Origin of the sequence: Pontimicrobium sp. SW4 (genome assembly GCF_039954625.1) — a bacterium.
Taxonomy (GTDB): domain Bacteria; phylum Bacteroidota; class Bacteroidia; order Flavobacteriales; family Flavobacteriaceae; genus Pontimicrobium.
This window is the reverse complement of the sequence record NZ_CP157199.1, coordinates 2,882,587-2,997,929: the sequence shown is the minus strand read 5'-3', so window position 1 is coordinate 2,997,929 and position 115,343 is coordinate 2,882,587. Positions and strand designations below refer to the sequence as shown.

The 115,343-nt window shown below is 32.8% G+C and carries 96 protein-coding genes, 1 tRNA gene and 1 pseudogene (2 of these 98 only partly in view); 44 read left to right on the top strand and 54 right to left on the bottom strand.

Annotated features, from left to right (window positions below; translation table 11 throughout):
• Both hemC and hemA read right to left on the bottom strand, forming a co-directional pair.
• Window positions 1-715: the 5' portion of a hydroxymethylbilane synthase gene (gene hemC, locus ABGB03_RS13760; protein WP_347923150.1), read on the bottom strand. Its footprint begins 869 nt before the window's first position; the window shows 715 of its 1,584 coding nt (coding positions 1-715); it begins with the start codon at window positions 713-715; its stop codon lies off the left edge, out of view.
• Window positions 708-1,973, bottom strand: a complete 1,266-nt coding sequence (hemA, locus tag ABGB03_RS13755; protein ID WP_347923149.1) for a glutamyl-tRNA reductase — start codon at window positions 1,971-1,973, stop codon at window positions 708-710. Before hemA ends, hemC begins: the two co-directional genes overlap by 8 nt.
• A gap of 194 nt (window positions 1,974-2,167) precedes the next feature.
• Between hemA and ABGB03_RS13750 the strand changes: the two genes are divergently transcribed.
• From ABGB03_RS13750 to ABGB03_RS13720, 7 genes are all read left to right on the top strand, one after another.
• Window positions 2,168-3,067, top strand: coding sequence for an AraC family transcriptional regulator (locus ABGB03_RS13750; protein ID WP_347923148.1), 900 nt, complete (start codon window positions 2,168-2,170; stop codon window positions 3,065-3,067).
• A 4-nt stretch (window positions 3,068-3,071) separates the two neighbouring features.
• The gene (gene hemH / locus ABGB03_RS13745; protein ID WP_347923147.1) at window positions 3,072-4,091 is read left to right on the top strand and encodes a ferrochelatase; all 1,020 of its coding nucleotides are present in this window, start codon (window positions 3,072-3,074) and stop codon (window positions 4,089-4,091) included.
• Window positions 4,092-4,183: 92 nt separating this feature from the next.
• On the top strand, window positions 4,184-7,273 hold the full coding sequence (locus tag ABGB03_RS13740; protein WP_347923146.1) for a glycosyl hydrolase: 3,090 nt from the start codon (window positions 4,184-4,186) through the stop codon (window positions 7,271-7,273).
• The gene (locus ABGB03_RS13735; RefSeq protein ID WP_347923145.1) at window positions 7,273-7,821 is read left to right on the top strand and encodes a CopD family protein; all 549 of its coding nucleotides are present in this window, start codon (window positions 7,273-7,275) and stop codon (window positions 7,819-7,821) included. Before ABGB03_RS13740 ends, ABGB03_RS13735 begins: the two co-directional genes overlap by 1 nt.
• Window positions 7,822-7,861: 40 nt before the next feature.
• Window positions 7,862-9,310, top strand: a complete 1,449-nt coding sequence (locus ABGB03_RS13730) for an ATP-binding protein (RefSeq protein WP_347923144.1) — start codon at window positions 7,862-7,864, stop codon at window positions 9,308-9,310.
• Between the two features lie 11 nt (window positions 9,311-9,321).
• Window positions 9,322-10,104, top strand: coding sequence for an enoyl-CoA hydratase-related protein (locus ABGB03_RS13725; protein ID WP_347923143.1), 783 nt, complete (start codon window positions 9,322-9,324; stop codon window positions 10,102-10,104).
• Between the two features lie 123 nt (window positions 10,105-10,227).
• Entirely contained in the window at window positions 10,228-11,301 is a 1,074-nt protein-coding gene (locus ABGB03_RS13720) for a PA0069 family radical SAM protein (RefSeq protein WP_347923142.1), read from the top strand.
• A 121-nt stretch (window positions 11,302-11,422) separates the two neighbouring features.
• On the opposite strand, the gene ABGB03_RS13715 is transcribed toward ABGB03_RS13720, so the two are convergent.
• From ABGB03_RS13715 to ABGB03_RS13695, 5 genes are all read right to left on the bottom strand, one after another.
• Window positions 11,423-11,878 carry a GNAT family N-acetyltransferase gene (locus ABGB03_RS13715; RefSeq protein WP_347923141.1) on the bottom strand — a complete coding sequence of 152 codons (456 nt, stop codon included), beginning with the start codon at window positions 11,876-11,878 and terminating at the stop codon, window positions 11,423-11,425.
• Complete coding sequence (locus ABGB03_RS13710; protein ID WP_347923140.1) at window positions 11,865-12,524, bottom strand: HD domain-containing protein; 660 nt, start codon at window positions 12,522-12,524, stop codon at window positions 11,865-11,867. Before ABGB03_RS13710 ends, ABGB03_RS13715 begins: the two co-directional genes overlap by 14 nt.
• Window positions 12,514-13,254 (bottom strand): lysophospholipid acyltransferase family protein, encoded by a 741-nt coding sequence (locus ABGB03_RS13705; RefSeq protein WP_347923139.1) that lies wholly within the window; start codon window positions 13,252-13,254, stop codon window positions 12,514-12,516. Before ABGB03_RS13705 ends, ABGB03_RS13710 begins: the two co-directional genes overlap by 11 nt.
• A 52-nt stretch (window positions 13,255-13,306) precedes the next feature.
• A complete protein-coding gene (locus ABGB03_RS13700) occupies window positions 13,307-13,705 on the bottom strand; it encodes a hypothetical protein (RefSeq protein ID WP_347923138.1) in 399 nt (132 codons plus the stop codon).
• 168 nt (window positions 13,706-13,873) lie between these two features.
• Window positions 13,874-14,284, bottom strand: a complete 411-nt coding sequence (locus ABGB03_RS13695) for a BrxA/BrxB family bacilliredoxin (protein ID WP_347923137.1) — start codon at window positions 14,282-14,284, stop codon at window positions 13,874-13,876.
• A gap of 117 nt (window positions 14,285-14,401) precedes the next feature.
• Here ABGB03_RS13695 and ABGB03_RS13690 point away from each other — a divergent pair, with 117 nt between their 5' ends.
• Window positions 14,402-15,172 carry a TerB family tellurite resistance protein gene (locus ABGB03_RS13690; RefSeq protein WP_347923136.1) on the top strand — a complete coding sequence of 257 codons (771 nt, stop codon included), beginning with the start codon at window positions 14,402-14,404 and terminating at the stop codon, window positions 15,170-15,172.
• A gap of 1 nt (window position 15,173) precedes the next feature.
• On the opposite strand, the gene ABGB03_RS13685 is transcribed toward ABGB03_RS13690, so the two are convergent.
• Window positions 15,174-15,326: a hypothetical protein gene (locus ABGB03_RS13685; protein ID WP_347923135.1), complete on the bottom strand. Its 153-nt coding sequence runs from the start codon at window positions 15,324-15,326 to the stop codon at window positions 15,174-15,176.
• A gap of 171 nt (window positions 15,327-15,497) precedes the next feature.
• Window positions 15,498-17,795 carry a TonB-dependent receptor gene (locus ABGB03_RS13680; protein ID WP_347923134.1) on the bottom strand — a complete coding sequence of 766 codons (2,298 nt, stop codon included), beginning with the start codon at window positions 17,793-17,795 and terminating at the stop codon, window positions 15,498-15,500.
• Between the two features lie 99 nt (window positions 17,796-17,894).
• On the opposite strand from ABGB03_RS13680, the gene ABGB03_RS13675 reads away from it, so the two are divergent.
• From ABGB03_RS13675 to feoB (ABGB03_RS13665), 3 genes and pseudogenes are all read left to right on the top strand, one after another.
• Complete coding sequence (locus tag ABGB03_RS13675; RefSeq protein ID WP_347923133.1) at window positions 17,895-18,548, top strand: metal-dependent transcriptional regulator; 654 nt, start codon at window positions 17,895-17,897, stop codon at window positions 18,546-18,548.
• Window position 18,549: 1 nt separating this feature from the next.
• Window positions 18,550-19,584, top strand: a complete 1,035-nt coding sequence (locus ABGB03_RS13670; RefSeq protein ID WP_347923132.1) for a metal-dependent transcriptional regulator — start codon at window positions 18,550-18,552, stop codon at window positions 19,582-19,584.
• Window positions 19,574-21,762, top strand: a pseudogene (gene feoB, locus ABGB03_RS13665) (ferrous iron transport protein B). Before ABGB03_RS13670 ends, feoB (ABGB03_RS13665) begins: the two are co-directional and overlap by 11 nt.
• A gap of 17 nt (window positions 21,763-21,779) precedes the next feature.
• On the opposite strand, the gene ABGB03_RS13660 reads toward feoB (ABGB03_RS13665), so the two are convergent.
• Genes ABGB03_RS13660 through ABGB03_RS13645 form a run of 4 tightly spaced genes read right to left on the bottom strand, consistent with a single transcriptional unit; the run spans window position 21,780 to window position 24,958 of the window.
• Window positions 21,780-21,914, bottom strand: a complete 135-nt coding sequence (locus ABGB03_RS13660) for a FeoB-associated Cys-rich membrane protein (RefSeq protein WP_347923131.1) — start codon at window positions 21,912-21,914, stop codon at window positions 21,780-21,782.
• A complete protein-coding gene (gene feoB, locus ABGB03_RS13655; protein WP_347923130.1) occupies window positions 21,914-24,013 on the bottom strand; it encodes a ferrous iron transport protein B in 2,100 nt (699 codons plus the stop codon). Before feoB (ABGB03_RS13655) ends, ABGB03_RS13660 begins: the two co-directional genes overlap by 1 nt.
• Complete coding sequence (locus tag ABGB03_RS13650; RefSeq protein ID WP_347923129.1) at window positions 24,006-24,239, bottom strand: FeoA family protein; 234 nt, start codon at window positions 24,237-24,239, stop codon at window positions 24,006-24,008. Before ABGB03_RS13650 ends, feoB (ABGB03_RS13655) begins: the two co-directional genes overlap by 8 nt.
• A 44-nt stretch (window positions 24,240-24,283) precedes the next feature.
• A complete protein-coding gene (locus ABGB03_RS13645) occupies window positions 24,284-24,958 on the bottom strand; it encodes an SCO family protein (protein ID WP_347923128.1) in 675 nt (224 codons plus the stop codon).
• Window positions 24,959-25,138: 180 nt separating this feature from the next.
• On the opposite strand from ABGB03_RS13645, the gene rseP reads away from it, so the two are divergent.
• The 3 genes from rseP (at window position 25,139) to ABGB03_RS13630 (ending at window position 27,686) form a co-directional block, all read left to right on the top strand.
• Complete coding sequence (rseP, locus tag ABGB03_RS13640) at window positions 25,139-26,482, top strand: RIP metalloprotease RseP (protein ID WP_347923127.1); 1,344 nt, start codon at window positions 25,139-25,141, stop codon at window positions 26,480-26,482.
• A 72-nt stretch (window positions 26,483-26,554) separates the two neighbouring features.
• A tRNA-Asn gene (locus ABGB03_RS13635) sits at window positions 26,555-26,628 on the top strand.
• Window positions 26,629-26,999: 371 nt separating this feature from the next.
• Entirely contained in the window at window positions 27,000-27,686 is a 687-nt protein-coding gene (locus ABGB03_RS13630; RefSeq protein ID WP_347923126.1) for a DNA-binding response regulator, read from the top strand.
• A gap of 141 nt (window positions 27,687-27,827) precedes the next feature.
• On the opposite strand, the gene ABGB03_RS13625 is transcribed toward ABGB03_RS13630, so the two are convergent.
• From ABGB03_RS13625 to ABGB03_RS13605, 5 genes are all read right to left on the bottom strand, one after another.
• Window positions 27,828-28,487 (bottom strand): IS1 family transposase, encoded by a 660-nt coding sequence (locus tag ABGB03_RS13625; RefSeq protein ID WP_347923125.1) that lies wholly within the window; start codon window positions 28,485-28,487, stop codon window positions 27,828-27,830.
• A gap of 199 nt (window positions 28,488-28,686) precedes the next feature.
• Window positions 28,687-29,106: a hypothetical protein gene (locus ABGB03_RS13620; protein WP_347923124.1), complete on the bottom strand. Its 420-nt coding sequence runs from the start codon at window positions 29,104-29,106 to the stop codon at window positions 28,687-28,689.
• 15 nt (window positions 29,107-29,121) lie between these two features.
• Window positions 29,122-33,357, bottom strand: a complete 4,236-nt coding sequence (locus tag ABGB03_RS13615; RefSeq protein WP_347923123.1) for a DUF6443 domain-containing protein — start codon at window positions 33,355-33,357, stop codon at window positions 29,122-29,124.
• A 13-nt stretch (window positions 33,358-33,370) separates the two neighbouring features.
• The gene (locus tag ABGB03_RS13610; RefSeq protein WP_347923122.1) at window positions 33,371-33,826 is read right to left on the bottom strand and encodes a hypothetical protein; all 456 of its coding nucleotides are present in this window, start codon (window positions 33,824-33,826) and stop codon (window positions 33,371-33,373) included.
• A 6-nt stretch (window positions 33,827-33,832) separates the two neighbouring features.
• Complete coding sequence (locus ABGB03_RS13605) at window positions 33,833-37,093, bottom strand: hypothetical protein (RefSeq protein WP_347923121.1); 3,261 nt, start codon at window positions 37,091-37,093, stop codon at window positions 33,833-33,835.
• Between the two features lie 371 nt (window positions 37,094-37,464).
• Between ABGB03_RS13605 and ABGB03_RS13600 the strand changes: the two genes are divergently transcribed.
• From ABGB03_RS13600 to ABGB03_RS13585, 4 genes are all read left to right on the top strand, one after another.
• A complete protein-coding gene (locus tag ABGB03_RS13600; protein WP_347923120.1) occupies window positions 37,465-37,608 on the top strand; it encodes a DUF5679 domain-containing protein in 144 nt (47 codons plus the stop codon).
• A 151-nt stretch (window positions 37,609-37,759) separates the two neighbouring features.
• On the top strand, window positions 37,760-38,167 hold the full coding sequence (locus ABGB03_RS13595; protein ID WP_347923119.1) for a hypothetical protein: 408 nt from the start codon (window positions 37,760-37,762) through the stop codon (window positions 38,165-38,167).
• Window positions 38,168-38,209: 42 nt separating this feature from the next.
• On the top strand, window positions 38,210-39,817 hold the full coding sequence (locus ABGB03_RS13590) for an amidohydrolase (protein WP_347923118.1): 1,608 nt from the start codon (window positions 38,210-38,212) through the stop codon (window positions 39,815-39,817).
• 296 nt (window positions 39,818-40,113) lie between these two features.
• Window positions 40,114-41,472 carry a Gfo/Idh/MocA family oxidoreductase gene (locus tag ABGB03_RS13585; protein ID WP_347923117.1) on the top strand — a complete coding sequence of 453 codons (1,359 nt, stop codon included), beginning with the start codon at window positions 40,114-40,116 and terminating at the stop codon, window positions 41,470-41,472.
• Between the two features lie 46 nt (window positions 41,473-41,518).
• Here ABGB03_RS13585 and ABGB03_RS13580 read toward each other — a convergent pair whose 3' ends face one another.
• On the bottom strand, window positions 41,519-44,911 hold the full coding sequence (locus ABGB03_RS13580) for an amidohydrolase family protein (protein ID WP_347923116.1): 3,393 nt from the start codon (window positions 44,909-44,911) through the stop codon (window positions 41,519-41,521).
• Between the two features lie 198 nt (window positions 44,912-45,109).
• On the opposite strand from ABGB03_RS13580, the gene ABGB03_RS13575 reads away from it, so the two are divergent.
• Genes ABGB03_RS13575 through ABGB03_RS13560 form a run of 4 tightly spaced genes read left to right on the top strand, consistent with a single transcriptional unit; the run spans window position 45,110 to window position 49,407 of the window.
• A complete protein-coding gene (locus tag ABGB03_RS13575; RefSeq protein ID WP_347923115.1) occupies window positions 45,110-45,571 on the top strand; it encodes a (2Fe-2S)-binding protein in 462 nt (153 codons plus the stop codon).
• Between the two features lie 19 nt (window positions 45,572-45,590).
• Window positions 45,591-47,741, top strand: a complete 2,151-nt coding sequence (locus ABGB03_RS13570; protein WP_347923114.1) for a molybdopterin cofactor-binding domain-containing protein — start codon at window positions 45,591-45,593, stop codon at window positions 47,739-47,741.
• 3 nt (window positions 47,742-47,744) lie between these two features.
• On the top strand, window positions 47,745-48,755 hold the full coding sequence (locus ABGB03_RS13565; protein WP_347923113.1) for an XdhC family protein: 1,011 nt from the start codon (window positions 47,745-47,747) through the stop codon (window positions 48,753-48,755).
• Window positions 48,756-48,804: 49 nt separating this feature from the next.
• The gene (locus ABGB03_RS13560; protein ID WP_347923112.1) at window positions 48,805-49,407 is read left to right on the top strand and encodes a nucleotidyltransferase family protein; all 603 of its coding nucleotides are present in this window, start codon (window positions 48,805-48,807) and stop codon (window positions 49,405-49,407) included.
• Here ABGB03_RS13560 and moaA read toward each other — a convergent pair.
• Genes moaA through glp form a run of 9 tightly spaced genes read right to left on the bottom strand, consistent with a single transcriptional unit; the run spans window position 49,404 to window position 56,053 of the window.
• Window positions 49,404-50,411 (bottom strand): GTP 3',8-cyclase MoaA, encoded by a 1,008-nt coding sequence (moaA, locus tag ABGB03_RS13555; protein WP_347923111.1) that lies wholly within the window; start codon window positions 50,409-50,411, stop codon window positions 49,404-49,406. The genes ABGB03_RS13560 and moaA overlap by 4 nt on opposite strands.
• The gene (gene moaCB / locus ABGB03_RS13550; protein WP_347923110.1) at window positions 50,411-51,379 is read right to left on the bottom strand and encodes a bifunctional molybdenum cofactor biosynthesis protein MoaC/MoaB; all 969 of its coding nucleotides are present in this window, start codon (window positions 51,377-51,379) and stop codon (window positions 50,411-50,413) included. The genes moaA and moaCB overlap by 1 nt, the downstream gene beginning before the upstream one ends.
• Before the next feature lie 9 nt (window positions 51,380-51,388).
• Window positions 51,389-51,835 (bottom strand): molybdenum cofactor biosynthesis protein MoaE, encoded by a 447-nt coding sequence (locus ABGB03_RS13545; protein ID WP_347923109.1) that lies wholly within the window; start codon window positions 51,833-51,835, stop codon window positions 51,389-51,391.
• Window positions 51,832-52,941 carry a HesA/MoeB/ThiF family protein gene (locus ABGB03_RS13540; RefSeq protein ID WP_347923108.1) on the bottom strand — a complete coding sequence of 370 codons (1,110 nt, stop codon included), beginning with the start codon at window positions 52,939-52,941 and terminating at the stop codon, window positions 51,832-51,834. Before ABGB03_RS13540 ends, ABGB03_RS13545 begins: the two co-directional genes overlap by 4 nt.
• A 57-nt stretch (window positions 52,942-52,998) precedes the next feature.
• Window positions 52,999-53,232, bottom strand: coding sequence for a MoaD/ThiS family protein (locus ABGB03_RS13535; RefSeq protein WP_347923107.1), 234 nt, complete (start codon window positions 53,230-53,232; stop codon window positions 52,999-53,001).
• Window positions 53,216-53,788, bottom strand: a complete 573-nt coding sequence (locus ABGB03_RS13530; protein ID WP_347923106.1) for a molybdenum cofactor guanylyltransferase — start codon at window positions 53,786-53,788, stop codon at window positions 53,216-53,218. Before ABGB03_RS13530 ends, ABGB03_RS13535 begins: the two co-directional genes overlap by 17 nt.
• Window positions 53,789-54,532, bottom strand: coding sequence for a sulfite exporter TauE/SafE family protein (locus tag ABGB03_RS13525; RefSeq protein ID WP_347923105.1), 744 nt, complete (start codon window positions 54,530-54,532; stop codon window positions 53,789-53,791).
• Entirely contained in the window at window positions 54,522-54,866 is a 345-nt protein-coding gene (locus ABGB03_RS13520) for a LysR family transcriptional regulator (RefSeq protein WP_347923104.1), read from the bottom strand. The genes ABGB03_RS13525 and ABGB03_RS13520 overlap by 11 nt, the downstream gene beginning before the upstream one ends.
• A 5-nt stretch (window positions 54,867-54,871) precedes the next feature.
• The gene (glp, locus tag ABGB03_RS13515; RefSeq protein ID WP_347923103.1) at window positions 54,872-56,053 is read right to left on the bottom strand and encodes a gephyrin-like molybdotransferase Glp; all 1,182 of its coding nucleotides are present in this window, start codon (window positions 56,051-56,053) and stop codon (window positions 54,872-54,874) included.
• Window positions 56,054-56,213: 160 nt separating this feature from the next.
• Between glp and ABGB03_RS13510 the strand changes: the two genes are divergently transcribed.
• From ABGB03_RS13510 to ABGB03_RS13470, 9 genes are all read left to right on the top strand, one after another.
• Window positions 56,214-56,453, top strand: coding sequence for a hypothetical protein (locus ABGB03_RS13510; protein WP_347923102.1), 240 nt, complete (start codon window positions 56,214-56,216; stop codon window positions 56,451-56,453).
• Between the two features lie 2 nt (window positions 56,454-56,455).
• Window positions 56,456-58,783, top strand: a complete 2,328-nt coding sequence (locus ABGB03_RS13505; RefSeq protein ID WP_347923101.1) for a molybdopterin-dependent oxidoreductase — start codon at window positions 56,456-56,458, stop codon at window positions 58,781-58,783.
• A gap of 3 nt (window positions 58,784-58,786) precedes the next feature.
• A complete protein-coding gene (locus ABGB03_RS13500; protein ID WP_347923100.1) occupies window positions 58,787-59,476 on the top strand; it encodes a nitrate reductase cytochrome c-type subunit in 690 nt (229 codons plus the stop codon).
• A complete protein-coding gene (locus ABGB03_RS13495) occupies window positions 59,466-60,086 on the top strand; it encodes a cytochrome c3 family protein (protein ID WP_347923099.1) in 621 nt (206 codons plus the stop codon). Before ABGB03_RS13500 ends, ABGB03_RS13495 begins: the two co-directional genes overlap by 11 nt.
• Before the next feature lie 29 nt (window positions 60,087-60,115).
• On the top strand, window positions 60,116-61,234 hold the full coding sequence (locus ABGB03_RS13490; protein WP_347923098.1) for a 4Fe-4S dicluster domain-containing protein: 1,119 nt from the start codon (window positions 60,116-60,118) through the stop codon (window positions 61,232-61,234).
• A gap of 18 nt (window positions 61,235-61,252) precedes the next feature.
• Complete coding sequence (gene dsrP, locus ABGB03_RS13485) at window positions 61,253-62,476, top strand: sulfate reduction electron transfer complex DsrMKJOP subunit DsrP (RefSeq protein WP_347923097.1); 1,224 nt, start codon at window positions 61,253-61,255, stop codon at window positions 62,474-62,476.
• An 81-nt stretch (window positions 62,477-62,557) separates the two neighbouring features.
• On the top strand, window positions 62,558-63,148 hold the full coding sequence (locus tag ABGB03_RS13480) for a HupE/UreJ family protein (RefSeq protein ID WP_347923096.1): 591 nt from the start codon (window positions 62,558-62,560) through the stop codon (window positions 63,146-63,148).
• A 115-nt stretch (window positions 63,149-63,263) separates the two neighbouring features.
• Window positions 63,264-63,692: a dCMP deaminase family protein gene (locus ABGB03_RS13475; protein WP_347923095.1), complete on the top strand. Its 429-nt coding sequence runs from the start codon at window positions 63,264-63,266 to the stop codon at window positions 63,690-63,692.
• Complete coding sequence (locus ABGB03_RS13470; RefSeq protein WP_347923094.1) at window positions 63,692-65,284, top strand: S41 family peptidase; 1,593 nt, start codon at window positions 63,692-63,694, stop codon at window positions 65,282-65,284. The genes ABGB03_RS13475 and ABGB03_RS13470 overlap by 1 nt, the downstream gene beginning before the upstream one ends.
• Here ABGB03_RS13470 and ABGB03_RS13465 read toward each other — a convergent pair.
• From ABGB03_RS13465 to ABGB03_RS13455, 3 genes are read right to left on the bottom strand one after another with little or no spacing between them, the layout of a single operon-like run.
• Complete coding sequence (locus tag ABGB03_RS13465; protein WP_347923093.1) at window positions 65,281-65,889, bottom strand: FAD-dependent oxidoreductase; 609 nt, start codon at window positions 65,887-65,889, stop codon at window positions 65,281-65,283. The genes ABGB03_RS13470 and ABGB03_RS13465 overlap by 4 nt on opposite strands.
• Window positions 65,889-66,092, bottom strand: coding sequence for a hypothetical protein (locus ABGB03_RS13460; protein WP_347923092.1), 204 nt, complete (start codon window positions 66,090-66,092; stop codon window positions 65,889-65,891). The genes ABGB03_RS13465 and ABGB03_RS13460 overlap by 1 nt, the downstream gene beginning before the upstream one ends.
• Before the next feature lie 2 nt (window positions 66,093-66,094).
• Entirely contained in the window at window positions 66,095-66,676 is a 582-nt protein-coding gene (locus ABGB03_RS13455; protein ID WP_347923091.1) for a MarC family protein, read from the bottom strand.
• Between the two features lie 128 nt (window positions 66,677-66,804).
• On the opposite strand from ABGB03_RS13455, the gene ABGB03_RS13450 reads away from it, so the two are divergent.
• From ABGB03_RS13450 to ABGB03_RS13435, 4 genes are all read left to right on the top strand, one after another.
• A complete protein-coding gene (locus ABGB03_RS13450) occupies window positions 66,805-67,371 on the top strand; it encodes a DUF3109 family protein (protein WP_347923090.1) in 567 nt (188 codons plus the stop codon).
• 406 nt (window positions 67,372-67,777) lie between these two features.
• Window positions 67,778-68,758 (top strand): ribonucleotide-diphosphate reductase subunit beta, encoded by a 981-nt coding sequence (locus ABGB03_RS13445; RefSeq protein WP_347923089.1) that lies wholly within the window; start codon window positions 67,778-67,780, stop codon window positions 68,756-68,758.
• Window positions 68,759-68,944: 186 nt separating this feature from the next.
• Window positions 68,945-71,434: a ribonucleoside-diphosphate reductase subunit alpha gene (locus tag ABGB03_RS13440; RefSeq protein ID WP_347923088.1), complete on the top strand. Its 2,490-nt coding sequence runs from the start codon at window positions 68,945-68,947 to the stop codon at window positions 71,432-71,434.
• A gap of 416 nt (window positions 71,435-71,850) precedes the next feature.
• Window positions 71,851-72,960: a hypothetical protein gene (locus ABGB03_RS13435; RefSeq protein WP_347923087.1), complete on the top strand. Its 1,110-nt coding sequence runs from the start codon at window positions 71,851-71,853 to the stop codon at window positions 72,958-72,960.
• 50 nt (window positions 72,961-73,010) lie between these two features.
• Here the strand turns inward: ABGB03_RS13435 and ABGB03_RS13430 are convergent, their stop codons facing one another.
• Window positions 73,011-73,730 (bottom strand): DUF6503 family protein, encoded by a 720-nt coding sequence (locus tag ABGB03_RS13430; RefSeq protein WP_347923086.1) that lies wholly within the window; start codon window positions 73,728-73,730, stop codon window positions 73,011-73,013.
• Between the two features lie 102 nt (window positions 73,731-73,832).
• On the opposite strand from ABGB03_RS13430, the gene ABGB03_RS13425 reads away from it, so the two are divergent.
• Entirely contained in the window at window positions 73,833-75,596 is a 1,764-nt protein-coding gene (locus ABGB03_RS13425; protein ID WP_347923085.1) for a Na/Pi cotransporter family protein, read from the top strand.
• 23 nt (window positions 75,597-75,619) lie between these two features.
• Here the strand turns inward: ABGB03_RS13425 and ABGB03_RS13420 are convergent, their stop codons facing one another.
• Window positions 75,620-77,944: an inorganic phosphate transporter gene (locus ABGB03_RS13420; RefSeq protein ID WP_347923084.1), complete on the bottom strand. Its 2,325-nt coding sequence runs from the start codon at window positions 77,942-77,944 to the stop codon at window positions 75,620-75,622.
• 69 nt (window positions 77,945-78,013) lie between these two features.
• Entirely contained in the window at window positions 78,014-79,204 is a 1,191-nt protein-coding gene (locus ABGB03_RS13415) for a porin (protein ID WP_347923083.1), read from the bottom strand.
• A gap of 382 nt (window positions 79,205-79,586) precedes the next feature.
• Between ABGB03_RS13415 and ABGB03_RS13410 the strand changes: the two genes are divergently transcribed.
• Window positions 79,587-79,946: a nicotinic acid mononucleotide adenyltransferase gene (locus ABGB03_RS13410; RefSeq protein ID WP_347923082.1), complete on the top strand. Its 360-nt coding sequence runs from the start codon at window positions 79,587-79,589 to the stop codon at window positions 79,944-79,946.
• Between the two features lie 88 nt (window positions 79,947-80,034).
• On the opposite strand, the gene ABGB03_RS13405 is transcribed toward ABGB03_RS13410, so the two are convergent.
• Together ABGB03_RS13405 and ABGB03_RS13400 are read right to left on the bottom strand one after the other, a co-directional pair.
• Entirely contained in the window at window positions 80,035-81,987 is a 1,953-nt protein-coding gene (locus ABGB03_RS13405) for a hypothetical protein (protein WP_347923081.1), read from the bottom strand.
• A 122-nt stretch (window positions 81,988-82,109) separates the two neighbouring features.
• Window positions 82,110-84,851 carry a TonB-dependent receptor gene (locus ABGB03_RS13400; protein WP_347923080.1) on the bottom strand — a complete coding sequence of 914 codons (2,742 nt, stop codon included), beginning with the start codon at window positions 84,849-84,851 and terminating at the stop codon, window positions 82,110-82,112.
• A 182-nt stretch (window positions 84,852-85,033) separates the two neighbouring features.
• Between ABGB03_RS13400 and ABGB03_RS13395 the strand changes: the two genes are divergently transcribed.
• Entirely contained in the window at window positions 85,034-86,377 is a 1,344-nt protein-coding gene (locus ABGB03_RS13395; protein ID WP_347923079.1) for a deoxyguanosinetriphosphate triphosphohydrolase, read from the top strand.
• On the opposite strand, the gene dxs is transcribed toward ABGB03_RS13395, so the two are convergent.
• On the bottom strand, window positions 86,372-88,123 hold the full coding sequence (gene dxs / locus ABGB03_RS13390) for a 1-deoxy-D-xylulose-5-phosphate synthase (RefSeq protein ID WP_347923078.1): 1,752 nt from the start codon (window positions 88,121-88,123) through the stop codon (window positions 86,372-86,374). The two genes, ABGB03_RS13395 and dxs, sit on opposite strands and share 6 nt — an antisense overlap.
• A gap of 21 nt (window positions 88,124-88,144) precedes the next feature.
• The gene (locus ABGB03_RS13385) at window positions 88,145-89,149 is read right to left on the bottom strand and encodes an energy transducer TonB (protein WP_347923077.1); all 1,005 of its coding nucleotides are present in this window, start codon (window positions 89,147-89,149) and stop codon (window positions 88,145-88,147) included.
• Window positions 89,150-89,228: 79 nt separating this feature from the next.
• Here ABGB03_RS13385 and ABGB03_RS13380 point away from each other — a divergent pair, with 79 nt between their 5' ends.
• Window positions 89,229-89,678 (top strand): nucleoside deaminase, encoded by a 450-nt coding sequence (locus tag ABGB03_RS13380; RefSeq protein ID WP_347923076.1) that lies wholly within the window; start codon window positions 89,229-89,231, stop codon window positions 89,676-89,678.
• 17 nt (window positions 89,679-89,695) lie between these two features.
• On the opposite strand, the gene ABGB03_RS13375 is transcribed toward ABGB03_RS13380, so the two are convergent.
• Genes ABGB03_RS13375 through aspS form a run of 3 tightly spaced genes read right to left on the bottom strand, consistent with a single transcriptional unit; the run spans window position 89,696 to window position 93,495 of the window.
• Entirely contained in the window at window positions 89,696-89,920 is a 225-nt protein-coding gene (locus tag ABGB03_RS13375; RefSeq protein ID WP_167608015.1) for a hypothetical protein, read from the bottom strand.
• Window positions 89,917-91,695: a chloride channel protein gene (locus tag ABGB03_RS13370; protein ID WP_347923075.1), complete on the bottom strand. Its 1,779-nt coding sequence runs from the start codon at window positions 91,693-91,695 to the stop codon at window positions 89,917-89,919. Before ABGB03_RS13370 ends, ABGB03_RS13375 begins: the two co-directional genes overlap by 4 nt.
• A 45-nt stretch (window positions 91,696-91,740) precedes the next feature.
• On the bottom strand, window positions 91,741-93,495 hold the full coding sequence (gene aspS / locus ABGB03_RS13365) for an aspartate--tRNA ligase (protein ID WP_347923074.1): 1,755 nt from the start codon (window positions 93,493-93,495) through the stop codon (window positions 91,741-91,743).
• A 210-nt stretch (window positions 93,496-93,705) separates the two neighbouring features.
• On the opposite strand from aspS, the gene ABGB03_RS13360 reads away from it, so the two are divergent.
• On the top strand, window positions 93,706-96,366 hold the full coding sequence (locus tag ABGB03_RS13360) for a TonB-dependent receptor (RefSeq protein ID WP_347923073.1): 2,661 nt from the start codon (window positions 93,706-93,708) through the stop codon (window positions 96,364-96,366).
• A 75-nt stretch (window positions 96,367-96,441) separates the two neighbouring features.
• Here ABGB03_RS13360 and ABGB03_RS13355 read toward each other — a convergent pair whose 3' ends face one another.
• The 4 genes from ABGB03_RS13355 to ABGB03_RS13340 are packed head-to-tail and all read right to left on the bottom strand — an operon-like array spanning window position 96,442 to window position 103,243.
• Window positions 96,442-100,080 (bottom strand): efflux RND transporter permease subunit, encoded by a 3,639-nt coding sequence (locus tag ABGB03_RS13355; protein WP_347923072.1) that lies wholly within the window; start codon window positions 100,078-100,080, stop codon window positions 96,442-96,444.
• Window positions 100,081-100,100: 20 nt separating this feature from the next.
• Window positions 100,101-101,264, bottom strand: a complete 1,164-nt coding sequence (locus tag ABGB03_RS13350) for an efflux RND transporter periplasmic adaptor subunit (protein WP_347923071.1) — start codon at window positions 101,262-101,264, stop codon at window positions 100,101-100,103.
• Between the two features lie 21 nt (window positions 101,265-101,285).
• Window positions 101,286-102,632 (bottom strand): TolC family protein, encoded by a 1,347-nt coding sequence (locus tag ABGB03_RS13345; protein WP_347923070.1) that lies wholly within the window; start codon window positions 102,630-102,632, stop codon window positions 101,286-101,288.
• Window positions 102,629-103,243, bottom strand: coding sequence for a TetR/AcrR family transcriptional regulator (locus tag ABGB03_RS13340; RefSeq protein WP_347923069.1), 615 nt, complete (start codon window positions 103,241-103,243; stop codon window positions 102,629-102,631). Before ABGB03_RS13340 ends, ABGB03_RS13345 begins: the two co-directional genes overlap by 4 nt.
• A 126-nt stretch (window positions 103,244-103,369) precedes the next feature.
• Here ABGB03_RS13340 and ABGB03_RS13335 point away from each other — a divergent pair, with 126 nt between their 5' ends.
• Window positions 103,370-104,344 (top strand): polyprenyl synthetase family protein, encoded by a 975-nt coding sequence (locus ABGB03_RS13335; protein ID WP_347923068.1) that lies wholly within the window; start codon window positions 103,370-103,372, stop codon window positions 104,342-104,344.
• Window positions 104,344-104,691 carry a hypothetical protein gene (locus ABGB03_RS13330; protein ID WP_347923067.1) on the top strand — a complete coding sequence of 116 codons (348 nt, stop codon included), beginning with the start codon at window positions 104,344-104,346 and terminating at the stop codon, window positions 104,689-104,691. Before ABGB03_RS13335 ends, ABGB03_RS13330 begins: the two co-directional genes overlap by 1 nt.
• Here ABGB03_RS13330 and ABGB03_RS13325 read toward each other — a convergent pair.
• From ABGB03_RS13325 to ABGB03_RS13285, 9 genes are all read right to left on the bottom strand, one after another.
• Window positions 104,688-105,128, bottom strand: a complete 441-nt coding sequence (locus ABGB03_RS13325) for a hypothetical protein (protein WP_347923066.1) — start codon at window positions 105,126-105,128, stop codon at window positions 104,688-104,690. The two genes, ABGB03_RS13330 and ABGB03_RS13325, sit on opposite strands and share 4 nt — an antisense overlap.
• A gap of 31 nt (window positions 105,129-105,159) precedes the next feature.
• The gene (locus tag ABGB03_RS13320; protein WP_347923065.1) at window positions 105,160-105,942 is read right to left on the bottom strand and encodes an ABC transporter permease; all 783 of its coding nucleotides are present in this window, start codon (window positions 105,940-105,942) and stop codon (window positions 105,160-105,162) included.
• Window positions 105,935-106,642 carry an ABC transporter ATP-binding protein gene (locus ABGB03_RS13315; protein ID WP_347923064.1) on the bottom strand — a complete coding sequence of 236 codons (708 nt, stop codon included), beginning with the start codon at window positions 106,640-106,642 and terminating at the stop codon, window positions 105,935-105,937. Before ABGB03_RS13315 ends, ABGB03_RS13320 begins: the two co-directional genes overlap by 8 nt.
• On the bottom strand, window positions 106,636-107,871 hold the full coding sequence (locus tag ABGB03_RS13310) for a nitrous oxide reductase family maturation protein NosD (protein WP_347923063.1): 1,236 nt from the start codon (window positions 107,869-107,871) through the stop codon (window positions 106,636-106,638). Before ABGB03_RS13310 ends, ABGB03_RS13315 begins: the two co-directional genes overlap by 7 nt.
• A 4-nt stretch (window positions 107,872-107,875) precedes the next feature.
• Window positions 107,876-108,313: a nitrous oxide reductase accessory protein NosL gene (locus tag ABGB03_RS13305; RefSeq protein WP_347923062.1), complete on the bottom strand. Its 438-nt coding sequence runs from the start codon at window positions 108,311-108,313 to the stop codon at window positions 107,876-107,878.
• A 42-nt stretch (window positions 108,314-108,355) separates the two neighbouring features.
• Window positions 108,356-108,946 (bottom strand): hypothetical protein, encoded by a 591-nt coding sequence (locus tag ABGB03_RS13300; RefSeq protein ID WP_347923061.1) that lies wholly within the window; start codon window positions 108,944-108,946, stop codon window positions 108,356-108,358.
• A gap of 164 nt (window positions 108,947-109,110) precedes the next feature.
• A complete protein-coding gene (gene nosZ / locus ABGB03_RS13295; protein WP_347923060.1) occupies window positions 109,111-111,081 on the bottom strand; it encodes a Sec-dependent nitrous-oxide reductase in 1,971 nt (656 codons plus the stop codon).
• A 25-nt stretch (window positions 111,082-111,106) separates the two neighbouring features.
• The gene (locus tag ABGB03_RS13290; RefSeq protein ID WP_347923059.1) at window positions 111,107-111,685 is read right to left on the bottom strand and encodes a fasciclin domain-containing protein; all 579 of its coding nucleotides are present in this window, start codon (window positions 111,683-111,685) and stop codon (window positions 111,107-111,109) included.
• Between the two features lie 6 nt (window positions 111,686-111,691).
• Window positions 111,692-112,195: a cytochrome c gene (locus ABGB03_RS13285; protein WP_347923058.1), complete on the bottom strand. Its 504-nt coding sequence runs from the start codon at window positions 112,193-112,195 to the stop codon at window positions 111,692-111,694.
• Between the two features lie 173 nt (window positions 112,196-112,368).
• Between ABGB03_RS13285 and ABGB03_RS13280 the strand changes: the two genes are divergently transcribed.
• Together ABGB03_RS13280 and ABGB03_RS13275 are read left to right on the top strand one after the other, a co-directional pair.
• Window positions 112,369-112,800: an Rrf2 family transcriptional regulator gene (locus ABGB03_RS13280; RefSeq protein ID WP_347923057.1), complete on the top strand. Its 432-nt coding sequence runs from the start codon at window positions 112,369-112,371 to the stop codon at window positions 112,798-112,800.
• A gap of 96 nt (window positions 112,801-112,896) precedes the next feature.
• A protein-coding gene (locus tag ABGB03_RS13275; protein ID WP_347923056.1) for a 2-oxoglutarate dehydrogenase E1 component crosses the window boundary here: on the top strand, window positions 112,897-115,343 show its 5' portion. Its footprint extends 313 nt past the window's final position; only the first 2,447 of its 2,760 coding nucleotides appear in the window; it begins with the start codon at window positions 112,897-112,899; its stop codon lies off the right edge, out of view.

The window sequence follows — 115,343 nt, the reverse complement described above, 5'->3', positions numbered from 1 at the left end:
CTGTACAACCACCTTCCAGTAAGTTTAAAAACTGGCGCTCTATGCTTGTGCATATTTCGGTTTCTTCATGATTTAATTCTTTGCATATGTCTCTTGTGCGTTTATCTTCTTCTAAGGCAGTAATCATAATAGCACCTTGTGCTGGAGCAGGAACCATCCAGTCTAAATTTACTGAGTTTTCGGGTTTTATTCCTAGCCTTCCTAAACCTGCGGCCGCAAAAATAGCAGCATTCCAATTTTTGTTATCTTCAAGTTTTTGCAATCGTGTATTAACATTACCTCGTAAGTCAACTGTGGTATGTGTTGGGTATCTGTTAAGCCATTGTGCGCGACGACGTAAACTTCCTGTAGCAATAATAGCATCTCGTTGCGATAAAAACTCTTCGTTATTTTTGAAAACTAGAAAATCTTTAAAATTTCCTCGCTTTATTACGGCTGCTTGTACGATGCCTTTTGGTAATAAAGTTGGAACGTCTTTTAAGGAATGTACGGCGATGTCTATGTCATGATTTAACATGGCAATATCTAGTGTTCTAGTAAATATTCCTGTGATTCCTAGTTCGTAAAGCGGTTTGTTTTGAACCAAATCACCTGTTGATTTTACTGGTACAATTTCGGTTTTGTGGCCAAGTTTTTCCAGCATTTGTTGCACAGCGTTAGCTTGCCATAGTGCTAGTTGACTATCGCGTGTACCAATTCGTATAATTTTAGACATGCTTTGTGGGTTCTTCTTCTAATTGAAACACTTTTTTAATAAGCTCCAAACTATCATCTGCGGTGCAATTTTCATCTTTTAAATGATGTGCGAAATGATTAGTAATTTTTTGAATGAGGTTATTACTAATAATTTCGGCCTGAGCTTCATCAAAGTTAGCTATTTTTTTACGTTGTGTATCAAACTCAGCTACTTTAAAATCATTGAGTTTATTTTTAAGTGCTTTAATAGTTGGAGCAAATTTTCGAGTTTCTAACCATTGATTAAATTCTGTTTTTACATCTTCAATAATTAGTTCTGCTTTAGGAATATCTAGTTTTCTATTTTCAAGTGTAGAATCAGTTACTTTAGATAAATAATCAAGATGCACTAAAGTCACTTTATCTAGTTCTGAAACATTTGTATTCACATTTTTAGGAATTGATAAATCTAAAATAAGTAAAGGTTTTTTATTTTGTAAAATAGCTTTATCAACTGTTGGTTGTTGCGCTCCAGTTGCAACAATTAAAATATCAGAATTATTAATCTCTTCTTGTAAGTTAGCATAATCTTTTACTATTAGATTAAACTTTCCTGCAATAGCCTCAGCTTTATCTTTGGTTCTGTTAATTAAAGTGATTTGTTTATTTTGGGTATGTTTCACCAAGTTTTCACACGTATTTCTACCTATTTTTCCTGTTCCAAAAAGCAGAATATTTTTTTCTGAAACATTTTCAACTTCATTCAATATATATTGAACAGATGCAAAAGACACTGAAGTAGCACCTGAAGAAATACTGGTTTCAGTTTTAATACGCTTACTTGCTTGAATAACAGAATTAATTAATCGCTCTAAAAATGTATTTAATAAGCCTTCTTTTTTAGAAATTATTGCGCTTTTCTTTAACTGACTAATAATTTCAAAATCACCTAAAATTTGACTATCTAGACCCGATCCAACACGAAACATATGAGAAATTGCTTCTTTATTTTTATAAATAAATGCAACATCTTGAAACTCTTCAACAGTCCCTTTTGTATTATCACAAAGTAATTTTATAAGCTGATATGGGTGTTGCGCAAAGCCATAAATTTCAGTTCTGTTACATGTTGAGGTAACAATTAAACTTTCAATCTCTTCTAATTTTGCTTGTTCAATTAATCTTTGAGTTGCATTTTCATCTAAACTAAAATGACCGCGAATTTTAGCGTCAGCCTTTTTATAGCTTAAGCCAATAGCATAGAAAGTACTACTCTTTGAAATATTGTATTGCTTCATGTACCTGACTAGAAATTTGCAAAGCAAAAATAGAACGCTTGTTGCTAAAAAAATAACGCTTGAAGAACTTTAAGTGTCGTTAATGGTTTTTTATACTTATTTTTTATTATAATATGATTTTTATCATATTTTTGCAGTCATATCAGCACTTTCTGATTGTGTTGTTTAGAATTGTTCTAAATAGTAGATATTAAATGAACGAAAAAAATACTAAAAAAAATGTCGCTAGAGGTGCTTTCATTGAAACAAAAATAGAAGATGGTTTTTATGTTTTAATCTATCAAAATGATAATAATGTAATTGAAACGGTTGAACGAGAAATAGATGCTAGTTTTATTCAATTTCATTTTTGTATTAAAGGAAAAGCTGCTTTTCAATTTAATAGTGGAAATTATACATTGAATATTAACGAACAGACATCGCTATTGCTATATAATCCGCAAAGGAATTTGCCAATTCATTTAGATATAAATCCAAACTCTTCATTAGTCTCTGTTTTAATCTCGATTAAGAAGTTTCATGGTTTGTTTTCAGAAGAAGCGAATTACATTTCCTTTTTAAATGAAGAGAATAAAGACAAAAAATATTATAAAGATGGTAAAATTTCGCCATCATTATCTATAGTTTTAAATCAGTTGGTTAATTATAATTTAAACGAATCTATTAAAAACTTATACTTTAAAGGAAAAGCTTATGAGCTATTGAGTTTATATTTTAATAGAAATGAAGATGCTAATGTAGAACAATGCCCTTTTTTAATTGATGAATCTAACGTTATAAAAATTAGAAAAGCCAAAGACATTATAGTGTCACGAATAGCTGAACCACCAAGCTTACAAGAGTTAGCAGATGAAATTGATTTAAGTTTAAAAAAACTTAAAGAAGGATTTAAACAAATTTATGGCGACACTGTGTTTAGCTTTTTATTTGATTATAAAATGGAAGTTGCTCGAAAGCTCTTAGAATCAGGAGATCATAACGTTAATGAAGTTGGATTAAAAGTAGGCTATAGTACTGCAAGCCATTTTATTGCCGCTTTTAAAAAGAAATATGGTACAACGCCAAAAAAATATTTGATGTCATTATCATCATAAGAATATGAAAGGAATATTACTAGTAAATTTGGGTTCTCCAGATAGCCCAGAACCTAAAGATGTAAAGAAGTATTTAGGAGAATTTTTAATGGACGAACGCGTTATTGATGTTCCTCTTTGGGCAAGAAATCTTTTAGTAAAAGGTATTATTTTAAACACACGACCAAAGGCTTCTGCTGCAGCATACAAGAAAATTTGGTGGGAAGAAGGCTCTCCTTTAATTGTTATTTCAGAAAGATTACAAGAAAAAATTCAGAAGCAGGTAAATATTCCTGTTGCTTTAGCCATGCGCTATGGAAGTATGACTATTAAAAAAGGAATGCAAGAATTGGTTGATAAGGGTGTGGATGAAATTCTTCTTTTCCCTTTATACCCTCAATTTGCTATGGCAACTACTGAAACTATTTTAGTGTTGGCTGAAGAGATACGGAAAGAGTATTTTTCTCAAATAAAATTGGATTCTGTTAAAGCATTTTATAACAAACAAGATTATATTGAAGTACTTTCAAATAGTATTAAAAAGCATCTATCAGGGAAACAATATGATCACTTATTGTTTTCCTATCATGGTGTTCCAGAAAGGCATATAAAGAAACGTGATATTACTAAATCACACTGTAAAATTGATGGAAGTTGCTGTTCTACACCATCAAAAGCACATGAATTTTGTTATAGACATCAATGCCTTGAGGTAACACGATTGGTAGCAAAACAGCTTCAACTTGAAGAAAACACGTATTCATCTTCATTTCAATCTAGGCTAGGGTTTGATCCTTGGTTACAACCATATACAGATAGAACCATAGAACGATTAGGTAAAGAAGGCATTAAAAATATGGCAATAGTAACACCAGCTTTTGTAAGCGATTGTTTAGAAACATTAGAGGAAATTGCTATGGAAGGCCAAGAAATATTCCATGAGGTTGGAGGGAATCAATTTACGACAATTCCTTGTTTAAATGATGATAAAGAGTTTGTTGATTTACTCTCTAATTGGATTAATGATTGGAATAGCAAAAATTAAAAACTACTCAATAGTTAAAGTTGAATACAATTAATTAAAAATAGTTTTTAAATTCTTATTTTTATTCCAAATCAACCAAACCAAAAAATAACATGCGATTATCATCACTATTCTTTGCAATAGCTTTGTTGCTATTCAATTATTCCCCAACGCAATCACAAAACATTAACGAAAATCAGTATGATGCATTAGAGTATCGACTTATAGGGCCTTTTAGAGGAGGTAGAAGTGCAGCTGTTACTGGAGTGCCTAATCAACCAAATTTATACTACTTTGGAGCTACAGGAGGAGGTATTTGGAAAACTACAGATGGAGGAAGAACTTGGGGAAATATTTCAGACGGTTACTTTGGAGGAAGCATGGGAGCCATTACAGTATCTAAAAGCGACCCAAATGTGATTTATGTAGGAGGCGGAGAAAAAACAGTGAGAGGTAATGTATCATCAGGATATGGTATGTGGAAAAGTGAAGATGCTGGAAAAACATGGAGGTCTTTAGGATTAGAAAAATCAAGACACATTCCAAGAGTTGCAGTTCACCCAACGAACTCTGATATTGTTTATGCTGGCGTCATGGGTAATTTATACAAACCAACTCAAGAACGAGGTGTTTACAAGAGTACAGATGGAGGAAAAACATGGCGTAAAACACTATTTTCAAACGAACATGCTGGTGTGGTCGATTTACAAATTGACCCATCAAACCCAAGAATAATTTATGCGTCTACGTGGCGCATCAACAGAACACCTTATAGCTTAAACTCAGGTGGTGAAGGTTCTGCATTATGGAAAAGTACTGATAGTGGTGAAACTTGGACTGAAATTTCAAAAAACAAAGGCTTTCCAACAGACACTTTAGGAATTATTGGAGTAACTGTGTCTCCAGTAAATAACCAACGTGTTTGGGCAATTGTAGAAAACAAAGACAAAGGAGGATTATATAGAAGTGAAGATGGAGGAGAAACCTGGAATTATATAAATAGCAATCGAAACTTACGCCAGAGAGCATGGTATTATACTCGTATTTATGCAGATACTAAAGATGTCGATAAAGTCTATGTTTTAAATGTTAGTTATCACAAAAGTACCGATGGTGGAAAAACATTTAGCAGACATGGAGCACCTCACGGTGACCATCATGATTTATGGATTGCTCCTGAAAACCCAGATAGAATGATTATTGGAGATGATGGTGGAGCCCAAGTGACATATGATGGAGGAGAAACTTGGAGTACCTATCACAATCAGCCAACGGCACAATTTTATCGTGTTACAACTGACAATCATTTTCCATATAGAATTTATGCTGCGCAGCAAGATAATTCAACAGTAAGAATTCAACATAGAACAGATGGTCGTTCTATTACTGAAGATGATTGGGAAAGTACAGCAGGAGGAGAATCGGCACATATTGCTATTGACCCTAAGAATGATGATATTGTGTATGGTGGAAGTTATGGAGGTTATTTAACACGTGTTAATCATGAACGCGGCACATCTAGAGCTATAAATGTTTGGCCAGATAACCCAATGGGCCATGGTGCTGAAGGCATGAAATATCGTTTTCAGTGGAACTTCCCTATAATTTTCTCTAAGCATAATCCTAATAAGTTATATACGTTTTCCCAAAATGTACATGTTACTGAAAACGAAGGGCAATCTTGGAAGATTATTAGTCCAGACTTAACCCGTAACGATCCTGAGAAACAAAAATCTTCAGGCGGACCAATTACTCAAGATAATACAGCTGTAGAGTATTACTGTACCATTTTTGCAGCTCAAGAGTCACCTTTACAAGAGGGATTGCTATGGGTTGGTAGTGATGATGGATTAGTACATGTAACCAGAAACGGTGGACAAACTTGGGATAATGTGACACCAAAAGGAATGCCTGAATGGATGATGATTAATAGTGTAGAGCCTAGTATTTTTGATCCTGCAACGTGTTATATAGCTGGTACAAAATATAAGACAGGAGATTTTGCGCCTTATTTATACAAAACAACTGATTATGGAAAAACATGGACAAAAATTATTAATGGAATTAATCCAGAGCATTTTACAAGAGTAGTTCGAGAAGACCCAAAACGAAAAGGATTACTATATGCAGGAACTGAAACAGGAATGTATATTTCGTTTAATGATGGTAAAAACTGGAAACCTTTCAAATTAAATCTACCAATTGTTCCAATTACAGACCTTACCATTAAGGATAATAGTTTGATTGTAGCAACTCAAGGAAGAAGTTTGTGGATGATTGATGATTTAACAGTTATTCATCAATTATACAATGCAGATAAATCTGCAAATATCCTATTTAAACCTAAAGACACATATAGAATGGGAGGAGGTAGCTTTAAAGGGAGTAAGACAGCTGGAACTAACCTTCCAAGTGGTGTGATAACGTATTTCAACTTGAATAAGTATGATGAAAAAGATGAAGTCTCTCTAACATATTTTGACACTAAAGGAGATACGATTAAAACATTTAGTACAAAATCTAAAGAAAACAAGTTAACTGTCAAAAAAGGAACCAATCAATTTATTTGGAATACGATTTATGATGGTGCCGACAGTTTTCCTGGTATGATTATGTGGGCAGGTAGTTTAAGAGGCCCAAAAGCTGTTCCAGGAAATTATAAAGTAAGTTTAAATGTAAATGGCGAAGCGTTAAACCAATCATTTACAATTTTAGCAGATCCTAGAGCAGAAAGTACTTTAGAGGATATGAAGAAGCAATTTGTTTTTATAAAAGATGTAAATAAAACACTTGATAACACTCATAAATCCATTAAAAAAATTAGAAATATTAATGGTAAGCTAGATGCTTTTATGTCACAATATAAAGAAGATAATAATGTTAAAGATTTGGTTGAAAAAGCTAAAAAACTAAAAGAACAATTCTCAGAAATTGAGAAAGCATTATATCAAACTAAAAATAGAAGTGGACAAGACCCATTAAACTTCCCTATTAGATTAAACAATAAATTAGCACATTTAAACTCGTTGGTTGGCAGAGGCGATTTTGCGCCAACAGATCAAGATGCTGCAGTTAAAAACGAATTAACGCAAAAAATCAATGAGCAATTAGGTAAGTTTAATGAATTATTAGATAAAGAAATTAAAGCGTTTAATGATGCCTTTAATGATAAAAAACTAAACTATCTTTTTGTTGAAGATTAATGGAACTCTATAACTATATAAAGGCTCTGCATCTCATTTTTGTTATTACATGGTTTGCAGGGCTTTTTTACATACCACGATTATTTGTTTATCAAATAGAAGCATTTTATAAGCCATCACCTAATAAAGAAATTTTAGGAGAACAGCTAAAACTTATGGCTAAACGTTTATGGTTTATTATTACGTGGCCATCAGCAATATTGGCAACAATTTTTGCAGTTTGGTTGTTAATACTAATTCCAACATGGTTACATCAATCGTGGATGCATGTAAAATTTGTATTTGTAGGGTTATTGTTTTTATATCATTTTAAAACACATCAAATTTTTAAACAGCTTCAAAATGACGATGTGCGTTATACATCTAAATTCATGCGAATCTGGAACGAGGGCTCAACCATTATATTATTTTCAGTTGTTTTTTTGGTGATATTAAAAGATAGTCTTAATTGGATTTTTGGAGTTGTTGGAATAATAGCTTTAGCAATTTTGTTAATGCTAGGTATTAAATGGTACAAGAGAATTAGAGAGAGGAATCCTAATGCTTAACATGGCTCGATTATTGTTATAATTTGCATAAATTTATTAAATGGCATCTAAAAGACTTTCGTTACGCTCGCGTATTTTTGTTTACATGATTTTACTTGTTGTGGTAGCGTCTATTTTAATAGCTGCAGTAACACTTTTTCAATACAACGAACAATCAAAAGACTACCACAAACAGCGTTTAGAACGTAAAGAAAGACAGATTTTATCTAGTATGGATTATGTGTTGGAAGAAACAACATATGAGCGTACACCTGAGAGATTAGGACTCATTTTTAAAGATAAAATTTATGAAATTGCTAATAATTTAAATGTAGATTTCAATTTGTACGATCTTCAAGGGACTTTGGTAAAGAGTTCAGAGGCACATATTGATAATGATTCTATATCTAGATGTTTATCTCCAGAAATTCTTAATCAGTTAAATTTTAGTGTAAATAAACGTTTTGTTGAGAAAAATGAAGTGCTTGGAGGTGACTTTCAATCGTCATATATCCTTTTTTCTGACTACAACGCAAAGCCTTTAGGCATTCTAAATGTGCCTTACTATGAAGATGATTCCTTTAATGAAGATGAACTTAAAGAGTTTTTAGTGCGCTTAGGATACGCCTACTTTTTTATGATTCTTGTAGCAATCTCCTTTGCTTATTTTGTATCACGTTATATCACAAGATCATTAAAAACCATTAGCGATAAAATGAATGAAACACGCTTGGAAAAGCGAAACAAAAAAATAGAGCTTAAAGGAGCTAGCATAGAGGTTTCAGCGCTTGTAAAGTCTTATAACAGTATGATTGACGAACTTGAGCAGAGTGCTGTACAGTTAGCTACAAGTGAGCGCGAACAAGCTTGGAGAGAAATGGCTAAACAAGTTGCCCACGAAATAAAAAATCCATTAACACCTATGCGTTTAACGGTTCAAAGCTTTCAACGAAAGTTTGACCCAAATGATGCTAATATTCATCAAAAAGTTGATGAATACAGCAAGACTTTAATTCAGCAAATCGATACGATGAGTTCTATAGCCTCAGCGTTTTCAAATTTCGCGAAAATGCCAGCTCAAAAAAATGAAGAGCTTAATGTGGTTGAAGTTGTTGATCTGGCCTTAGATATTTTTGCTGAAAACTATATAACTTTTATCCCTGAACAGAAAGAAATTATTGCAACATTCGATAGGACGCAACTCATTAGAGTAGTTACAAATTTGGTAAAAAATGCGATACAAGCTATTCCGAAAAACAAAACACCTAAAATTACCGTTAAAGTATATTCCGAAGATAATAATGTGATTTTAACTGTACAAGATAATGGTAATGGTGTTTCAGACGAAAACAAATCAAAAGTATTTGAACCCAAGTTTACTACTAAAACAAGTGGTATGGGATTAGGGTTACCTATGATAAAAAACATTATTGAAAACTATAACGGAAGCATTACTTTTGCAACTAAAGAAAATGAAGGCACGACATTTAAAGTGAGCTTTCCTAAATAATTTACAACAATATGACATTTGAAAATATATTAGTCGATAAAAGCAATGGCATAGCAACTATTACCATAAATAGACCGAATAAATTAAATGCACTTAATAGAGTAACTATTGAAGAATTGCATAATGCCTTAAGTAGTATTAAAAATGATAATTCATCTAAAGTAATTATTATTACAGGAAGTGGTGAAAAAGCATTTGTTGCAGGAGCAGATATTAGCGAATTTGCCGATTATAGTATTGCAGAAGGTAGCAATCTTGCGGCACAAGGACAAAAAAAACTATTCGATTACATCGAAAATTTCAGTAAACCAGTTATTGGAGCAGTTAACGGTTTTGCGCTTGGAGGTGGATTGGAACTTGCAATGTCGTGTCACTTTAGAGTTGCAAGCACTAATGCGAAAATGGGATTACCAGAAGTTTCCTTAGGCGTTATCCCTGGTTATGGAGGCACACAACGTTTACCACAATTGGTTGGAAAAGGTAGAGCTATGGAAATGATAATGACAGCAGGAATGATAGACGCTAATCAAGCACTAAGCTATGGATTGATAAATCACGTTAAAGTACAAGAAGAATTGTTGCCATTTTGTGAAAGTTTGGCTTCAAAAATCATGCGCAATTCACCAGTAGCCATTAGTGCAGGAATTCGAGCAATTAATGCTGGTTTTAAAGATGGTGTGAACGGATATGAATCTGAAATTGAAGAATTCGGAAATTGCTTTGGAACAGACGATTTTGTAGAAGGCACAACTGCATTTTTAGAAAAGCGTAAAGCTGATTTCCCGGGAGAATAAATTGTTTTTATCTCTGGAAATCACGTTTGTTAATAATCAATTCTCTTTTAACATTTTCATATTTAAATAATAGTTAATTTTAAAGAGCTACTTACCATAGTATTCAACTTTATTTTAATTATTATGAACCCCAAGTCAACCTTAAAAGGACGTGGTGCACAATTAAATGTACCCAACCGTTTCTTCGAATTAAGCCACGAACAACGTGACGATTTTTTAGAATTTTGCCACAAAGAAGGCGAAGAACCTGATAAAAATAAAACGCTATACCTTCCTGTATTTCCAAAAACTATTGTAAATAAAGTCACAAGTCCAGATGTTGGAATGATGTATTCTATGAATCCTTATCAAGGCTGTGAGCATGGTTGTGTGTATTGCTACGCACGAAATAGTCATGAGTTTTGGGGGTTTAGTGCAGGACTCGATTTTGAACGACGCATTTTAGTAAAAAAAGATGCTCCAAAATTATTGGAGCAGTTACTCAAAAAGAAAAGCTGGAAGGCTCATGCTATTGTTCTTTCAGGAAATACGGATTGTTATCAACCAGCCGAAAAGCAATTTGAAATTACTAGACAATGTTTGGAAATCTTTTTAAAATATAAGCATCCCGTTGGTATTATTACAAAAAATGCGTTGATTTTACGAGATTTAGAAATTTTAAAAGCTTTAGCTAAAGATAATTTAGTAGGAGTAAATATGTCTATTACTTCATTATCTGAAGAGACACGTAGAATTTTAGAGCCAAGAACTACCACTATTAAAAAACGTATTACAACAGTAAAAAAATTATCAGAGAATGGAATTCCTGTAAATGTGATGTTGGCGCCAATAATCCCATCGATAAATAGTCATGAAATTTTGCCGATGGCAAAAGCAGTATCTGAAGCAGGTGCTTTGAGTATAGCGCATACCATTGTGAGGTTAAATGGCGCAATTGGCGAAATTTTCACAGATTGGATTCATAAAACATTGCCTGATAAAGCAGACAAAGTGCTACATCAAATTGAAAATTGCCATGGAGGCACTTTAAACGAAAGTCGATTCGGAGTTAGGATGCGTGGTGAAGGACAAATAGCAAAACAAATAAATGATTTGGTGCATTTAGCAAGACATAAGTATTTTAAAGGAAAGCGAATGCCTAGATTAAATACAGAACTTCATGAACCATATAAAGTTGGACAGATGAAGCTGTTTTAGTAAATCAAATTTGTGTCAGTTTGAATGTCAAATTTTTATTTGATGTATCGAAAACAAGAAAATTGGAAAAGCCTCAGACTTCTTGATACAAAATTCTTTTAGAATTTCACTCGAAGTGACATCACAGGGTTTTTTCAAACACTATCTTAGTTTGGCCTACTTCATTTGTGTAAATGTTTGTGATATCAAAACCATTTTTAAGATTTAAAATCATCATAGGTTTAAAACGATTCATTGATTTTGTTCTCAATGTTTGATACCCTTTTTCTATAGCTTTTTGTTCTTGCAATTGTGCAAGTTGTTTTGCAATACCATTTTCCCTGTTTTCAGGTAAAACGCCTCCAACCCAACTGTAAAAAGTAATGTCATTATATCGATATCCAATTTTAAAACCTAAGAGTTGCTTTTGTTGATAACAAAGAATCATCAAAATGTCTTCTTTTTTATGAATTCGTTCTTTAAAGAAATCTAATTTGTAATCCTCAAATATCGATTTGTAAACTATCAATATTTCTTGAAGAAGCTTTTTGGAAGGAATGCCTTCTACTATTTTAAAAGTAAACTTATCGTGTTCCATCCCATTCTGCATAAAACTGATCCAAGTATAGTTCCATAAATTGATGACGCTGTTTTGCGATTCGCTTACCAGTTTTAGTGTTCATTTTATCAGAAAGCAGGAGTAATTTTTCGTAAAAATGATTAATGGTAGGAGCCGTTGACTTCTTATATTCCTCCTTGGTCATCTTCATGTTTGGTTTTATAGAAGGGTCGAATATCTTTCTATTTTTAAAACCTCCATAATTAAAACAACGAGCAATACCAATAGCTCCAATAGCATCTAATCTATCTGCATCTTGAATAACATCTAGTTCTGGAGAGGTAAATTTATCACCTTTTTCCAATGACTTGTTAAACGAAATATTTTCAATTATTTTAATCACATGTTCCATTACTAAACTGTCAACATTGTGTTTGAACAAAAATTCGCGAGCCATTTTTGGACCAATAGTATCATCGCCATTATAAAATTTACTATCGGCTATATCATGTAATAAAGCACCTAATGCTACTACTAAAGTATCCACGTTTTCTCCTTTAGAAATTAGTAAAGAGTTGTTATATACTCTCAAAGTGTGAAACCAATCGTGGCCACCTTCAGCATTTTTTAAAGTAGTTCTTACATAATCTTTAGTTGCTTTTATAACGGCTTCGTTATTTGTCATAATGGATGTCTTTTATGATAGTTTGTTCAATTAGGTTTATTAATTCATCATGTTCAAAATCACTTACACGAAGAGGTTGATGTACCTTGAAGGTGATATGCGCTCCTAATCCCATAGGAAATTTACCATAACGTAGCATTTTCCAAGAGTTGTTAATTGAAATTGGAACAACTAAAGCATTTGGCATATTATTAAAAAGTGTGGCTAACCCCTTAGTTTTGAATGGTCTTGGTTTACCTGTTTTGCTTCTCGTTCCTTCAGGAAAAATTACAGATGACCAATTGTTTTTTTCAACACGCTTTGCGAAATTTTCAATTGCTGTTATAGATTCAAATGGTTTTTTACGATCAATTAAAACCGAACCACCATGACGTAAATTATAGGACACACTTGGTATGCCTTTACCTAATTCTTTCTTGCTTATAAACTTTGGATGGTATTTTCGCATATACCACATTAAAGGTGATATATCATACATACTTTGATGGTTAGCAACAATGATTAAAGGTTGATTAGATTCAATCTTATAAGGGTTAGCGAATGTAAAGCGAGTTCCTAAAATGTTTAAACAACGCATTAGCCAAAACTGTAAACAAATTACTACTCGTTTATGCGCTTGGTAACCTAGAACATTAAAAGCAAACCATTGTATAGGATGAAAAACTATTAGTGTCAAAAAAAAGAAAAACGCATAGATAAGCGTCAAAGGGTATGCTAGGAGTTTAATCATTTTTAAATGCTAAAAAGGCATTCAAAAGTAGTAAAAACAAAAGAAAAGACCTTTAAAAAATTGGATTACATGTGTTATCAATACATTCAAATCCCGAAGGAGGGTTAACAACAGAACAATCCGAAACAATTCCCCATTCTTCGTTAAGTTCTTGCTCTAGCTGATTATAATCCTCAACCCAAAGTAGCAATTGGTCAATATCTATTGAACTTGTATATATTAAATAGGTTAAAGGACCACCACAAGGCTTACTCCCAAAACCAATAAATAAGCAATCGGTATCTTCGTTGCAAATAGATGCAGCTGCTAAACCTTCAATTTTGTGTTTGTAAATATCTAACTCAGCTCTTTCTTCTTCGTAAGTTAAAGGAGGATTATCTTCATCACATTGTGTTGCCACAAATAAGAAAGAAAAAGATAAAAGCATAAAAACAAATTTCAAATTTTTCATAACATGTGTTTGTTTTAAGATGAGTTAACACTCAATAAGTTGCGTAAAAAATATAAAAAAACCACGAAACATTCGTGGTTTAATTTTTTAATCGTCATTGCGAATAAAACGAGACATTCTGTTTATTAATGTAAGACTACTTCACTTTGTTTGAAACGACGTATTTTTCTAGCAATGCGAATTGTAAGCATCAACAAGATTCTCAGCAATCATTTCAGCTGGACGACCTTCAATATGATGACGTTCTAACATATGCACTAATTCACCATCTTTAAACAATGCCATACAAGGAGAGCTTGGAGGAAACGGAATCATAAATTCACGCGCTTTATCAGTTGCCTCTCTATCTACACCTGCAAAAACTGTTACTAAATGGTCTGGTCTTTTCGCATTTTGTAAGCTTTGTCTAGCTCCTGGACGTGCATTAGCTGCGGCACAACCACAAACAGAATTTACAACAACTAAGGTTGTTCCTTCTTTGGTTAAGGCACTTTCAACCGCTTCAACTGTATGCAATTCTTCAAAACCTACGTTAGTTAAGTCTTCACGCATTGGTTTTACTAATTCTGCTGGATACATATTTTTAATTTTAAGAATTATTAATTTAGATTGCAAAGATACCAATTGTGTAACAAAATCCTCAAGCAATCTACTAACAAATAGTATATTTGACGATAAATAAAACTTATACCTTAAATGAGTGTATCAAAATGGATTGGAGCTTCTTTGGGTTGGTCGTTTGGAGGCCCAATAGGAGCGATAATAGGATTGGCTTTAGGAAGCATCGTTGATGGTTTAGCTGGCAACAAATCCAGCCCACTGTTGGGAGAAAGACAGTCTAGTTCGCAAAGAACTTATAGAACAAGACCACAACGAAGACCTCAAACGCAATCTGGTGATTTTGAGGTGAGTTTATTAGTGTTAGCTTCTATTATTATAAAGGCTGATGACCATCAAGACCAACGTGAGCTAGATTTTGTGCGTCAGCAATTTACGAGCATGTATGGAAAGGAGCGTGCAAATAATGCTTTTAGATTGTTTAAGAATATTAGTAAACAAGAAATATCTACTCGACAAGTTTGTACACAAATACGGCAAATGATGGATCATCCATCTCGTTTGCAACTCCTTCATTTTTTATTTGGAATTGCCAAAGCAGATACGCATGTTACTGAAAACGAAATTAGACAGATTTATACCATTTCTGGATATTTAGGAATTAGCTCAAAAGATTTTGAAAGTATTAAAGCGATGTTCTTTAACATTACTGAAAATGCATATAAAATTTTGGAGATAGATAAATCAGCAACCGTTGATGAGATTAAAAAAGCCTATCGAAAAATGGCAAAGAAATATCATCCAGATCGTGTCATTCATTTAGGAGAAGAACACCAAAAAGGTGCTGAAGAAAAATTTAGGCAAGTGCAAGAAGCGTATGAGCAGTTGCAGAAGGAGAGAAGGTTTTAATTTAGCACGATTTCTCTTTTTTTTCTTCTATTCGTTTATCTATGTATTTAAAATAACGTTTTTCTTTATATTTTCTGTATGCAAGAGCTACAATTACAAATAGGCCAAGAATCATTATTCCGCCTTTTCCGTTTAAGTATTCAATTAGTTCCATAAAATTAAATTAAGGGCATTATAGTCGCTAATAAAATAAAATCTTTCAACTAAGCCACTTGTTTTTAGACCAACTGCATTATTGAACGTTATTCGTTAAACTAAAACAAAACATTTAAGAAAGTTTAGGCAAATGCAAGAAGCTTATAAAAAGTAGTAAAAAGAGAAGATATTAAAGCGATTTTATTTTAAGCCCAACAAAAACAGTTCTAGGGCTTCCAGGACCATATACATAATTACTGTCTCTGTTTTTACCGCTATCAAAATCGTTTTGATAGGCATCAAAGATGTTTTTCACACCTCCAAAAATCTCTAAACTAGAATTTAGATTCTTTAACTCGAAGTTATAACTAGATTTAAAACCTAATTCTGAAAACACCTTAGAGGTTGAATATGTATCTACAGTTTGTTCTGGAGCTCCAGCAAAGTGCGCAATTTTCATGGTTCCAGTATACACATAATTTAAAGTTGTACTAAATTTTTGATTAGGTGTAAAACTCAACATAGCAAAACCGTATTCATTAGGTGTTCGTAAAAATTCGCGTAACGCTGGTAAGCCTTCAATATTTTCTACTGCTGTGTCAAATTTGCTAGTTTGAATATTAAAACCAGCTTCTAATTGCACTTTTTTATCATAGTTAACCCTCATTTCAAAAGTCAATCCTTTTACTGTGGCTCCATCTCCATTTTGTTTTTCAAAACGTTCTCCAAACGAATCTTCTCCTAAAGGAGCTAGATAAAAAGCATCATTTAAATGTGTGTAAAAGCCTTCTAAGGTAAATCCAAAAATATAGTGTTCGGTAGGTCTGTCATAATTAATAGAAGCACTAAAGCTATTAGATCGTTCTTCTTTTAAATCATCGGCTAATGTTATTCTAGAAATGCCTCCACCAGCAAAAGCAATATGCAAATCAGTGTCAAAAGCTTGAGGTGCTCTAAAGCCAGTACTCCATGTGGTTCTAAACTGTAAGTTGTTTTCTGGCTTATAAAGTAATGAAAAACGAGGGCTGAATATAACTTTGTTCACTAAGTTATGCTTGTCTGCTCTCACTCCAGACAGCAAGTTTAACTTTGGTGTTATTTCCCAATCACTTTGTAAAAAGGCAGCAACTGTTTTTGTTGTTTGATCTATTTTGTAGTTGTAAGCCTCTATTTCATCAAATACGTCATCCATAACATACTCACTTCCAAATGTAAAGACATTACTCCCTTTTATAAAATTATTGATTCGATGATTAAACTGTGCACCACCTTGAAACGTTACAGTTTTTGAAGTTCCATAAGGAGGGTTACTTAGGTGATTATCTATATCGATTTGATCGTCTGGATAAATACCAGTGTAATGATCTCTATTGGTAAGTTGACCAGCTAAATAAGTAATGATGGAACTATTATCATCATTAAAATTAATTTGATAATCAAGGCTTCCCATTAAAACATTATGAGTTCTTTCTTCTGATTGTAAAGCTAGGTGAGGTGCTTTGTCAACCATTTCTCCACCATATCTATATTCATTTAAACTACTGAAACTAGCTTCTAATTTTTGATTTTCCGCAGGTAGTAAGAATAGATTTGTGCCAAATGAGGTGTTTTTTAATTCTGGAAGTTCGGAGAAGTTATCACCGTTAGCATCATAATAATCTCTCTGTCTTCTATTAACAAATAAAGAAAGTCCAGAAGCTTCATTTTTAGAAACTACTGTTGTATTTCCATTTATAATATTATCGTTAGCTTTTCCATCAATTGATTGATATGTATAACTTATATCGTAGCTATTATCTTTTGGAACTTTTGTAATAATATTTACTACACCACCAATAGCACTAGAGCCATAAAGTGTAGAGCCACCACCACGTATAGTTTCAATACGATCTATCATATTTACTGGAATTTGTTCTAAACCATATAAGCCAGTTAAAGGACTAAAAATTGGACGACCATTTATTAAAATCTGAGAATAACCACCAGCTAAACCATTCATTCGTAATTGTGTATAATTACAAGTTTGACAATCTGTTTCTACTCTCAATCCTGGTTGAAACTTTAAACCATCCGATAAGTTACAGGCTTGAATATTCTCTAAAGCCTCACTGTTTAATATGTTTACAATAACTGGCGAATTCGTTTTACGCTTAAAAGTTCGTGTACCTGTAATTACAACTTCGTCTAAAAGAGCATCTTCAACTAAATTAAAATTGACAGTAATATTTTGATTGTTTACTGTGATGCGCTTTTTATAAGTTATGTATCCAGTAAAAGAACTTTCAATAATATATGTTCCGTTTGGAATATTCTTAATGAGAAAATTTCCATTTTCGTCAGAGACAGCACCTTTATTGATGCTTTTTATTGTAACATTAGCGAACGCTAGTGATAGGCTATTGCCCTTAACATTACCTGAGATGTTAAATGTTTGACTGCTTAAGGAAAAAGAGTATAGAGATAAAATAAGTATTATAAATGATTTCACTTCAATATTTTTTATGCAAATATAAATTAAAATTTAGGCAAGACTAAAAATATATTTAAATTTAAGTAAAAAACGTATATTTGTAAAAATTTATATGAGATGGTAACTTTATCTGAGGAGAACTATTTAAAAGCAATTTATCATTTAGGTAAACAAGGAAATGAAGCTGTAAGCACAAATGCTATTGCAGAAAAGATAGATACTAGAGCATCTTCGGTAACAGATATGATAAAAAAATTAGCTGAAAAAGAGTTGGCTAACTACATAAAATATCAAGGAGTTAGCTTAACCGAGACAGGTCGTATAACAGCAACCTCCGTGATTAGAAAACATCGACTATGGGAAACATTTTTAGTGAAAAAGCTTAATTTTTCTTGGGATGAGGTTCATGAAATTGCCGAACAATTGGAGCATATTAAATCTGAAAAATTGATTGATAAACTAGATAATTTTTTAGAAAACCCAACACATGATCCTCATGGAGACCCTATTCCTGATAAAAACGGAAATTACACCAAAATAAAAAGCAAAAGTATTTTAGATATTGAAACAGGGAGTCAAGGAGTTTTATCAAGTGTCAAAGATTCTTCCAAGGCATTTTTAAAATATTTAAACAAAAATGAATTGGCTTTAGGTGATACAATTAAGATAATTGATTTTGAGCCTTTTGATGATTCGTTTACTATTGAAACCAATTCCAAAACAATGACCATATCTAAAGATGTTGCTGAAAATCTTTATTTAAGTTTATAATATGAACGATTATAACCCAACAACAGCACTTATTATATTTTTTGGAATATCCATTTTATTGTTCTTGTTATTTAGACCAATAAAAGGATGGTTTTGGTTGTTACAGAAAAACTTTAAGAGTGATGAAAAAGTTATTATTGAAGACATATTAAAACAACTCTATCACTTTGAAAATTCAGGAAATAAAGTTGATACTAAAACATTGGTACAGTCTTTAAATTTTAAAAATAAGAGTATTGTTGAAGCTATTAAAAAAATGTCTATCAACAACTTAGTATATTTTGATTCTGATGCATTGAAACTTACAGAAGAAGGCCACGAATATGCTTTACGTATTATAAGAGTACATCGTCTTTGGGAACGTTATTTAGCTGATAGAACAGGGTTTCATAAAAACGAGTGGCATGACAGAGCCGAAAGGATGGAACATAAGTTAAATCATGATGAAACTAACAAATTAGCATCACAACTTGGAAACCCAAAGTTCGATCCACATGGTGATCCTATTCCAACAAAAACTGGAAAAATTGCTAAAATTGAAGGTGTAGAATTACCATTATTACCTGTAAATTCTATTGCTAGAATCACACATATTGAAGACGAACCTGAAGTGATTTACAAGCAAATACTTGCCGAAAACATTCATATTGGATCTTTATTAAAAGTGGTTGAAAACAATAAAACACGTATTGTATTTCAGTCTGAAGGTGAGGAGTTTGTGTTGGCGCCAATTGTGGCTTCAAATCTTACAGTATTACCAATAGAAAAGGAAGTAGTTATCGAAGACAATATAGCTCGTTTATCTGGATTGCAAGAAAATGAAGAAGCAGAAATTATTGGAATATCAAAAGAAAGTAGAGGAGAAAGCAGACGTCGTTTATTGGATTTAGGTTTTGTGAAAGGGTCAAAAATAAAAATAGACTTATTAAATCCTTTAGGAGAACCTCATGCCTATTTAATAAAAGGGACATCAATAGCATTACGAAAAAACCAAGCTTCAAAAATTCTCATTAAAAAACTAGACAATGGAAACTAAAGCAGTAAAAAGTGCTTGTGAAACTTGTGCACAGTTCAATGCAGAAGGACTAAAAAAACTAGGAATTAATACTGATAATTTTGATTTTGTAGTGGCTTTGGCAGGAAATCCAAATACAGGTAAAAGTACAGTTTTTAATGCATTAACAGGGCTAAGGCAACATACGGGAAATTGGCCTGGAAAAACAGTAACTAGAGCTGAAGGAGGTTTTGAGTATAATAAACAAAAATATAAACTTGTGGATTTGCCTGGAACCTATTCATTGTTGTCAACTTCAACAGATGAAGAGGTTGCAAGAGATTTTTTACTATTTGGACGACCTGATGTAACTGTTATTGTTGCAGATGCCAACAGGCTAGAACGTAACTTGAATTTAGTACTTCAAATTTTAGAAATCACTGATAAAGCAGTGTTATGCCTTAACCTAATGGATGAAGCTAAACGTAATAATATTGTTATAGACCAAAGAACTTTAGCAAGAGACTTAGGAATTCCAGTAGTAGCAACAAGCGCGAGATATAAAGAAGGTATTCCAGAGCTCATTCAAACCATTTCTGAAGTAGCTAATGCTACTATTGTGTGTAAACCGCACCGTATAAAAAATGTGCCACCAAATATTGAAAAGGCTGTAAAAAAGCTGAGTGCTGAAATAGAAAAAGAGTTTCCAGGAATTTCAAATAGTAGATGGATAGCATTTAGATTATTAGAAGGAGATTCACAAATAATAGACGCTTTAAAAACAGGCGAATTAGTGTAATTATGAGCAAAAAGAACATTGAAGACATCATTGAATTATCAAACGAGTTGCGTTGGCAAATAGGTGACGATTTTCATGATAATTTAACCGAAGGTATTTACGCTGATGCTGCAAATATTGTTAAAGACAGTGTCCATACAGAAGAAGGGAAAAAAAGGTTTCGGTTAGATTCAAAAATCGATAAGATTGTTACAAGTAAGACGTTTGGATTTCCTATTATGTTTCTCATTTTGGGAGTAGTTCTATGGTTAACAATTATTGGTGCTAATTATCCTTCATCTATGTTGGCTAATTTGTTGTTAGATACTATTCATCCAGCATTAAAAAGTGGCGCATCAAGCATTGGAATGCCTTGGTGGCTTGATGGATTTTTAATTGATGGCGTTTATCTAGCAGTAGCTTGGGTAATTGCAGTGATGTTGCCACCCATGGCAATTTTCTTTCCTTTATTCACTCTACTTGAAGATTTTGGTTATTTACCACGAGTTGCATTCAATTTAGATAATCTATTTAAAAAATCTGGAGCTCACGGAAAACAAGCATTAACTATGAGTATGGGTTTTGGTTGCAACGCAGCTGGTGTTATAGCGACTAGAATTATTGACAGCCCTAGAGAACGACTAATTGCAATAATTACTAATAATTTTTCGCTTTGTAATGGACGTTGGCCAACACAAATATTAATTGCAACCATTTTTATTGGAGCGGTAGTGCCTTCGTCATTTTCAAGTGTAGCAGCTTTATTATCGGTAATTGGAATAGCAGTTTTAGGAATGGCGTTCATGTTTTTAACGTCTTGGGCATTATCAAAAACTGTTTTAAAAGGTGAAGTTTCTACTTTTAATTTAGAATTACCTCCTTACAGACCACCACGTTTTTGGAAAACACTTTACACCTCTTTAATAGATAGAACCTTAATTGTATTATGGCGAGCTATTGTATTTGCAGCACCTGCTGGAGCAGTAATTTGGCTTATTTCAAATATATTTATTGGTGATGTAAGTATTGCAGTATGGTTAATTGATTCGTTCGATGGCTTTGGATGGTTATTAGGTTTAAATGGGGTTATTTTATTGGCCTATATTGTGGCAATTCCAGCTAATGAAATTGTTATCCCAACTATTTTAATGTTAACAGTTATGGCTACAGGAATCTCTGGAGGTGAAGGTGCAGGTGTAATGTTTGAACTCGACTCTATGGATGCAACAGCCGATATTTTAAAAGCAGGAGGTTGGACATTATTAACAGCTATTAACATAATGCTATTTAGCTTACTACATAACCCTTGTAGTACAACAATTTATACCATTTACAAAGAAACTAAAAGTGCTAAATGGACTACTGTAGCTTCAGTATTACCAGTAATTTTAGGATTTATCGTTACGTTTTTGGTAGCTCAAATCTGGAGGCTTTTCATATAATTTAGTAATCGCGATAGTTAACAACCACAACCATCACTACCACATGATTTGGAGTTCTTTTTTTTTGGTGACCAAACATATTTTCTTATCAAAAACGCAATAGCAATCAATCCAATTACTGTAATAATGATATTTTGAAAAACCTCACTCATTAGTTTAAAATTTGAAAAGCTATAAGTGCAATAATGTAAGCAATTAGTGACATTCCAAACAATTGAATCATTGGCCATTTCCAACTATTGGTTTCTCGTTTTACAATTGCCAGAGTACTCATACACTGCATAGCGAAAGCGTAAAAAAGCAATAGGGAAATACCAGAAGCTAATGTAAACACTTTTTTACCATTGTCATGAACTTCGTTCGCCATCCTGTTTTTTATGGTTTTATTATCATCATCCAAAGCACTACCAACACTATAAATAGTTGCCAACGTACCTACAAAAACTTCACGTGCAGCAAATGAGGTAACTATACCAATACCAACTTTCCAATCGTAACCTAATGGACGAATTGCTGGCTCAATGGTTTTACCAATAATACCAATAAATGAATGCTCTAATTTATAAGAAGCAACTTTGTTTTCCAGTTGTTCACCTTGTAATTCAGGGTAAGTTTCTTCAACAATTGTTTCCGCATTGTTAAATTCTTTTCCAGGACCATACGATGCTAAAATCCAAAGAACAATTGAGATTGCTAAAATTATTCTACCAGCCTCAAAAACAAAGGTTTTTGTTTTTTCTAAAACAGTTAATACTACATTTTTAAGTAAAGGCACTTTATAACTAGGCATTTCAATTACAAAAAATGTTTTTCTGTTAGTTTTTAGAATCTTATCTAAAACATATGCTGATAATACAGCCATTCCAAATCCTAATAAATACAAAAGCATTAACGTTAAGGCTTGGTAACTTAGCCCAAGAAAACGACCTTCAGGAATAACCAATGCAATAATTATTAAATACACAGGAAGTCTAGCTGAACACGTTGTGAAAGGTGTTACTAAAATAGTAATTAAGCGTTCTTTCCAATTTTCTATATTTCTAGTCGCCATTATGGCTGGAATTGCACAAGCAGTTCCAGAAATTAATGGAACTACACTTTTTCCGCTAAGTCCAAAACGACGCATTACACGATCCATTAAAAACACGACACGACTCATATAGCCACTTTCTTCTAATACTGAAATGAACAAAAACAAAAAGGCTATTTGTGGAATAAAGATGATAATACCACCAATTCCTGCAACGACTCCTTCAGCAATTAAGTCGGTTAATTTTCCGCCTCCTGGAAATGTTACTTTTATCCAATCTGCTAACGATGCAAATGAGCTATCAATAAAGTCCATTGGTACTGTTGCCCAATCATAAATCACTTGAAAAATGGTGAGTAAAATCACAAAAAAGATGGCATATCCCCAGATTTTATGAGTTAAAATTCTATCAAATTTAGCTCTTAAGTCAGTTGCTTTTGCTTTATCAATGGTTTGGCCTTCTTTAAGAACGCCGTTAATAAATTGATAGCGTTTGATAGTTTCTTTTTGCTGAAGACGTTTTAATTCACTTTTAGACTTGGTTTTAAACTTTGAAAAATCAAGTTCATTTCTATCAATTTTACCAAAATTTGCATCTTGACTAATAACAACCCAAAGTTTGTATAAATCTTGATTTGGAAATGCTTGTTTGAGACTATTAAAATATTCGGTATCAATTGATGACGTATCTAAACAAGGCTCGGTAGAAAGTATCTTATGGTTTTCGATTAAGGTTTTTAAATTACTAATCCCTTCATTTTTTCGCGTACTTACTAGGGCAATTTTTGTCTTTAGTTCTTTTTCTAATAATTCAATATTTAAAGAAATCCCTTTGCGTGACATTCTATCTGCCATGTTAATGACTAGAATGGTTGGAATTTTTAAATCTTTTATTTGCGTAAAAAGAAGCAGGTTACGTTTTAAGTTTTCAACATCACTTACAATAACTGCTACATCAGGATAATCTTTATCATTCTTGTTTAACAGTAATTCAATAACAACATTTTCATCTAAAGACGATGCATTTAAACTATATGTTCCAGGGAGGTCTAAAATATGTGCTTTTACACCACGAGATAATTTGCAAATTCCTTCTTTTTTATCTACAGTAATTCCTGGATAGTTTCCAACTTTTTGGTTTAATCCAGTAAGCGCATTAAAAACAGAGGTTTTTCCAGTATTTGGGTTTCCAATTAAGGCAACATTTATTTGTTTACTCATTAATGTTGTCTATTAAAATTAATGATGCTGTATCTTTTCTAATTGCTAAATAACTGCCATTAATGTTAAGATACATTGGGTCGTGGAATGGAGCTACTTGTAAGAGTTCTACAGTGTTTCCGGGTAAACATCCCATTTCTAAGAGTTTTAGTGGAATATCTTCAGATGAGCTATCGATAATGGTAGCCCGTTCCCCTTTTTTTAAATCAGCAATTGTTAAGGACATCCTTATTTAGATTCATTTTAAAGAAGCAAAAGTAATAAAAAAGATTATTCTTTATAGGAAGCTTTTAAGGTTTTTATGTCATCAATTAAGCGTTCAACATCTTTCATGTCTGTACCATCATAATATCCGCGTATTTGACGCTCTTTATCTATGAGCATAAAGTTTTCTGTATGTATCATATCAAAAGGACCACCATCACCATTATCTTTTACTGCTAAGTACGATTTTCTAGCCAATTCATAAATTTGTTTTTTATCTCCAGTTACTAAGTTCCACTTAGAGGCATTAACATCTTTTTCGTTTGCATAGCGTTTTAATTGCGCAACTGTATCAATGTCAGGAGTCACAGTATGTGATAGTATCATCACTTCATCATCAGCAATAAATGTTTTCTGCACTTCGTGCATATTTTTTGTCATAATAGGGCAAATAGTTTGGCACGTAGTAAAAAAGAAATCTGCCACATAAATCTTGTCTTTATAATCTTCCTGCGTAATTGTTTTACCATTTTGGTTTGTTAAACTAAAATCAGCTATTTGATGATATTTTTTTTTATGCTGAATAGTACTGTCAACCAATTCTGTGCTTACTTCAGCAGGTTGATAAACTGGTAATACTTTCTTTGGTTTTAAAATAGAATAGAAAATGGAGATGATTATTATTGAAAGAATAAGAAGGCTTATTCCAAAAAATTTAAATTTTTTTAAAAACTCTAGCATTATTTAGTAGCTATTTAGTTATAAATGAGAGATTGAGTGCAAAAATACACACAAACCCTAAAAAAAGCTATTAAATTACACCTAAAAAAGATAAAGAAACGTTAATGATAGTCTATTATGTTTTATAATGTAGCTTTAAAGTTTTACTTTTGTGCGTTTATAAATTTTGACAAAGACTAGATGGAGTTTGTTATTAAAATATCTCAATTTTTATTGAGCCTTTCATTACTAATTGTTTTACACGAATTAGGACATTTTATACCAGCAAAATTATTTAAAACCAGAGTAGAGAAATTCTACTTGTTTTTCGATATAAAATATTCGCTATTTAAAAAGAAAATTGGAGAAACCGTTTATGGTATTGGATGGTTACCTCTAGGAGGATATGTAAAAATATCTGGAATGATTGATGAGAGCATGGACAAGGAACAAATGGCTGAAGAGCCAAAACCATGGGAATTTCGCTCAAAACCAAGTTGGCAACGATTAATTATTATGCTTGGTGGTGTAACAGTTAACTTTATTTTGGCATATTTTATTTATGTGTTCTTATCGTTTGCATATGGAGATACTGATTTTTCTTCTGAAAGCTTAAAAGATGGTTATTGGATAGAACATGAACTTTTATTGGATTTAGGGTTTCAAACTGGAGATAAGATTATATCTATTGATGATGTAAAGGTTGAAGCACATTCGGATGTCATAAAAAAGATAATTAGCGGTGAAAAGTATGTGGTAGATAGAAATGGGGTTATTAAAACTATAGAAATGCCTGTGGATTTTTTAGGTCAGTTATCTTCAAGAAAAACAAAAGAAAAATTATTTAAACTAAGGGTTCCATTTATGGTGAACAGTTTAGTTGATACTTTGCAAAATGCTAATGCAGATTTAAAAGCAGGAGATATCTTACTATCTATTAATGATCAAGACGTAAAATATTTTGATCAGTTATCAATAATGTTACAAGGTTATAAAGGAAAGACAGTTTCTACTAAATTTTTAAGAGGTGAAGAAAATATTATTAGAGAATTAAAAGTTGATTCTGAAGGTAGATTTGGAATAACTCGTGCTCAACACTTTGAACGGTTTAACGAATTAGGTTATTTTGAAGTAACACGCAAAGAATATACTTTTTTAGAAAGTTTTGGTGGTGGATTAGACAAGTTTACAGGACAAATTGTTAGTTATTGGGAGCAATTAGGTAAAATTTTCTCTCCTAAAACAGGTGCTTATAAAGGAGTAGGAGGTTTTAAAGCCATTTTTGATGTTTTTTCAGGTCAGTGGATTTGGGCAGATTTCTGGAATCTTACAGCCTTTTTATCAATAATGTTAGGAGTATTAAATTTATTACCAATACCTGCTTTAGATGGAGGACATGTGATGTTTTTGTTATATGAAATGGTGTCTGGTAGAAAGCCAAGTGATAAATTTATGGAATACGCTCAAATGATAGGTTTCTTTATATTAATTGCCCTAGTACTTTTTGCTAATGGGAATGATATTTTCAAGGCTTTTACTAATTAAAGTTTTTTGAACATTATATTTGTAGTATATAAAAAATAATATATATTTGCGCTCGCAAAAGCGGAAAAACAGTCCTCCTTAGCTCAGTTGGTTAGAGCATCTGACTGTTAATCAGAGGGTCCTTGGTTCGAGCCCAAGAGGAGGAGCAAATAGAGAAAAGTTCAACAGAAATGTTGGACTTTTTTTGTGCATTAAATTTAACAAAGTTGTAGTGAGCTAATTTTGGCCTTTAAATAGAGCGACGTTCAACAGCAATATTGGATCTTTTTATTCCAAAAACTAAAAGTCAAATTAGTGCTTTTTGAAAAGGGCTTTTCTTATTAGCTATAAGTTAACAACTGTTTTAAAATAATTAGATAAGTTAATTAGAATGACTCTACCTAATTTTAGAGTTTACTCAACAAAACACACCTTTCGCTCATTTGTATTATGATTGAAATTAGAAAGCAGTTAGTTTTAGGCATAATAAATGTTTATTCTAGTAGGAATACACCTATAATTTTAAATATATATATTTATGCTATATAAGGCTAAAACAATCAAGGTTTTAATTGTAGAAAATCAATCTCTAATTATAGATGTGTTTAAAAGAGCCTTAAATGAGGTTAGTAAATTATATGAGAGTTTCAATTTTAATATAAATACAATCAAAAATTGTGAATCTGCTTTTGAAGTAATTAAAAAAATGACACCAAATAGCTTAATAGATATTGTACTACTAAATATTAATTTGCCTCCTTCTTCTACAAGCAAATTAATATTTGTAGATGATATAGCACAAGAGTTAAGAAATAGGTCTCCAAAAGCTAAGCTAATGGTTTTTACGCAAAAATGTGATAACTATAGGATTAGTAGTATTTTAAAAACCCTTGACCCAGAATCTATCATAGTAAATACAGACATAGATTTTAAAGAGCTTATCCATGCAATAAGAACTATTTTAATTGAGCCTCCATATTACAGTAAAGAGGTTTTACAATTTATTAGACGTCAAATGACCAATAATTTCACATTGGATAATTTTGATAGGTTAATCTTGCATTATTTATCTAAAGGAATTAAAATGAAAGATTTACCAAGTTTAATAAATATGTCTAAAAGCGGTATTGAGAGACGTAAAAGGATCCTTAAAGAGGTTTTTAATGTAGAAAATTGTAATGATAAAGCACTTTTAAAAATTGCAGAAGAAAAAGGGATTATTTAATGTTTTTAATACCCTTCCATAATAAGCTTGGTAATTTAGATTGTTATCAACTAGTTTAGTAATTTCTAGCAATGTTTATTTACATATTTTTTAAAATACAGAAAAGTCCTTTTCTTCCAGATATTTATCAAACAATTACTCCTAACCCCAAAAATAAATCTTTAAATGAGCTTCAAGATAGATTTTGTTTCTTGAAAAACAAATAGTTTTTCTACTTAACCGTTTAATATGAGTACGTAAGGTTAAATTATAGCGTTCAATAATATTAGTACAATATTGAAAACGCTTATGAATCTCTTTTGGGATCATACTTGGGTAAATATTTAATCCATCAGTATAAATTCTATTGGGTTGCAGTAATAATACCTTATTAATTATTGGATAGATACGTTCTTTTGAACGCGTAGTTGTAATTACAAAATCTATAACTTGTTTTGTTTTTCTCTCTATAGCATAAGCAAGCCAATTTTGAGAGTTGCCATTTGCAATTTTTATAAACATCTCATCAACTTCAAACTTACACCCAAGTTTATTAAAATATGGAATCTTGATTTGTTTACTAATTTTCAACATTCTTGATAAAACTGTTCCACAAGAAATACTTAACATTCTTGAAATACTTCTAACACCACAACCTTCTTTAAGTAATTGTTTTAGCAACGAATTGATATTACTACCGTAAGCTTTATATGTATAGTCATTTTGAAAATAACGCTCACAATCTTTACAATAAAATCGTTGCGTATTATTTCTTTTTCCTTTTTTAATCGTGTTGATCTGCCCGCAATATTTACAATTCATTTTGTAAATATAATCTTAAGTTCCAATTTGAAACACGATAGGATTTTTATCCCCTATTTTATAACGTATAATAGATGTTCATAATTTCAAATAACAAGAATAGGTTTCGAAAACGAAACCTATTCTTCTTTTAATCCATTGGTTTTCAATAATTACAACCTAATAATTGACTTAGGTGCCAATTTGGAACATTACCCCCTTAGTTTATACTGCCAAAATATGTGATTTCTGTCAGTGATCCACTATATGCACTCAAATTACCTTTTTTATTCTTATTAAACACGCCCCTAATTTTAATTTTTTGAAGTGAAAAATTTAATAATCTATCATTCTTAAAAAGCTCTTCATTTTTAGCATTTAATAAATTATCCTTATAATTAAAATCAACCCATATACTTTCATAGGGATCAGAGTATTTTTTTTCCGAGATAGATGTGTAACCCAAATCCTTATAAAAAAAACCACTTAATTCAATTTGTTTTTCATGGTAAAAATTAGGATTTAATACTACTTGTTCAATTGATACTTTTTCATAGCTTGATTCTTCACTGGTTTTAGTAGAAAAACTCCCAAGACTACTACAACTACTAAAAAGAATCAATAATATTAAAACTCTCATTTTTCTAAATTTAAATTAATTATCTGATATAAATTTTTGCTTATTTGTGTCAACAACCTTTGGTATACTAACTCTAGTATTATCTATTTTAATTAACTTTTTTTCTGGAGATATTTGATTATTATTTAATGTTAAAGATGACGGAGCAATAAACCTTTTAAAAAAATTGGCAGTAGTACCCCCTAAGCTACTTCTTAAACTGTATGGTTCTTTCCTATTTGGATAGGTATATTTTGTCCTCATTGTAGATTCTCCATTTAGAGCTCGTAAATAATTCTCAAATCTTACAGCATTTATTTCACTAGCAGGTAGCCCTCCTAAAGTTGTACTATTCATATTAAAACCTCTTTGATCATCATATGCATGCGCTAACTCATGTCCTAACTTGATATGACTTTCATTAAAAAAAACACCATCTCTAAGACCAACTTTAAGCGGAGAATAACTAATCTCGTTATTCTCATGGTCATAACTATTTGTTAAAGCATCTCCAGAATTACTAATATTGTAACGTGTTGATGATCTTTGCAACTTTCCAAGGATGGTATTTCCCTGTTTAGTATTTCCTATTTTACCCAAATCAGAAACGGCTTGATCAACAAAACTAGCATCGCCATCATACTCCCCTCCTTTGACAATATTACCATCTTCATCTTTTGAATAGTGGTATGCTTTTCCGTTTTCATATAAAACTGAATATTCATTTCCTTCTTCATCATTTATCCCTAAAGTAATATAATCCCCATTATAATCAATATAACTTACTGGATTATTTGCAGCATACTGATAAGTAGAAATAGGCATAAAACTTTCAGAATATCTATCAATATTAAAAAATCTACCAATTGCAGCGTCATAATTACGAGCGCCATATTCTAACCAGTTTAGTCCTAGAGCTTCTTCAAGCTCTTTTCCATTATATGTATGATACTTGTTCTCACTAATCGGATTATTATTATACCCTTTATGTTTTAAGCCAAAAGGATAGTAGTTGTTTTCTTCTTGTATTTGCAAGGTTGGAGAACTCGTTGTACCAGTATTTTTATAACTTAATCTAATATTCCCTAAGTGGTCTTTGTATTGGTATACATAATCCCAGTTACTTCCATCAGGTTCTACATAGCCTTCTGGGTGGTTAAAGAATTTTAACACATCACCACTACCACTATCCTCATAGATATAGTTTCCTGCATATTTAGTTGTAGCACCAGTACTCACCGTTTTCTTTAATTTTACGCCAGTGGCATCATAAATGTAAGAAATATTCCCCGAAGGTAAGGTCACAAGTGTTGGTAAATTTAAGTGGTTATATGAAATATTCGATGAAATACCCTTATTAGCATCAGTTAGCATGTTGCCATTGGCGTCATACGTGTACTCTGTGGTAGTATCACTACCATCTTTAAACCCATATGTATCATTTCCATTATCAAGTACTTTTTTAAGCTGGTTGCTATTGGTATTATAAGTATACACCAGATCATCCATAGTATTAAAATGGGAACTATTTGTAGCTACTGGATTAGCAACAATATGCCCTTGCCTTTTTAATTTGGTAATATTTCCATTAAGATCATAGACTACTTTGTCTAAATGATAATTGCTTGAAATACTAGTGGCGCTAGTAAGTCTATTAAGCGCATCATAATCATATTTGTACCATTTTAAATTACTATCGGTATTCGCTGTTTTCCATTCAACTTCGCTTATATTTCCATTATAAAGTTTTTTATCATTTGATGTGTGATAATCAATGGTGTTATAATTAATTTTAAACCCAAACAAGTCTGTACCCAAAGAAGCAGGGTTATTAATTTGCTTTAACCAGCCTCTAACATTATAGGTATAATTAACTGTTTGAAGTGGATTGCTCACTGTATTCCCAACTTCTTTGGTTGTTAATTGTCCCAACTCGTCATAGATGTTCTCTGCAATGACTTCCTCCGCACCAGAATTAATTTTATGGGTTTGTTTAGTTACACGACCAGCATGGTCATACGTAAAGGTTTCCATAGTCACTAAATCTGATTCTCCTGTTTTTTTATGGGTGGTTTTCACCTCTAATGCTTTTCCAACAAAATCTAAATCACTCTGTACAATATCAGTTGTATTTAAATACGCATTTTTAGAATATGTGTACACTGGACGTGCCTTATCATCATAATACATTACTGAGGAAATCCATTTATCTGGTGAGACATCCAATACCTTTACTTTAGATCCAGTAGCCAAACTTTTAACATTAGTAGTTAGTGATACACTGTAGGCATGTGTGATACTTCCTGGTTGAGCAGATCCAGCTAAATCAAAACTATAGTCATCATAATAATTAATGGTCAACAATTCTAAACCTGAGCTAGGAAAGTTATTATTTGAGTAATAACTATCATCATAATCTACCGTACTTCCTTTCCTTTCTTCATAAAGTTTCGTGGCTAAATTATTTTGAGTATTGAAATGTGATTGCATGGTATGTTGCGCAGAGACGGTAGAACTATGTGTATACAAACCAGTATAGGCAACCCTCCCTAATTTATCGTATTTAGTCACAAGCCATTCTTTATTTGGTTGTTGAACAGCATCCTGTGTCATCACAGGTCTATCTAATTTATCATATACAATAAATTCCCAACCTTTTCCAGGTATTTTTTTCTCAATTAAACGATTTCTATAGTCGTATTTGTATTGATAACACAAATCATTCAGTTCTGTTCCTGAAGGTATGTTTGTGTTAGCATCTGATAAAGGTGGTAGTACATAAGTTAAGTTCCCAAAATTATCATACACATAATACGTATCATGCTTAGCTTCTGATTCCCCAGTATCCAACACATCTCCATCTCTGTTTAAATCAGATTCACCATAGGTGCGTTTTAAGAGGACTCTGCCTTGTTTGTCTTTAAACTCTTCGGTAGTATGTAACTTAGAACTTGTTCCATCATGATTTTCATCATAAGTGATGGTTTTAAATAACTTTCCAGCAGCATAATAGCTAGTACCTCCATTTAAAGTAGGTGTATAAGTATTATTTGCAAGTACTGTACTTACAGTATACTTACGTACATCTGTAGCCGTATTAGAATCATAATCAAATTCGATTTCATGACCACCACCTTTCGCCCAATCAGCACCAGGAGCCGCTTGTGAGAGCACTCTATTTAAAGGAGATGCTTCAAAGGTTTTTTGCGAGTAGGGGTTAGTTGTATTATCATATTTGGTCGTATTATAAAAACTATTGATACTAGTAAGTGTATTTGTTCTGTATAATCCTTCACTACCACTAGTAGTTGGTACATACGGTAAATACTCTTTCTCTAGTTGTCCAAGAGCATTGTACTCCATATGAGTAATAATATCTTTACTAGTACCACTTTGTTTAATAGCCACACTTTGCATAGCCCTACCTAAACCATCAAAATAAGTCACACCTTTAATTATATCCTTATCTTGTGTGATTTGTGAGATACCTGTAACTGCTACTTGCGGTGCAATGCTAAGAATATAGTTCTCATCGCTTAATGATTCTGCAGTAGAACAACCATTACTATTAGTCCCTCCATGATCATTTGGACACAAATCACTACTATTAGTAACATAGCCTGTAGGCTGTGAACAACCTAATATTGAGTCATTAGGATCCCCTTTACCATCCCCATCAAAATCGGCATAATAAGTTGTAGTAGGTTGATTAATTGTATAAAAAACGGTTCTAGCAGTACTCCATTGACTTCCTTTTTTAGAACGCAAATAATACACCGTTCCAGTGGTACGAGTCACAGACACAGCTGAATTACTTATGCTAGTACCAGAGCTCGTACTTTGCCAATAATAAGTCTCTCCACTAGGAGGAGAAGTTCTTGTGAGTACGGTGTTGCCACAATTATTGGTTTTTGTAGGCATTGGAGGTGTTGCTGGTGGAGCACTAGCACTTACATTAACCGTCTTAGAACCATAATAAGCATCCCAATCTCCTTCAGCATCATATTCTACTGTATTGCTAGAGCTAGCAGTTACCCAAGTAACCGTTACGGATTGTTCTTGCATATTTGATTTACTCCCTCCGTTCACTGACCACATATAAAATAGGATCATATCATTAATATTCACACTATAATTGTCTACATCATTGACATTGGCCGTTGAAGGACCATAAATAGTCGTTTGTGCTTGTAGGTCTTTTGTTCCACCTATCCAACTAAGTAAGCACACTAGGATAAGTGATTGTATGTGTTTGTTAAATATATGTTTCATCTTATCTAAGTTTTTAGTTGGATACTTTGTTTAAATGCCAAGTTCCAAAGAGTTGTTTGGAAGTGGTACTTTTTTCTAAAAGGAGTTCCATATTCTGATTACTTATTTTTCCAATAGTATGGATGATGGTTCTCCCATTTGTAACAAGTTCTAGAGTAACACCATCCTGCTTTAAGTCCCATGTCCCTGTAACTTGTCTATCTGCATTTACTACAAGAGTGTAACTTCCATCAGCTTCAAAGGTCATTTTACGCTGGCTAAAGGAGGTTTGTAATTTCTGCTTTCTATCTGAATCAAAAGCATCATAGTGCTGCTTAGCTTCAGATTTTAATTCATTAATGGCTTTATTATAATCCAAAGTCCAAGTACCTATAAGCTTCTCTTTATTGCTATTCACCTGTGCATAGCTACTTATTCCAAATAGCATGACTAAAGTGGTTATTATGATTGTTTTTAATGCTTTTTTCATGGCAATTTAGTTTTTGTAGTTGTATTCTGTTTTGCTTAAAATCTTTCCATCATGATCCTTAACATATTGCAGACGAGCATGATTATCATAATAGTAATAACTGGTCTTTCCTCTTGGATCTGTGACGCTAGTCACTCCAATAAGAGGATCGTAAGTAAAAGAAGTCATAAAAGCATTTGGTAATGCCGCTCTTAAATCATCTAGAGCGGTTCTTAAATCTTTTTCTGTTGTACCATTAACATCAGCGTCCGATAAGCTTTGGATTTCTGCTAATGTGTTGTAATTAGAATTTAATGTCCCAATGGCTGTTGTTAACTCACTAGTGGTAGCATTTTCTATTTTTGCAATTGGTAAGGACTCGTTATAGCCATAGATATAAGTTATATGAGTGCCATCTTTTTTGCTTACCTCTGTGGGATTGCCTTCTACATCATAATCATTGTAAATAATTCTGTCTTCCAAAGAACCAGATCCTTTTGCTGTTTGTATCTTTTCTGGTAAATTGAGCCCTGACCAATTAGAATTGCTATTACTATAAACAGTATATTGTTTACCTAATAACTCGGTGTTTTTATAGGATTCTGTTTGCAATGGTATGTACCATGCTTTTTTGTTATAGAGATCTGTTTCAGCGGTTGTTTTGGAGCCTTTATTAAACACATAAGTGGTATTTGTTTTCGATATGATATCATCACTGCCTGTAACTTCTACGCTTGTAGGGATATAATAATCTATTAAGTTATTACTATCTTCATCGTATTTTTGAGTCGTCATTTTTACTACATCTCCTGAAGCATTGTAATAAGTCTCAATAGTGGTAGATGGTACATTATAGCCTGTATAGATATCATAATAAGTAAATCTAGAAGTTGCAATTTTTAAACCTCTTACAGCAGTTGCAGCTGTTTTTATATAACTAAACGATTCTATAGGCTCATTTGAATAATTCAAAGAGTTATAGGAAACCTCTTTTTGATATACTTTAGAAAAAGTACTTCCTGATTTTTTATATAGAATTTGTTTTTTAAGAATTCCCCTTAAAAAATCCTTACTATCTGTCTCTGGTGGCGGGTATGGATAAATTTTAACACCATCATAGTATTTATGATTTAGTTCTCCTGTATCTGGGTTTATTCCCGAATAATTATCAGGAAAGTCGTCCATTGTGGTAAAATAATGTTCCTCTTTTCCATTCGCATCATTATCATTTGTAATAGTTACTTTGCCATAACCTACATGACTTCCTTGAGTGGTCGCCAAAGGAGTAATTGAATTGACATACCTTAAAAAACCTAATGGAACGGTATCATCATATACCGAATACTCTAACCCATAGTAAACAGGAACATTAACAACTCTTCCTGAAGTTGTATCGTTTTCCATATAATTGAAGTGTCTTTTAGTGGCCAACGTACTAGTAGCTGAATAGTCAGAAATATTTTTAAGTCTTAGACCTCCAATGTTTCTTGTTGGTGAGCTATCTTCATTCTCCCATGATAGCTTTATAAAAGATATAGTTTCACTACAAGAGCTTATCTCATACCATGCTTCATAACTTCCAGTAGCAATGGTAAACTTATTAATATAGGTGGAACTACCTCCTTGGCTTCCTGGAGGTAAGGACATATTAGTAACCACATTTGTTGAAAGATTCTTAATTTTAATGGTAGGTGTACATTCATTATGATGTCCAGTTACTTTTAAAACACTTTGTATTGTAGCATTAGTTGGTAAATCAACCGTAAATGTTTTAGAATTGGTTTGACCGGAGGTTGTTAATACTTCGCTTAAATTAGTAATAACACCTGCAACATCATACGTCTTGGCAGTATGCCCTTCGTATTCAAAAACAGTTTTCCCTCCAGTTGGATATTCCACTTCTTTTAAAATTCCTGCAACGGCATAGGTTGGATCTGGTGCTCGGTTGGCACTACCAACATCATCAGTATCCCAATCATTTATTGAAGGATTGTACCACTTAATCACCTGTCTTGGTTCTAATTTGGTATTAGTAATGGCTCCATTATAATATCCCCAATGGTCTTGAGCTTTAGAAAATCGAGAGGGTAAATATTTATCTGTATTATAGGTAAATGAGGTTGGATTTAAACAATTATTATCACCATCACACTCCTCAATAGAGGTTAATACCAATCTGCTTTCATCATAATTAGGTATAGTGGCAGTAAGCGCTACCAGCCCAGTAGGTGTCATATACTGATAGTTGAACTTTATTGTCTTTATGGTATTACCATTACTATCTTTTACTATAATTTTATCTAAATATTTGTTAGTAGTATCGTTGAAATCCTTCCTTACAGCAGTTGATGCTACAAATTCAACAGAACCTTGAGAATGTGTAATTTTTTTTAGACGTTTCCCTATATAATGAGTAGTTGTATACACATCATCTTCTAATCCATTTACTACCTGTATAGTGCTTCTAGATCTTTTTAACTCATAATTATATTTATCGTATTCAAAATCTATAGATTTCGTTTTTATACGGTTCTCAATCTTTCTTAAAAACCATGAAGAAGGAAATCCTCTAAATTCGACCATAGTCTCATTATAACTTACGGTATTAGACCATTCTTTATCTTTAAATTTATATGAGTTCCCATAAGGGTCTTTCAGAGTAAACTCATCAATGACATTATGTGATGTCGTACATTGTGATGGTTGATTAGGGTCATAGTCAGAAGCAATAGTGTGCGTTATAGAAACATTTGCTTTTGGTTTGTAATGTATATTTTCATCATAATCATAAAAAAAGCTACCAGAACTTCCAGGTGAATTATACATAAACATATCTGGTTGACTATCCAATTTACCATCTTCAATATCATCAAAAACACTAAAATTTGAACCATTAGGAATAGGTATCCCAGTAGTTGCGAAGAAGCCTTTTAATGGAACATCATCAGCAATCCCTCTAATAGTTCTGGATATGGCACCTCCAGCATTCAAAGACCAGCCTAAACCAACCCAACTAGCCATCTCTTCGACTTTGATACCGTTCCCTCCTGTATATTTTAAATAAATAGGTACTGATAGGTCTCCTTCTTTTACTTCCCATAAAGGAATCGTAATATTGGCTGAGCCTGTATAATAGTTTACCTGTGTATTGCCATAGACATGAAATGCTGCTGCATTTGGTGACGGTGGAATGACACTTGGCAATTCTTGAGAGTTCATTTTACTGCTAAATAGTAAAATGAGCCCTAAGAGACATAATCTCTGGAGTTTGTAAATTGGTGTTTTCATAGAATGATCTATTTTAGATGTTGATAAAAATGCAGAAGAAGAATTATGCTATTAATCCTTAATCTTGTTTGAAGATTTAAGACTCTGTAAAGTTTTAAAGAATAATTGAGTTTAAGCTAAGGTTTTGACTTAGAAATAGTACATTTTTTTAGCTTCTTTTATGGAATTAATTTAAATTTAAGCTTACAATTAATAAGGTTTTAGCTTATTTTTAATGATTTATTTTATTATAAGTGTTGAACAGTTCAATAGTAGACATGAAAGGGAGCAAATAAAAAAAGCCAGCTAATTTATTAGATGTTTTTTTTTATTAATTATTTAAGGAATAATTCTTATCTTGAGAATCAAATAATAATTAACACCATCAAACTATGGAAGGATATTGTGTAAAGTGCAAATCGAAAAGAGAAATAAAAGATTCAACTGAAGTTACCATGAAAAATGGTAGAAAAGCAATGAAAGGTAAATGCCCAACATGTGGTACAGGAATGTTTAGAATCCTAGGGAAAGCTTAAGGTTTTAAGTCTTCATAACAATTTAAAAAAGCTCAACAGAAATGTTGAGCTTTTTATTTTTTAAATTTTTGTATATTAGTTATTTAGGATTTTTTTATTCACCCATTATTCTACATTATAACAGATTCTACTTGTAAAATTTCATCATGTAATGAAAAAAATAGGACTCTTTGTTATCTGTCTAGGCTTTATAAACTTATCTATAGGGCAAGAAATACCAACAAATTCTAACGAAACACCTCAAGAATTATATGATTTTCACATAAGTAAGAAGAAGTCAAATAATATTGCAGGATGGATTACTTTAGGTGGAGGAGCGGCAATGTTTATTGCTGGAATAGGAATTAATTTAGATCCTAAACAATTAGCAAGTTCACAAGATAATAACAAAGGTCTTTGGCTATCCTATTTAGGTGGTGCGACTACACTGGCAAGCATTCCATTGTTTATTGCAGCTGGCAAGCATAAACGAAAAGCGAAAATACAATTGCAGCAAGGCGCTGTTGGCTTTTATAATAATATGAACTATACAGGGTTATCAATTTCATTTTCGTTCTAATAGGATTAAATTTCATAATAAATAACTTAAAACAACCAACCAATGTCAACCAACCACAAAAAATGCACAATACTTATTTTAAGTGTTATATGTTTTGGGATTTCTCAAATATCATTTGCACAGAAAAAGCTATCAAAGAAGAAAATAGAAGCACTTAAAACCGAAGTTGCGCAAATTGTAGAATCTAACCATAAGCAATCTCAAGTTATGGTTGATAAAATATTTAGTTTTTCTGAATTAGGCTTTCAAGAAATCGAATCATCTAAGTACTTAACAGGAATTCTTGCCGCAAATGGTTTTGAGATTGAAAAAGCAGTATCAGGAATTCCTACTGCTTGGTTTGCTACATGGAGTAATGGAGAAGGACCAGTAATTGCTTTAGGAAGCGACGTCGATTGCATTCCAAAGGCCTCACAGTATCCAGGAGTAGCGTATCATAAACCAATAGTTGAAGGTGCACCTGGACATGGCGAAGGTCACAACTCTGGAATTCCGTTAAATATTACAGCAGCTTTGGCAGTAAAACAAATCATGGCACGTGAAAATATTGGAGGAACATTAATCCTTTGGCCAGGAATTGCCGAAGAACTTGTAGCAGCAAAAGCGTGGTATACGAGAGACGGTTTGTTTGATAATATTGATATGTGCATATTTACTCATGTAAGCAGTAATTTAGCAGTATCGTATGGCGCAGCAAGAGGAACAGGATTAATTTCAGTAGAATACACATTTGAAGGAGAAGCAGCTCACTCCGCTGGGTCACCTTGGCGAGGAAGAAGTGCATTAGATGCTGCAGAATTAATGAATGTTGGATGGAACTATAAGCGAGAACATTTACATCCATTAAAAAGATCACATTCCATATTTACTGATGCTGGAGATCAACCAAATGTGGTGCCATCAAAAGCATCTATCTGGTACTATTTTAGAGATGTAACATATGAAGGCATAATGGAAATGTATAGTGAAGCTAACGATATGGCAAAAGGTGCAGCCTTAATGACTAAAACTAAAGTTAGTTCAAGAATTTTAGGTACAGCATGGCCTAGACATTTTAATAAAACGATTGCTGAAACTATGTATGAGAATATTAAAACGGTTGGTTTACCAGAGTGGTCACAAGAAGACCAAACACTTGCAATAGCTGTACAAACAGAAGTAAATTCTAATAGAAAAGAAGGGTTAAGCAAAGAATTAAGTAAACTAGGGCTTCCAATTAAAACACCTGTTAGTGGAGGGTCGGATGATATTGGAGATGTTTCTTGGAAGGTGCCAACAGTGACATTAAGATACCCTTCGAACATTCCTGGGCTTCAGGGACACCATTGGAGTAATGCTATTGCTATGGCAACGCCAATTGCACATAAAGGTGTTACCGCTGGGGCTAAAGTTGAAGCGATGACTATTATCGACTTTTTAACAAAACCAGATTTAATAAAACAAGCTTGGGACTATTTTAATAATGAACAAAGTAAAGAAACAAAATACGAGCCAATGCTTAGTGCTGATGATTTGCCTCCAACGTATCTAAATGAGGACAAACAGAACCAATTTAGAAGTCAACTTGAGAAGTTCTATTATGATGAAACTAAATATAAATCATATCTAGAACAATTGGGAATTATCTATCCAACCTTAAAGAAAGATTAAACCTTTAATGAATAAGAGTTACATGTTAATATGGCTCTTATGTTATATAAACTACTTGTAGATTAGGCTTTAAGAGAACTTTGTTACTAATGTTTCTTTTTAGAGATCCGTATTTAAGGACTTACTTTATGTTTCATTAGGCACTTTAACTCTTGCTCTATGCTTATTAGACACAAGGGTTTTTAAAAAGTTACATTTCTGCTAGATATTGCTTTTTAAAACATAACTGTATAAACTAATTTTTATATTTGTTATTCAAGTACTTTCTTATTAACAACCAACTTAAAAATACAAAAATGAGTTCAAGAAGACATTTTATTAAACAATCTGCAATTGCTGGTGCAGGATTATCAATGATTCCAAAAACAACCTTTGGGATGGTTTCAAATACGCAAAAAGATATATTAAAAGTAGGACTTATTGGAGTAGGCTTACGAGGAACCAATCACTTAAATAATGTGTTGAACAGAGACGATGTATTGGTAACTGCTATTTGCGATATTGACCCAAACAGAATTACCCTTGCATTAGATAATATTTCTAAAAAAGGCAAAAAGAAACCACAGGTTTTTGGAAAAGATGATTATGATTATAGGAATCTATTAGAGCTTAAAGAAGTTGATGCAGTAATTATTTCCACACCTTGGCTTTGGCACACACGAATGGCAAAAGATTCGATGATAGCTGGAAAATATACAGGTTTAGAAGTGTCTGCTGCAAACACTATGGAAGAATGTTGGGATTTAGTAAACACGCATGAAGAAACAGGAACACATATGATGATTCTTGAAAATGTGAATTATCGTCGTGATATATTGGCTGTACTAAATATGGTTAAGCAAGATATATTTGGAGAGTTAGTACACTTTAGATGTGGTTATCAGCACGATTTACGTTTTGTAAAATTGAATGATGGTAAGTCTGCTTATGGAAAAGGTGTAGAGTTTGGTGATAAAGGAATTTCAGAGTCTGCATGGAGAACACAGCATTCGTTGCTTAGAAATGCAGATGTGTATCCAACTCATGGTGTTGGCCCCATTGCAACTATGTGCGATATAAATAGAGGAAATCGCTTTTCATCCATTACTTCTACAGCGACAAAGGCAATTGGATTACATAATTATATTGTGAAGCATGGTGGAAAAGAACATCCAAATGCGAAATTGAAGTTTAAACAAGGTGATGTTATTACTAGTACTATTGAAACTACTAATGGCGAAAGTATTATAGTCACCCATGATTGTAATTTGCCAAGACCTTACTCTCTAGGTTTTAGAGTACAAGGCGCCAATGGATTATGGGAAAAAGATGGTGATAGAATGTACATTGAAGGACAATCTGAACCTCATCGTTGGGATTCGTCAAAAGAATGGTTAAAAAAATATGACCATCCACTTTGGAAGAAATATGGCGAACACGCTACAGGAGCAGGACATGGAGGGATGGATTTTTTTGTTATTCATGCCTTTATAGAATCTGCAAAACGAAACATAGCACCACCAATGGATGCTTACGATGCGGCTGCTTGGAGTGCGATTACACCACTTTCTGAGTTATCTATTGAAAACAATGGCGAACCACAAGATTTTCCAGATTTCACTCGCGGAATGTGGGTAAAGAGAAAACCTTATAATTGGATGAAAGACACATATTAATTAAAAAGCCCAACTTTAAGTTGGGCTTTTTTGATACTTTATTTTTCTAGTTTTTTATGCCTGGTAAACTACCGCTAGGTTTTTTTGTTTGCCAATGAAATACGCCTGCTTTCTTTGCTTTAGGAGCAACTTCATCTAATGTATTGGCATCATATACAACACCATTTTTTATAACATGGGTTATGGTATTGGTATTACGTAAATTCTCTAATGGATTTTTATCCATAATTATAATATCTGCAATTTTGCCAGATTCTATACTTCCTAAATCAGTATCCAATCCAATAGCCTCTGCACCAAGTATGGTTGCAGTTCTTAAAGCATCGTAATTTTTCATGCCACCACTTGCCACAGACCATAATTCCCAATGAAAACCAAGTCCTTGTAATTGTCCGTGACTTCCAACACCACCAATTCCACCAGCTTCTACTAAATCTTTCATAAACTCAGCATGTTTCTTGAATACATGCTCTTCATCCATAAACCACCCTGGACGTCGCCTAGATTTTCCAGCTAACTCTTCGTAAGGAGTGAAATATTGTAATTTTTTATCGTGATAAGGATTCTCTCTTGAGTAAAAATAGTTTTCTGCCCAAGGTCCACCATAAGACACCAATAAAGTTGGTGTCACAGCCATTTTTGACTCTGCTGTAGTCTGAATAACATCTTTGTATAATGGGTAAATTGGGAAAGAATGCTCATGTCCAGGATAACCATCCATGATATTTTTCATATTGTGTTTGAAGTCTAATCCGCCTTCGGTAGTTGGCATCAGTTTTAATTCTTTAGCAGCCATAATTACCCATTGACGTTGTTGTCTGTTTCCAACCAAATACATCTTTATGCTCTTCGTATTATAGTACTCACTATATTGTTTAAGCACTTCTTTCGCATGGTCTAAGCTTTCAATTTTATAGCCCCAAAAACCAACTCCTGGCCCTGTGCTATATACTCTTGGCCCAGGCATTGTGCCAGCATCAACCATATCAGAATAGGTTAATACATCTGTAGTCGCGGTTTGAGGGTCTCTTGTAGTGGTAACACCATAAGCTAAGTTTGCAGCATACACCCAAGCTTGACTTTTATGAATACCCCAATTTGGCCACATATGTGCATGGGTATCAACAAATCCAGGAGTTAAGGTTTTTCCTGAAACATCAATAGTCTTAGTACCTCTTGGAACTTCAAAACTTCCAGAAGCTCCAACTTTTTTAATACGGTTGTTTTCAATAAGCACATCACCATTTTCAATCACTTCTTGTCCTTTCATAGTAACAATACGACCACCTTTTAAAAGAATAGTTCCTTCAGGGATATGTTTAGTAAAGCTTACCTTAATCTTATATTCCTTTGCCTTGAATTTAGGTGTTTCTTTTTTCTTATCGTCTTTTTTTTCCGTGCTATCAGTTTTCTTTTCAGTTTCCTTTAACTCTTTTTCTTTCTTTTTTGCAAGAGCTAAACTATCTGAGAAAGCTTTTCCTTCGGTAAGATTATACACAAAATGACTTGCCCCTAAAGACCAATGCACATTATCTCCTTTTGAACCCCAAGCAGGAAATTCGCCACCCATAACGGTTAGTTTATTTGCTGGAAAGGCAGCCCCTTCCGCTTTTGCGAGAGAAATTTCTGGAGTCGCACCAATTTTAGGAATGATAACTGTGTAAATATCATTATTAATTTTTGCCAATGCGTGGGCTCCGTTTGGAGAAATTCTAATTTCAGTTGGACGTGAAGCTCTTTGATTTTCCATCCAACCATCTTCGGCAGTTGGAAGCACACTATGTTCTCCTCCAAACACATCTGACGAACCATAGGTCGTGATACCAGTTAATTTTAAATGACTTTTTTCATCAGTACCATCCCAACGAATGGATATAAGTCCTTTAGAACCATGATTTAAATATATACGATCATTTATTTTGGTAAAATGAGGAATTCCTCGTCCCTTAGATTTATCAATGACTGTGATATTTCCGCCATTGCTAGACACCCATGCAATTTCTTCGGTTGCTCTACCAGATGTTGGTGTAATGGCATCGTCATACGTTTGTGCACTACCTTTCATAAAAGCAATGCGGTTAGAATTGTAAGACCACGACGGATTACTGTAAATGCCACCCTGATTTGTAAGTTGTACAATATTAGCTCTCCCAGAAACATTAGCTTTATATAAATGCCCACCTCCTTGCTTCCAGGTTGTGAATACCACTTGAGTACCATCTGGAGACCATGATGGTTGGGCTTCAGTAAGTTCATTTTTTGTAAGTCGTTTTGGTGTTCCATTAGGAAAATCCATTACATACAATCTGTTTAAAGCTGTGAATGCTAACTTGCTACCATCTGGAGACGGAACAGCGTCACGAATTTGAGTCACAAAAGCTTCAGGATTATCACTTATTGGATATTTAAAGGACACCATTGGACCTAAATCCAACTTAACATCAACCTCAAAAGGAATTTCGGTTGCCTTATTAGAATTAATTGAAATTGAATAGATTTTTCCACCATACGATGCTATTAAATTTTGATTATCAGGAGTAAACGACATTGCAGGAAGCACACCAAGTGCAGCAATAGATTCTTGCTCGTCTCTTTGTACAGGATAAGCTAACCAACGTTCTTCGCCATTTGATAAATTTCGTAAAACCAATCCAGTTTTATCTTCAAAACGACTACCATAAACTAACCATTTCCCATCGTTAGAAAGAGTAGGTGTAAAAGCTGAACCATATCTGGTAGTAATAATTTCTGTGTCTCCATCCTCTCTATCAAATGTCATAACTTGGTACTGTGGAAGTGAAGCGTTATAATTCCAAGCATTAGTTCTTCTAGAAAAATAAATATGTGTTCCATCATGGCTAAAAGCAGGATCTATGGTTTTTAAGTTCGCTGGCGTTTTAATTAATTGCGCACCAGAACCTCCATCTTTATGATAGAGATAAGGTTTGACGTTTCTTCGTCCTTTTGTACCAACAATATAATCGCCATCTGGACTCCATTCAGCTGAAAAATGATGCTGATTTTTATCTTTAGTTACTTGCTTTTCTTCTTTAGATTCTAAATCCATTATCCAGATATTATCCGACCCACTTTTGTCAGAAATGTATACTATCGACTTTCCATCTGGACTATATCTAGGATGTACATCATAAGGCATTCCACTTGTTATTCGAGTAGCCTTTCCTCCTGTAATAGGAAGGGTGTATAAATCTCCCATCATATCAAAAATGATGGTTTTTCCATCAGGATGAACATCTAACGATAGCCAAGTTCCTTGGGTTGTTTTAAAAGAGATTTTTCTTTCAGGTTCAAGAGGCAATTCTTTTGTTGCTTTTTTTGTTGAATCAGCTTTCTTGTCATTTGTTTCTTGAGCAGAAAGCATAAATGATAATAACATTAGAATAGTGAAAAGGGGTTTGGAAAAAGGATAGTACTTCATGAGCCTGTGTGTTAATTGGTGTATAAATGTCAAAAACATTACAATATAATTAATTATGTTTCAAAAAGTAATTTGCATCAAATGAAATCATCTACTTTTTTAATTCTTTGTTAAAAGGAAATATTGCTTGCTAATTTTTTAGTAACTTTAATCGCCTTTGTCTTCAAGAAAGGGTAAACACTAATTAAAATCAAAAATATGCCAACGTTTCAATTAAAAATTAACGGAGCATCTCACTCAGTTGAAGCTGATGCTGATACGCCATTATTATGGGTGTTACGAGATAATCTAGATCTTGTCGGAACCAAATATGGCTGTGGAATCGCGCAATGTGGCGCATGCACAGTTCATGTAAATGGGAATGCAACACGTAGTTGTTCAACCACAGTAGCTAATGCTCAAGGAATGGAAATCACAACCATTGAAGGTCTCTCTGAAAATGGAGATCACCCAGTTCAAGAAGCTTGGAAAGAAATAGATGTGCCACAATGTGGTTATTGTCAGTCAGGTCAAATTATGACTGCTTCTGCGTTCTTAGAAAATAATTCCAGCCCTAGTAGAGAAGAGATTAGAAGTGCTATGCATGGAAATATTTGTAGATGTGCCTCATATAATAGTATTGAGAAAGCGATTGAAGTAGCAGCAAAAAAAATGAATTAATCCTAAAAGAACAGACATTATGAAAACTTCAAATAAAATTAGTTTTAGTAGACGATCGTTCTTACAAACTTCAGCTCTTGCGAGTGGAGGTATGCTTGTAGGATTTAATTTGTTTACAGCTTGTAAAGAGGATGTAAAACCTCCAGTAGATTTAAGCCTTTTAGACTATAATGATTTTAATGCCTTTATTAAAATATCTAATGAAGGTAAGGTGACTATTTTTGCACCTAACCCAGAAATTGGTCAAGGTGTAAAAACATCAATGCCAATGCTTATTGCTGAAGAGCTTGATGTGGCTTGGGAAGATGTACACGTAGTACAGGGTAAGTTAGATACAAAAAATTATACACGACAAGTAGCAGGAGGGAGCCAATCGTTAAGACAAGGGTGGACTCCATTGCGTCAAACTGGAGCAACAGCAAGACAAATGTTAGTGAATGCAGCTGCTGCAAAATGGAGTGTTTCAGCATCGGAATGTAAAACAAATAAAGGTGTTATCACAAATGCTAATGGCGATAAATTAGGGTATGGCGAAGTTGTTAAAGAAGCTGCATCATTAGAAGTCCCTGAAGATGTAACTTTAAAAGATCCTAAAGATTTTCATATTATAGGACAAGATGTTAGCAATGTAGATATAGATGAAATTGTTACAGGAAAACCATTGTTTGGCCTGGACTATAAACAAGAAGGCATGCAATACGCCTCTGTGCTTAGACCACCAGCTTTTGGACAAAAACTGGAATCATTTGATGATGCTAATGCAAGAGCTGTAAATGGCGTAAATGACGTCATAAAGTTCGGCGATAAAGTAGCTGTATTAGCTAATTCTACTTGGGCAGCAATGAAAGGGAAGAAAGCTTTAAAAGCCACTTGGACTCAGGATTCCAAAGCTGAAAGCACTGCATTTCATGATGAAACACTATTAGGATTACTTAATGGCGACAAATTTGATACAAGACGTAAAGATGGTGACGTAAAAAAAGCTTTTGCAGAAGCAGATCAAGTTTTAGAACGCACATATGAAACACCATTTGTGCCTCATAACTGTATGGAGCCTATGAACTTTTTCGCAAATGTCACTACTGATAAAATTGAATTGGTTGGTCCAATTCAAACACCTGCTGGAACAGCCGGAAGAGTAGCAAGAATGTTAGGAAGAGACGAAAGCGAAGTGACATTGGAGATGACCAGAATGGGAGGTGGCTTTGGAAGGCGATTGTATGGTGATTTTGCGTTGGAAGCCGCTGAGGTTTCTCACTTAGCAAAGAAACCTGTTAAAGTTGTGTTCTCTAGAGAAGATGATATGGCTGCTGGAATTTATCGACCAGCTATTAAATACAGAATTGCAGCATCCATTAAAGATGGGAATCTTACAGGTTATCATTTAAAAGAGGCAGCCATTAATGGAAATATGTATGGGCTAATTCCTAACTTTTTTCCAGCTGGAGCTATTGAAAACTATCAAGTAGATACTGCAAACTATCAAAGTAATATTACTACAGGTGCGTGGAGAGCGCCTTACACTAATGTTCTAGCAAGTTGCGAGCAGAGCTTTTTTGATGAAATAGCTGAAGCCATGGGAGTTGACCGTATTAAATTACATATGGATTTGTTAGAGAACGTTAAAGGAACAACAGACGAGCGCATTCAGTATAGCCCAGAACGATTACAAGGCGTGATTCAAAAAGTCGTAAAAGAATCTAATTATGGGAAAGAAAAGGACGTACATCAAGGCTTTGCTGTGTATTATTGTCATAACACACATGTAGCTGAAGTAGCCGATATTATTATGGACAATGGTGTTCCTGTAGTTAAGAAAGTTACAGTTGTTGTAGATTGTGGTATTGTGGTAAATCCTTTAGGAGCTAAAAACCAAGTGGTTGGTGGTGTCATAGATGGTATAGGACATTCAATGTATGGCGAACTCACTTTTAATGATGGTGTTCCACAATCAAATAATTATGATTCGTATCAATTAATTAGAATGCTACAAACACCTCAGGTTGATGTGCATTTTATTGAGAACGATATCGCACCAACAGGATTAGGAGAACCAACGTTGCCACCAGTTGGAGGTGCAGTTGCCAATGCTATTTATAAAGCTACAGGAAAACGTTTAACAAAAATGCCATATATGAATAATATGGATGTAGAACCTGTTGTTGGATAATTTATGACTCACGAATTTAAGGATATAGTAGAAGCCCATCTTAAAGCAAAAAAAGATAGGTTAAAAACAGTCTTGGTATCTGTCGTAGCACTTGATGGCTCATCCTATAGAAAACCTGGAGTTCGCATGCTTATTATTAAAAACAATGAGATGATAGGAGCTGTTAGTGGAGGATGTGTTGAGAAAGATATATTACGACAATCACAGTCGATTTTTCTAGATGGACAGTCAAAAATGATGACCTATGACGGACGTTATCGATTAGGTTGTGAAGGCATTCTATATATTCTTTTAGAAGAGTTTAAGCCTAAAGAATCCTTTTTTGATGCATTTGTGAAATGTCTAGAAACACGTCAAGAATTTGTGATTCAGTCTAATTATCTAAAAAAAGAAGGTCTTACAAAAGGGATTGGGACTACTGTAGAAATTGAAGGACAAGTATACTCACTTTCAAATATAAGTATGTCCGAAAGCATTACTTTACAATTTACTCAAAAGATGCCTCCTTGTTTTAAACTCATGATTTTTGGAACAGAACACGATGCGGTAAAATTATGTCAGCTAGCAAGTTTTAACGGTTGGGAAGTTACTGTTGTTTCTGGCCCATTGGAATCTAAAACAATCAAAAATTTTCCGGGAGCTACAGCGTTTTATTCTGTATCTCCAGACGATTTGGAATTAAACTCAATTGACAGCGAAACAGCCATTGTATTAATGTCGCATAATTTTGCAAACGACTTAAAGTATCTTTTAGAACTTAAAGACACGAGACCTGTGTACATTGGTATGTTAGGGCCTTCACATAGAAGGGAAAAACTATTATCCCAGTTTTTGGAATATTGTCCAGATGTAGATGAACAATTTCTAGAGCTTATTCATGGACCAGCAGGATTAAATATTGGCGCTGAAACACCGCAAGAAATAGCTATTTCAATACTTTCGGAAATACTATCTGTAGTTAGATCACAAACACCTATGGCTCTAAAAGAAAAAGTAGGAGGAATTCATAATTAATGTCACTTTGCGTAAAATTACAAAGTAATTTTGTATCGAGAAGTATAGTATGCTGAGCAAACCAAAAAACATAATTACTTTAATAATGGCTGCAGGAAGTTCTTCCAGAATGGGAGCTCCAAAGCAATTATTACCATGGAAAGAAGCTACACTAATTGAAGATGTTATAACTAAAGTACTGCACTTAAACACTTTTAAAGCCATAGTTGTTCTTGGAGCTAATGAAGATAAAATCGCACCAAAAATTGCATCATACCCAATAGAAATTATTCACAATATAGAATGGGAAAAAGGCTTGGGAAATTCTATAGCGTTTGGAATACGTCACATTAAAAAAAACTATGATGTAGATAGTGTACTTGTAACATTAGCAGACCAACCATTAATAGAAGCTACTTATTTAAAAGTAATGATAGACTTATTTGAAACTGATAAGAACCAAATTATAGCAACAAAATATCAAAATGGAAAACTAGGGGTACCTGCGTTATTTGATAAATCGTATTTACTTGAGCTGTCTAGTATTGATGGAGATAAAGGTGCTAAATCAATACTCGAAAAGTATACAAACTCAGTAATAACAACACAAATTGATACCAATGTCTTTGATGTTGATACTGATGAAGATTATAAAAGACTCAAAAAGCTTTAACCACCAATAGTAATCATACTTCTGTTTTTACCGTGTAAATCAGGTGCTTCTAGTTTCTCCATAGTATCCATACCACCACGAATTTTAAGTTTTGAGTGCACAGCTTTTTGAATCATTGGAGTAATGTCTTTCCCTTCGCGAAGTGGTGTTAATAAATCCGATTCTCCTGCCGAAAACAAACAATTTTTTAAACGACCGTTAGCAGTTAATCTAATACGATTACAAGAATCGCAAAACGGATTGGTTACCGAACTAATAATAGCAAACGACCCTTTGTAGCCTTCGATTTTATAATTTTTAGACGTATCGTTAGGTGCATCTTGTAAACGAATTACTTTGGAAACATCAAAAGATGAATTTACTTTTTCCATGACTTCTACATACGACACCATTTTCCCTTTGTCCCATTTATTACCATCAAAAGGCATAAATTCTATAAAACGAACTGAAATTGGTAGATCTTTACTGAGGTTGATAAAATCTATAATTTCATTGTCGTTAAAGTCTTTAATTAATACAGCATTTAACTTTACATTAAAGCCTTCTTGTATTAATAAGTGCATATTTTTTATGACCTTTTCAAAGTCGTTCCTACGTGTAATCTCCTTGAATTTTACAGCATCTAAAGAGTCTAAACTCACGTTAAGATTCATAATATTACATTCCTTCAGTAAGTCTATATAACGATCTACAATTACAGCATTGGTAGTCATAGAAAGTTCTACTGGGAGTGATGCTAATTTTTTAAGAATAACATCTACATCACGCCTTACTAATGGCTCCCCACCAGTTAGTCTTATTTTAGTCACACCATGGTCAACAAATGTTTTGGCAATTGAATAAACCTCATCAAAATTCATGATGTGTGACCTTGGTGATAATTGAATCCCTTCAGCTGGCATGCAATAGGTACATCGCAAGTTGCATAATTCGGTTAGTGAAATACGTAAATACGTATGTTCTCGTCCAAATGAATCGGTTAATATGTTGTTTGAGTTTGTCATTAGTCGTGTCTTGCTCCTTTTAAAATTCCGAATACATGAAGCACTGATGGAAATATAGCGTCCATTGATTCTTTTGCGCCATTAGTTGAGCCAGGTAATGCCAAAACTAATGTTTTTTCTATCGTTCCCGCCACACTTCTTGATAGCATTGAATATGGCGTTCGGTTTTGGCCATAACTTCTAATGGCTTCTTCAATTCCTGGGATAGTTCTTTCAATGAGTGGCTCTAATGCTTCAGGTGTCACATCGCGTTTTGAGAGACCTGTGCCTCCAGTAAAAATAACAATATCTATGCCTTGCGATACATAGTTTTTTGTTTTCTCTTGAATGACTTCTTTTTCATCAGGAATCACAAGATATTCTGAAATTGCAACATTACTTTCTTCTAGCTTTTTAATAATTGCTTTACCAGCTTTGTCTTCTTTTTGTCCAGCAGAAATAGTATCAGAACACACAATAACTGCGGCATTTAATTGGTCTCTAAAGCGGTTTTTAAAACTGGACTTCCCTCCTTTTTTCTTTAACAATTTAATATGATGAATTTCCACGCCTTTATCTATAGGCTTAAGCATGTCGTACATATTTAAAGCCACAATGCTTGCACCATGCATCGCCTCTACCTCAACACCTGTTTTATAGATGGTTTTAATAGTGCAAGTGATGGTGATTTCCAGTCCGTTTATGTCATAGTCAATCGCAGTGTATTCAATTGGTAAAGGATGACAATCAGGAAGTAGCTCAGGTGTTTTTTTAACTCCCAATAAACCAGCCGCTTTACTCATAGCAAATACATTTCCCTTAGGCACTGTATTGTTGTTAATAGCATCAATAGTGTCTTCTTTGCTCACTTTAACTATAGCTTGCGCAGTAGCTTCACGGAGCGTGTTTGATTTATGTGTAATGTCAACCATTGTTGATTTGTTGATTTGTTGAACTGTTGATTCGAATAAACGAATAAACAAATCCACGATTAAACGTTATGAATTTACTTTCCATTGATGTGTACTATCTTCAAAAATTTCTTTACCATAAACAGGTACTTTTGCCTTAATTTCTTCAACTACATATTCCAAAGCTTTAAAAACTTCTTTTCTTCTTGGGGATGATACAAAAACAAATAAGCAAATTTCTCCACTTTTAACCGTACCTAAACTATGATAAATATGCATACAGGTTAAATTAAATTTAGAAAACGTGGCTTCTCGTATCTCATGAAATTTTGCATTTGCCATATCTTCGTAAGCAGTATATTCAATAGCAGACACCGTTTTACCATCTATATCATCTGCTCTTACTTGCCCCAAAAAGATATTATGGGCACCAATAGATGTTTTACTTTGATGTTTTGCAATTGATTCGGCTATAAATTCAGAGGAAATAGCACCTTCTTTAAATACATTTTTTGGTTTCCTTTCTTTTGTCATGCTTTTATTTTTAGTTGTTCAATAATTGCCGCAGCACCTTCTTCAAGACTAAAGCAATTAGTTATATTGTGTTTTTCAAGAAATTCAACAGCTGTCCTACTTCTAATTCCTGCTTGACAGAAAAAGATGATTGTTTTAGTTGTTGAAATTTTATCAAGGTTATTATTTAGTTGGTTTAAAGGAATCTGAATACAATTATCTAATTTGATTTTTGGTTCTTCATGAAGCTCTCTAACGTCTATAAACTGAATATTTTCAAACTCATGCAAATCATTTAATGACAGATTTTTTGAGCTACAGTTAAAGTTGAATACTTGTGTTTTAAAATGCTCTTTTCTAGACAAAACGTTCTCAATTTCAGAATCTAATTTTTTAATTTTTAAAGTGTAAGTTTCGCTAGTTTTTGAGTTATAACAGAATAATTGTCCAGACAATACACCATCAAATCCCAAAATTATTTTGAGTGCTTCATTGGCTTGCATAGTGCCAATAATTCCTGGCAACACACCAAGAACTCCAACTTCAGAACAATTGGCAACAGATCCTTTTTTAGGAGCTATAGGGAACAAACACCTATAACTTGGGCCATTGTTATAATTAAAAACTGACACTTGGCCTTCAAACTTATAAATAGCACCATAAACTACAGGCTTATTGGTTATTATTGCAGCATCATTAATTAGGTAGCGTGTTTCAAAATTATCAGTCCCATCCACAATGATATCGTAATTTTTAAATAACTCTAAAGCATTTTGCGGTATTAAAGCCTCTTTGTAGGTTTTGATAACTATAGTTGGGTTTAGATCCTCTAGACGTTCTTTCGCCGCTAAAGCTTTATTGGTTCCTAAAGAGGATGTTCCAAACAATATTTGTCGTTGTAAATTAGATACTTCAACGATATCAAAGTCAATTATACCAAGAGTCCCAACTCCTGCCGCCGCTAAGTATTGTAATATTGGACAACCCAAACCTCCAGCACCAATAACTAATACTTTAGCATTTGATATTTTGTTTTGTCCTTCTGGACCAACATCTGATAAAATGATATGTCTGTTATATCTGCTCATGTTTACTGAGAAAGAAGCAATCTCTTCCCACTTTTTCATTTAAATATTTATGACAAACAAGTGTTAATTTTTATTTGCCAAATGCCCATTATGGGCTTAGCCACCTGAAAATGGCGGCAATAAAGCTATTTCTGGATTTGTAATTTCACTGCTATTAGAAACAATTTCATGGTTTTGTGCTACTTTAAAATCTTTCTGTTTTAACGAAGGATATTTAACATAAAGTTCTTCTAAAAGTTCTGATACTAATGTTTTTGAAAACTCAATGGTTTCTTTGTTACAGTTAGTGATTTCTGCTGTAAGACCAAAATATTTAATTTGTAATTGCATCAAATTCTTCTTTAGTATTAATGTTTATTATAGCTGAAGCTAAATTGTCATCAAGTGTTATTGTTTTTGTTTTAAGCTGAGAAACAGCAAACCGTACTCTCCTTTCGCTTTTATCTAACAAATCTTTAATGAGCTGCTCACATGTTTTCTTATAAATGGCAGTTAAAGGCATTGTTTTTTGATGGCTCATTAACTGAATTACGTCATAATTTTTTTCATAATTCTTAATTAATAGCCTAAACACTTCACTAGTAATTAATGGCACATCACAACTAACTACAAGATTATAATCTGTTTTTGAATACTGTAATCCTGAATAAATCCCAGCTAAAGGACCTGCATCTTTAATGGCATCTTCAATTCTTTCTATTTTAAATTCATCATGATTAGGATTGTCACTAACTATAATTATATTCTTAACCAAGGGCTTCATTGCCTCAATTATGTATTGAATAAAGGTTTTTTCCTTTAGCAATAATGTGGCTTTGTCAGTTCCCATTCTTGAACTTTTTCCTCCTGATAAAATGATGCCTGTTATATTGTTTTTACTAATCATCTACACAAAAATTAATTTAATAGATGCGATAATTAATACAAAAGCTAGCAGGTACCTCAATAAACCATTATTAAACTTTTTGCTTCCATAATAGCTTCCTAGAAAACCTCCTGCTAATGCAATTCCTGCTAAAATAAATGAGTCTGAAGCTATATGGACACCACTGCTTATTTGACCTATCAAGGCTGAAGCGGAGTTTACCCAAATAAATAACGCTGATACCGCAGCTGCTTCTTTCATTTTCCCCCAATGCAACAGCAAAATTATTGGAGTTAAAATGATGCCTCCACCAATACCTATGAGTCCAGAGAAAAACCCAATAATACCACCAATAATTAATCCTTTCCAAACGTCAACTTTCTTAATGGAATTACTTTCTTTTCCAAAAACATTAAGCATTTTTAAAATGGCAAAAATTAGAAGAACCCCTAATATTTTTTTATAAATAGAGGCATCTACTTCTATTACACCTCCAATAAATGCCATTGGTATTGATGTTATAGCAAATGCCAGAAATAATTTTCTATTAAAATAACCCGCTTTATAGTAATGATAAAATGCAATGCCAGCTACAAATACATTTAACAATAAAGCAGTTGGTTTCATGGTTTCTGGAGCGAAAGAAAATAGCGCCATTAATGCTAAATAGCCACTTGCACCACCATGACCAACGCTAGCATATAAAAAGGCTACTATTGGTAATATGAGAAGAAATAACCATATGTGCTCAATATCAAAAATCATGATATAATAATTTTTTCATTTCTTGATCTAAAAATTCCCAGCAGTTTTCATTAATAGTGTCAAAAGCAATAACTAAACTTTTTCCATATGTGGTTAATTTTGCTCCTCCGCCACCTTTGCCTCCAATGCTAGTTGTAATAACAGGTTTTTGAGCTCTAGAATTTAAAGCATCGATTAAAGACCATGCCTTTTTATAAGACATTTTTAATGATTTAGCAGCTTTTGATAATGATCCAGTTTCTTCAATGGCTTTAAGCAGTGTTACACGTCCTTCTCCGAGTAATATATTATCATCGGCTTCTATCCAAATGCGGCTTTTTATTTTGTACTTCATAGTAATTAGTTTATTGGAAGTAGAATGACATCAACAGTAACATCAATGTTAATTTCATGAATATTTTCTGGGATATATACTAATGCATTGGCTAAGGCAAAAGTGTGAATCATAGAAGAGTTTTGTCCTTCGAGAATCGCTACTTTGCCATTATTATATATAGCTTTTAAAAATTGAGCTCTATCTCCTCTTTTATTAAAACTTGATGTGGACTTAGCTTTAATTTTTAAAGTTTCAAAGTTTTCATTCCCAGATAGTCTTTGCAAAGCAATAGCTACATACACATAGAAGCAACTTAAGGCTGAAGCTGGATTTCCTGGAAGTGCAAACACAAAAGCATTGTCTTTTTTTCCAAAAAACAAAGGTTTTCCAGGTTTTTGCTTCACTTTGTAAAAGAGTTGCTCAACACCAATGTCTAGTAAAGCCTTCCCCACAAAATCATAATCACCAACAGAAATTCCTCCAGACACCAAAACCATATCATTATTAGATACGACATTTTGCAATACATTGTAAGTGCTTTGATAATCATCTCCTACAGTCGTAATCTCCACATTCATATAACCTAAACTCCTTAAAGCAGATGACAACATAATAGCATTGCTTTCATAGATTTGGCCATATTGAAGAGGTTCTCCAGATTTTGCCAACTCATTTCCTGTAACTACTAAAGCAATGGAAAGGGGTTTATTAATTATCACCTCAGTGATACCAAGCGATGTTAAAAAACCAATTCCAGCTGGTGTTAATTTAGTGCCTTTTTGTAAGGCTATATCTCCTTTTTTAGTTTGCTCTCCTAAAGGCCTAATGTTGGCGCTTAAGGCCAATGGTTTATTGGCTATAAGAATTTGTTTCTCAACTGAAACATGCTCTTGAATAATAATGGCATTGGCAGTATCAGGTACTGGAGCACCAGTAAAAATTCGCACAGTTTCTCCAGGAAGTAATGTTGGCTGATGTCCATCGCCAGCCTTTACTTCATCGATTATTTTGTATTGGTTAGAATCATGTATGTTAACAGCATAACCGTCCATCGCAGATTGTCTAAAAGGTGGCATGTTTATAGAAGAAATAACATCTTTTGCTAATACTAACCCTAAACAATCACTTAAAGGCCTTTCTTCTATATAATTTAAAGACTTTGTATGATTTTTAACTATTGAAATGGCTTGCTCTATTGAAATCATAATATCGCTATATACTGGCAAATATAACGATATTTTTTACTTCTTAATCATGATTAAATTAATTTCTATTTAGATTGAATGTAAATAACTAAAAACATGACATTAGTCATATATTAATTTGTTAAATTCAATGAGTTTTGTTTTTTTAAATAAAAATTTTATGCCAATAAAGAGTTATTTAGCGCATCCACATGAAGGTAAAAAGGAAGAGTTGATAAAAGCACTTTCAGCTATTAATGCTTGCGAAGTTATTCCTGCTCAAAACAAAGATTTGCTTATAGTGGTTACTGATACCGAAACAAAATCAGAAGAAGAAATAGTAAAAGAACAAATTGAAGCTATCAAGGCATTAAAGTTACTTGCTATGGTTTCAGGATTTGATACACCAAAAAATAATTAACTATGTACACCTCTTTAACCAATAGACGAAGCTTTATTAAAAAGATGGCAGTATTGTCTGCAATGACAGCAGCAGCAACCATGTTTCCAGGAATATTATTTGCCGAAGAACAAGAAAAGAACTTACCCAAAGGAGGAAACCTAGATTGGAAAAAAGCACCATGTAGATTTTGTGGAGTAGGGTGTGGTGTTTTAGTTGGTGTTGAGAATGGAAAAGCAGTTGCTGTAAAGGGAGATCCTAAATCGCCAGTAAATAAAGGATTATGCTGTGTAAAAGGATATCATTCAGTCATGGCTCTTTATGGAAATGATAGATTAACAAAACCGTTAATTAAAAAGAATGGGCGCTACGTAGAAACATCTATGGATGAAGCATTAGATTTAATTGCTTCAAAAATGAAAGAGACTATAAAAGATTATGGTAAAGATTCGGTATCTATTTATGGTTCAGGACAGTGGACGATTCCAGATGGTTATGCAGCGTCAAAGTTATTTAAAGGCTGTATAGGAACAAATAATGTTGAAGCCAATGCGCGTTTATGTATGGCAAGTGCTGTTACAGGGTTTTTAACTTCTTTTGGAATTGATGAACCAATGGGATGCTATGAAGATATTGATCATGCTGATGTGTTTGTATTATGGGGAAATAATATGGCAGAAATGCACCCAGTATTGTTTTCTAGATTATTAGATCAACGATTAAAAAGAGGTGTTAAAATAATAGATTTTGCTACAAGAACTACAAGAACAAGTATGGCGGCAGATAAATCTATTATGTTTAAACCCCAAACAGATTTAGCAGTAGCAAATGCAATTTGTTATGAGATTATTAAAAACGGATGGGTAAACAAATCGTTTGTAGAAAAACACTGTAACTTTAGTAAAGGATTAACCAATATGGGCTATGGTTTGGAAGATAACTATAAATTTACTGACAAACCAGAAAAGATAAGCTTTGAGCAATACAAAGAATTCTTAGAAGATTACTCGCCTGAAAAAGTGGAAAAAATATCGGGAGTTTCTGCAAAAGATATTAAGTATATGGCATCATATTATGGAGATCCTAATAAAAAAGTGATGTCTCTTTGGTGTATGGGAATGAATCAACATTCTCGAGGAACATGGATTAATAACTTGGTTTATAACATTCACCTATTAACAGGTAAAATATCAACACCAGGAAATAGCCCATTTTCTTTAACTGGCCAACCAAGTGCGTGTGGTACAGTAAGAGAAGTGGGTACTTTAACACATAAGTTACCTCATGGAGTGGTTATGAACAAAGAACATCGTGAATTTGCTGCAAAAATTTGGGATGTTCCAGTTGAAAACATAGACCCAAAACCAACCTATCATACGGTTGAAATGTTTAGAGCATTAGACAGAGGAGATATACGCTTCATGTGGATTCAAGTCACCAATCCTATGGTAACGATGCCAAAGCTAAAACGGTATAGAGATGGTGCAAAAAAAGAAGGGCGTTTTATAGTTGTTTCTGATATTTATCCCACACCTACAACAGATATAGCAGATGTTATTTTACCTTCTGCAATGTGGATAGAGCGTGAAGGAATTTTTGGAAACTCTGAGCGTAGAACTCAGCATTTTGAGCAAATGGTTAACCCACCAGGAGAGGCTATGAGCGATACATGGCAGTTGATTGAAGTGGCAAAACGTATGGGCTATGAAAAACAGTTTTACTATAAAGAAGAATCCCATATTGAAGAAATATATACTGAATATAGAAAGCACCATGACAACAAAAAGCACAACATGGCGCCTCTAGAGGTTTTAAAAACACAACCAGGAGCAATGTGGCCTTACGTAGATGGGAAAGAAACTAAATGGCGATTTAACGCAAAATACGATCCAGCCTGTAGTAATGGGGAAGATTTTCATTTTTATGGAAAACCAGATGGGAAAGCTGTCATTTGGCAACGACCTTACGAACCAGCTGCTGAAGAGCCTGATAATGAATACCCATACTGGTTAAATACAGGACGTGTAGTAGAGCATTGGCATACGGGATCAATGACAAGAAGAATTCCTGTACTTCACAAAGCAATGCCTCATGCCTATGTAGAATTAAATCCTGGTGACGCAAAACGTTTGCAAATTAGAACAGGTGATAAAGTTAAACTTACCACAAGAAGAGGTGAAATTGTTTTACCAGCTTCAGTAAATGAACGAGGTGTCCCAGAGCCAATGCAGGTTTTTGTGCCATTTTTTGATGAGAATATGCTAATCAACGATATTACTTTAGACTCTTTTTGTCCAATATCTAAAGAGCCAGATTACAAAAAGTGCGCTGTTAATATTCAAAAAGCTTAGACTATGAAGAGGTTAGCTGTAATATCTTTTTTTATACTATTATTTATAGCTTTTATAGCTGTTTGGAATTATAGCTACAAAGTTGGACTAGAAGAAGCCTATGTTCCTGTGAATAGTGAAAGTCATATAACATTAATTCCTTCAGAAACAGGAGTGTTTGAAAGATCAGAATTTGCTTTAGACTATGCAAATATGCCTATAGATGAAAATCATCAAAGAACTTTACAAACGTATTATAATAACAGGGCTTTTCATGGAGCGCCACCTAGTATTCCACACCCAGTAAAAGATGAACGTACTATGGGAGGAAATACATGTTTGCAATGCCATCAAAATGGAGGGTTTACAGAAAAATTTAATGCATATGCACCAGTTACGCCACATCCAGAAATGGTAAACTGTAAACAGTGCCATGTAGAGCAAAATACACAAACGCTATTTAAGGAAACTAATTTTAGTAAAATATCAATTCCAAAAGTAGGAACAAATAATGCCTTACAAGGAAGCCCGCCAATTATTCCGCATCAAATACAAATGCGAGAAAATTGTTTGTCTTGTCACGCAGGACCTAGTGCACCTAAAGAAATTAGAGTATCGCATCCCGAAAGAATTAATTGTAGACAATGTCATGTATTAAACAATAAAGAAGTTACAGATATTGGAGTGTTTAAAAGAGCTAATAATGAAGATTAAAAACTTATATATCATTTTTTTTACTCTAATGCTTACAATGATGTCTTGTAAGCATGGAGAAAATGAATACCATAGTATTACTGATAAAATTGAAGCAGAAAGTAAAAATTATCATGGAACTACAATTTCTTCAGAAAAATTTCTTGAAGAAATTCATACAATAGAAATTACCGAAGGGTCACATACATTTTTAATTCCAGAGCGTAAAAGTCAAATTAAATCATTTGCTTGTATTGAATGTCACTCAAAACCACTGCAAGAAATGCAAAAAAATAGCGATAGTAAAAAAGCTCATTGGGACATAACATTAGTGCATGCTAATGAAGATATAATGAATTGTATTACATGCCATAACCCTAATAATATGGATGATTTAAAAAGCTTAACAGGGAAAAGCATAGATTTTAATAACAGTTATAGATTATGTAGTCAGTGCCATACCAAGCAATTTGATGATTGGAAAGGTGGTGCACACGGAAAACGAATAGCTGGTTGGGCACCACCTAGAGCTTCGTTTACATGTGTAAACTGTCATAACCCACATGATCCACATTTTAAGTCTAAATGGCCAGCAAGATTTAACACTCAAAAGCTGAAAGAAAGAGAGTAATATTAGTACGGCAATAATATATTTAAGGTATGAGTAATAATAAAAAATGGTTTTCATTAAATCTCAATAGAAAAGAGAAAGTGTCTTCAGGAACTTGTGGCTGTGGTAAAAGTTCGGGAGAATGTGGTTCATCTAACAGCAATCATTTAAGTGATGCTGAGTTCGATGATGCAGTACTTGCCTTAATTGGGGAAGAGAGAACTAAAGATGGGTTTGATCAAGTATTTGATGTAAAAATGGATCGTCGTACTGCTTTTAAAAAATTAACAGCTAGTTTAGTAATTGGAGCTGGAGCTGTAAGTACATCCTGTAGCATAGTTTCTGGTGATGAAACTAAAGAAAAGGCGCAAATAGATTGGGAAGAACAGTTTAAAGGGAATTATAAATTAATGACCGATAAGGAGAAAAGCGGGACTGTAGAACGATTAGTGCGCTCCTATCAATTACGTACAGGAAAAACCATAAATATGTCTTCAAAAAATGCTGAAGAGGATGTGTTATTTGGCTATGCTTTTAATATTTCTAAGTGCCAAGGTTATATGGACTGTGTGAGTGCTTGCGTTGAAGAAAACAATCAAGATAGAAGCTCACAAATGGAATACATTCGTATTCACGAAATGAAAGATGGTAAAGGATTCAATTTTAATGAAGCAGATGATAACTATTACCATGAAGTACCTGCAGAAGGTCATTTTTATATGGGAACTCAGTGTTTTCATTGCGATAACCCTCCTTGTGTAGATGTGTGTCCCGTTCAAGCGACATGGAGAGAAGATGATGGTTTAGTTGTTATTGATTACGATTGGTGTGTAGGATGTCGTTATTGTATGGCTGCATGCCCTTATGATGGAAGACGTTTTAATTGGAGCAAACCAGAAGTGCCGGAAGAGGATGTAAATAAAAATCAGCATTACCTAGGGAATCGTTTACGTAAAAAAGGAGTAATGGAGAAATGTACATTTTGTGTACAACGCTCAAGAGCAGGAAAAAACCCAGCTTGTGTAGAGGCATGCCCAACAGGAGCGCGTATTTTCGGAAATTTATTAGACCCTAATAGTACTATTCGATGGGTTTTAGAAAATAAAAAAGTATTTAGGTTGAAAGAAGATTTAGGAACAGAGCCTAAGTTCTGGTACTTTATGGATTAAAAATGCAATACAATTTAAATGAAACGAATTAAAGTTTTTGGAAGCTTAGTTAAAGATAGTTTAGATACCATTACTCATGGCTCTAAAAAGTACCATATCTGGATGGCTATACTAACCTTTGTGATGTTAGTAGGGATGTATTGTTATTCAATTCAATTAGAAGAAGGATTAAGTGTTACAGGTATGACCGACAGGGTAAGTTGGGGACTTTATATATCCAATTTTACTTTTTTAGTTGGTGTTGCAGCTGCAGCGGTAATGTTGGTAATGCCAACTTATGTATTAAAGGATATAGATTTTAAACAAGCAGTTTTGATAGGTGAAGGTTTAGCAGTTGCGGCACTTATAATGTGTTTAGCATTTGTAATTGCCGACATGGGTGGACCTTCAGTTTTATGGCATATGATTCCAGGGATTGGTGTTTTTAACTTTCCTAATTCAATGTTAACTTGGGATGTTCTCGTATTAAACGGATATCTATTTTTAAACATTAGTATTCCATTCTATATTCTATTTAAACGTTATCAAGGCAAAACTCCAAACCCAAAAATATACATTCCAGGAGCATTGTTATCTGTGTTCTGGGCTGTTGGGATTCACTTAGTAACAGCCTTTTTATATCAAGGTTTACAAGCAAGGCCTTTTTGGAATAATGCACTTTTAGGACCTCGATTTTTGGCCTCGGCTTTTGCTGCAGGTCCAGCATTAATAATAATTGTGTTAGCTATTATTAGAACGTATACTGCGTTTAAGATTGAAGATAAAACACTTAAAAAAATTGCAATGGTAGTGACTGTTGCTGCTCAAATAAATTTAATCATGTTGGTCTCTGAGCTATTTAAGGAGTTTTATGCACCAACGCATCACAGTGAAAGCGCCTATTATTTATTCTTTGGTTTAGATGGAAAAACAGCTTTATTACCTTGGATTTGGACATCTATATCGCTCAATGTTTTAGCTACAGTACTGCTTACATTTCATAAGCTCAGAAATAATTTTAAAGTACTATTCTTTGCTTGTACTATTTTATTTGTTGCTATTTGGATTGAAAAAGGTTTCGGTTTGATTGTTCCAGGTTTTATTCCAGGACCTTATGGTAAAATAGCTGAATACACACCTACAGGAATAGAAATTGGTGTCACTTTAGGTATTTGGGCTTTGGGTGCTTTTGTATTTACAATATTAGCAAAAACAGCTATAGGAATAGAGATAGGAAAGTTAAGATACAAGAAGAAATTGTAAACCATTTTTAGGGCGTATTTAGTTGGTTGTATTGAGTTAAATATTAATTTATTAATTTTGATTAACTCAAATCAGTATGTTATGTTAGATAATTTTTGGTTTAATGTTCAATATGGCATTAATCATGTATTAGATATTAACGGTTATGACCATGTACTTTTCTTAATGGTACTTACAGTTCCTTATGTTTTCAAAGACTGGAAACGTGTTCTAATTTTAGTTTCTACCTTTACTTTAGGTCATACACTTTCACTTGTTTTAGCGGCTTATGATATTGTGACTATTAATGGCGTTTTAGTGGAGTTTTTAATTCCAGTTACCATACTTATAGTAGCACTTTACAATATATTCACTGCTAGCAAAAAGGGGAAGGAGCAAAAAATAGGTGTCTTATTTTTATCGACATTGTTTTTTGGAATTATTCATGGCCTTGGTTTTGCAAGAGAGTTTAAAATGTTTATGGGTAAATCTGAAGACAAATTAATGCCTCTTATAGAATTTGCTTTAGGGATAGAAATCGCACAAGTCATTATTGTTTTTGTTGTCCTCTTTCTAGGATTCTTTACACAAACAATTTTCAGGTTTTCAAGACGTGATTGGATGATGGTTCTTTCTGCAATTGTTGTAGGATTAGTGATTCCTATGCTTATTGAAAGTGATATTTTTTCTTAATTTATGATAATCAATTAAAAGTTTTGTAAAACTTTAACGTTAGTTAGAGCGACTAACCGTTAATAATGTATAGATATTAGTTATTTTTGATTGACTAAAGTAGAGTTAGTAATATATGCCACAGAAAAAACAACTAAAGTACGATAAAGCCTATTTACGGATGGCTACAGAATGGGGAAAATTATCTTATTGTGAACGGAAAAAGGTTGGTGCAATTATTGTAAAAGATAGAATGATAATCTCTGATGGCTATAACGGCACACCAACAGGATTTGAAAATTATTGTGAAGATGAAGATGGTTATACAAAATGGTATGTGTTGCATGCCGAAGCTAATGCTATTTCTAAAGTAGCATCATCTACACAATCTTGTAAAGGAGGCACTTTGTATATTACTTTATCGCCCTGTAAGGAGTGTAGTAAATTAATCCATCAAGCTGGTATTATAAGAGTAGTATATAGCAAAGCCTATAAAGATGACTCTGGAATTAAATTTTTAGAAAAAGCGGGAATTGATGTAAAACACGTTAGTGAATTAAATTAATGAATATTCAAAAAAAATATTTGCCAATAATTATAAGCGTAGCCATTGCGCTTGGGATATTTATTGGAGGAAAATTAAGTTTTACAGACAAGTCCGATAGACTTTTTACATCCAATTCTAAAAAAGACAAAATCAATAGACTTATAGACTACATAGATTACGAATATGTAGATAAAATAAACACAGATAGTATTGTTGATGTTACGGTAAATAGTATATTAGAAAATCTCGACCCACATTCAACATATATTCCTAAAAAGAACCTGCAACAAGTTGCTGATAATATGAAAGGTGATTTTGTTGGAATTGGTGTAAGTTTTTATACTTATAGAGATTCTGTAACAGTAATTAGAGCTTTGGAAGGTGGGCCAAGTAAAAAAGCAGGTATTAAAGGCGGTGATAGGATTGTAATTGCTGATGGAGATTCTATATATGGCCCAACATGGAGTAATGACGATATTGTAAAAAAATTAAAAGGAGAAAAAAACTCTAAGGTCAACCTTAAAATATATAGAAGAGGAGAGTCTGAATTGCTAGATTTTAAAGTAAAGCGTAGTGAAGTACCGCTAAAAAGTGTAGATGCATCTTATATGTTATCTGAAAACTTAGGGTATATAAAAGTGAATCGTTTTGCCGAATCCACTTATAAAGAATTCAAAAAAGGACTTAAAAATTTACAAAATCTAGGAGCTACAAAATTGGTGTTAGATCTAAGGGATAATCCAGGTGGTTTTTTACATATTGCTGAACAAATAGCTGATGAGTTTTTAGAGGATGATAAGCTCATTCTATTTACTAAAAATAAAAAAGGAAAGATTGAAAAATATTTTGCTACAAATAAAGGCGATTTTGAAAATGGAGACATCTATGTGCTAATTAATGAAAACTCAGCTTCTGCAAGTGAGGTTATAGCTGGAGCCTTGCAAGATAACGATAAAGGCACTATTCTTGGAAGACGCTCTTTTGGTAAAGGATTAGTCCAACGAGACATGGCATTAGGAGATGGGAGTGCAGTAAGATTAACTGTTTCAAGATACTACACACCAACTGGACGTTCAATACAACGTTCTTATGAAAATGGGAATGAAGACTATTATCATGAATATTATAAACGAATAGATAATGGAGAGTTATCGGATGCTAGTAGCATAGAAGTAGCCGATTCATTAAAATTCACAACACCAAACGGAAAAGTGGTGTATGGAGGAGGAGGTATTATACCTGATGTATTTGTACCTATAGATAAGAAAATGGAAAACGGTACGATAAGTCGAATTCTTTCATTAGGATATATGAGTTATTTTGTGTTTGAAGAATTAGATAAAGACCGAACACCATACCAAAACATGTCTCAAGAAGAGTTTATACGCAACTATGTCGTCACTGATGACTATTTGGAGAGCTTTACAGAATATATAAGAAAGAGATCACGGCGTTATAAAATTACTTTTGTAGCCTATAAAGAAGAAGTAAAACTCTACTTAAAGGCAACTCTAGCCGAACAATTATACGGTAGCGAGGCACATATGCAAGTATTAAATACAAACGATGCTATGTTGGAAAAGGTAAAAGAATTAGTAGAAAACAATTAATCACTTATTTTATCGTGAACTTTTGTGTGTTTCCCATCATTCCATAAGGTAAGAATGTCTGTTGCGACGTGAGCACCACTCCCAGAAGCGATTGCAAATTGACTTCGCCAACCAGCCAAAGTACCAGCCACATATAAATTATCTATAACTAAATGATCTGTGTTTTTTAACCAGATTTTATGTTTTTCCTTTTCAGTTCGCGGGTGAGGTTCAATATAGTTTTCTAATCCACTAATGGTAATTAAGTCAGTATAGCCAACAGCTACAACAACTATTTTAGTTTTATAATTATTTTTGTTAGTTAAAACCTCAAAATAGTTAGAGTTTTTTTTAATCTCACAAACTTTTTCGTTTTCAATTTGAGTAATATGAGGGTATAGGCTTTTAAGTTGCTTTTTACCACTTTCTAAAATTGAGATTCCTGTGGTTCCTGGAGTAATTCCTAAAACATTATTTAACATTGCTGTTTGAAGATGAGATGTTTTTTGATGCGTAATAATGGCTATATTTTTATTTACAACGTAAGGTCTATTCTTAGCAGATCCCAATACTAAACCACAAGACATTCCTGCTGCTCCTGCACCTATAATTAAAACATCTAACATTAGCGTCGCTTTTTTACTTTGGCTTCAATTTTCTTGGAAACTCTTAAAATAGCAAGTAACAAAATGGTGCATAAACCAGTCATAACAGTTATTAAAGCTACAGTGTTTTTATCATCAAATGGATCGTTATAATCTATTTGTGCGAGGTTAAAAATTATTAAACCCAAAGCGATAACGCTTAGTATATATGTAAATGCTTTCATAATTATAACAACTCTTTTATATTAGAAGTAAATAATTTTACTGCTATTGCAAGCAAAACTACTCCAAATATTTTTCTAATAATATTAATACCATTTTTACCAATAAAACGCTCAATTTTCACAGATGTTTTTAAAACTACGTAAATTAAAAAGACATTAAAAATTAAGGCAACAATAATATTTTCCATTCTAAATTCCGCACGTAAAGATAAAAGTGTTGTTAGGCTTCCGGGGCCAGCTATTAAAGGAAATGCTAAAGGAAAAACAGAAGCAGTAACACCTTCGTCGTCTCCATGATCTTTATATAATGTAATTCCTAATATCATCTCTAAGGCTAAAAAAAACAATATAAAAGCACCAGCAACGGCGAACGAATTAACTCCTATTCCAATTAATGACAATAAGCTTTTTCCTAAAAAAAGAAATATAATCATTATTATTCCGGCTATAATTGAAGCCTTTTCACTTTGGATGTGTCCAACTTTTTTTCGTAAATCAATTATTATTGGGATGTTTCCAATAATATCAATAACAGCAAATAATACCATAAATGCTGTAAAGATCTCTTTAAAATTTAACTGCATTATTTTTTTTAATTTAAAATTTGTGCAAAGGTCGTTATTTAAAAAGGAATTCTAATAATAAATTATGCTCAAAATGTTAGCGAAGTATTCATTGGTTTTTACTGTATAAATACCATTATATTTGCAACATGTTTCAACTAGGGAAAACAATAGTTTCTGAAGATATTATAGAAAAAGATTTTGTATGTAATTTAAATGCATGCAAAGGAGCTTGTTGTATCGATGGCGATGCAGGAGCGCCTTTAGAAAAGCACGAAGCCACAATTTTAAAAGATATTTATTCTAAAGTAAAACCCTTTTTAAGAAAAGAAGGGGTTGATGCTATTGAGTCACAGGGCGTATATATAGAAACTGAAGATGGTGAGTTAGAAACGCCTTTAATTAACGGTGCAGATTGCGCCTACGTTATCTTTGATGAACATAAAACTGCTCTCTGCGGAATTGAAGAAGCTTATAATCAAGGAGAGGTTAAATGGAAAAAGCCAGTATCTTGTCATTTATACCCTATTCGTGTTAAAGATTATAGTGAATTTTCAGCAGTAAATTATCATCATTGGCATATCTGTGATGACGCCTGTCAATTGGGTAAAGAACTTCAAGTACCAGTTTACAAATTCGTAAAAGAAGCACTCATTAGAAAATTTGGTGAAGATTGGTATGAAGAGTTAGAAAAAGTTGCAGAAACAATGTCTTAAAAAATCGAAAAACTCTTTTTTTATTAAGAGCGATTAATCGAGAAATAAAAGCTATATTTTTTTAAATGCCATAGTATTAATTTTTCTAGAAATTATAATAAATTCATTTTAAAAAACTGTCCCTTATTAAAACCAAATTAGCGGTTGCAATTTTGCATTTTTATTTCTTTAAAAACCCTTATTCCATAGGGGTTTCAAATTTTAAAATAATTATAATTATTTGATAATCAGTATTTTAACTTAATTTCAAAATACCACAAAATGTAGGAAAAGAATCACTCGTTGTTAAAAACTTGTTAACAATGTTTATAAAATAACCTTTCTTTTTCAAGCACTTTTTTAAATCTTTGTTAGTCCAAAGTTTAAGCTAATTTTTTAATCCAAATTTTCAAATTTACACCCAGTTATGTCAAACCAAATAGAGCCCATTTTACAAGAAAATAAAGATCGATTTGTGATCTTTCCTATTCAACATCATGATATTTGGGAATGGTATAAAAAACAAGAAGCTAGTATTTGGACAGCAGAAGAAATTGATCTACATCAAGACGTTATAGATTGGAAAGAAAAGTTGAATGATGATGAGCGCTACTTTATAAAGCACATTTTAGCATTCTTTGCGGCTAGTGATGGTATTGTAAATGAGAATTTAGCGGAAAATTTTGTTTCTGAAGTTCAATATACAGAAGCAAAATTCTTTTACGGTTTTCAAATTATGATGGAGAATATCCACTCTGAGGTGTATTCTCTATTAATAGATACCTATGTAAAAGACGAAACTGAAAAAGATAAGTTATTTACTGCTATTGAGCACTTTCCTGCAATTAAAGAAAAAGCAGATTGGGCATTAAAGTGGATAGATTCTCCAAGTTTTGCAGAACGTTTAATAGCTTTTGCAGCAGTTGAAGGCATCTTTTTCTCTGGTAGCTTTTGTTCTATTTTCTGGTTAAAGAAAAGAGGAATAATGCCAGGATTAACTTTTTCTAATGAGTTGATTTCGAGAGATGAAGGGTTGCATTGTGATTTTGCAGTACACCTACACGAAAATCATATAGTAAACAAAGTTCCAAAAGATAGAATTACCAAAATATTAACCAACGCTTTAGATATTGAGCGTTTGTTTATTACAGAATCATTACCAGTAAGTTTAATTGGGATGAACGCGAAATTAATGACACAATATCTTGAATTTGTAACCGACAGACTGTTGGTGGAATTTGGATGCGAAAAAGTATATAATGCAACCAATCCTTTTGATTTTATGGACATGATTTCACTACAAGGAAAAACCAATTTCTTTGAGAAACGCGTGTCAGAATACCAAAAAGCAGGTGTTCTTAATAAAGAAGACGAAAAAGACAAGTTCAGTTTTGATGCCGATTTTTAATTCTAAATGAATTAAAAATAATTCCCAATAATTACTGGGAAACCACGAGAATTTAATAAATAAATTAAACGTTTCTAAAGGCGTAAGTAGATAGAAACCCCTTTAATTAAAAAATATAACACTTATAACCAACTAACTAATCCATTTTTTGAAGGAGTTTCAAAAAATATAAAGACTTAAAAACGTATGTATGTAGTAAAAAGAGACGGTAGAAAAGAACCAATGATGTTCGACAAAATCACTGCTAGAGTGAGAAAATTATGTTATGGATTAAACGAGCTTGTTGACCCAGTAAAAGTTGCTATGAGGGTTATAGAAGGTTTGTATGATGGTGTTACTACTAGCGAACTAGATAACTTAGCTGCCGAAATTGCTGCAACATTAACTACTGCTCATCCAGACTACGCACGTTTAGCTGCAAGAATCTCTGTTTCTAACTTACATAAAAACACTAAGAAAACGTTTAGTGAAGTAATGCACGATTTATATACTTATGTAAATCCAAGAACTGGAAAAGATGCTCCTTTATTATCAGATGAGGTGTATAACGTCATTATGGATAATAAAGAAAAATTAGACTCTACAATTATCTATAACCGAGATTTCGGATATGATTATTTTGGATTCAAAACATTAGAACGTTCATATTTACTTAAACTTAATGGGCAAATAGCAGAGCGTCCACAACATATGTTAATGCGTGTTTCTATAGGGATTCATTTAAATGACTTAGAGTCTGCCATAGAGACTTACGAGTTAATGTCTAAAAAATACTTTACACACGCTACACCAACACTTTTTAATTCTGGAACTCCAAAACCACAAATGTCTTCTTGTTTTCTTTTAACAATGAAAGATGATAGTATAGACGGTATATACGATACACTTAAGCAAACAGCAAAAATATCGCAATCTGCAGGAGGAATTGGTTTAGCTATACATAATATTCGTGCAACGGGAAGTTATATTGCTGGAACAAATGGCACTTCTAACGGTATTGTGCCAATGCTACAAGTGTTTAATGATACAGCACGTTATGTAGATCAAGGAGGCGGAAAGCGTAAAGGAAGTTTTGCTATTTATATAGAAACTTGGCATGCAGATATTTTCGACTTTCTGGATTTAAAAAAGAATCATGGAAAAGAAGAAATGCGAGCAAGAGACCTATTCTATGCGATGTGGATTTCAGATTTATTCATGAAAAGAGTTCAAGAAAATGGAGACTGGACGCTAATGTGTCCTAACGAATGCCCTGGACTACCAGAAACACATAGCGAAGAGTTTGAAGCGTTATACTTAAAATACGAAGCAGCAGGTAAAGGTCGTAAAACGATAAAAGCACGCGAACTTTGGGAGAAAATTATGGAATCTCAAATTGAGACAGGAACACCATATATGCTATATAAAGATGCTGCAAATAGAAAATCGAACCAAAAGAATTTAGGAACCATTCGTTCGTCTAATTTATGTACCGAAATTATGGAGTATACTTCTCCAGATGAGGTTGCTGTATGTAATTTAGCATCAATAGCATTACCAATGTTTATTAAAAATGGTGAGTTTGACCACAAAGAGTTATTTAGAATTACTAAGCGTGTTACAAAAAACCTTAATAAGGTTATAGATAGAAATTACTATCCTGTTAAAGAAGCAGAAAATTCTAACTTCCGTCATAGACCAATAGGATTAGGGGTTCAAGGTTTAGCAGATACGTTTATTAAGTTGCGTTTACCATTTACAAGTGATGAAGCAAAAAAATTAAACCAAGAAATATTTGAAACTCTTTATTTTGCAGCTGTAACTGCCTCAATGGAAGAAGCGAAAGAAGATGGACCTTATCAGACTTATGAAGGATCACCTATTAGTAATGGCGAATTCCAACACAATCTTTGGGGAATTAAAGATGAAGAATTAAGTGGAAATTGGGATTGGGCTAAATTACGTAAGCAAGTTATAAAACATGGCGTGCGTAACTCATTATTAGTAGCACCAATGCCAACAGCTAGTACATCACAAATTTTAGGAAACAACGAATGTTTTGAGCCTTACACCTCTAATATTTATACGCGTCGTGTATTGTCTGGAGAGTTTATTGTAGTTAATAAACACCTGTTAGAAGATTTAGTTGAACTTGGCCTATGGAACGACGCCCTTAAACAAGATATCATGAGAGCCAACGGTTCTGTTCAAGGAATTGATGCCATCCCTCAAGACATCAAGGAGTTGTACAAAACAGTTTGGGAATTAAGCATGAAAGATATTATAGATATGTCTCGTCAACGAGGATATTTTATCGATCAGTCTCAGTCACTTAACCTATTTATGGAAGGTGCTACAATGGCAAAATTAACGTCAATGCATTTTTATGCTTGGAAAAGCGGTTTAAAAACAGGAATGTATTATTTGCGTACTAAGAGTGCTGTTGATGCTATTAAGTTTACGCTAGATAAGAAGAAAAAAGAGCAACCTGTGGACGCTGTAGTTGAAGTTGCAGTTGCAACTCCAGATGCTACCGAGGAAATTGTTGTAGCACAGCGTAAAGAAACAGCAGCAAAAACTGCTGTAAAATTTGCACAAGAAACCGAAGTTGAACCAATGTCTGCCGAAGAAATGAAAGCTTTAATTGCCCAAGCTAAAGCTGCCGAAGGGGACGATTGTTTAATGTGCGGTTCTTAATAATTCAATAAATAAATGTTGTTAAAAGCATCTCTAAAGAGGTGCTTTTTAAGAGTGTTTTTTAAAAAGTAGGAATTAAGCTTCATGAAGTTTAAAACTTGTTAATAACGTTTATAAAATTATTATTGAAAATCAAGAGTTTAAAGATAAATTTGATGTAAGACTAAAAATATGCTGAGGTAAAGAAAACAAAAAGGATACTACAAAAAGTAATATCCTCTTAAAATTTTTTCAAATTTTGGATTTCGACGGCCAAAGTTTTGATTAATAGCAGAAATGAGAATGCCTCACCTCATTTGTTTTTCAAAAATAAGAATAAGTACTCTTCTGAACAAACAAATCATTCTGCTTTTTATTAATTATTTTATTAACAATCTGCTTTAATCTATTTAAGCAGAAATTAAAACAAGTAGAAGATGAAAAACTTTACAATTTACAGATTGGCCATCTTAAATAAGGCTAAAGAAGAACAAGTATTAAACTATTTCAATGGAGATATTGATTTATTTAAAGAGTTTGAAGCATATTACAAATCTCTTTCACTTAATATAATAGCATATCAGGACAATAAAGGGAACAAGAGAACATTTTCAATTACTTCTGAGATTAAGACTAATTTTGAAGAAAGAATAATAATTGCGAATTTAGATTCTGCATATACTGGTGATACATGTGATGTCAGAAATGGTGATTCTAATAGTTTGGACTATATTATTTCCAAGGATCAACTTCAGAGCCGAAAGATGTTTTCATTGTTATATATTCCAAAAGGGTTAAAACATGGATATGTAGTATTCGAAAATAAATCTAAACATGGAGTTAAAATTGTTTTTGAAAGAGAGTTTAATAGATTTTTAAAAGAAAAAGGCTATGATGATTTTAGATTAATAATGTCACCTGGACTGAATTATAATTATCTAAATAATATGATAGAAAAAGGTAAACTCAAAAAAGTTAGACTAATAAATTATAGACTTTCTGATGGAGTACAACTAAGCCTTTGGAGAAATTTAAATAACTCTCAAAAAGGAACTGAGCATACTGAAGAACTGAAATTTTCAAGTAAAGTGGAAAATGATTTTTACAAGAAAGAGTTATCTAATCTCTTTTTTGCTAAAGTTGATTTAAATGAAAAAGTATATTTTGTGAATCAATTTGAAATAGATGAAATCTCTTTTGAAATAAACTATAATAATTCATCTAAAACTTTTTATTTGAAGGATAGAAAAAAGATGAGATCAAATATAGATGTTTCTGGAAGATTAAAATTTGTTGGAGATGAAGCAACATTTGAGTCTAAAAAAAGAGTCGCGCTTGAATTGATAAATGAAATTATGGGTTACAAAGTTGAAAATGAAAACAACCTTAGAGAAATAGAATCTGAAATTTTATCGAAAAAGAAAGGAAAAGCAACTAAAGTAGCTGCTATTTTTGCTAAAGCAAAGTCTCCAAAGGGTAGGCAAGAGGAAAGCTTAGTTCATAAAAAAGAGGAAGATGATAATTTAGATAGTTTAATTGACGATTAATATTTTCCAATGAATAATATTGAAGAGGGAGGATATATATCTTCCCTTTTTTACTCCAAAATATCAGTACCTAAATACTTATCATCTTTATTATAATACCATGCTCTGTTTTTTGGCATTTTAATACCATTAACAACAAACTCTTCAGTTAGTAAAATGTATTCGCCAGTATCATCTTTTTGATTGCCATTGTCATCCTGTTTAAAAAACTGGTAGATTTCCATAGCATATGTTTCAGGGTTGAAATAGAAATACCAAATATCGGTCCCTACGTCTTTATCGTAAGTTGCTTTAAGTACTAAATACTCTTTTCCTTTAAATGTTTTAGTTTCAACTGTTTTGTCAATATGAGTTCCTAGATCTTTTAACTTCATAGGCAAACCATACAAATAGGTATAGTAGTTTTTATACATATTAGCACGAGCACAACTTAAATTATTTGTTTTTGCAGTCGCTTCATCAATATTTGCATTATCATTTAATCCAATAGTGCATTCACCTTTGTTTAAAGTGTATCTAGTAATTATTGAATCTCTTTTTGCTGTCATTGAAAAGATATCTTCTGGGAGATTAATAGAGATAGTGCTTAACCTATCAGAGCTATTAGGCGTTTCCATGCGCACTTTAAAGGTTTCATTAAATGCATTCCAATTGCCATTTGGGTCATGATAATTAATAGTTTTATCTAATAATAATTCACCAGTTATCGGCGCTTCTTTACAAGAAGATAATAATGTTAAAAGAAATAAACTAGAAAAAAATGGCTTCATATAGCTATGTTTTAGTGACATGACTTTTGTCATAACAAGATAAAGCTTTTTTAACTTATATTTATTGGAATTAATTTAGTCGACAAAAACTAACAGAATATTATGCAGTACGGTTTTACGGATATACTCCAATTAATTGGGGCTTTAGGAGTCTTTTTGTTTGGTATGAAAGTGATGAGTGATGCACTTTTAAAACTAGCTGGAGATAAAATGAGGTCAATTTTAGCTACCATGACCTCAAATAGATTTTTAGGTATTACAACGGGATTCTTAATTACTTCGGTTATTCAATCGTCGTCAGCTACAACATTAATGGTGGTGAGTTTCTCTAACGCTGGTTTGTTAACTCTAACGGAATCTATTAGCGTCATTATGGGAGCCAATATTGGTACAACTATAACAGCGTGGTTAATTACACTATTAGGCTTTAAAGTAAGTATGAGTGCAATTGCATTACCGCTTGTAGGTTTTGGATTTGCATTTACGTTTGCTAAAAAAGATAAAACGCAAAATATTGGTAGTTTTATAATAGGTTTTGCACTCATTTTTATTGGACTTCAGTTTTTAAAAGAGGCTATGCCTGACATTAAAAATAATCCTGAGATACTGTCGTTTCTTGCACGATATACAGATCTTGGTTACTTATCTATATTAATATTTTTATTAATTGGTACTGTATTAACCGTAGTCATTCAGTCTTCAAGCGCAACAATGGCTTTGACTTTAATTATGACTGCCGAAGGCTGGATACCATTTGAAATGGCTGCTGCCATGGTTTTGGGAGAGAATATTGGTACGACTATAACAGCAAATTTGGCCGCTATTGTTGCTAACTATCGAGCAAAACAAACTGCAAGAGCACATTTAATTTTTAATATAATTGGTGTTATATGGATGTTGATATTGTTTTATCCTTTCTTAAAACTTGTAAGTTGGATGTCTATTCAATTTGGGTCCGAATCACCTTATTTAAGTGCTGCAGCAATACCTGTAGCTATCTCACTTTTCCATACCACATTTAACGTAATGAACACCTTTTTATTAGTGTGGTTTGTTAATCCAATTGCAAAAGTTGTTGAAAGAGTTGTGCCAAAAAGAGTAGAAGAAACAAAGACCATAGACGAACCTAAGTTTTTAACTAATGATGCGTTAAAATATCCTGAAACTGCAATTGCAACGCTAATAAAAGAATCTAAGTATGTATTTAAAAATGCTGTTTTTGAAATTGTTGCACATGCTTTAAATATTCATAGAGAAGATATTAAGTCGGATTTAAAACTCAAGAAGCTTATAAAAAAATCTAATATTTTGTTTGAAACAGATATTAGAGAGCTTTACACCACAAAGATAAAGCACATCTATGGAGAAATAATAAAATTTGCTACTAAAGCTCAAAGCACATTATCATTAACTGAAAATCAGAATAATGAAGTGTCAGAAATAAAAACAGCAAATAGACGCATGGTAGAAGTGATTAAAGATGTAAATGAATTAAGTAGAAACGTAGGGATATTTTTAAATTCAGAAAACGAATATATTAAAAAAGAGTACGATAAACTTAGAAAGAAAGTGGCTAAAGTACTTCGTGTGATCTATTTGTTTAGAACAGAAAAAGACAACGAGAAGTATTATAAGATTCTTAAAAAACTAAAAGAAAATGCTAGAGAGAGTAAGCATACCGATAACTTAGGAATAGATAATTTAATACGTAAGGATTTAATAACAGTTGATATGGCATCATCTTTAGTAAATGATAATGATAATGTCAATGATATGGTAAAAAATCTTATTATAGTTGCCGAGTTATTGTATGGCAAAAAAGATAGTATTTTGGAAAATGGTATAAAAAAAGCACCTATACAATAGGTGCTTTTTTTAAAGAATGATGATTATTCATTCTCTTTATCAATGATAACATCAATATCATCTGGGAGAGTTGCAGGTCTTACTCTAATATCATAAGCGTCATGATATTCTTCTAATAGATTCATCGTTGCATTCATTAAATCTTTAGTTTCAATTAAAACACTAAAATATAATGTTGTGTTTTTTGGACTAGATTCCTCAGTTCTTGTGCGAGTAACTTGTTTTCGAATTTTATCTTTAACTAAGTCATACACTTCTTTCTTTTCACTGATGATAGCTCCAATCTCTTCGAAAGAACCAGATTTAAATGCTTTTTCAGTATCACCAAACAAAATTTCTAGCTTATCATCTATTTCTTTAAGCTCTTTAATTTGGTTAAACTTAAGCTTTTTGTGATTATTATTAATGTGCTTATGGCATACCTTAGCAATGTACTCTAAAGATTGTGACATATCTTGTAAATGACTTAGTATATTAATATAAAAACCACTTGCCTCTACACTCGATTCATCTAAGTTTTTAATAAAATAGAAAATATTATCTCTTAAATCGTCAATCTCGGCAGTTAATTTAACTACTTGATTTTTACTCTTTTTAAGAAGTGCTAAATCTTGTCTTGCTAGTCCTACTATGGCGTTAGAGTAAATTCTATTAGTTCGTTTTACTACGTTGGCAATATTTTTAGCGCTTTCTTGAATAACACCTTGAACAGAACTACTCTCAGCTCTAGTTAAACTGTCTTCGGCTTTTACTTCCTTAGTCTTTTTATTATGTGAAATATAATTTCTAATGATTAACCCAAAAGCAGCAACTAGCAATAAAGGAAACATTAGTGGTAAATTTAAATTTAAAAGATAAGCAACTAAAGCAGCAGCAGAAAAGGCTATCAATGCTGTAAAGAACCAACCACCAATAACATTTAATACACCGGCTACTCTATAAACAGCACTTTCTGCTCCCCAAGCTCTATCTGCTAAAGAAGTACCCATGGCTACCATAAATGTTACATAGGTTGTAGAAAGTGGTAATTTATAAGATGTTGCAATTGAGATTAAAACAGCTGCTACCATTAGGTTTACAGCGGCTCTTACCAAATCAAAAGCAGGTAATTCATGTACTTTATCTTTAGATAGTTTTATAACAGGAGTTTCAAACTGTTTTTCAATTTTAGTTTGCATTGATTCTGGTAAAACATAATCTAGTATTTGTTGTGCGCCCATTGCTAATCTTACAAAACCACGAGATAAAGAATTAGGTTGAAAACGTTCTTTCGTTTCTCCTTGACTAGATAAATCTAATGATGTTTTTACGACACCTTTTGCTTTAGTAGAAAACCACAAAGTCAGTACCATTACCATTCCAGCTCCAAATAATAATAAGTTATTTGTTGGTACTTTTTCTGCTAATACATTCATTGGAAATTCTGTAGCTGGTATACCTGAAGCAGACCATTCTAAAAACGCATTATATGCAGCAACAGGAACACCAATAAAGTTAACTAAATCATTTCCGGCAAAAGCAAGAGCTAATGCAAAGGTTCCAACAATAATAATAAGTTTATAAATATTTGTTCTTGCAAAGGCTATCAAGGCGTAAGAAAGCAAAGACCAAAAAATAGCACTTATTAAAACTATTGGTAATACTTGAGTTTCTAAAAAATTTGCCATTGTACCACCACCAAGAATATCAAAAGATTCTTTTGCGTAAGAAGTCCCTTTTAAGCCTTTCATAAAAATGAAATAGGTAATTGCAGTTAAAGCAATACCACCAAATAAAGCACCAACCCAATTTGCTTTCTTTTCAAAATCATAAGATAACAATACTCTCGAAAACCATTGTACTATAGCACCAATGGAGAATGCGACGACGACGGAGAGTAGTATACCAAATATTATTTGAGACGCTTTGGAAGTATTTATATAGTTTATGACATCAGAAAAATTCCCACCTTCATAGCCAATTTTTATTAAAGCCATTGCAACTGCTGCACCTAACAATTCAAAAACAATTGAAACTGTAGTTGATGTTGGCATTCCAACAGTATTAAAAAAATCAAGTAAGAGTATGTCTGTTATCATCACAGCCATAAATATGATCATGATTTCATTAAACATAAACTCCCCAGGATTAAAAATTCCTTTTCGAGCCACTTCCATCATTCCACTAGAAAATACAGCTCCTACAGCTACACCAATACTAGCAACAATCATAATGGTTTTAAAAGAAATAGCTTTAGAACCAATAGCAGAATTTAAGAAGTTTACAGCATCATTGCTTACTCCTACGACTAAATCAGCAATAGCCAAAAGAGCTAGTGCAATGATCATAAAAAGATAAATATTGTCCATAATTTAGTTTAATTAGTCTGCAAATATCTTTAGTGTTTTGCAGTAAAATGTTATGTTAATGTTATGTTTTTAGAAATGAATATCGAATTGTAACCTCCACATTATATGACTGTTACTAGTATCAACATCTAAATAGCTTAAATCTGTTTGTACTTTTAAGCTATGACCAACTATATATTTGGAAACACCTAAAGTATATTGTTGTTCTTGATTTTTCCCTGTGATGTTTTTATCTAGCTCTATATTTGTATATCTACCAGATAGTTCCCAATCGTTTTTAAATAGAATTCCAGATTGTACGTTTAAGCCTTTTCCAACTTGAACCACATCTCCAGTTAGCGAATTATCAGAATTTTTTGCAAAAGGATCTTTAGCATCTCTATCTGCATATTCAGCCATTAATGAAAATCCTTTGTATTTAAACATTGCATCTATAAAAAGCGTATTGATGTTAGTTTGATAAAACCCTTCATCATTTGCCATATAACTACCTTGATTGCTTCTATTTTTAACAGCATTTGCATTATGATCATAAGAAACACCTAAAGCTAATTTTGGCGATGCTTCTCTTTTCAAATCAGCACCTTTATAGTCACCACTACTTGCAAAATTACCCATTGGCAATAATTCAATGCGTCCTGTATATTGGTGCCCTCCTAGATTCCCAGTGGTTATGTTTCTACCTTCTCCTTGGGCAATTGAGAAAATTTCTTTAACAACAAAACTATCAGTCAAATTAAAATGATGGCGTAATTGGATACCTAAATCTCTATCAATATTGAAACGACTGTTAAGTAAAGAGCGATCTACTTGTTGTAAGTTAGCTGAAGAAACTACTCGCTCTCTATTTCCAGGAAGTTTTGTTTGTCCAAACCAAAGTTCGAAGTTTTCATAAAAATTCCATTTTATTACTGCGTCTAAAATATATCTTGGCGAATTACTTGTAAAAGGTGAAGCGCCAGAAATATCTCTATTAGATAATCCTAATTCTAATTTATATTTAAGTTTAGGAGTAAAAGCAAATCCATCAAACTTTAAACGAGAACGTCTTACTAAAAAGTTAGATTCATTTGATTCGTTTTTTCCCCAATCAGAAATTGCCAAAAATTGCATTCTAGCACCAATTTTCATGGTCCAAGAACTGTCTTGACCTACTAGGTTGAATAATCCTTTACCAAATTTTGGTGCTGGAGTTTCTTGAGCTTGAACAAATGAGAATGAAAACACTGCTAATGCAGTTAAGAGTAATTTTAGTTTCATGGTCTGTTAATAGTTTTTGTCGCTGCAAATAACTAAAACCAATGTTAACTTAATGTTTCCAAATTATTACTTTTTGAATAAAAAAAAGACTGCCTTGGCCAAAGGCAGTCATTAGAATTCATGATAATGTAGTCGACAAAAACTAATAGATTATATGAAATACTAAAATAATTGTCTTAAGACTCAACAAATATGCAACATCAACATCATGTTATTGTAATGCGAATATTAATTAAACATTAAGATTTTTAGTTAATATTATATTTTTTCAAATCATTGATTATAAACATATTACATATTTAATGTTAAATTAAGGTTATGTAAATATTGATTTAATGTTAAAAAAGATATATATTAGTTTTAGAATGTAAAACCCATAATTATGAAGAACACAATTTTTTTATTGGCTTTTTTAATTTGTGCGGTTTCTTTTGGACAACAAAAGAGAGATTTAAAATTTAATGGAAACAACAATCTAATTGATGTAACTTACTATCATGACAATGGAGTTGTAAGCCAAACAGGAGCTTATACTTTAGATGGAAAATTGCAAGGAGAGTGGTTAAGTTTTAATGCACAAGGGAAAAAGACAGTTTCGGCGAATTATGATAATGGGAAAAAAGTCGGCAAATGGTTTTATTGGAATAATGAAACTTTAAAAGAAGTAGATTATAATGAAAATGTTATTGCAGATGTTACTATTTGGGAAAATGCTAGTTCGTTAGCATTTAGGAACAATTAGTAAACAAATGAAATGATTAAATAATAAAAAAAGCATCCTATTTAGGATGCTTTTTTTATTAAAAAGACTAATTTAAAATAAGTAGATTTTAATTTTTCCAAGTCCAACCAGAAATATCAATTTGAGTTCCAGTAGAATAATCTGTGGCTGGATTTGCGTTAGCTCCATCTATTTGTACATTGGCTAAAGGGCCATCATCTTTCATATCAATATTCGTATCGTAGCCACTTAAGTATAGATTGGTAATTGTTGCGCCAGATTGTTTTTTAAATTGTAAAGCAGTTCCACCAACCGTAGAAATAGCTGTTACGTTTACAAACTGTGGATTGTTATTTATTTTATCACCTTCAAAAGCAGTCGAAAAACCAGCAATTGTATGAGAAATATAAGTATTTGTTACAGTACCATTCCAACCTTCAGTCCAATCTACTGAATCATCTTCATTATTTTCTAAGTACACATTTGTAGCAGAAACTGTTCCACCAAAAAACTCAACACCATCATCAGCGCCATTAATAACTGAAATATTTTCTATAGTCGTTCCAGAGCCAACAGCATAAAAAGAGATTCCGTTATATTGAGATTCAGAGTTAATTTGGGCACCTGTTCCTTTAATTACTAAGTAAGTAATGGATCCTGAACTGTCATCATCAAAAGTTCCGCCATAAATAAACCCACCAACTTCAGCCTCTGCATCTATACCTGCTGTAGTTGTTGCTTTACCACAAATTGTTAATCCACCCCAATCTCCAGGATTTGCGTTTGCAGAAGAAATAACTACTGGATTATCTGATGTTCCTTGAATATCTATTTCACCACCTTTTAAAACCGCAATGTAAACGCCTGTTCCACCGTCTCTAGCTGTAATTTTAGTACCTGCTGGAATTGTTAGTTTACCACCATCTTGAACAATATATGACGAGTTAAGTACGTAATTAATGCTAGCATCTAAAGTCACATTTCCAGTTACTGTACCTTGTAATAAATTGTTTCCAAAAGTTAAATCGGTATCTACCCAAGGGAAATCCTCGGCAGTTGTTGTTGGAGGATTAGTGTAGCTTAAGTTAGGATTTGCTTCTTCACCGTCTATAATAACATTAGCTAATGGGCCATCATCTTTCATGTCTATAGATATATCATAACCAGTTAAAGAAAGATTAGTAATTGTAGCACCCGATTGTAACTTGAACTGTAATGCAGTACCGCCTACTGTTGATATAGCAGTAATATTATTAAATTTTGGGTTACCATTAATCTTATCACCTTCAAAAGCAGTCGAAAAACCAGTAACAGTATGTGAAATGAGAGCATTATCAACAGTACCACTCCATCCTTCTGTCCAATCGATAGAATCATCATCGTTATTTTCTAAATATAAATTAGAAGCATTTACGGTTCCTCCAAAAAACTCTACACCATCATCTGAACCATTAATTACAGCGACATTGTCTATTAATGTTCCTGAACCAACCGCATATAATGACACTCCATTGTATTGAGAATCAGGGTTAATTTGCGCACCTGTACCAACAATTTGTAAGTACCTAATAACACCAGAGCTATCAGTATCGTCTGTGCCTCCATATAAGAACCCACCAACCTCAGCTTCAGCGTCAACACCTGCTGTTGTGGTCGCTTTACCGCAAATAGTTAATCCACCCCAATCTCCAGGATTTCCATTTGCTGAAGACATCACTACAGGATTGCTTGGATTACCGTTAATATTAATTTGACCACCTTTTAAAACAGCAAGATATACATCTGTCCCACCATTATCGGCAACAATTCTAGTTCCCGCAGGAATGTTTAACACAGCACCTTCGGCAACGATAAATTGCCCAGTTAAGTTATATTGCGTTGTAGAGGAAAGCGTGAAACTTTCTTTTAAAGTCCCTTTCATAATTCCTGCGTTTAAGTTTTCTATAACTTTAGCTTCTGCTGGAATAATTGGATCTGGATCATCATTACTACTACAACTATTTAAGGTTAATAAAGCAATTACTGCTGTTAAACTAAATAATTTTACGACTAATTTTTTCATTTTTATTTTATAATTTATTGTTGCTCAAAGAAAACACTCAAACCTTTTTTTTACTTTAATTGAATATTAAACGTAGGTTACTTTTTACTTGAAAATATGACGGTATGTTATCTAAAAGTTAATTAGAAAAGATACTTAAGGCTAAGGCTAAATTGGCTTCCTTTTTTGTAAGAGCTTACAACTTCGTTTGTGGTTACTCCAGTATTAATATTTCTAACCATTTGTGTTTGCTCAATAGCTGGATTTAATAGGTTTTTACCAACTAATTTTATTTGCCAGTTTGCAGATAATTCCTTGCTCATTACAAAGTCCATTGTAAAGAAGCCTTTTTCAATAATTTCATCATTAAATAAAATGTCACTATTTGCAAAATCTTCAGGAGAACCTAGTGCAAAAACCTTATCGGAAGAATAATTACCAGTTAAGTTTGCTGTAAATTCATTTTCTTTTTGATTATTATAACCTAGTGAGGCATTAAGAATGAGATCGGAAGCACCTTGTAAATCAGATTCTTTTACATTCTTATATTGAAACTCTTTCAATAAATCTTGAGTAAACCACATTTTAGTAATATTCGCATTAAAATCTAAAATGCTTTTCTCATCTTCTGTTTCAATAAGGTTGATTCTAGATTCAAACTCTAATCCAAATACATCTGCTTTATCTCCTGTATTGAAATATTGAAAAATCCCTGAAGACCCTCTTGTTTGTGCAAGGTTGATAGGATTATTGATTTTCTTATAAAAGGTAGTAGCAGAAAGCAGTTCACTTGAGCTTGGAAAAAACTCCCACTTTAGATCGATATTCAACACATCCGATTTTTCTAAATCTGGATTTCCTCTTGTTACTCGACCAGTTGGTGACACATATTCAAAAGGCGCTAACTCTTTAAACTCTGGTAATGTTTGTGTTAAACTTGTAGCAAAACGCAAAGAATTTTTGTCGTTTAATTGATACTTAATATTAGCACTTGGAAATACTTCGCTATAATTTTTTTTGATTGAACCAACACGCCCAACATAATTTGCAACATCCCAAAGCACTTCTATTTGATCTTTCTCATAACGAAGGCCAACGTTTCCTGATAATTTTTTATTTGTACCAAAATCAACACTTGCAAAGCCTGCATAAATTTTTAAATCGGCAGTATATCTATCAGGATCTCTTTGTCTAAGTATGAGTCCGTTGTTGAAATTACTTTCAGTAAACGTGAGTGACAGGTTATCTACTGATGGTACTTGGAAATCTCTAGCTCTCACACCAATGAAAAGGGAGTTAAAAGCTCTTTCTTTTTGACGAAAATCTGCGCCAAAGTTTAGTTTAAAAGGGTTTATGTCTTCTTCGTCTGGAGTTCCAAATTCTAGTTGATCTTTTATATAGCCATTATATTCTATGTCCTCAATTTTTTGACTAGATTTTCTTTGTTGAAAATCTCCAACATGTGCATATTGTACGGTATTTTGATCTAATATATTGGCTTCATTTCTAATTCTATTAGGCTCTTCTGCCAATACAAAGTTATATCCTGCTGCCCATGTTAGTTTATGAATTTCGCTAAAATTGTGTGTTCCTAAAAGTTGGTTAACAAACATGGTGGTTTGCTTAAAGTTTTGGTCTCTAACAAAAGCACCATTTTCTTGAGGATCTTGATCAAATACATAACCTAAACCATTTCTGCCTTGTTCATACACATTATCGATTCCCTTATTTATTGCGAGGAAATTATAAGAAACACGATTATTTTCATTAATCTTTATATTTGAATTAAGGTATCCTGTGGTACTTATTTTTGTAGTGTAAGATTCAGTATCAGTAAATTCGTTATCTAAAATATTGGCTCTATAGCTTCTAAAAACACCTTCGGCATATTCTAAGCTTTTTGAATAAGAACCAGCAGCGAATATTGAAATATCCTTATCGAAAACAGATACTTTATGTCCTCCAGATAATGATAAGCCATAATTAATAGATTTCCCTTTGCTTAAAGGGTCCCAACCTTGTCTTGTTATTAGGTCAACAACTGCATATTGCTTTTTATGAAAACCTAAAGTTACATCTTTGCTTATGATGCTTTTTTTGAAATTTCTATCAAGACTCAATACATTAGTGTTTGTACCAGTACTTAACCCTATAGAAAATCCTTTAGATGAATATTCCTTAGAAACAATATTAACATTTCCTGAAGCTTGATCTCCATAACTACTTGTAGTATATGTTTTGCTAATACCTACATTTTGAATTAAGTCCGTTGAAAACAATCCTAAATCTATATTTTTATTGTTTACATCATCCGATGGAATTGGCAACCCATTCATACTAGTAGATAGATATCTATCCCCAAGACCGCGAATATAAATATCACCAGAGCTTTCACTTTTAGTTACACCAGAAATTTTTGAAGTAGCACCAGCAGCATCAGAAACACCTATTTTAGATAATCTTTCAGCACCAATACTTTCTTTTATAGTAGTTGCCTTTTTTTGTTCTAATAATAAAGCTACTTCACTTTCCTTTCTTGTAGTTGTTGTAATTAGTACTTCATCTAAAGAAGCTGCACTAGCTGCCATTGATACATTTACTTCGGTAACTTTATTTGCCTCAACAGTCACTGTTATTTCTTGGGTTTCATAACCCACAAAGCTAAATTGTAAGGTGTAATTTCCAGGAGATAAATCTTCAAAAGTATATAAGCCATCAAAATCTGATGTTGTTCCAGTGATGGTTCCTTTAATTAAAATATTTGCAAATGATAAAGGCTCATTGTTGTATTCTTTATCAATTAATTTCCCAACAATTGAACCAGTGTTTTGAGCATACATTATTGTTGCTGAAAACATTAAAAATAATAGTGTAAAAATTCTCATTAGTTTTTGTACTTTTTTATTGCTGCAAAGAAACCTACACATTGTAAAGTTGAGGTTAATCGTAGGTTAAAGCTCGGTAACAAAAGGGTTATGTTATTGTTACGAAATAGTCAATTCTTAATTATTTGAAAACAATTATTTAACATTGAAAATATGTATCTTACAGCCTCAAATTTTGAACTATGAATTGGGAACAATTACTCTCTTTAAAGCGTTACGGAGATACTAATAAAAGATTACGAAAGGAACAAGATGAAACACGTCTTGGTTTTGAAGTAGACTACGATCGCATTATTTTTTCTTCGGAGTTTAGAAGCCTACAAGATAAAACACAAGTCATTCCTTTATCGCAAACAGATTTTGTACACACAAGACTCACACATAGTTTAGAAGTAAGTGTTGTTGGTCGTTCTTTGGGGAGGCAAGTAGGATTGAGAGTTTTAGAAAAGCATCCACATTTACAGGAAATTCATGGATATCAGGCTAATGATTTTGGAGCTATTGTAGCTTCTGCTGCGTTAGCGCATGATATTGGGAATCCGCCTTTTGGTCATTCTGGAGAAAAGGCTATTGGGCAATATTTTTCTAAAGGAAATGGTAAAGCTTTTAAAGATAGATTAAGCTCAAAAGAATATCAAGATTTGTGTGATTTTGAAGGCAATGCTAACGGATTTAAAATTGCAACTCAATCTAGAGAAGGTAGAGAAGGAGGGCTTCGTTTAAGCTACGCTACTTTAGGAGCTTTTACAAAATACCCTAAAGAGTCATTACCTAAAAAAGCAACTAGCCATATTGCAGATAAAAAGTATGGTTTTTTTCAAAGTGAAAAAGAAGGTTTTTTAGATATTGCAAATGAACTTGGCTTAAAAGCTACAAGAACTGGAAGCAATGTGAGTTTTGCTAGACACCCTTTAGCCTTTTTAGTAGAGGCAGCCGATGATATTTGTTATACAATAATTGATTTCGAAGATGGTATTAATCTTGGATTAATACCAGAGGAATTTGCGTTGGAATATCTATCTAAAATAATTAGAAATACTATTAAGCCTGAAAATTATTATGCGCTTTCAACTAGAGAAGACCGTGTAGGGTATTTACGAGCTTTGGCTATTGGGACACTTATAAATGAAACAGTAGATATTTTCATGAAACATGAAGATGCTATTTTAAATGGTGATTTTGATTGTGCACTTTTAGATAAAAGTATGTATGAAGCACAGATTAATGATATTATTAAATTAAGTGTTGAAAACATTTACCAATCAAAAGAAGTTATTGAAAAAGAAATTTCTGGGTATGAGGTTATTACCAAACTTTTGGACACCTACATTTCGGCAGTGAATAGTTGCTATGAAAATCATGCTTCTAATTATGATAAATTAATTTTAAAAACACTTCCTAGTTCTGTAAAAGCCAATGATGATAACCTTTATAATAGGGTGTTGAGTGTATGTCATTACGTATCATTATTGTCTGATAGTAATGCTATTTTAACCTATAAAAAACTAATGGGAATGACGTTATAGTATATTAACTATAGCGTTTCGTATACCTTCAGCATCTAAACTAATATCCTTTTGTAACTCGTGTATATTACCATGTTCAATAAACTCATCAGGAATTCCAATGATTTTTACGATGTTTGTGTAACCGTTTTTTGATGCAAATTCTAATATCTCACTTCCAAGCCCACCTTTAATAGTACCATCTTCTACAGTGATAACTATTTGATAGCTTTTGAATATTTGATGCAGTAAGTTTTCGTCTATTGGTTTAAGAAACCTCATATCGTAATGTGAGATATCTAAGCTCTCAATAGCTTCGGAAACGTTTTTAGCAATGGCTCCTAAGCTTAAAACAGCAACATCTTTACCTTTTTTTAATAACTCACCCTTTCCAATGTCTATCTTAACAAATGGTTGTTTCCAATCTTCAATATGACCATTTCCTCTAGGATATCTAATTGTAATTGGAAGCTCTAATCCAAGTTGTGCAGTGTACATAATGTTTCGTAACTCTATTTCATTTCTAGGAGCAAAAACAATAAGATTTGGAATACACCTTAAATACGCCAAATCGAAAACACCGTGATGTGTTGCACCATCTTCACCAACTAAACCAGCACGATCTAAGCAAAAAATAACGGGTAGTTTTTGTATAGCTACATCATGTATTATTTGGTCGTAAGCGCGTTGCAAAAACGTTGAATAAATATTACAAAAAGGGACTAAGCCTTGAGTTGCCATTCCTGCAGCAAGAGTGACTGCATGTTGTTCAGCGATTCCAACATCAAAAGCTCTTTCCGGATAAATATCCATCATGCATTTAAGTGAACTTCCCGTTGGCATTGCTGGCGTAATTCCTATAATATTTTTGTTTTCTTTTGCTAGTTCAACAATAGTAAGCCCAAAAACATCTTGAAACTTTGTAAACTTTGAAGGCTCTTTTAAAATTAAGTCTCCAGTAGAAGCATTAAATTTCCCAGGAGCATGATAGGTTACTTGGTTTTCTTCGGCTTGCTTTAGTCCTTTACCTTTTTTGGTAATAACATGTAATAATTTAGGGCCTTTAACTGTTTTTAGTCGCTCTAATTCTACAACAAGTTTATCAATATTATGACCGTCAATTGGACCAGAATAATCAAAATTCAAAGCTTCAAAAATATTGTCTTGTTTTTGAGTTCCTTTTTTAACATTCGTTAAATACTGTTTTAAAGCACCAACACTTGGATCAATTCCTATCGCATTATCGTTTAAAATAATTAGAACATTAGCATCAGTTACACCTGCATGATTTAAGCCTTCAAAAGCCATTCCGCTGGCAATAGATGCATCACCAATAACCGCAATGTGTTGTTTGTTTTCGCCTTTTAACTTTGAGGCAATTGCCATACCCAAAGCTGCTGAAATAGACGTTGAAGAATGTCCTACACCAAAGGCATCATATACACTTTCTTCACGTTTAGGAAAACCACTAATGCCTTTAAATTGCCTATTGGTATTAAAGCTGTCTTTTCTTCCAGTTAAAATTTTGTGACCATACGCTTGATGACCAACATCCCAAATGAGTAAATCTTCAGGTGTGTTAAATACATAATGTAGTGCAATAGTTAATTCAACTACACCTAAACTTGCTCCTAAATGACCTTCTTTAGTAGCCACAATATTAATGATGAAATCACGCAATTCTTTTGCAAGTTGAGGTAAGTCACCTTGTTTAAGTTGACGTAATTCTTTAGGGGAATTAATATGATTTAAAAGTTTGTTTTGCACAAAGCAAAAGTACAAGAATTATTATTCTTCTACTTGAAAAATTATTGGTAGCGAATAAAGCATTTCAACTGGTTTCTCATTATGTTTTGCAGGAATAAGCTTTGGTAATAATGAAAGTGTTCTTATGGCTTCTTTTTCTAACCATTTATAAGGCGAACGGACTCGAATATCTTTAACAAGACCAAGGCTATCAATTTTGAATTGCGTACTAACTCTTTGTTTTCCTTTCAAATTTATATCCTCTTGGGGGATATTGAAATTTTCACTTACGAAATCAGCTATTTTCTTTTCAAAATCAGTTTTTAATTCACTATTGGTTAACTCTTCATTTGTACTTTTAAATTTTGGAGGTGTCTCTACTTCAATGAAATTATAAGGATCTGTTGGAGTTTTTTTTGAACCAGGGCATTTAGGAATTTCTATGATTCCAAACACTACTTCAATTTCAGGTGGTTCAATTACTTTTATTGAATCAACTTCAAGGGTTTCATTTTCAATAACATCAATATCGCCTGTAGTTTCAATAATTATTTCACCATCGATTTGTGGCTCTATTATTTTTGTTTCCTCGGGATTTGTTTTAGCAGTTTTTTTTGAAATTGAATCTGTATTAATTGTTGGCACCAACTCAATTATGTTTATTGCCTTTTTATTTAAGGTGTCAATAACCTCGACACTATCAATTTTCTGTTTCTTACCTCTTTTATTTGTACAGCTAAACAATGAAGTCCCCATAATAATCATTAATGCTATCAAAAACAACTTGTTAAAGCTATGCTTTTTTGATAAAACATGAGAAGGAATACGTAAATTAATACTGTCCAATTGTGTTTGCTTAAAATGGCCACAGATGCGATTATTTTTATTTTTGATTATGAAATCTTGAATTTCATGAGTTCTCATGTTTGTAAAATCGATAACAGTTTTAGAACAAGAATCACAGAATCTTCCTTTTTCTTTTGGAGTCATAGTATTCCAGTCTTCATGACAAGGTTTTGGAATTGAAATAGAGTAGTAGTTTTTCATAATAAGAAGATTTAAATATTGTTTATCAAACTTCTTGCCGAAGCAATAATAAACCATTAGAAATTGTATTTTTGCGTTTATGGAGAATCCTTTTGACGATACTTATTTTATGAAAAAAGCTCTGCAAGAAGCAGAAATAGCTTTTGATAAAGGAGAAATCCCTGTAGGCGCTATCGTAGTTGTTAATGATAGAGTAATTGCTCGAGCACATAACCTTACAGAATTACTTAATGATGTGACTGCCCATGCCGAAATGCAAGCCATTACTGCCGCTTCAAATTTTTTAGGAGGAAAATATCTTCAAAATTGCACTTTGTATGTCACTTTAGAACCTTGCCAAATGTGTGCAGGAGCTTTATATTGGAGTCAAATTAGTAAGATAGTTTATGGAGCTAAAGACGAAAAAAGAGGATGTGGTGTAATGGGAACCCAGCTACATCCAAAAACTAAAATTAAGGGAGGTGTCATGGCAGATGAGGCTTCAAATTTAATGAAACAGTTTTTTATTAAGCGACGAAATTTAAATTGATGTAAGCATTAATTTTTTTATTTCTGATTTTCACGCATCTTGTCTATATTTTCTTTTGTTAACATATAATCTTCGACTTTTTTGTCTTTCCATCTATAATAAGAAAATAATGGGAATACTATAAAGAATAAGCCAACAACTCCAAATCCAATTAATTTTTTAGAGTAGTCTAAATCAAAAAAGTAGCCAGCGATTATGCTTGCTAGTGATGCTATAAAAAAAAGCCAGATTACATATTTCATGATGTAAAATTAATTAATTCGCGTCTATACGCGGTTAATAATTTTGATTTTGACACAAACCCTAGATATGTTCCTTGTTTAATTACAGGAAGATTCCAAGCACCAGACGTTTGAAATTTCTTCATGACTTGTTTCATCGAATCGTTTTCATAATCGATAAATTCTGGTGGGTTGCTCATAAATGTTTGAACAGAAGTTGTTTCGTATAATGATTGGTCGAACATGACGGTTCTAATATCATCCAGTAAAATAATGCCAACCAAAACATGAGATTCATCTACGACAGGAAAGAGATTTCGACTAGATTTTGAAACGCCATTTTTAAGCATATCGCCCAAAGACATTTCAGGATGAAGCACTATGAAATCTTTTTCTATGACACTATCAAGGCTCATTAAGGTTAAAACACTTTGGTCTTTATTATGTGTTAGCAGTGCACCTTTTTCAGCTAATTCTTTAGTGTATATTGTATGCTCAACTGCGTTTTTTGTTATTATAAACGACATAGAGACAGTTATCATTAATGGGATGAATAACTCATAACCTCCAGTAATTTCTGCAATTAAGAATATGGCAGTTAATGGCGCATGTAAAACACCAGCAATTAAACCAGCCATACCTACTAAAGTGAAATTTGCTTCGGATACTTGAAAATCTAATCCTAAATTGTTAATAATTTTTGCTACTACATTTCCTAATGCACTACCCATAACAAGCGTAGGGATAATTATACCGCCAACACCACCAGCCGCAAGTGTAGTCGTCATTGCAACTGCTTTAAAAATGGTAATACCTATAAGTAATGCAATGACCACCCAAATGTTATCTAAATAACTATCAAAAGGTGTTTTTCCTAAGGCGTCAAGATGATTTCCAGCCATTAAGTCGTTAATAAAACCAAAACCTTCACCATATAATGGTGGAATAAAATAGAGCATCACTCCAATAACCAAACCACCAAAGAGTAATTTTTTTCTTTTAGTATTAAAACGGTTAAAAAACTTGATGATTGCAAAGTAAATTTTTGAAAAATAAATGGACGCTATCCCAGTTCCAATTCCTAAAACGATATAGAAAAGCGTATCATTAATTGCAAACTTATCGGAAACTGTGAAATTAAAAATAGTGTCATCACCTACAAAAAAGTAGGATGTCAACACCGAAGACACAGAAGCTATCAGTAATGGCAATAATGAAGCAAATGTTAAGTCTAAACTAAAAACCTCGATTGCAAAAATAATAGCTGCGATTGGTGATTTAAAAATAGACGCTATTGCTCCAGCTGATGCACAACCAATTAGAAGTGTTCGTGTTTTTCTGTCAATATGAAACAGTTGACCAATATTTGAGCTTATTGCAGAAGCAGAAGCAATTGCAGGTCCCAGTAATCCTACCGAACCACCAAACCCAACTGTTAATGGGGCAGTTATTAAAGGATAGTATATTTTATTTCGGTTAAGTAATCCGCTTTTTTTTGATAAAGAAAAGAGTATTGAAGGAATCGCGTGCTCGATAGGTTTCTTAGATACATATCTAACAAATAAATACACCAAAAATAAGCCAATAGTTGGTAAAATAAAGTATAAATACTCTTTAGATAGAATAATACTTTGCTCTAACAACCACTCAATAGAGTAGGTAATGTTTTTAATAGTTACCGAGACCAACCCTGCCAATAAACCAATAAGCATACTTAATAGGAAAACAAAATTTTTGTGCGATATGTATTTGTATCGCCAAAGAAGTACTCTTGCAAGTAAGGTATTGTTTGCCATAATTAAAGCTAATAAAAAATCCCGCTAATATGCAGGATTTTTTATTTATGATTTTAAATTAAGTTTTAAGCTCAATTCTTTTAGTTGGTCATCATCAATTGGAGCAGGGGCATCTATCATCACATCACGGCCAGAATTATTTTTAGGAAATGCAATAAAGTCTCTAATGGTTTCTTGTCCACCTAAAATCGCAACTAATCTATCCAATCCAAAAGCAATGCCACCGTGTGGAGGGGCACCATATTCAAAAGCATTCATTAAAAAACCAAATTGTGCTTTGGCTTCCTCTTTTGTAAATCCTAAATGGTCAAACATTAACGATTGTGTTTCCTTGTCGTGAATTCTAATAGATCCACCACCAATTTCATTCCCATTTAATACTAAATCGTAAGCATTGGCTTTAACGTCTCCAGGATTGGTGTCCAATAACTTAATTTGTCCAGGTTTAGGGGATGTAAAAGGATGATGCATGGCGTGGTAACGTTGCGTGTCTTCATCCCATTCTAGTAATGGAAAATCAATTACCCAAAGAGGTGCAAATTCGTTAGATTTTCTTAGGCCTAGCTGTTCTGCAAGCTCCATACGTAAAGCACTTAATTGTGCTCTCACTTCATTGGTATTCCCTGACAACACACAAATTAAATCGCCTGCTTTAGCATTAGTAGCTTTTGCCCATTTTGCTAAATCGTCTTGGTCATAGAACTTATCGACGGATGATTTATAAGTGCCATCATCATTACAACGTACATACACCATTCCAAGCGCACCAACTTGAGGGCGTTTTACCCAATCAATTAATTTATCGATGTCTTTTCTTGAATAAGAATTTCCACCAGGAACTGCAATTCCAACGACTAATTCAGCCGAATTAAATACATTAAAATCTTTATGTTTAGAAACATCATTAAGCTCGCCAAATTCCATCCCAAAACGAATGTCTGGTTTATCATTACCATAGCGTTTCATGGCTTCGTCAAATGTCATTCTAGGGAAATCTGCTACTTCAATACCATGAATTTCTTTAATTAAATGTCGTGTTAAGCCTTCAAAAGTGTTTAGTATATCTTCTTGTTCCACAAATGCCATTTCACAGTCTATTTGTGTAAATTCTGGTTGTCTGTCGGCTCTTAAATCTTCATCTCTAAAACATTTTACAATCTGAAAATATTTATCCATACCACCAACCATAAGCAATTGCTTAAAGGTTTGCGGTGATTGAGGAAGCGCATAGAATTGTCCTTCATTCATTCTAGAAGGTACTACAAAATCTCTAGCGCCTTCAGGTGTAGATTTTATTAAATAAGGTGTTTCAACTTCAATGAAATCATTTTTTGAAAGATAGTTTCTAACTTCTTGTGCTACCTTATGTCTAAAAATTAAATTGTCTTTTACTGGATTGCGTCTAATATCTAAATAACGATATTGCATGCGCAACTCTTCACCTCCATCAGTAGTATCTTCAATAGTAAAAGGAGGGAGTTTAGCACTGTTAAGAATACTTAGTTTAGTAACTAATATTTCAATATCTCCTGTTGGTATATTCGGGTTTTTCGATGTTCTCTCAATCACCTCTCCCTCGACTTGAACAACAAACTCACGACCTAATTTTTGAGCTTGTTGCATCATTTCTTTAGATGTACGTTCTTCATCAAAAATCAATTGTGTGATACCATAACGATCTCTTAAATCGACCCAAATCATAAACCCTTTATCTCTGGATTTTTGAACCCAACCTGCTAATGTCACTTTTTTATTGACATCACTAGCTCTTAATTCTCCACAATTATGACTTCTATACATGCTTAAAAAATTTGATTTGCAAATTTACTAATCTAAGTCCTTATAACATATATTTTAATCTATAATTTAAGCGATAGCATTGAATATATAATTCTTAAAATTTAACTTAAATAATTATTTTATTCGTAATTATTTAAGAATATTTTTTATTAAAAATTGTTAAAACGAATATTTTATTGCAAATTAGTAAACTAATCAAAAAGATGTATTATGATACAAACAAATTATTTAAAACTTTTTTTGCTATTAATATGTATGCTTCCTCTTAGTGTTTTAGCACAAGGAACAGTTACAGGAACAGTTACAGAGGCTAGTACTGGCGATCCGCTACCAGGAGCAAATGTTATTGTAAAAGGGACAACAAATGGAGCCATTACGGACTTTGATGGTAATTTTACAATTAATGTAAATTCTTTTCCAGCTACCTTAGTTGTTTCTTCTGTAGGGTTTACAACTCAAGAAATTAATGTAAGTTCTGCACAGAACATAAATATTTCTATGCAAGATGGTGTCGCGTTGGATGCTGTCGTACTTACAGGTAACCGCTCTAAGCCTAGAACTATTCTAGATTCTCCTGTGCCAATAGATAATATCAGTGTGCAAGAATTAACAAGTGGCGGACAACCAACAATTGAGTCTATGCTAACTTTTAAAGTGCCTTCTTTTAATGCACAGTCGCAGGCAATTTCAGATGCTACAGCTCATTATGATCCTGCTGATTTGAGAGGTTTGGGACCTAGTAGAACATTGGTTTTGGTTAATGGGAAACGTAAAAACCAAAGTGCTCAAGTTTATTTAAATAGAACTCCTGGAAAAGGAGAAGTTGGAGTTGATTTAAAAAGCATCCCCACGGCTGCTATTGAGCGTGTTGAGATTTTAAGAGATGGAGCATCGGCGCAATATGGATCTGATGCTATTGCTGGTGTAATTAATATGGTACTAAAAAAAGACGCACAATATTCTACATTTACGGCTAAGACTGGTGTTACCTCTGAAGGTGATGGATTTAATTTTGCCACAGACTTCAATACAACTATGGGTTTTGGTGAAGGTGGTTTTGTGAATTTTACTTTAGGGTATTATAACCAAAGGTTAACAAATAGAGCAGGTACGCCAGGTGTTGCTGATTTACCGGGAGATGCAAGACCAAATGAAATAGAGTGGGCTCAAAACAATCCAGATCTAGGGATGCATGTAGGTCAACCAGATTTAGAAAAAGGAGATGTGTTTGTTAATATGTCTCATCCAATAGGAGAGAACTCAGAATTCTATTCTTTCCACGGATATACTTTAAGAACTGGGAGAAGCTTTGCTTATTATAGAGCACCTTATTGGAGACGTGATGTAGCTGATTCAGGATTCCTTGGGCCTACTGACCCATCAGATCCTAGTATTAATAACTTTCAAGGATATCAACCAACCTTCGAAGCTAGAATTAAGGATCATATAAATTCCATTGGATTAAAAATGGATTTAGGAGATAGTTGGAATGCGGATGCTAGTTTAACTTTTGGTAAAAACAGTGTAAGTTATACAGTAAATAATTCTGTAAATAGAGATTATCTAGCTGACCATGGAACATCACCTCGATCTTTTAATCCTGGAGGATATAGTTTAAGTAATGTGATAGGGAATTTAGATTTTTCTACAGTATTTTCTGAGATGGTTAGTGCTTCATTTGGGTTTGAATATAAAGTAGAATATTTTGATGCTTATGAAGGAAACCCATTATCATATTATGGTGCAGGATCAGATTCTTTTGCTGGAATTAAGCCAGAAGAAGCTGGGGAATGGGATAGAAATAACTTTGCAGCGTATGCAGGGTTAGATTTTGACATATCAGATGATTTATTGTTAGGTATTGCAGGGCGCTATGAAGATTTTTCAGATTTTGGAGATAATTTCTCTTGGAAAGTTTTTGGACGTCAAAAATTAGGAGAAGATGGTACAATCAGAGCCTCTTATAGTACAGGTTTTAGAGCACCAACATTGCACCAACGTCATTTAACAAATAGCCAATATATTATTGTTGCTAGCTCTCCAGAGCCATTATTACAAGGAACTTTGGCAAATAACAATCCAGCAGTTGAAGCATTAGGTGTTCCAAATTTATTCGCAGAAACATCAAAAAACATTGCTGCAGGGATTACTTATAAGTTTGATAGAAATTTTTCAGCATCCTTAGATTTTTATCAAATTAAGGTGGATGATCGTGTATTATTTTCTTCTCAAATCGGTGCTGATTCTGATGATACTACAACTAATCCAGTGGAACAAATTCTTGAGGATAATGGTGTAGTTGCAGTACAATTTTTTATAAATGCTGGAGACACTAAAACTACTGGAGCCGATTTTGTTTTAAATTATAGAAATATAGATATGGGAGGAGATGGTAAATTACATGCTAATTTAGCCGCTAACTTTAATAAAACGACAATTGATGCAATTAATACTCCTGCAGCTTTAGCAGCAAATGGGTATGATATTTTTGCTAGAATAGAAAAAGGTTTAATTACAAGTGCTAGGCCTAAATCTAAAATAATTTTTGGATTAGATTATGAATCTGAAAAAGTTAACGTAGGTCTTTATAATACATTATTTGGAAAAGTAACTATTACCTCTCCTAATGGTGCAGAGTTTGATCAAGAGTTATCTTCTAAAATGGCAACAGATTTAAGTTTGAGCTATAATTTTACAGACAAGTTAAGTTTAACAGGAATAGTTAACAACCTTTTTGATGTATACCCTGATGTTACTGAAGCATCTACAGGAACAGCACAAGCAGGAAGTAGGTTTGTATACTCGTCTGAGGTACAACAACTAGGTCAATTAGGAACAAACTTTAGTATTGGTTTAAATTATAGATTTTAAAATCTAATTATATAAATAAAAAAAGCCCTCAACATTTAATGAGGGCTTTTTTATTAAGCTAAAATTTTATTAATATTAATTACTGGCAAATCTAATCTTAGCTCTATTAAGTAAATAAAACATTACTGGAACAATAACCAAGGTTAAAAAGGTTGCAAATGTTAAACCATAAATAATGGTTAACGACATAGGCTTCCAGAAAATAGTATTATCACCTCCTAAATAAATTTTTGGATCAAACTCAGTAAATAAAGAAAAGAAATCAATATTTAAGCCAACTGCTAATGGGAATAACCCTAAAATTGTTGTAATAGCTGTCAACATTACTGGACGTAAACGAGCACGACCTCCTTCAACAATAGCATCTCTGTATTGCTCTCTAGTTAATAAACTTTCTTCGTCTTGACCTAATTCTATTTTCTTTCTATCTATTAATAACTGTGTATAATCAATAAGCACAATAGCATTATTTACCACAATTCCAGCAAGTGCAATAATTCCCATCATGGTCATAATGACCACGAAATCATTTCCAAATATTACCATTCCAAAAAGCACACCTATAAAACTCAATATTATAGCTCCAAATATGATTATAGGTTTACTAATTGAATTAAACTGAGCGACAATAATCAATAGAATAAGTGCTAATGCAATAGCTAATGCTTTACTTAAAAATGCCATGTTTTTAGCTTGTTCTTCTTGTTCGCCAGTAAATTGATAAGAAACACCTTGAGGCAATTTATAATTGGTCATTAAACTCTCAATTTTACCAACAATTTCAGTAGCATTATAACCTTCAAGAGCATTAGAATATACTGTTATAACTCGTTTTAAATCTTTACGTTTGATAGAACTAAATGTGGCAATATTTCGCTTATTAACAACAGATGAAATTGGAATTTTCTTTAGCTTCCCATTGTTATCTCTAAAAGTAACCGATTGATTAAACAACGCACTTTCGTTATATCTATTTTCATTATTAAATCGAACGTAAATATCGTAATCATCTTCTCCTTCTTTGTATGTTGATGCATCAAAACCATAAATTGCTTGTCGCAATGTTTGCCCAACCATAGCAGTACTTACACCAAGTTCACCAGCTTTTTTTCTATCAACAAAAACTTCCATTTCAGGCTTGTTTTGATTAACATCAAGTTTTAATTCTTCAATACCTGGAATATTATTTTCGTTAATAAAGCGTTGAATATTTTCGGCTTCGATTAACAATTTATTGTAGTCATCACCTTTTACTTCCATATTAATTGCATAACCAGCAGGTGGACCATCTTGATTTTTATCAACTATTACTGAAACACCAGGATACCCTTGGACAGCTTTTCTCATAGCAGTTAAAACATCATTACTACTTATAGCATTTCCATTTTCATCAACGCGATATTTAAATTCTCTAAATAATACTGTGACCTTACCTTTATGAGGCATTTCGTTTTGTCCTCCACCATCAGTTTGCGGATTTCCAGCACCTTCACCAACTTGTGAGATGATAGATTCTGCCATATAATTATAAGGTTCTCCACTTTTTTGATAAGAGAATTTATCTAAGGTTTCAATAACTTTAGCTTCAATATCTTGTGTAATAGCATTAGTTTTTGATATATCTGTTCCTTCTGGATACTCGATATAAACAATCGCTTGATTTGCTTCATTCTCAGGGAAGAATAACACGTTTGGCTGTTTAGCTCCAAAAACAATAAATGATAAGATTAGCAAAAAGAATGTTCCGAAGAAAAATTTATAGGCATTGCCTCCTTTTAAAGAAAAATTCAAAAAGTTTTTATAACTATTTTCTAACTTTGGAAGCCATTTGTATTGAAATTTGTTTGACAAAGGTAGTAGGAAATATTTGTGAAGCCATAAAATAGCAGCTAAAACAATAAATAAGTTTCCAAAACCAAATAATGCTTTTGGGCCTCCGGTAAAACCAATTACAGAAAAAAGAACTCCAACGCTAAATATAGCCAAACCTTTTTTTAAGAGGCTAGTTTTATCACGCTTCAACCAACCATAAAAGCTTAATGCTATTCCTGTTAAAACTGCTATTGGACCAATTGCCATAAAAATAGCGTTTGTTTTTAATAAAGCAGAGACAATAAGTAAAGCGCCAAAAATTAGTAGTGCTGCACTAATTTTTATCAAAGACTTTCGTTCCATTTCTACCTCTTCGGTTTTCATAAATACTGAAGTTAACATCGAGTTGATAATAAGAGCAACAAACAATGAAGATCCTAAAACAGTTGCCAATGTTAATGGGAAATAAATCATAAATTTTCCCATAATTCCAGGCCAAAACCCTAAAGGTAAAAACGCTGCTAATGTTGTTGCTGTAGATGCTATAATTGGCCATGCAATTTCACCTACTCCTTGCTTCGCTGCTTCTAAACGTGGAACACCTTCGTCCATCAAACGATATACGTTTTCTACAACCACAATTCCATTATCTACAAGCATACCTAATCCCATAACCGTTGCAAAAAGAACCATGGTATTTAATGTAATGTTCATTCCCATAAAGTCCCCAAAAATAGGTAATACCAAAAATGACATCATTATTGATAAAGGGATTGCAATACCGACAAAAATGGCATTTCTAAACCCTAAAAAGAACATTAAAACTCCAACAACCAAAAGTACACCAAAGATGATACTGTTTTCTAGTTCAGAAACTTGTGCTTCGGTTCTGGTGGATTGGTCGTTTGTAATAGAAATGTTTAAGTTGTCCGGAATATAATTCCCCACAGCTTCATCTAAAATAACCTTGATTTTTTCAATAGCAGTAATCATGTTTTCGCCACTTTTTTTCATGATGCTTAGCATAACAACAGGTTTTGCATATTCACGAGCAAAGGTGGTTCTATCTTTTTCTCTAAAGTTCACATTAGCAACATCACGTAGTAATATACGTCCTCCATCATTTTTTACAACTATGTTTTGCAAATCTTGAGGGTCTTCAATCTCACCTAACACACGAATGTTGCGTTGCATACCATTTTGCAATACATTGCCACCAGAAATGGTCACATTTTCAGATTGAATGGCTCCAATAATATCTCCAAAACTTAGATTGGAGGCATTCATTTTAAAGATATCTACAGCAACTTCAACCTCCTTGTCTTCAGCACCTAAAATTTGTGCTTCTTTTATTTCATGAAGTTCTTCAATTTCATCTTGTAATAATTCAGCAAAATCTTTTAGTTGTTCAGATGTAAAATCACCAGTCAGGTTAATGTTGGCAATTGGCATCATTTCAGACATATTTAAATCAAATGCATTAGGTTCAACCTTTACGCCTCCATCAATTGTTGGCCAATCTTGTTGAGCTTTTACATTGTCAATTTTATCTTTAATTTTTACTTTGGCTTCATCTGGTGTTATATCTTCTTGAAATTCTACCTGAATAGAAGAGAAGTCTTGAACAGATGTAGAAGTAATTTTTGTAACGCCTGTAATATCATCGAAAGCCTCTTCAAGAGGTTTAGTAATTAGCTTTTCAATATCTTCAGCAGCATTTCCGGGATTTATAGAACTGACATAAATTTTAGATTCTATAATCTCTGGGAATGATTCTCGTGGTAAACTGGAATAGCTCATTAAACCACCAATTAAAATAATCGCTATGATTACAAAAACGGTTTTCCTGTTGTCAATTGACCAAGAGGAGAGTCCGAAATATTTAACCTTTTTATTTTCCATAGAGTTGGTTAGTTTAGTGATTATTGAATTTTTACATTTAGACCATCCCTCATAGTTATGGCACCATCTTTAACTATGCTTTGTCCAGCTTCCAATCCGCTTAAAATCTCGATAAAACCTTTATAAGATTTTCCTGTATCTACTTTTGTTTTAACTACTTTAGCCTCATTATTATCAATATTACTGATGATGTAAACAAATTTTTCTCCTTTGGCGTTTTCTTGAATCACATTATCAGGAATAATTAAAGCATTCTTTTTTGAATAATCATTGATTTCTAAATTAGCTACTAAGTTTGGTTTGATTTGTAAATCTTTATTTGGAATAGCAATTTCAATTTCAAAGGTTCGGTTGTTTGGGTTAATGAAGTTACCAACTTGTCTTACTTTACCTTCAATGCTTTTTCCTAACGATGAGAACCCAACATTTACTGAAGTTCCTTTTTTAATAGTTCCTAAATAGTTTTCAGGAATAGAAGCTTTAACAAACATATTCTTTAAACTCACAATACGCATTAATTGACTACCACCTGGAGAAACTACTTGACCTTGATCTGTAATAACTTCATCAATTGTTCCTGAAAAAGGAGCTCTTACTGCCGTTTTACCAACTTGTGCTTGCATTTGTTTTACAGAATTTTCAAGACCTTCCATACTAGCTTTGGCTTGTAGATACTGAATTTCGCTACCAATTTTTTGTTCCCAAAGGCGTTTTTGTCTTTCAAAAGTTGTTTTAGCTAACTCGTATTGAGTTTGCATTTGTGCTAACTGACTTGACATACCTCCATCATCAATACGAGCTAAAAGCTGTCCTTTTGAAACATGCTGTCCTTCTTTAACATATACATTAGTTAGAGTGCCAGAAAATTCAGGATAAATAATTAAGTTTTCTTTGGTGTCAACATCTCCTTGAATATCAATATAATGGTTAAAAACAGTATCCTTTACTGCAAAAGATGTTACTAATGGTAGACGCTTAAGTGTGTCTTTTTCTGAAATAGCAACCTCTAATGTGCCTAAAATTTTTCCAATGCTATCATAAGATTTTAAGATTTCATCTTTTTTTAATTTCATATTGGTAAGATTACCTTCTTCGATGACACCTTGAACAGATTTTGTGTTTTTCTCACCTCCACATGAGGACAAAACAAGAACTAAGATTAATAATGTGAATATATGTTTCATTTTTTTAATGTTTTAGGTTGATTAATTTTTTGGTATTTCATTAAGTACAGTTTCTAAAGCTGCTTTTTTATTGATTACATCGAGCATAGCTTGAAGTAATTCTTGTTGTGCTGTATATAATTGTGTTTGCGCTTGACGTAACTCAAAACTTGAGCTGATACCTTCAAAGAATTTAATCTCATTTTTCTTTTCAATACGTTCTGCAAGACCTAAATTATTTTTTTTGTTCTTATAATCTTCAATTGCAAATTTATATTCGCTTTTTGCAGTTTCAATTTGCAGTTTCAATTTTTGCTCTGTTTCAGTTAAATCGTCCTTTGCTTTTTCTAGGTTGATTTTTGCTCGTTGTGTAGCAGCGTTTCTCATGCCAGAACTAAAAATAGGAATATTCATACTTACACCAAGTAATGATGATCCAAACCATTCTTGTGAGTTTTTTAAAAATTGAAACTTATCATTATTGCCAGAATAGCCTCCATTAATAAAAGCGTTTAAGGTTGGTAGTGCTTTGCTTTTTTCTAATTTTAGTAATAATTCTTTTGAGACTTTATCGTTTTCAGCAATTTTATAATCGATGGTTTGTTCAATATTTTCATTGGCATCCAATAAACTAACAACCATATTTTCGGATGTTAGGCTACTTAAATTATCAGTAAGTTTAATGTTTGCATCTAAGTCTATGCCTAAAGTAATATTTAGCATTTTGTAAGCTAAAGTTTTTAAACGTTCGGTATTGGATAAATTACTTTTAATACTTGAAAGAGTTATTTGTAATTGCTCAACGCTTTCTTCTTCACCAAGTCCGTTTTCGTAAATTTTTGTGGTTTCATTTAGGTTTTTTTCAAGAACAGCAATATTTCTTTCTAATATATTTACACTCTCTTCAGATAGTAGAACATTTCCATAAGCATTAATAACCGCTTTTCTAACTTCCAAATCTGTTTTTTCTTTAGCATTTTTAGATATTTCTAAAAACACTTTTGCAGATTGTAAGCCTACTAAATAAGAACCATCAAATATTTTCTGGTTTAAGGTAGCTGTTGCATTCATGGTTTTTTTGGTACCAAAAGCGACTTCCGTAAACTCTCCAGGATTTCCACCGAAGAACTCTGCAGGAATAAGAGATATTTGTTGTTTTAACCAATGGTTATAGTCTATAGATGCGCTTATTTGTGGTAAACCAGAAGCAATAGTCTCCCACTTTTGTTGTTTAGCTGCTTCAATATCTCGTTGTGCATTCTTAGCGGTTCGGTTGTTTTCAAGAGCATAATCTATGGCTTGTTGTAAACTTAATGTTTGAGGTATTTCTTGAGAAAAACCTCCAACGTAAATTGCTAAACTAAAAATAGTTAAGATTGTTTTCTTCATGAGTTTAATGATTGATTTTTTTGTATAGTAGTATTTAATATTGCTAGACCTTTGTTAGTGCAAATGCCTCGTAAATGATATTCTAAATAATTATCTAGAAGCATGTTCACAGAAAATTTCTTTTTTGAAAAAAGATCTTCATCTTTAATTGCAAGAATACCGTTGAAATAAATTCGAGTTATAAAATCTACATGTATGGTATCTCTATAAATTTTGAGTTTTATACCACGTTTTAAGTTTGCATTAACGCATTGATACATCACATCAAATTGTTTTCCTTTGAGGGTATTATAGATTTTTGGATAATATTTTTGTAATTGATATTGAGGAGACGATTTTTCATCTTTCAAATGCTCAGAAACAAAGCGTTTTATATCGTAAATTTCTTCAATAGGATTTTTTTCTAAAGCGCAAATAGCGTCTATTCCATAAGAAATTATGTTAAATAAGGATAATGTTGTTGCTTCAACTAATTTTGTTTTATTGTCAAAATGTTGGTAAATGGTTTTTTTGGAAATTCCTAAAGCATTAGCAATATCGTCCATTGTAACGCTTTTAAAACCATAGCTTAAAAATAAATCAGCCGATTTATGTATTATCTTTTCTCTCATAATAAGGCGCAAAAATACAAGAGGAAACTTTAAAAACCTAAAAAGTTTCCAAAGTTTTAATAATTATTTAACATTGGATTTATCAAGTGTGCCTTTTATTATTTTGAATTGCTTTATTTTTGCGCCATGTTATCTATAGAACAATACCAAAAGGCGTTTGTGAAATATTTGAATGATTTTGCTACTCCAAAAACTCCTCATAGTTTGTATGAACCTATTCAATATATTCTAGGTTTAGGAGGAAAACGTTTACGTCCAGTACTTACTTTAATGACTACAGAAATTTTTGATGAGAGTTACAAAATATCTTTAGATGCTGCATTGGCAGTTGAAGTATTTCATAATTTCTCGTTAGTTCATGATGATATTATGGATGATGCACCTTTAAGAAGAGGCCAACGAACCGTTCATGAAAAATGGGATTTAAATACTGGAATTTTATCTGGTGATGCAATGCTAATTCTTGCCTACCAATTGTTTGAAAATTATGAAGGCAATAGATTTAAATCATTGGCAAAGTTGTTTAGTAAAACTGCTATTGAAGTTTGTGAAGGACAGCAATATGATATTGATTTTGAAACACGGAATGATGTTGATATTCCGGAATATCTTAAAATGATCGAATACAAAACAGCTGTTTTAGTTGGTGCAGCAATGAAAATGGGAGCTATTGTTGCCAAAGCTTCAAGTGAAGATCAAGATAATATTTATGAGTTTGGGAAAAACCTAGGAATAGCATTTCAATTACAAGATGATTATTTAGATGCCTTTGGAGACCCAGAATCGTTTGGGAAGCAAGTAGGAGGGGATATTATTGAAAATAAAAAAACCTATCTTTTTTTAAAGGCACTTGAGTTGTCAGATACACAAAAAAAGACCGAATTATTACAATTCTATAATAATTCTTTGTCAAATAATGATGATAAGGTAACTAGAGTAAAGCAAATATTTGATGCTAGCGGTGCCTCTACAGCAATAAAAGAAATTATAGAGAGTTATACTGAAAAAGCATTTAATGTGTTAGAATCCATAAGTATATCATCAGAGAAAAAAGAGTTATTAAAACAGTTTGGGACTGCATTAATGAATAGAAACGTATAATGTTACTTCCTAATAATTTTGAAGAATTAATTGCTCTAGCTAATGATGAAAACTTATATAGTAAGCTTATAAAACAGCTTAATAAGGATTTTTTATTGGCAAGTATTGACCTCGATTTTGATGAAACTATTTTACCAACAAGTCTTAAATTTTTATTGCACGAAACTGTATTTAAGTTAATACAGGAGAAATTCGCGGAGTATTTAAACCTATTGTATATTATTGATGTTCCAGAGCATAAAATAAAACAACTTGACGGAAGCGATATTGTGTTATTATCGGAGCAGGTTACGTTTTTAATTTTGCTTCGTGAGTGGCAAAAAGTGTGGTACAGACATAAGTACTAAAGGCTAAAATGCTCAAAATACTTTTTGATTAGATAATCTAACTTTTCTACCGAGACTTGTTTTGCTTCAATATTAACATTGGTTTCCTTTAGAGTAGAAATTTCATCTAACATTGGAACCAAAACAACGTGCAACTGGTCGTGAGGTTCGCCTTTCATAGAGCATTTTTTAATAATAACACTTGTTTCTTTAGATAAAGTTTCGCCTAATACTATATACTCCTTGCTAGTTTTAGATTTAAAATTCTTAATGATTGCATCCATATTTTTTAGACCATCATGTGTTTCAAGGTTAACAATCCATTTATTCCCATTATCTAATCTTAATTCTGATAAGTCAATATTTGTTAGAGTCTCATTACTTCTTTTATTTTCTCCATTTTTGCAACTAGAAAAAAGGAAAGCAAAAACAATAAATGTTAAGATTTGTGTTTTCATAGATATGTTATTTAATATTGACAATATACTTTTAAAAATCTTTCTTTTTTGATTTTGCCGAAATTCTCCACACTGGCAACATTACCCAAATTATTAATACTATAAAAGAAACAATGAGTCCAAAATTCGTTCCGAAAAATTGTTTAAACACAGCTCCTGTATAACCTAGTAAAGCTGAAATATCTAGCTTCAATAAAATAAGTGTTCGCGATAAATCTATTGGGTTTAGCATGGTGCCAACAAGAGATAATTTATCAAGGGGATAATCTTCAAACATAATTAAAGTCATTAAAAAGATCCCATCATAAATAATAGCTAAGAACAGCCATAGCAAAATGGCATATCCAAACCCTTTAATTTTGTTTTCATTAGACAAGGCAATATTAAAAGCCAAGGCTGTAAAGATTAAAGTGAGAAATGTTCCAGTAATTAGTAATAGTGAAAAATCCCAAATGGCACTACTCTCAAATAAACCATAAAACACGAATGGAATACCTAAACCTAAAATCAAACTCATAGAAAGTGATAAAGCGACTCCTAAATATTGTCCTAAGAAAATGGACGAACGTTTTAAGGGTTGTGCTAATAACAATTCGGTAAATTCTCTAGAGTTGTAGTAGTACATTACGCCAAAAATGGTGCCTATCAACGGTACAAGAACAATAATAACATTCATTAAAGTTATGACTGCTTTAGATAAGTCGTTGTTTAAAAATAAGAGGATAATCCCAAGCAATAAATAAAATGCAAAATAGACATAACTCCAGCGACTGCGCATTAAATCGTAAAAACTATATTTTAATATTTTAAGCATGATTATCGGTTAATATAGACGCAATAGCATGTTCAAAATCTGGTTGCTTGGTCTTGGTTTTTAAATCTTGAATGGTTCCTTTAAAGTATATTTTGCCTTCTAATATGAAAACAATTTCATCAGACACTTCTTCGACAAAACTCATAATATGTGATGTAATTAATATGGTTTTTCCTTTTGCTTTTTCGACTTGAATTAAATCTTTTAACCTAATAAGCGAAATAGGATCCAAACCAGTTGTTGGTTCGTCTAAAATTATTAATGGACTATCAAACATGAAGGTTAATACAATATTTACTTTTTGTTTTGTTCCTCCTGATAGGTTACCTAGTTTTTTATCTAAAAAAGGTTCAAGCTTAAACAATTCTATTAGGCGTTCATCTTCAGTAGTATTTTTACGTAAATCCTTAATCATTTTGATTAATTCTTTAACTTTTAAATTGCTAGGGAAATTAGCTATTTGAGGCAGGTAATCAATTTTATGTCTATAGTCTGAATTCTTTTTAATATTATTTCCTAATACTTCTATGTTGCCTTTATTGGGAATGACCATTCCCAGAATAGATTTAATCAAAGTTGTTTTCCCAGAACCATTTGGCCCTAATACTGCAAATATTCCTCCTTCATTAATATTTAAATCGATGCCTTTAAGCACTTGATTTTTGCCAAATTTTTTATGTAAATTTTGAATAGTTACCATGTGTTTTTTTTAATTGAAGGATTGTTGTCCATTAAATTATCTGGTGTAAAAACTGGGGATACTTTTTCAGAAAAATCCATAATATCAATAAACATACTTCGTAGTAAAATTATAGTTTCTGGTGTGCGATTTACAATGTATGAAAACAATTTTACAGGACGATATGGTACATCACCAATACCATTTTTATCAAGATCGTAACCTGTGTAATTACTCCAATAATTTCTATCAAAAACATTATCGTTTACCTTACTGTTGTAAGCAATATCAAAAGAGTTGTACAAAAAATTATTTTCAATAAAACTATTGGTATAACAAGCACCACGTACTTTAATTGCCCAACCGTTGTTTTTAAAATCATTATTTTTATAGATAATCCTGTTAGAGCCTTCTATATTGATGCCTATGGTATTTTCTTCAAATGTATTTCCAATAATTTCGGCATCGTTAATTTCTTTTAAGAGCATACCATAGGAAGCAGTTCCCCAATTTTCTTTAAAGGTATTGTTGAGCATTTTTATTTTTTTGGAAAACATCACAGCTACTCCTGCACCATTATTTTCAAAAGTGTTGTCTTGATAAATATCGTCGTTAGAGAACATAAAATGCAAACCATACCGAAGATTTTGGGCACTTACATTATTTTTAATTAAACAATCATCCGAAAACTCCAAATAAATACCATCACGAACATGCTCGACGTAATTATGCTCTACTGTAATGTGATTGCTATACCAAAGCTGTATGCCATTACCAGAATTATATTCTTCTTTAGCATCTCCAATTATTTTATTATGATATATTTTCCCGTAGTTAGATTTTTCAATGTATATACCAAAAAAAAGTTTTTCTAACACTAAATTCTGAATCACAAAATTTTTGCTTTTACGCACACGAATTGCAGCATAATCCTCTGTATAACTTGTACCAACATTGATAATAAATAAACCGTCAACTGTTACATTATCTGAAATAATGGTAATGATCTCTCCTTTTAACTCACCGTCAATTACTGGGTAGTCTTTGCCAATAATGGTTATTGGTTTGTCAATGATAATATCATGCTCCTTATATGTGCCTTTTTTTACTGTTATTGTGTCAAAGTCTTTGGCTTGGATAATGGCATCTTTAAGTGTTGAAATTGGACACGTATTACATATCTCAATGTTTTGTGCACTACTTTTTTGAGCCAATAAAATGACTGTTAAAAAAACAAATAATTTATTCATGAAATTAATTGTTTAAATGAGCTAGTAGTTCCTCCCAAGTATATAACTCACCACCTTTATCAGATTGCATTTTTTTAGCATCAACTTTATTTTTAAAGGCAGATAAAAAAGCTCCCATTGGACTTGGAATATTTTTACTAATTAAAAAAGTAGCTTGAGTAGCATCTATTAGAGCTTCTGGCTCTGTATAATTGTTCGATAAATATAGTTTTACTTCGGATGAGTCAAATTCATCCATAGAGTTAACCATACACTCTGTTGCATCAAATTTGTAGACCTTTCCTTTTTTTGTTACAATTTCGGCGGCATGAACTTTATCTACAATAGTCATCTTACAAAAATGACAACCATCGCTACCATAATCTATAGCTTTAGGTGACACATTACAGCTAAAAAGAATCAGCAATAATGCAGCAATTAAATAGTGTTTTAGTGTTTGCATTTTTTAGTGTTTTTAGTGTTTTGTCTTTCCCTCTCTACATACTTAAGGTTTTTTATGGGTTTTCTTACCAACAAGATACGCAAAAAGTGATGCTGCAATACCAAGTCCTAAAAAGTAAGCTCCTAATCTTGGATATGAATGTGCCCTAAAATTTAGAATATCTTTAGTGCCAAATAATGGAGGTTGAAAGCCCATTTGTGAACCATCTGGATTGGTAAATTTCATAATAGCTTTAGGGTCTAAATTATGACCATAATCATGTTCCCAAATATAAAAATCATATAATCCAGCACTACTTAATACCATCATTAAAATAAACCAAAACAAAAACCATTTGTAATTTCCTTTAAAAGCTATAATTAGTCCTATTAATGTTGTAATAAGGATTCCTGCAGGAAATATTTTAAATTCTGGTATAGCATCTGGAATGTATTTCATACCAACATAGTGATTCATTAAATTGATGTTTTTAATGTCGTGGGGATTAACGTCAGAAAAATCATTAATATGAATATACATACCTAATGGTGTCGGATATTGTGGTGCTTCTAGCGTAATTTTCCAAAGAGGAAATAAGAATAATCCTAATGGTAATATTGCGGCAAGCAACATGATGATATTTGATTTTTTCATCTTTTTAAATCTAAATTATTGGTACTATATTTTTAAGCTCTAGCTTTTGGGGAATATTAGTGTTTAAAAAGAAAGGCGAGAGCGAAAAGACAGCTCTCGCCTTTGATAGGAAAATAAACACTAAAACAAAATTCTCCTAATTTTATACTTATTTAATATGTTATTTATTCAATGTCTTCACCAAGCGACCATTTTAATGGTGTATTAGCATTTTTGGCAGATACACGAACATAACCTTGCATTTCTTGGTGTAATGCAGAACAGAAATCTGTACAATAGAAAGGCCAAACACCTTCTTGTTTTGGTTCCCAAGTAAATGTTTCTGTTTGTCCTGGCATAATTAGTAATTCGGAAGTGTTAGCTCCAATCATACTTATACCATGAGGTACATCGTAATCTTGTTCTAAATTAGTCACATGAAAATATACCTTGTCGCCTACTCTAATACCTTCTATGTTATCTGGTGAGAAGTGACTACGTATAGTTGTCATGTATATGTGAACTGTATTACCGTCACGTACAACCTTTGTTTCTCCTTCACTTTTTGCAGCATAAGGGTGGTTATTGTCTTCTAAATTAAATATTTTTTTAGAACGAGCTTTTATTAAATCGGCAGGAGCACCAGCTGCATAGTGAGGTTCTCCAATAGTTGGAAAATCTAATAACAATTCCATTTTTTCACCTGAAATGTCATACAGTTGCGCAGACTGTGTAACTTCGGGACCAGTTGGTAGGTAACGGTCTTTAGTAATTTTATTCATTGCAACTACATACTTGCCAAATGGTTTTCTAGAGTTTCCACCAGGAATCATTAAGTGACCAACTGAGTAGTAACAAGGTTGTCTATCTATAACTTCCCAAGTACCTAATTTCCATTTCACAACTTCTGAAGAAATAAAGAATGTAGTGTAAGCATTTCCTTTTCCATCAAATTCTGTATGTAATGGGCCTAAACCTGAAGATTCAACAGTTCCAGCCAACACATCTTCAAAATTTATGATAGGGATACCATAAGCATCGCCTGCAAATTTTTCATTTTCTATAGCGTCTAACATTTTTGTAAATGAATGTACAGTTAAGGCAGATGACAATTTTCCGTTTCCTATAATATATTCTCCAGTTGGATCTACATCACAACCATGAGGTGATTTTGGAGTTGGTAAGAAATATACTGCTCCAGGGACATCTAAAGGATTTACTGTAAGTACTTCTTTCTTCATTGTAGAAGTAGCCATATGTGTTGACTCATCATAAACGTTATGAGCATAATTTGCTGGCATCATTGTACCTCCACCATTGTTAACATACTCTTCAATTTTTTTCCAGTTTACGGCAGCAATAAAATCTTTATCATTTTGAGAAGCATTAACTTCCATAAGCGTACTAGCTTCTTCTGTATTATACGTTGTAAAGAAGAACCAACCATGAGATTTTCCACGACCAGGGTGTGATAAATCATAATCAAATCCAGGCATTATTAATTGGAATTTTATATCCATATGACCATGTTCAGGATCTACAGAGATAAAAGATAAAGATCCTTTAAAGTTTCCTTTATAATCCTTAATTGGCATATCTCTTTGTGGAATTGGGACAGAAAAACGTGTTCCAGCTACAACATATTCTGTGTTCTCTGTAACAAAAGAAGAGCTATGGTTACCTGCACTATTAGGTATCTCGATAATTTCAGTAGTTTCAAAAGTAGATAAATCTATTTTTGCAATACGAGGTGTATTATTACCATTAATAAATATCCATCGACCATCTATTTCTCCAGCAGTTTGCGAAATATCTGGATGGTGACTATCATCCCAAGGCACAAAACCATGTGATGTGTTTAACATTGGTTTAGTTTCTTCGTTATAACCATAAGCTTTTTCTGCATCTTGTGAGAACACAGGAATCACTTTAAATAAACGTCCAGATGGAAGACCGTAAACAGATAGCTGCCCACTAAATCCACCTGAGATGAATGCGTAAAATTCGTCATGCTCACCTGGAGCCACATATACTTTTTCGGCAACGTTGCTCGCTAAAGCTCCAGACTTGCTATCTGACTTCTCTGAATTATTACAACTTGTAAATGCTACTAGAACACTTAACATTGCAATAGTTGATTTAATTATATTTTTCATTTTTTTTATTTTGATTAGTGTTATTTTACTCATTTGATGGTGGCAAAAGCACCTTGTCGATAACATGGACAATACCATTTCCTGCTGGCACACTAGCTAAAATTTTTGCACCTCCAATTAATGGTTCACCATCAACAACTTCGACTTGTACATAGCCATTATTTGCCTGTCCTAACTTTTTAAACTTCTTTATAAAATCTTTAGAATAGTTCCCAGGTGTTACATGATACTTTAAGATATTTGCTAAGGCATCCTTGTTTTCTGGTTTTAATAAATTTTCTACAGTGCCTTCTGGTAGCGCAGCAAAAGCTTCATTAGTAGGAGCAAATACCATTAGCGGGCCTGCATTTACTAAAGCGTTTTCTAATTGTGCAGCTTGAACAGCAGCGACTAAAGTGGTATGATCTTTAGATCCTATTGCAATACTTAAAACGGTTGGCTTACTTTCATCATCTGTTATAAAAGCTTGACCAGATCGTTCTTCTGTATTCGTATCAGCTTGATTAGCTGTAGAGGTCGTTGAGGCTTCTTTGTTTTCATTTTTACATGAACAAACCAATGCTACTAGTGTAAAAACAAAAAATAGATGTTTAATTGATTTCATATATGCTTATTTTAATGTTCTAAAATATTCAAGGACATTTCTGGCTTCTTCTTCTGTTAAGTTTTGATTTGCCATAGGAGAGCCGTTAAACTCAATTAATAGAGCTTTTGCTAAAGGATCTTTTTGAGTCATTCCTTCAGGATCTAGGATCATGTTCATCACCCATTCTGGTGTTCTCTTTTTTAGAATTCCTGTTGGCGCAGGACCAATGAATTTTTTATCAATTCTATGGCAAGCGGTACACATTTTATCATATACTTCTTTTCCGCGAGTCGCCATGACTTGATCTACTGGAGCAGATATGTCTACAGATGTTATTGGCCCAACACCCTTATTGGTTAAATCTATTGTTTCGGATGCTTTTGTATTAGTAGTTTTTGGCTCTGCTTTTGTTGTTGTTTGTTTTTTAAGTTGAACTTTTGTCTTTTCTTCCTTCTTTTCTTCACCACCTCCACAGCTTAAAGCCAATAAGGTAATTGCTAGTGTTAAAATTTTTAGTGTTGATTTCATTCTGTTTTAGGTTTTATCTAATTTTTTGTTCAAATTTTAGGTGTATAAAAAATTTAAAAATGATTTTATGGAGCAAAAGTATAATCTATAGAGGCATTAAAACATGATAAAAATCATATTTAGGACGAAAACATCTTTTTTATATTTACAGTATCTTAATTAATTTCAAAAACATGTTTTCAAACTCATCAAAATATGCTATTAAAGCTGTTTTATTTCTATCTGTTAACTCTAGTGAAGATAATAGAATAAGAGTTAAGGATATGGCAGAACCTATTAATGTTCCTCAAGCATATTTAGCGAAATTATTACAAGAATTATCTAGAGAGGATATAATATCTTCAAAGAAGGGATCTAAAGGCGGATTTTTTTTAAGTGAGGAAAATGCAAACCATACTTTAATGGATATTGTTAATGTTATTGATGGAGATGATAAGTTTAATTCTTGTTTGTTAAGTCTAGAAAAGTGTAATTCAAATAAACCGTGTCCGTTACATGATATAGCAAGTCCAAGTAGGTCAAAATTCATTCAAAGTCTTAATCAAAATACCATCAAAAATTTTTCTTTACAAATAGAACAAGGCAAGGTTTTCTTACCACTATAAAAGATGTGTTTTTAATAGAAAAAAAGACATCACATTTTACTAAAAGTTGTATTTTTGAAAAAATTTTCTTGACGTAAGAAAGTCTTAAAAAAAATAATGGATAAATATTCCTTTTTAAACGCAGCACATACGGCATATTTCGCTGATCTTTACGAACAATATTTAGAAAATCCAGATTCGGTTGAACCAAGTTGGAGAGCTTTTTTTCAAGGCTATGATTTTGGCAGTGAAAATTATGGTTTATATGGTGAAATTGTAGAAGGTGTTTCAGCGCAAATTCCAGAACATGTTCAGAAAGAATTTCAAGTTATAAAACTTATTGAAGGTTATAGAAATAGAGGACATTTATTTACAAAAACAAACCCTGTTCGTGCCAGACGTAAGTATACACCAACTTTAGAGATTGAAAACTTTGGATTATCTCAAAGCGATTTGAATACTGTTTTTAACGCAGGAGATGTTTTAGGTATAGGAGCGCAAACTCTTAGTGAGATAAGAAAGCATCTTGAAGCTATTTATTGTGAAGCCATTGGTGTAGAATATATGTACATACGTCAACCAGAAGAAATTAAATGGATTCAAGATAAGCTTAACAGTAATGATAATCATACAAAATTTTCAATAGACCAAAAAAAGCATATCCTTGAAAAGTTAAATGAAGCAGTGTCTTTTGAAAACTTCTTGCACACAAAATATGTTGGTCAAAAGCGATTTTCACTTGAAGGGGGTGAAACGTTAATACCAGCTCTTGATGCTGTTATTGAAAAAGCTGCTTCTTATGGTGTGAAAGAATTTGTTATGGGAATGGCACATCGTGGTCGACTAAGTACACTCACTAATATATTTGGTAAATCTGCTAAAGATATTTTTAGCGAGTTTGATGGTAAAGACTACGAAGAGAAAGTGTTTGATGGTGATGTGAAATACCATTTGGGATGGACTAGTAAGCGCACAACAGATAATGGTAATAGAATTAACTTAAGCATAGCTCCAAACCCTTCGCATCTTGAAACAGTTGGAGCAGTTGTTGAAGGAATCACAAGAGCAAAACAAGATAAATATTACCCAGACGATTTTAGTAAAGTCTTACCAATTGTAGTACATGGGGATGCTGCTATTGCTGGACAAGGACTTGTTTATGAAGTTGTACAAATGGCAAAACTGGATGGATACAAAACCAACGGAACCATTCATATTGTTGTAAATAACCAAATTGGGTTTACAACCAATTATTTAGATGCTCGTTCGAGTACGTATTGTACAGATGTTGCAAAAGTAACGTTATCACCAGTTTTACACATTAATGCTGATGATGCTGAAGCGGTTGTTCATGCAGTATTATTTGCACTAGATTTTAGAATGACATTTAAGCGTGATGTTTTTATTGATTTGCTAGGTTATAGAAAATATGGGCATAATGAAGGAGATGAACCTAGATTTACTCAACCAAAATTATATAAAGCTATTTCAAAGCATCTAAATCCAAGAGATATTTATGCAACTAAATTAATTGAAGAAGGAATTATTGATAGCAATTATGTAAATAAGCTTGAATCTGATTACAAGGCAATGTTAGAGTCTGAATTAGAAGATTCAAGAAAAGAGAATAAAACAGTCATAACGCCATTTATGCAAGAAGATTGGAAGGATTTTAGAAGAGCCAATGCTTCAGAAATAATGATTCCAATTGATACTACATATCCTAAAAACAAATTAGAAAAGATAGCTGAAGTAATTTCGACTCTTCCAAAGAATAAAAAATTTATTCGAAAAATAGAGCGTCTTATTGAATCTAGAAAAACAATGTTCAATGAAGATAAGTTGGATTGGGCAATGGGTGAGCACTTGGCTTATGGGACACTGTTAGAAGAAGGGTTTGATGTTCGTATTTCTGGTCAAGATGTAGAACGTGGTACATTTTCTCATCGTCATGCAGTTGTTAAAGTTGAAGATAGTGAAGAAGAAATTATTTTACATAATAGTATAAGTGATAACCAAGGAGAATTTCATATTTATAATTCACTTTTATCAGAATATGGTGTTGTAGGTTTTGATTATGGTTATGCTATGGCAAGTCCAAATACGTTAACGATTTGGGAAGCACAATTTGGAGACTTTAGTAATGGTGCACAAATAATGTTGGACCAATACATTTCGGCAGCAGAAGATAAATGGAAGCTTCAAAATGGATTGGTAATGTTATTACCACATGGCTACGAAGGTCAAGGAGCTGAGCATTCTTCAGCACGTATGGAACGCTATTTACAATTATGCTCAAGAGATAATATGTTTGTTGCAGATTGTACAACACCTGCAAATATGTATCATTTGTTAAGACGACAAATGAAAGCAAATTATAGAAAGCCTTTAATTGTTTTTACACCAAAAAGTTTATTACGTCATCCAAAAGTTGTTTCAACAGTTGATGAATTCTCTAACGGTAATTTTCAAATGCTTATTGATGATGTCGAAGCTAATGTTGAACAAATAAAATCTTTGGTATTTGTGACAGGAAAATTTTACTATGATTTATTGGAAGAACA

What these genes read in the sequence shown, in the direction of transcription:
- hemA (WP_347923149.1), bottom strand. Translation starts at nt 1,973, where the DNA reads ATGAAGCAATACAATATTTCAAAGAGTAGTACTTTCTATGCTATTGGC.
- ABGB03_RS13750 (WP_347923148.1), top strand. Translation starts at nt 2,168, where the DNA reads ATGAACGAAAAAAATACTAAAAAAAATGTCGCTAGAGGTGCTTTCATT.
- hemH (WP_347923147.1), top strand. Translation starts at nt 3,072, where the DNA reads ATGAAAGGAATATTACTAGTAAATTTGGGTTCTCCAGATAGCCCAGAA.
- ABGB03_RS13740 (WP_347923146.1), top strand. Translation starts at nt 4,184, where the DNA reads ATGCGATTATCATCACTATTCTTTGCAATAGCTTTGTTGCTATTCAAT.
- ABGB03_RS13735 (WP_347923145.1), top strand. Translation starts at nt 7,273, where the DNA reads ATGGAACTCTATAACTATATAAAGGCTCTGCATCTCATTTTTGTTATT.
- ABGB03_RS13730 (WP_347923144.1), top strand. Translation starts at nt 7,862, where the DNA reads ATGGCATCTAAAAGACTTTCGTTACGCTCGCGTATTTTTGTTTACATG.
- ABGB03_RS13725 (WP_347923143.1), top strand. Translation starts at nt 9,322, where the DNA reads ATGACATTTGAAAATATATTAGTCGATAAAAGCAATGGCATAGCAACT.
- ABGB03_RS13720 (WP_347923142.1), top strand. Translation starts at nt 10,228, where the DNA reads ATGAACCCCAAGTCAACCTTAAAAGGACGTGGTGCACAATTAAATGTA.
- ABGB03_RS13715 (WP_347923141.1), bottom strand. Translation starts at nt 11,878, where the DNA reads ATGGAACACGATAAGTTTACTTTTAAAATAGTAGAAGGCATTCCTTCC.
- ABGB03_RS13710 (WP_347923140.1), bottom strand. Translation starts at nt 12,524, where the DNA reads ATGACAAATAACGAAGCCGTTATAAAAGCAACTAAAGATTATGTAAGA.
- ABGB03_RS13705 (WP_347923139.1), bottom strand. Translation starts at nt 13,254, where the DNA reads ATGATTAAACTCCTAGCATACCCTTTGACGCTTATCTATGCGTTTTTC.
- ABGB03_RS13700 (WP_347923138.1), bottom strand. Translation starts at nt 13,705, where the DNA reads ATGAAAAATTTGAAATTTGTTTTTATGCTTTTATCTTTTTCTTTCTTA.
- ABGB03_RS13695 (WP_347923137.1), bottom strand. Translation starts at nt 14,284, where the DNA reads ATGTATCCAGCAGAATTAGTAAAACCAATGCGTGAAGACTTAACTAAC.
- ABGB03_RS13690 (WP_347923136.1), top strand. Translation starts at nt 14,402, where the DNA reads ATGAGTGTATCAAAATGGATTGGAGCTTCTTTGGGTTGGTCGTTTGGA.
- ABGB03_RS13685 (WP_347923135.1), bottom strand. Translation starts at nt 15,326, where the DNA reads ATGGAACTAATTGAATACTTAAACGGAAAAGGCGGAATAATGATTCTT.
- ABGB03_RS13675 (WP_347923133.1), top strand. Translation starts at nt 17,895, where the DNA reads ATGGTAACTTTATCTGAGGAGAACTATTTAAAAGCAATTTATCATTTA.
- ABGB03_RS13670 (WP_347923132.1), top strand. Translation starts at nt 18,550, where the DNA reads ATGAACGATTATAACCCAACAACAGCACTTATTATATTTTTTGGAATA.
- ABGB03_RS13660 (WP_347923131.1), bottom strand. Translation starts at nt 21,914, where the DNA reads ATGAGTGAGGTTTTTCAAAATATCATTATTACAGTAATTGGATTGATT.
- feoB (WP_347923130.1), bottom strand. Translation starts at nt 24,013, where the DNA reads ATGAGTAAACAAATAAATGTTGCCTTAATTGGAAACCCAAATACTGGA.
- ABGB03_RS13650 (WP_347923129.1), bottom strand. Translation starts at nt 24,239, where the DNA reads ATGTCCTTAACAATTGCTGATTTAAAAAAAGGGGAACGGGCTACCATT.
- ABGB03_RS13645 (WP_347923128.1), bottom strand. Translation starts at nt 24,958, where the DNA reads ATGCTAGAGTTTTTAAAAAAATTTAAATTTTTTGGAATAAGCCTTCTT.
- rseP (WP_347923127.1), top strand. Translation starts at nt 25,139, where the DNA reads ATGGAGTTTGTTATTAAAATATCTCAATTTTTATTGAGCCTTTCATTA.
- ABGB03_RS13630 (WP_347923126.1), top strand. Translation starts at nt 27,000, where the DNA reads ATGCTATATAAGGCTAAAACAATCAAGGTTTTAATTGTAGAAAATCAA.
- ABGB03_RS13625 (WP_347923125.1), bottom strand. Translation starts at nt 28,487, where the DNA reads ATGAATTGTAAATATTGCGGGCAGATCAACACGATTAAAAAAGGAAAA.
- ABGB03_RS13620 (WP_347923124.1), bottom strand. Translation starts at nt 29,106, where the DNA reads ATGAGAGTTTTAATATTATTGATTCTTTTTAGTAGTTGTAGTAGTCTT.
- ABGB03_RS13615 (WP_347923123.1), bottom strand. Translation starts at nt 33,357, where the DNA reads ATGAAACATATATTTAACAAACACATACAATCACTTATCCTAGTGTGC.
- ABGB03_RS13610 (WP_347923122.1), bottom strand. Translation starts at nt 33,826, where the DNA reads ATGAAAAAAGCATTAAAAACAATCATAATAACCACTTTAGTCATGCTA.
- ABGB03_RS13605 (WP_347923121.1), bottom strand. Translation starts at nt 37,093, where the DNA reads ATGAAAACACCAATTTACAAACTCCAGAGATTATGTCTCTTAGGGCTC.
- ABGB03_RS13600 (WP_347923120.1), top strand. Translation starts at nt 37,465, where the DNA reads ATGGAAGGATATTGTGTAAAGTGCAAATCGAAAAGAGAAATAAAAGAT.
- ABGB03_RS13595 (WP_347923119.1), top strand. Translation starts at nt 37,760, where the DNA reads ATGAAAAAAATAGGACTCTTTGTTATCTGTCTAGGCTTTATAAACTTA.
- ABGB03_RS13590 (WP_347923118.1), top strand. Translation starts at nt 38,210, where the DNA reads ATGTCAACCAACCACAAAAAATGCACAATACTTATTTTAAGTGTTATA.
- ABGB03_RS13585 (WP_347923117.1), top strand. Translation starts at nt 40,114, where the DNA reads ATGAGTTCAAGAAGACATTTTATTAAACAATCTGCAATTGCTGGTGCA.
- ABGB03_RS13580 (WP_347923116.1), bottom strand. Translation starts at nt 44,911, where the DNA reads ATGAAGTACTATCCTTTTTCCAAACCCCTTTTCACTATTCTAATGTTA.
- ABGB03_RS13575 (WP_347923115.1), top strand. Translation starts at nt 45,110, where the DNA reads ATGCCAACGTTTCAATTAAAAATTAACGGAGCATCTCACTCAGTTGAA.
- ABGB03_RS13570 (WP_347923114.1), top strand. Translation starts at nt 45,591, where the DNA reads ATGAAAACTTCAAATAAAATTAGTTTTAGTAGACGATCGTTCTTACAA.
- ABGB03_RS13565 (WP_347923113.1), top strand. Translation starts at nt 47,745, where the DNA reads ATGACTCACGAATTTAAGGATATAGTAGAAGCCCATCTTAAAGCAAAA.
- ABGB03_RS13560 (WP_347923112.1), top strand. Translation starts at nt 48,805, where the DNA reads ATGCTGAGCAAACCAAAAAACATAATTACTTTAATAATGGCTGCAGGA.
- moaA (WP_347923111.1), bottom strand. Translation starts at nt 50,411, where the DNA reads ATGACAAACTCAAACAACATATTAACCGATTCATTTGGACGAGAACAT.
- ABGB03_RS13545 (WP_347923109.1), bottom strand. Translation starts at nt 51,835, where the DNA reads ATGACAAAAGAAAGGAAACCAAAAAATGTATTTAAAGAAGGTGCTATT.
- ABGB03_RS13540 (WP_347923108.1), bottom strand. Translation starts at nt 52,941, where the DNA reads ATGAAAAAGTGGGAAGAGATTGCTTCTTTCTCAGTAAACATGAGCAGA.
- ABGB03_RS13535 (WP_347923107.1), bottom strand. Translation starts at nt 53,232, where the DNA reads ATGCAATTACAAATTAAATATTTTGGTCTTACAGCAGAAATCACTAAC.
- ABGB03_RS13530 (WP_347923106.1), bottom strand. Translation starts at nt 53,788, where the DNA reads ATGATTAGTAAAAACAATATAACAGGCATCATTTTATCAGGAGGAAAA.
- ABGB03_RS13525 (WP_347923105.1), bottom strand. Translation starts at nt 54,532, where the DNA reads ATGATTTTTGATATTGAGCACATATGGTTATTTCTTCTCATATTACCA.
- ABGB03_RS13520 (WP_347923104.1), bottom strand. Translation starts at nt 54,866, where the DNA reads ATGAAGTACAAAATAAAAAGCCGCATTTGGATAGAAGCCGATGATAAT.
- glp (WP_347923103.1), bottom strand. Translation starts at nt 56,053, where the DNA reads ATGATTTCAATAGAGCAAGCCATTTCAATAGTTAAAAATCATACAAAG.
- ABGB03_RS13510 (WP_347923102.1), top strand. Translation starts at nt 56,214, where the DNA reads ATGCCAATAAAGAGTTATTTAGCGCATCCACATGAAGGTAAAAAGGAA.
- ABGB03_RS13505 (WP_347923101.1), top strand. Translation starts at nt 56,456, where the DNA reads ATGTACACCTCTTTAACCAATAGACGAAGCTTTATTAAAAAGATGGCA.
- ABGB03_RS13500 (WP_347923100.1), top strand. Translation starts at nt 58,787, where the DNA reads ATGAAGAGGTTAGCTGTAATATCTTTTTTTATACTATTATTTATAGCT.
- ABGB03_RS13495 (WP_347923099.1), top strand. Translation starts at nt 59,466, where the DNA reads ATGAAGATTAAAAACTTATATATCATTTTTTTTACTCTAATGCTTACA.
- ABGB03_RS13490 (WP_347923098.1), top strand. Translation starts at nt 60,116, where the DNA reads ATGAGTAATAATAAAAAATGGTTTTCATTAAATCTCAATAGAAAAGAG.
- dsrP (WP_347923097.1), top strand. Translation starts at nt 61,253, where the DNA reads ATGAAACGAATTAAAGTTTTTGGAAGCTTAGTTAAAGATAGTTTAGAT.
- ABGB03_RS13480 (WP_347923096.1), top strand. Translation starts at nt 62,558, where the DNA reads ATGTTAGATAATTTTTGGTTTAATGTTCAATATGGCATTAATCATGTA.
- ABGB03_RS13475 (WP_347923095.1), top strand. Translation starts at nt 63,264, where the DNA reads ATGCCACAGAAAAAACAACTAAAGTACGATAAAGCCTATTTACGGATG.
- ABGB03_RS13470 (WP_347923094.1), top strand. Translation starts at nt 63,692, where the DNA reads ATGAATATTCAAAAAAAATATTTGCCAATAATTATAAGCGTAGCCATT.
- ABGB03_RS13465 (WP_347923093.1), bottom strand. Translation starts at nt 65,889, where the DNA reads ATGTTAGATGTTTTAATTATAGGTGCAGGAGCAGCAGGAATGTCTTGT.
- ABGB03_RS13460 (WP_347923092.1), bottom strand. Translation starts at nt 66,092, where the DNA reads ATGAAAGCATTTACATATATACTAAGCGTTATCGCTTTGGGTTTAATA.
- ABGB03_RS13455 (WP_347923091.1), bottom strand. Translation starts at nt 66,676, where the DNA reads ATGCAGTTAAATTTTAAAGAGATCTTTACAGCATTTATGGTATTATTT.
- ABGB03_RS13450 (WP_347923090.1), top strand. Translation starts at nt 66,805, where the DNA reads ATGTTTCAACTAGGGAAAACAATAGTTTCTGAAGATATTATAGAAAAA.
- ABGB03_RS13445 (WP_347923089.1), top strand. Translation starts at nt 67,778, where the DNA reads ATGTCAAACCAAATAGAGCCCATTTTACAAGAAAATAAAGATCGATTT.
- ABGB03_RS13440 (WP_347923088.1), top strand. Translation starts at nt 68,945, where the DNA reads ATGTATGTAGTAAAAAGAGACGGTAGAAAAGAACCAATGATGTTCGAC.
- ABGB03_RS13435 (WP_347923087.1), top strand. Translation starts at nt 71,851, where the DNA reads ATGAAAAACTTTACAATTTACAGATTGGCCATCTTAAATAAGGCTAAA.
- ABGB03_RS13430 (WP_347923086.1), bottom strand. Translation starts at nt 73,730, where the DNA reads ATGAAGCCATTTTTTTCTAGTTTATTTCTTTTAACATTATTATCTTCT.
- ABGB03_RS13425 (WP_347923085.1), top strand. Translation starts at nt 73,833, where the DNA reads ATGCAGTACGGTTTTACGGATATACTCCAATTAATTGGGGCTTTAGGA.
- ABGB03_RS13420 (WP_347923084.1), bottom strand. Translation starts at nt 77,944, where the DNA reads ATGGACAATATTTATCTTTTTATGATCATTGCACTAGCTCTTTTGGCT.
- ABGB03_RS13415 (WP_347923083.1), bottom strand. Translation starts at nt 79,204, where the DNA reads ATGAAACTAAAATTACTCTTAACTGCATTAGCAGTGTTTTCATTCTCA.
- ABGB03_RS13410 (WP_347923082.1), top strand. Translation starts at nt 79,587, where the DNA reads ATGAAGAACACAATTTTTTTATTGGCTTTTTTAATTTGTGCGGTTTCT.
- ABGB03_RS13405 (WP_347923081.1), bottom strand. Translation starts at nt 81,987, where the DNA reads ATGAAAAAATTAGTCGTAAAATTATTTAGTTTAACAGCAGTAATTGCT.
- ABGB03_RS13400 (WP_347923080.1), bottom strand. Translation starts at nt 84,851, where the DNA reads ATGAGAATTTTTACACTATTATTTTTAATGTTTTCAGCAACAATAATG.
- ABGB03_RS13395 (WP_347923079.1), top strand. Translation starts at nt 85,034, where the DNA reads ATGAATTGGGAACAATTACTCTCTTTAAAGCGTTACGGAGATACTAAT.
- ABGB03_RS13385 (WP_347923077.1), bottom strand. Translation starts at nt 89,149, where the DNA reads ATGAAAAACTACTACTCTATTTCAATTCCAAAACCTTGTCATGAAGAC.
- ABGB03_RS13380 (WP_347923076.1), top strand. Translation starts at nt 89,229, where the DNA reads ATGGAGAATCCTTTTGACGATACTTATTTTATGAAAAAAGCTCTGCAA.
- ABGB03_RS13375 (WP_167608015.1), bottom strand. Translation starts at nt 89,920, where the DNA reads ATGAAATATGTAATCTGGCTTTTTTTTATAGCATCACTAGCAAGCATA.
- ABGB03_RS13370 (WP_347923075.1), bottom strand. Translation starts at nt 91,695, where the DNA reads ATGGCAAACAATACCTTACTTGCAAGAGTACTTCTTTGGCGATACAAA.
- aspS (WP_347923074.1), bottom strand. Translation starts at nt 93,495, where the DNA reads ATGTATAGAAGTCATAATTGTGGAGAATTAAGAGCTAGTGATGTCAAT.
- ABGB03_RS13360 (WP_347923073.1), top strand. Translation starts at nt 93,706, where the DNA reads ATGATACAAACAAATTATTTAAAACTTTTTTTGCTATTAATATGTATG.
- ABGB03_RS13355 (WP_347923072.1), bottom strand. Translation starts at nt 100,080, where the DNA reads ATGGAAAATAAAAAGGTTAAATATTTCGGACTCTCCTCTTGGTCAATT.
- ABGB03_RS13350 (WP_347923071.1), bottom strand. Translation starts at nt 101,264, where the DNA reads ATGAAACATATATTCACATTATTAATCTTAGTTCTTGTTTTGTCCTCA.
- ABGB03_RS13345 (WP_347923070.1), bottom strand. Translation starts at nt 102,632, where the DNA reads ATGAAGAAAACAATCTTAACTATTTTTAGTTTAGCAATTTACGTTGGA.
- ABGB03_RS13340 (WP_347923069.1), bottom strand. Translation starts at nt 103,243, where the DNA reads ATGAGAGAAAAGATAATACATAAATCGGCTGATTTATTTTTAAGCTAT.
- ABGB03_RS13335 (WP_347923068.1), top strand. Translation starts at nt 103,370, where the DNA reads ATGTTATCTATAGAACAATACCAAAAGGCGTTTGTGAAATATTTGAAT.
- ABGB03_RS13330 (WP_347923067.1), top strand. Translation starts at nt 104,344, where the DNA reads ATGTTACTTCCTAATAATTTTGAAGAATTAATTGCTCTAGCTAATGAT.
- ABGB03_RS13325 (WP_347923066.1), bottom strand. Translation starts at nt 105,128, where the DNA reads ATGAAAACACAAATCTTAACATTTATTGTTTTTGCTTTCCTTTTTTCT.
- ABGB03_RS13320 (WP_347923065.1), bottom strand. Translation starts at nt 105,942, where the DNA reads ATGCTTAAAATATTAAAATATAGTTTTTACGATTTAATGCGCAGTCGC.
- ABGB03_RS13315 (WP_347923064.1), bottom strand. Translation starts at nt 106,642, where the DNA reads ATGGTAACTATTCAAAATTTACATAAAAAATTTGGCAAAAATCAAGTG.
- ABGB03_RS13310 (WP_347923063.1), bottom strand. Translation starts at nt 107,871, where the DNA reads ATGAATAAATTATTTGTTTTTTTAACAGTCATTTTATTGGCTCAAAAA.
- ABGB03_RS13305 (WP_347923062.1), bottom strand. Translation starts at nt 108,313, where the DNA reads ATGCAAACACTAAAACACTATTTAATTGCTGCATTATTGCTGATTCTT.
- ABGB03_RS13300 (WP_347923061.1), bottom strand. Translation starts at nt 108,946, where the DNA reads ATGAAAAAATCAAATATCATCATGTTGCTTGCCGCAATATTACCATTA.
- nosZ (WP_347923060.1), bottom strand. Translation starts at nt 111,081, where the DNA reads ATGAAAAATATAATTAAATCAACTATTGCAATGTTAAGTGTTCTAGTA.
- ABGB03_RS13290 (WP_347923059.1), bottom strand. Translation starts at nt 111,685, where the DNA reads ATGAAATCAATTAAACATCTATTTTTTGTTTTTACACTAGTAGCATTG.
- ABGB03_RS13285 (WP_347923058.1), bottom strand. Translation starts at nt 112,195, where the DNA reads ATGAAATCAACACTAAAAATTTTAACACTAGCAATTACCTTATTGGCT.
- ABGB03_RS13280 (WP_347923057.1), top strand. Translation starts at nt 112,369, where the DNA reads ATGTTTTCAAACTCATCAAAATATGCTATTAAAGCTGTTTTATTTCTA.